At 44.1% G+C, this 81222-nt stretch carries 69 protein-coding genes and 3 pseudogenes (1 of these 72 cut by a window edge); 14 read left to right on the forward strand and 58 right to left on the reverse strand.

The genetic code is table 11. The annotated features are described in order from the left end of the window. From MK370_RS08675 to MK370_RS08750, 16 genes are all read right to left on the reverse strand, one after another. Positions 1 to 5279 carry the 5' portion of a ZmpA/ZmpB/ZmpC family metallo-endopeptidase gene (locus MK370_RS08675; RefSeq protein ID WP_268684945.1) on the reverse strand. The gene continues 424 nt to the left of window position 1, outside the view, so only the first 5279 of its 5703 coding nucleotides appear in the window; the start codon lies at positions 5277 to 5279; its stop codon lies off the left edge, out of view. A gap of 311 nt (positions 5280 to 5590) precedes the next feature. Continuing rightward, the gene (dnaJ, locus tag MK370_RS08680) at positions 5591 to 6727 is read right to left on the reverse strand and encodes a molecular chaperone DnaJ (RefSeq protein WP_268684946.1); all 1137 of its coding nucleotides are present in this window, start codon (positions 6725 to 6727) and stop codon (positions 5591 to 5593) included. A 137-nt stretch (positions 6728 to 6864) separates the two neighbouring features. Beyond that, positions 6865 to 7497, reverse strand: a complete 633-nt coding sequence (locus MK370_RS08685; protein ID WP_268684947.1) for a DJ-1/PfpI family protein — start codon at positions 7495 to 7497, stop codon at positions 6865 to 6867. A 227-nt stretch (positions 7498 to 7724) separates the two neighbouring features. Beyond that, entirely contained in the window at positions 7725 to 9554 is a 1830-nt protein-coding gene (gene dnaK, locus MK370_RS08690) for a molecular chaperone DnaK (RefSeq protein WP_268684948.1), read from the reverse strand. A 377-nt stretch (positions 9555 to 9931) separates the two neighbouring features. Next, positions 9932 to 10468: a nucleotide exchange factor GrpE gene (gene grpE, locus MK370_RS08695; protein ID WP_268684949.1), complete on the reverse strand. Its 537-nt coding sequence runs from the start codon at positions 10466 to 10468 to the stop codon at positions 9932 to 9934. A gap of 35 nt (positions 10469 to 10503) precedes the next feature. Beyond that, positions 10504 to 11538, reverse strand: a complete 1035-nt coding sequence (gene hrcA, locus MK370_RS08700; RefSeq protein ID WP_268684950.1) for a heat-inducible transcriptional repressor HrcA — start codon at positions 11536 to 11538, stop codon at positions 10504 to 10506. Positions 11539 to 11701: 163 nt separating this feature from the next. Continuing rightward, entirely contained in the window at positions 11702 to 12430 is a 729-nt protein-coding gene (locus tag MK370_RS08705; protein WP_268684951.1) for an ABC transporter permease, read from the reverse strand. Continuing rightward, positions 12423 to 13262, reverse strand: a complete 840-nt coding sequence (locus MK370_RS08710) for an ABC transporter ATP-binding protein (RefSeq protein WP_268684952.1) — start codon at positions 13260 to 13262, stop codon at positions 12423 to 12425. Before MK370_RS08710 ends, MK370_RS08705 begins: the two co-directional genes overlap by 8 nt. A 42-nt stretch (positions 13263 to 13304) precedes the next feature. Then, positions 13305 to 13877, reverse strand: coding sequence for a DUF2812 domain-containing protein (locus MK370_RS08715; protein WP_268684953.1), 573 nt, complete (start codon positions 13875 to 13877; stop codon positions 13305 to 13307). After that, positions 13877 to 14200, reverse strand: a complete 324-nt coding sequence (locus MK370_RS08720) for a PadR family transcriptional regulator (RefSeq protein WP_002914007.1) — start codon at positions 14198 to 14200, stop codon at positions 13877 to 13879. The genes MK370_RS08715 and MK370_RS08720 overlap by 1 nt, the downstream gene beginning before the upstream one ends. Positions 14201 to 14419: 219 nt before the next feature. Beyond that, entirely contained in the window at positions 14420 to 15208 is a 789-nt protein-coding gene (locus MK370_RS08725) for a M15 family metallopeptidase (protein ID WP_002902349.1), read from the reverse strand. Then, complete coding sequence (locus MK370_RS08730) at positions 15195 to 15893, reverse strand: histidine phosphatase family protein (protein WP_002914008.1); 699 nt, start codon at positions 15891 to 15893, stop codon at positions 15195 to 15197. The genes MK370_RS08725 and MK370_RS08730 overlap by 14 nt, the downstream gene beginning before the upstream one ends. Positions 15894 to 15992: 99 nt before the next feature. Next, positions 15993 to 16694, reverse strand: coding sequence for a histidine phosphatase family protein (locus tag MK370_RS08735; RefSeq protein ID WP_002902348.1), 702 nt, complete (start codon positions 16692 to 16694; stop codon positions 15993 to 15995). A 136-nt stretch (positions 16695 to 16830) separates the two neighbouring features. After that, entirely contained in the window at positions 16831 to 17727 is an 897-nt protein-coding gene (locus MK370_RS08740; RefSeq protein WP_268684954.1) for a hypothetical protein, read from the reverse strand. Positions 17728 to 17859: 132 nt separating this feature from the next. Then, positions 17860 to 19197 carry a PFL family protein gene (locus MK370_RS08745; RefSeq protein WP_268684955.1) on the reverse strand — a complete coding sequence of 446 codons (1338 nt, stop codon included), beginning with the start codon at positions 19195 to 19197 and terminating at the stop codon, positions 17860 to 17862. A gap of 10 nt (positions 19198 to 19207) precedes the next feature. After that, on the reverse strand, positions 19208 to 19474 hold the full coding sequence (locus tag MK370_RS08750; RefSeq protein ID WP_002893729.1) for an ACT domain-containing protein: 267 nt from the start codon (positions 19472 to 19474) through the stop codon (positions 19208 to 19210). A 255-nt stretch (positions 19475 to 19729) separates the two neighbouring features. On the opposite strand from MK370_RS08750, the gene MK370_RS08755 reads away from it, so the two are divergent. Continuing rightward, positions 19730 to 22840, forward strand: coding sequence for an LPXTG-anchored zinc carboxypeptidase (locus tag MK370_RS08755; RefSeq protein WP_268684956.1), 3111 nt, complete (start codon positions 19730 to 19732; stop codon positions 22838 to 22840). Between the two features lie 58 nt (positions 22841 to 22898). Here the strand turns inward: MK370_RS08755 and MK370_RS08760 are convergent, their stop codons facing one another. Beyond that, entirely contained in the window at positions 22899 to 23933 is a 1035-nt protein-coding gene (locus tag MK370_RS08760; RefSeq protein WP_268684957.1) for a dihydrodipicolinate reductase, read from the reverse strand. A gap of 86 nt (positions 23934 to 24019) precedes the next feature. On the opposite strand from MK370_RS08760, the gene MK370_RS08765 reads away from it, so the two are divergent. Further along, positions 24020 to 24856: a MerR family transcriptional regulator gene (locus tag MK370_RS08765; protein ID WP_268684958.1), complete on the forward strand. Its 837-nt coding sequence runs from the start codon at positions 24020 to 24022 to the stop codon at positions 24854 to 24856. A 148-nt stretch (positions 24857 to 25004) separates the two neighbouring features. On the opposite strand, the gene MK370_RS08770 is transcribed toward MK370_RS08765, so the two are convergent. From MK370_RS08770 to MK370_RS08785, 4 genes are all read right to left on the reverse strand, one after another. Next, positions 25005 to 29225: a GH32 C-terminal domain-containing protein gene (locus tag MK370_RS08770; protein ID WP_268684959.1), complete on the reverse strand. Its 4221-nt coding sequence runs from the start codon at positions 29223 to 29225 to the stop codon at positions 25005 to 25007. A gap of 272 nt (positions 29226 to 29497) precedes the next feature. After that, a complete protein-coding gene (locus MK370_RS08775; protein ID WP_268684960.1) occupies positions 29498 to 30442 on the reverse strand; it encodes an ATP-grasp domain-containing protein in 945 nt (314 codons plus the stop codon). Between the two features lie 14 nt (positions 30443 to 30456). Further along, a complete protein-coding gene (locus MK370_RS08780) occupies positions 30457 to 31707 on the reverse strand; it encodes a dicarboxylate/amino acid:cation symporter (protein ID WP_268684961.1) in 1251 nt (416 codons plus the stop codon). 217 nt (positions 31708 to 31924) lie between these two features. Beyond that, complete coding sequence (locus MK370_RS08785) at positions 31925 to 32368, reverse strand: hypothetical protein (RefSeq protein ID WP_268684962.1); 444 nt, start codon at positions 32366 to 32368, stop codon at positions 31925 to 31927. 369 nt (positions 32369 to 32737) lie between these two features. Here MK370_RS08785 and MK370_RS08790 point away from each other — a divergent pair, with 369 nt between their 5' ends. Next, positions 32738 to 32965, forward strand: a complete 228-nt coding sequence (locus MK370_RS08790; protein ID WP_268684963.1) for a hypothetical protein — start codon at positions 32738 to 32740, stop codon at positions 32963 to 32965. Next, entirely contained in the window at positions 32965 to 34101 is a 1137-nt protein-coding gene (locus MK370_RS08795) for a YcjF family protein (protein ID WP_268684964.1), read from the forward strand. The genes MK370_RS08790 and MK370_RS08795 overlap by 1 nt, the downstream gene beginning before the upstream one ends. Before the next feature lie 317 nt (positions 34102 to 34418). Here MK370_RS08795 and MK370_RS08800 read toward each other — a convergent pair whose 3' ends face one another. Continuing rightward, positions 34419 to 35366, reverse strand: a complete 948-nt coding sequence (locus tag MK370_RS08800; RefSeq protein WP_268684965.1) for an AEC family transporter — start codon at positions 35364 to 35366, stop codon at positions 34419 to 34421. Positions 35367 to 35442: 76 nt separating this feature from the next. After that, entirely contained in the window at positions 35443 to 37068 is a 1626-nt protein-coding gene (locus MK370_RS08805; RefSeq protein ID WP_268684966.1) for a malolactic enzyme, read from the reverse strand. A 370-nt stretch (positions 37069 to 37438) separates the two neighbouring features. Here MK370_RS08805 and MK370_RS08810 point away from each other — a divergent pair, with 370 nt between their 5' ends. Beyond that, positions 37439 to 37789 (forward strand): helix-turn-helix domain-containing protein, encoded by a 351-nt coding sequence (locus tag MK370_RS08810; protein ID WP_004185387.1) that lies wholly within the window; start codon positions 37439 to 37441, stop codon positions 37787 to 37789. 127 nt (positions 37790 to 37916) lie between these two features. Next, complete coding sequence (locus tag MK370_RS08815; protein WP_268684967.1) at positions 37917 to 38795, forward strand: LysR family transcriptional regulator; 879 nt, start codon at positions 37917 to 37919, stop codon at positions 38793 to 38795. Positions 38796 to 39002: 207 nt separating this feature from the next. Here the strand turns inward: MK370_RS08815 and rpsI are convergent, their stop codons facing one another. The 5 genes from rpsI to rlmB all read right to left on the reverse strand — a co-directional run bounded on the left by rpsI (position 39003) and on the right by rlmB (position 42141). After that, positions 39003 to 39395: a 30S ribosomal protein S9 gene (gene rpsI, locus MK370_RS08820; RefSeq protein WP_002902303.1), complete on the reverse strand. Its 393-nt coding sequence runs from the start codon at positions 39393 to 39395 to the stop codon at positions 39003 to 39005. Positions 39396 to 39414: 19 nt separating this feature from the next. Beyond that, a complete protein-coding gene (rplM, locus tag MK370_RS08825; RefSeq protein ID WP_002893769.1) occupies positions 39415 to 39861 on the reverse strand; it encodes a 50S ribosomal protein L13 in 447 nt (148 codons plus the stop codon). A 180-nt stretch (positions 39862 to 40041) separates the two neighbouring features. Continuing rightward, entirely contained in the window at positions 40042 to 40905 is an 864-nt protein-coding gene (locus tag MK370_RS08830) for a DegV family protein (protein ID WP_268684968.1), read from the reverse strand. Then, positions 40895 to 41416 (reverse strand): NYN domain-containing protein, encoded by a 522-nt coding sequence (locus MK370_RS08835; RefSeq protein ID WP_268684969.1) that lies wholly within the window; start codon positions 41414 to 41416, stop codon positions 40895 to 40897. The genes MK370_RS08830 and MK370_RS08835 overlap by 11 nt, the downstream gene beginning before the upstream one ends. Further along, positions 41413 to 42141, reverse strand: coding sequence for a 23S rRNA (guanosine(2251)-2'-O)-methyltransferase RlmB (rlmB, locus tag MK370_RS08840; RefSeq protein WP_268684970.1), 729 nt, complete (start codon positions 42139 to 42141; stop codon positions 41413 to 41415). Before rlmB ends, MK370_RS08835 begins: the two co-directional genes overlap by 4 nt. Before the next feature lie 151 nt (positions 42142 to 42292). Between rlmB and MK370_RS08845 the strand changes: the two genes are divergently transcribed. Continuing rightward, entirely contained in the window at positions 42293 to 43249 is a 957-nt protein-coding gene (locus tag MK370_RS08845; RefSeq protein WP_268684971.1) for an aromatic acid exporter family protein, read from the forward strand. Between the two features lie 196 nt (positions 43250 to 43445). On the opposite strand, the gene MK370_RS08850 is transcribed toward MK370_RS08845, so the two are convergent. The 9 genes and pseudogenes from MK370_RS08850 to pnp form a co-directional block, all read right to left on the reverse strand. Continuing rightward, entirely contained in the window at positions 43446 to 44576 is a 1131-nt protein-coding gene (locus MK370_RS08850) for an ABC transporter ATP-binding protein (protein WP_268684972.1), read from the reverse strand. Between the two features lie 106 nt (positions 44577 to 44682). Continuing rightward, the gene (locus tag MK370_RS08855; RefSeq protein WP_268684973.1) at positions 44683 to 45558 is read right to left on the reverse strand and encodes a helix-turn-helix domain-containing protein; all 876 of its coding nucleotides are present in this window, start codon (positions 45556 to 45558) and stop codon (positions 44683 to 44685) included. Then, positions 45545 to 45949 (reverse strand): Mini-ribonuclease 3, encoded by a 405-nt coding sequence (locus tag MK370_RS08860; RefSeq protein WP_268684974.1) that lies wholly within the window; start codon positions 45947 to 45949, stop codon positions 45545 to 45547. The genes MK370_RS08855 and MK370_RS08860 overlap by 14 nt, the downstream gene beginning before the upstream one ends. Beyond that, complete coding sequence (cysS, locus tag MK370_RS08865; protein ID WP_268684975.1) at positions 45942 to 47285, reverse strand: cysteine--tRNA ligase; 1344 nt, start codon at positions 47283 to 47285, stop codon at positions 45942 to 45944. The genes MK370_RS08860 and cysS overlap by 8 nt, the downstream gene beginning before the upstream one ends. A 17-nt stretch (positions 47286 to 47302) precedes the next feature. Next, a complete protein-coding gene (locus tag MK370_RS08870; protein WP_000301974.1) occupies positions 47303 to 47824 on the reverse strand; it encodes a dihydrofolate reductase family protein in 522 nt (173 codons plus the stop codon). Positions 47825 to 47832: 8 nt separating this feature from the next. Continuing rightward, positions 47833 to 48596: pseudogene (locus MK370_RS08875) on the reverse strand (nucleoside phosphorylase). A 13-nt stretch (positions 48597 to 48609) separates the two neighbouring features. Further along, the gene (locus MK370_RS08880; RefSeq protein ID WP_268684976.1) at positions 48610 to 48828 is read right to left on the reverse strand and encodes a YdeI/OmpD-associated family protein; all 219 of its coding nucleotides are present in this window, start codon (positions 48826 to 48828) and stop codon (positions 48610 to 48612) included. Positions 48829 to 48858: 30 nt separating this feature from the next. Beyond that, positions 48859 to 49476 (reverse strand): serine O-acetyltransferase, encoded by a 618-nt coding sequence (gene cysE / locus MK370_RS08885; RefSeq protein ID WP_002899011.1) that lies wholly within the window; start codon positions 49474 to 49476, stop codon positions 48859 to 48861. Between the two features lie 91 nt (positions 49477 to 49567). Beyond that, positions 49568 to 51769: a polyribonucleotide nucleotidyltransferase gene (gene pnp / locus MK370_RS08890; RefSeq protein WP_268684977.1), complete on the reverse strand. Its 2202-nt coding sequence runs from the start codon at positions 51767 to 51769 to the stop codon at positions 49568 to 49570. Between the two features lie 478 nt (positions 51770 to 52247). On the opposite strand from pnp, the gene MK370_RS08895 reads away from it, so the two are divergent. Both MK370_RS08895 and pepF read left to right on the forward strand, forming a co-directional pair. After that, the gene (locus MK370_RS08895; protein WP_268684978.1) at positions 52248 to 53609 is read left to right on the forward strand and encodes an MFS transporter; all 1362 of its coding nucleotides are present in this window, start codon (positions 52248 to 52250) and stop codon (positions 53607 to 53609) included. A 115-nt stretch (positions 53610 to 53724) separates the two neighbouring features. Continuing rightward, on the forward strand, positions 53725 to 55521 hold the full coding sequence (gene pepF, locus MK370_RS08900; protein ID WP_268684979.1) for an oligoendopeptidase F: 1797 nt from the start codon (positions 53725 to 53727) through the stop codon (positions 55519 to 55521). Positions 55522 to 55573: 52 nt separating this feature from the next. Here the strand turns inward: pepF and MK370_RS08905 are convergent, their stop codons facing one another. From MK370_RS08905 to MK370_RS08920, 4 genes are all read right to left on the reverse strand, one after another. Beyond that, the gene (locus tag MK370_RS08905; protein WP_268684980.1) at positions 55574 to 55984 is read right to left on the reverse strand and encodes a hypothetical protein; all 411 of its coding nucleotides are present in this window, start codon (positions 55982 to 55984) and stop codon (positions 55574 to 55576) included. A gap of 155 nt (positions 55985 to 56139) precedes the next feature. Then, positions 56140 to 56454, reverse strand: a complete 315-nt coding sequence (gene trxA, locus MK370_RS08910) for a thioredoxin (RefSeq protein WP_268684981.1) — start codon at positions 56452 to 56454, stop codon at positions 56140 to 56142. 18 nt (positions 56455 to 56472) lie between these two features. Next, positions 56473 to 56694, reverse strand: a complete 222-nt coding sequence (locus tag MK370_RS08915; protein ID WP_268684982.1) for a DUF4649 family protein — start codon at positions 56692 to 56694, stop codon at positions 56473 to 56475. 188 nt (positions 56695 to 56882) lie between these two features. Further along, positions 56883 to 57296 carry a YjdF family protein gene (locus MK370_RS08920; protein WP_268684983.1) on the reverse strand — a complete coding sequence of 138 codons (414 nt, stop codon included), beginning with the start codon at positions 57294 to 57296 and terminating at the stop codon, positions 56883 to 56885. A 288-nt stretch (positions 57297 to 57584) separates the two neighbouring features. On the opposite strand from MK370_RS08920, the gene MK370_RS08925 reads away from it, so the two are divergent. Then, entirely contained in the window at positions 57585 to 58511 is a 927-nt protein-coding gene (locus tag MK370_RS08925; RefSeq protein ID WP_268684984.1) for an alpha/beta hydrolase family protein, read from the forward strand. A gap of 378 nt (positions 58512 to 58889) precedes the next feature. Here MK370_RS08925 and rpsO read toward each other — a convergent pair whose 3' ends face one another. From rpsO to MK370_RS08940, 3 genes are all read right to left on the reverse strand, one after another. Beyond that, positions 58890 to 59159, reverse strand: coding sequence for a 30S ribosomal protein S15 (gene rpsO, locus MK370_RS08930; protein ID WP_004193424.1), 270 nt, complete (start codon positions 59157 to 59159; stop codon positions 58890 to 58892). A 166-nt stretch (positions 59160 to 59325) separates the two neighbouring features. Further along, entirely contained in the window at positions 59326 to 60054 is a 729-nt protein-coding gene (locus MK370_RS08935; protein WP_268684985.1) for a pseudouridine synthase, read from the reverse strand. Positions 60055 to 60065: 11 nt separating this feature from the next. Continuing rightward, positions 60066 to 61235, reverse strand: coding sequence for an MFS transporter (locus tag MK370_RS08940; protein WP_268684986.1), 1170 nt, complete (start codon positions 61233 to 61235; stop codon positions 60066 to 60068). A 195-nt stretch (positions 61236 to 61430) separates the two neighbouring features. On the opposite strand from MK370_RS08940, the gene def reads away from it, so the two are divergent. Further along, positions 61431 to 62063: a peptide deformylase gene (def, locus tag MK370_RS08945; protein WP_268684987.1), complete on the forward strand. Its 633-nt coding sequence runs from the start codon at positions 61431 to 61433 to the stop codon at positions 62061 to 62063. A 61-nt stretch (positions 62064 to 62124) separates the two neighbouring features. On the opposite strand, the gene MK370_RS08950 is transcribed toward def, so the two are convergent. The 4 genes from MK370_RS08950 to MK370_RS08965 form a co-directional block, all read right to left on the reverse strand. Beyond that, the gene (locus MK370_RS08950) at positions 62125 to 62355 is read right to left on the reverse strand and encodes a GlsB/YeaQ/YmgE family stress response membrane protein (protein ID WP_111675276.1); all 231 of its coding nucleotides are present in this window, start codon (positions 62353 to 62355) and stop codon (positions 62125 to 62127) included. A gap of 94 nt (positions 62356 to 62449) precedes the next feature. Beyond that, the gene (locus MK370_RS08955; RefSeq protein WP_268684988.1) at positions 62450 to 63691 is read right to left on the reverse strand and encodes an aminopeptidase; all 1242 of its coding nucleotides are present in this window, start codon (positions 63689 to 63691) and stop codon (positions 62450 to 62452) included. 21 nt (positions 63692 to 63712) lie between these two features. Next, entirely contained in the window at positions 63713 to 63865 is a 153-nt protein-coding gene (locus tag MK370_RS08960; RefSeq protein WP_268684989.1) for a hypothetical protein, read from the reverse strand. Between the two features lie 19 nt (positions 63866 to 63884). Further along, positions 63885 to 68273 (reverse strand): PolC-type DNA polymerase III, encoded by a 4389-nt coding sequence (locus tag MK370_RS08965; RefSeq protein WP_268684990.1) that lies wholly within the window; start codon positions 68271 to 68273, stop codon positions 63885 to 63887. A 167-nt stretch (positions 68274 to 68440) separates the two neighbouring features. On the opposite strand from MK370_RS08965, the pseudogene MK370_RS08970 reads away from it, so the two are divergent. Further along, positions 68441 to 68984: pseudogene (locus MK370_RS08970) on the forward strand (DUF1307 domain-containing protein). Positions 68985 to 69040: 56 nt separating this feature from the next. On the opposite strand, the gene MK370_RS08975 reads toward MK370_RS08970, so the two are convergent. The 10 genes from MK370_RS08975 to MK370_RS09020 form a co-directional block, all read right to left on the reverse strand. Further along, the gene (locus MK370_RS08975; protein WP_268684998.1) at positions 69041 to 69421 is read right to left on the reverse strand and encodes a PH domain-containing protein; all 381 of its coding nucleotides are present in this window, start codon (positions 69419 to 69421) and stop codon (positions 69041 to 69043) included. 90 nt (positions 69422 to 69511) lie between these two features. Beyond that, positions 69512 to 71362, reverse strand: coding sequence for a proline--tRNA ligase (locus MK370_RS08980; protein WP_268684991.1), 1851 nt, complete (start codon positions 71360 to 71362; stop codon positions 69512 to 69514). A gap of 65 nt (positions 71363 to 71427) precedes the next feature. Continuing rightward, entirely contained in the window at positions 71428 to 72684 is a 1257-nt protein-coding gene (gene rseP, locus MK370_RS08985; protein ID WP_268684992.1) for an RIP metalloprotease RseP, read from the reverse strand. 227 nt (positions 72685 to 72911) lie between these two features. Continuing rightward, positions 72912 to 73715: a phosphatidate cytidylyltransferase gene (locus MK370_RS08990; protein WP_268684993.1), complete on the reverse strand. Its 804-nt coding sequence runs from the start codon at positions 73713 to 73715 to the stop codon at positions 72912 to 72914. Between the two features lie 18 nt (positions 73716 to 73733). Beyond that, positions 73734 to 74483, reverse strand: a complete 750-nt coding sequence (locus MK370_RS08995) for an isoprenyl transferase (RefSeq protein WP_268684994.1) — start codon at positions 74481 to 74483, stop codon at positions 73734 to 73736. Positions 74484 to 74723: 240 nt separating this feature from the next. Then, a complete protein-coding gene (gene yajC, locus MK370_RS09000; protein ID WP_268684995.1) occupies positions 74724 to 75059 on the reverse strand; it encodes a preprotein translocase subunit YajC in 336 nt (111 codons plus the stop codon). Positions 75060 to 75236: 177 nt separating this feature from the next. Next, positions 75237 to 77213: a transketolase gene (tkt, locus tag MK370_RS09005; protein ID WP_268684996.1), complete on the reverse strand. Its 1977-nt coding sequence runs from the start codon at positions 77211 to 77213 to the stop codon at positions 75237 to 75239. A gap of 548 nt (positions 77214 to 77761) precedes the next feature. After that, positions 77762 to 78019, reverse strand: a complete 258-nt coding sequence (locus MK370_RS09010; RefSeq protein WP_002927965.1) for a hypothetical protein — start codon at positions 78017 to 78019, stop codon at positions 77762 to 77764. Between the two features lie 158 nt (positions 78020 to 78177). Then, on the reverse strand, positions 78178 to 78687 hold the full coding sequence (locus MK370_RS09015) for a CPBP family intramembrane glutamic endopeptidase (protein ID WP_326845087.1): 510 nt from the start codon (positions 78685 to 78687) through the stop codon (positions 78178 to 78180). A 442-nt stretch (positions 78688 to 79129) separates the two neighbouring features. Beyond that, positions 79130 to 80101, reverse strand: a complete 972-nt coding sequence (locus tag MK370_RS09020) for a serine hydrolase domain-containing protein (protein ID WP_326845088.1) — start codon at positions 80099 to 80101, stop codon at positions 79130 to 79132. A gap of 133 nt (positions 80102 to 80234) precedes the next feature. Here MK370_RS09020 and MK370_RS09025 point away from each other — a divergent pair. Together MK370_RS09025 and MK370_RS09030 are read left to right on the forward strand one after the other, a co-directional pair. Continuing rightward, a pseudogene (locus tag MK370_RS09025) lies at positions 80235 to 80378 on the forward strand (cell envelope); the annotation flags it as partial. Positions 80379 to 80773: 395 nt separating this feature from the next. After that, positions 80774 to 81222: restriction endonuclease subunit S (locus tag MK370_RS09030; RefSeq protein WP_268685000.1), on the forward strand; the 449-nt coding region annotated here is incomplete at its 3' end.

Genomic DNA, 81222 nt, shown 5'->3' on the forward strand with positions numbered 1-81222 from the left:
ATCAAGGCTCCTGGCGCCCCAGTATTGTTTTGACCACCACCATAGATACCCGTCATGAAGTCGATAGCAATGTAACTAGAGTCGTAATCAGCAGGATTATAAGTTCTATTGTCAACTGCACGGTTAGACAGCAAGCCTTGATCAACCAAGTCCTCTACAGATGAGACTGACATGGCCGCTTTCTCCTCTGCCGTCAAGTCTCTTACGACGTCGTATTGGGTTCGAGGATCCACAACTTTCGGTTCAACCTTCTTGAACCATTTAGCTGCTGCTTCATTTCCTTTATCCACAACCGCTTGGCCTTCAAGGTAATCCAGTAGCATGAGAGTATCATTATATCCTTTCATATAATGGTCGATGTCTGCTCGGTTCTTGAAGAGGCTTGGCGAGCTATTGAAAATGAGACTGCCATTATTTGGACGATCAAAGGCCATATTGAGACCCAGAGCACCCCAGCCCGGCTGATCAGGAACAGGTGACTGGAGCATACCTTGGGCATAGCCTTCTGGTCCAATACCTTGTCGTCTGCCATGTCCGCCCAGATAAATATAGCCGTCATTGACGTGGGTAAGCTCGTGCGTGAAGACGGACACACCGTATTCCGTCAAGAGGTCAAAGGCCTCGAAGTTCACACGGATTGAACCAGCAGCATGGGCACCATAGCCATTTGACTTGTACCAGCCACCAGCTCTGCCGCCAACTAGGTTAAAGAACTCGCGGGATGGTGCATAAGGATTGCCCTTATTATCATTTCCGTTGACATCAATCCAGCCACGCCCTTCTACATCGAAACCATCCCATACAGCCGTTACATTTTCCTTGACCATTCTGGACTTGATATCATCTGAGAGTAGTTTGTACCAAGTGTCTACGTGATTTCTATGCTGGGTCGCTACTTCCTTGATGCGCGCATTAAATCGTTCATCAGACCATGACCGGCGCTTGTCTCTGTTGACAAAGGCCATCGTGCTATAGTTTGACAGAATGGCTAAGCGCGTATTCTTCAAGGTTAGCAGCGGAAGGATATAGTTGCTGAAATATTCAGAATTGAGGTTATCAAAGACGCGATACTTAGCAGACTTGATCTCCTCGACTTCTGACTGGCGTTCTTCAAACTGAATAAAGCCTCGGGTCGCATCCTTGAACCAAGTATCCATGTCTGCAAAGTCAGTCAGCAGGCGACGGTTGTAATCCAAGTAAGCCACCAAATCACTAGACCTGGACTCGGCCTTCAACTGACGTGCAAACATGTTGACATTATCTGCCCCTTTCAGTTGATTTTCTGTCGAACGTCCAATCTTAATCAAGCGATCCAGCAATGGTACTTTTTCACCATAGAAGTCTGGTTTGAAGAGCACCAGCTCCTTGAGGTTGTAGTCGCCAAACTTGAGATCGTAATAACGGTTGAGGTAGGTCAGACCGAGCATGATAGCCGTCTTATTCTCTTCGATTTTAGCTTTCAGAGCTTCGTTGGCTGCTGGATTGTCAGCATGGAATCTTGTCCATTCATTAGCCAAGAGCTTACCAAGCATATCCTGCAAGTTGGCTTTCACTTCAGCTAGAGATTCATCCAAGAAGAGGCGCTTCACTTTGTTGACCCTATCATTATCATTAGGTAGGCCAACAGAACGATAGACTTCATCACTGTACAGGTCAAAGCTCTTCAAGCTCTCAGTCAGCTGAGTCAGCAAGTCTTCTTTGACAGCCGTTGAGTGATTTGGAGTATAGACTGTGCCAAGCTCTGCAATCTGATATTCCGGCAGAGTCGTCTGTTCAAATCGTGCTTGATTTTGAAGATTGTAGATGATCTTGCTTCCGTCTGCAAAATGGACTAAGATCTTATCTGCATCCGTTCCACCAGCAACAAACTGGTTGCCCTTCAGTGCTTGAACAGATAGAACTTTCTTAGTCAACAGGTCGCCCGCCTTACCAGCGTCCACCAGCTTGTTGGCCTCATGAATCAAGAATTCTTGATTGTAGAAAGGCATAAAGCGTTCTAGGTTCTGATAAAGTTGTTCATTTTCTGCCTTGTACTCTGGCTTATCTTGATAAGTACTTGTTCTCAGGATAGCAGCATTTAGCTTCTCAGTTGTTACTTCATTTGCGCTGGTTTGCTCAAGAGCCGTAATCTGATAGCTCTTGACTTTTTGCTCCGCTTCAGCTTCTGTCAAGCGACGGAACTTGGCATCTTTTCCTGTCTTGGTTCCAGAGCTTTGTCCCTGAACACCAAAGAGATTTTGGAGTTTTTGCCCCATCCAAGCATCGGTGATTTCATTATCTGAGCTAAAGAGCTCTTTTCCGTTCACTACGGTGGCATAGCTGACAGTGTCATTGATAGTTCCATACGGCCAAATGGAAGCAGCGATACCAGCTGAATTTCTTGAGCTCGCATCCTCTAACTTACCTTTGGCAACTGATTGCATCAATCTGCCCCAGTTACCCCAGCCTGAACCTGAATAGTCAGTGAAGTTTTGAGCGACCAGCATACCTGCATTTTGACCACTTTTGACCCAAATATCGGCTTCGACATAAGCGCGTTTCACCAAGGACATAGCATTAGTTCCCGCGATACCGGCTGTAACAGAGTTTCCACCCTTGGACTTAATCCGACCCTTAAAGGAAACATTTTCAACGCGAGATTGGCCTTCTATATTGTTAACCAGACCGGCAATATGGTCTCTTCCTTCCAAGTAGCCTTGGACATTGACATTTTCGATTACTCCTTTATTCTTCAAACGAGCAGCAATTGTCGCAATTGTATCGCCCGCTTGCGAATCTGGATAAACCATATTGACCCGCTTAAAGTCAATATCCTTGACCGTTCCGCCAGTAATCGTATCAAATAGAGGATGCGCTAAGTCTAAAATCGCATGGCGCTCACCATTTTGCCCACCAATCAGCTGACCTTTGAATTCACCTTGCAGGTATGACTTGCTGTTGGCTGGTTTGTCAATCAGTTTGGCACTGATACTGCGGCCCAGAATAAAGGTTCCAGAAGGATCTTCCTTGATGCCGTCCAAGAGGTCTTGGAAGTCATAGTAGACATTTCCTTCACGCTTCTTGGCCTTTTCCAGATAGAAATCAAAGCTGTTTTGAAGACCAGTTGCGCTTCTTTGCAGCAAGTCTGGTAACTGAGCTTGAATCTTGAAGACAGGCTGGTTATCAACGACCACTTCCTCAATAGAGGTAACCGGCAATACAGTGTCCTTGAACTGGTCTGATGTAAAGTGCAAGTAATATTGGTCCAGATTTGCTGGCTTTTCAGCCAAAGTAGGCATCAATTTTGTCTGGCCATTCTCAACTTTCATCAAGGAGACGTTAGTGATGGACTTGAGCTCCACCTTCTTCAGGTCAAGCTGGACTGTCTCTTGAGCTAATTCCTGACTTTCAGGACCATTTCCTAAGTCATAGGACAGAGTCGTCTCAATCTTATACGGTGTATAGTAGTGCAAACCACTGAAGCTAGCAGTCAACTGGCCTGCCGTCAAGTTCTGCTCTGCTATTAGCTGACTATCCTTCTTCAGACGAACATGAGCACTAGTAAAGGCTTGATCCCTGTCCATCAGCTGGTATTGGACCTGAACTGATTTCTGCAATTCATCCTTCTTAACCGCTGAAACAGTCAGAGTCGGCGCTGCTTTAAGGGCCAATAAGTCAGCTAAAGCCTGCTTGAGTTGGTTGACACCCGCATCTACTTCATCTTGACTTGACGAAGTTTGATACACCGTCGCAGCCATATTCTTAATTGCCTGCAGCTGCTGATAGGATTGATTGGTGTAAACTGCTGGATCCACAGCCGCTGCTAAAGCTAGCTGCTTGCTCAATTCTTCTTTATTGATACGAGCCTTGCTACCTCGAGTGACCACTGTATCAACTGCTTCATGCAAGATTCTTTCAGTAGTTTGTGGCTCCGATATGCGATTACCGTCCAAGACTTCATAGCTGGTTACAATTTCTTTTTGTCCTGGAGTTCCATCAACAGTGGTCTCTTCATCAAGATACTTGCTATCATTAGTTTTGTGAACAACCTTTGGTTCAATTGTTTCTAGCTTGACATCTGTATGCAGACTAGGTAGTTCTGTCTGAACTGTCGACTCGCCGTTAACACCGCCAGTGAATTCTGGGAGGGCGGGCTCGACCGGAGCTGTATCTCCTGCTGTGCCTACTGGATCTGTGTAGACTGGATAGTCCGCTTGAACTAGCGATTCGCCGTTAACACCGCCCGTGTACTCTGGCAAAGCTGGCTCAACTGGAGCTGTGTCGCCAGCTGTACCTACTTGAGCATCATAGACTGGATTGTCTGCTTGAACTGTCGACTCGCCGTTAACACCGCCTGTATATTCTGGCAAAGTTGGCTCAACCGGGGCTGTATCTCCTGCCGTGCCTTCCGAAATTGTATAGCTAGGATTGTCCGCTTGAACTAGCGATTCGCCATTAACGCCGCCCGTGTACTCTGGCAAAGCTGGCTCTTGTAAGCTTTCCCCTTTTGCCGTCTCTATAGTTGGATTGGATGGCTGAGGAGCTGGAAGCTTCCCTGACTGCCCTGAATCATTTCCAGCAGGGTTCAGCTGATACAGCAACCCTGCCCGAGCAGCTCGATCAATAGAGTCAGAGTCCTCTTTTGCAACTTCTGATAATTCTGCTTGTCCTTGAGCTTCTTGACCAGCTGGCAGGGAGGCCGGCTTGGTTCCTGTCAAAGCCAGCAAATCAGAAGCGGTAAAGTAACCGATATAGTTATAGCCAGCAATGGTCACATCCGCTTCAGAAACTGTTGACGAAACCGCAACTTGACGGTTATATGAAAGCAATGCCCGATTTTCTAGCGCAAACGCTTGAGGAGACTGTAATACAGTCTGTCCCAAGCTGCCTAGCAAAAGCACTCCTAGCAATTTGCCAGATTTCTTCCGTGAGAATACCAAGACAGCCAAAATAGCCGTTCCCGCAAATAAGCCGAGAAGCGGCTGACCGTTATTTCCTGTACTCGGCAAGACAGTTTGCCTATCTTGCTTCCGATAAATCAGGTAATAATTTTCCCCTGTTTGCAGATTTTCAGGCAGACCTTTCTTAATCAGACCTTTTTCCTGCTCTGTTAGCTCTTGCTCTTCAACATAAGTATAGTGAGCAGTCGCACCGCCTCCTACTTCATCTGCAGCAACTGGCGAACTGGACAAAGAGCTCCCAAAAATCAGAGCTGCAATGGCAACTGAGCCCACACCGACAGACAATTTGCGAATCGAATATTTCTGAATTCGCTCCTGCACTTTTTCAAAACGTTTCACTTTATAAATCCCCTTTTTCCTAAAATGTATAAAGCTAATCTCCCATTATCTCCCTAGCCAACTCCCCAGCAGGCCAAAAAGACGCGTTTTATACATATAGTATTATCATATATCTTTTAGGAAATTTTTACAATAGATTTTGCTTAAAAAATCATTTATTTTTGTAAAAAGGAGATTGAAAATTCGCTTCACCTTTTCTAGCGAATTTATTTTAAAGAAAAGGCATTTAGACGGACTGGCTTCTTCAGCTAAATTATGTTTTTTATCCGAGTAAACATAAAAAGAGCAGCATTAGACTGCTCCTTCTTATATTATTGCAAGTCTTCCAAAGCATCTTTCATTTTGTCGAAGAAGCCTTTTTTCTTAGGATTGACCGAGATATTGCCAGCTTCCGCAAATTCTTTGAGGGCTGCTTTTTGACGATCGTTGAGGCCAGTCGGCGTCACAACATTGACAGTAACATACTGGTCACCCATGCTTCCACCGCGCAGACTCGGTGCTCCCTTACCACGCAGACGGAAACGCTTGCCAGTCTGTGTTCCTTCTGGAATATTCAGCTCCACATCCCCGTGAACAGTTGGAATATCCACACTGTCACCAAGAGCTGCTTGGACAAAGTTGAGATTGAGCTTGTAGTAAATGGTAGAGCCATCTCGCTCAAACTTGTCACTCGGTTCAACTTGGACCACAACATAAAGGTCACCATAAGGGCCGCCATTAAAGCCTGCTTCACCTTGACCAGACAGACGAACTTGCTGACCAGTTTCCACACCAGCAGGGATTTTCACCTTGACGCTGTGAGCTTGTTTTTCATGACCCGTTCCGTGACAGGTTTCACAAGGATTTTTGATTTCTTTTCCTCGGCCGTGACAGACATCACAGGTCACTTGGCGACGCATCATGCCAAGCGGTGTCTGGGTATCAACATTGATGACACCTGAGCCATGACAGCGACCACAGGTAACAGGACTAGTCCCTGGCTTAGCACCGGACCCAGCACAGGTATGACAAGTCGCTTCACGGTTATACTTGATTTCCTTCTCAGCTCCGAAAATGGCTTCTTCAAAGCGGAGATTCACACGATACTGGAGATCATCCCCTTGGCGCGGAGCATTAGGATTACGCGAAGCACCGCCACCAAAGAAGCTAGAGAAGATGTCTTCGAAGCCGCCAAAGCCAGAGCCATCAAAGCCACCGAAGCCGCCTGCACCGCCGCCAAAGCCACCATTAGCTCCCGCTGCACCGTATTGATCATAGGCTGCCCGCTTTTGCTCGTCGCTCAGCGTTTCATAAGCCTCTTGGACTTCTTTATATTTGTCCTCCGCCCCAGCTTCCTTATTAATGTCGGGGTGGTACTTTTTAGATAATTTCCGATAGGCTCTCTTAATCTCATCCTGAGAAGCATTCTTAGAGACACCTAGACGGTCATAATATTCTGTATTGTTCATGTAAGATACCAAGACCGTAAAATTCGACTGAAAAATAGAAAATCAGGCGACGGAGCGATGCTCCTAGGCTGATTTCTCTTTTTTCCAAGAATTTAGGTCGGGTTCAGTTCCTTTCTTTAAATTTTAGAAAATATTGATCAGATTGTATTTTCAAATTCATGCTTCATTTCAGCAAACTCTTCATCGGATAAAGTGAATATCAAGTCCTCTTCCGAATACTGATTCCGTTCTTTAAAATAGTTGTCAGCATTATCTACCAAACCTAGACTAAGAAACACTTTTCTCGCAAACGCTTGATGTGCAAAGCCAACAGCTGTAATGATGTTCTTATCTTGCAGAACAGCTTGAGCTTTGAAATTTCTCCTAGGAAGAAATTCAAAATAGTCAAAGAAGTTTTGCCAAATCCCACCAGTAAATTTAGTATCCTTCAATAAACCTACTTTCGCCAATAAAATCGGCGCTGAGGAAATAGCTGCAATTAAAACTTCTTGCTGCTTCAAACTCCTTAGGAAAGAAATCAATTTTTCATCATGCAAAGCAGGGATAATATTTATCATTCCTGGCAAAATGACACAAGAATAGTCTTCGATGACTACTTCATCCAGTGTTCTAGTAGGTTGACAGGCTAATCCATCTTCCGATCTTATAACATTTCTATCTGAACCAGCATAATCAACCTCAATACCAAAAGATAGAGCTAAAGTACTGGTCAGGTCAACTACTTCATAAAGTGAAAAATTAGGATAAATTAAACAGAGCACTTTCTTCATAAGCGTCACCCTCTAGTTTACCGAAAAACAGAGGCTGGGTTGCAACCTCTGGATTTCTTCCTATCATTACGACGTGAAATTTTCAAAATAATATTTTTCGAAAAATTTTTGACGTGGTAGCTGATTGGATTTTAGGTTCGTCTTTCAGACTCCCAAAAATCCTAATCATCCTCGCGGGGGTTAGACTGCGAACTAAAAACTTTCAATTTTTAGTTCTGTCTCACCGCCTATTTCTCAGTAAACTCTCCGTCTACGACATCGTCGTCTGCTTTAGTTGAGCCTGCGTTTTCAGCGCCTTCTGCTCCCGCTTGGGCTTGCTGAGCTGCAGCAGCTTGTTCGTAGAGTTTCACTGCCAGTGCTTGAGCTTTTTCGTTAAGAGCTTCCAATTTCGCTTTCATGTCGTCCAAGTTATTATCTTCTTGCGCTTTCTTAAGCTCATCAAGAGCAGCTTGGGCAGCGTCACGCTCTGCATCAAAGCCTTTGCCTTCAGTTTCCTTGATAGTTTTTTCAGTCGCAAAGATAGCTTGGTCAACTTCGTTACGAAGGTCAACTTCTTCTTTACGTTTCTTATCTGCTTCAGCATTCGCTTCTGCATCCTTCATCATGCGGTCGATTTCTTCATCAGTCAGGCCGCTGTTAGATTGGATGACAATATGTTGTTCTTTTTGAGTTCCAAGGTCTTTAGCCTTAACAGATACGATACCGTTCTTGTCGATGTCAAATGTTACTTCGATTTGAGGGATTCCACGAGGAGCAGCTGGGATATCTGTCAATTGGAAGCGTCCCAGAGTCTTGTTATCCGCTGCCATTGGGCGTTCACCTTGAAGAACATGGATATCAACGGCTGGTTGGTTGTCCGCTGCTGTAGAGAAGACTTGTGATTTAGAAGTTGGAATCGTTGTGTTGCGGTCAATCAGCTTAGTGAAGACGCCACCCATTGTTTCGATACCAAGTGACAATGGTGTTACGTCAAGAAGGACAACATCTTTGACATCACCAGTGATAACACCACCTTGGATAGCAGCACCCATAGCAACGACTTCGTCAGGATTCACAGATTTGTTTGGTTCTTTACCAGTTTCAGCTTTAACAGCTTCCACAACTGCCGGAATACGAGTTGAACCACCAACCAAGATTACTTCGTCGATTTCTGACAAGCTCAAACCTGCGTCAGAAAGAGCACGACGAACTGGTTCTTTAGTGCTCTCTACCAAGTCACGAGTCAAATCGTCGAATTTAGCACGAGTCAGGGTCATTTCCAAGTGGAGAGGTCCAGCGTCGCCAGCTGTGATAAACGGCAAGCTGATTTGAGTAGAAGTCACACCTGAAAGGTCTTTCTTAGCCTTTTCAGCTGCATCTTTCAAACGTTGAAGCGCCATCTTGTCATTTGACAAGTCGATGCCGTTCTCTTTCTTGAACTCAGCCACCATGTGGTCGATAATCTTTTGGTCAAAGTCGTCACCACCAAGTTTGTTGTCACCTGCAGTTGCCAGTACATCAAAGACGCCATCACCCAACTCAAGGATTGAAACGTCGAAGGTACCGCCACCCAAGTCAAATACCAAGATCTTTTCTTCTTTATCTTGTTTGTCAAGGCCGTAAGCAAGGGCTGCTGCAGTTGGTTCGTTGACGATACGTTCTACTTCAAGACCAGCGATTTTACCAGCGTCTTTAGTCGCTTGACGTTGTGCATCGTTAAAGTAAGCTGGTACTGTGATAACTGCTTTGCTTACTTTTTCACCAAGGTATTCTTCTGCATAGCCTTTCAAGTATTGCAGAATCATAGCTGAGATTTCTTGCGGAGTGTATTCTTTGCCGTTAGCAGCTACTTTTTCAGATGTTCCCATTTTTGACTTGATGGAAATGATTGTATCTGGGTTTGTCACTGCTTGACGTTTTGCCGCATCACCAACGATGATTTCACCATTTTTGAATGACACTACAGATGGTGTTGTACGATTCCCTTCTGGATTTGCGATGATTTTGCTTTCAGTTCCTTCAAGAACTGCAACTGCTGAGTTTGTTGTACCTAAGTCAATACCAATAATTTTAGACATGTGTTTTTCTCCTTAAATTTTATATTCTATTTTCTTTTTGATACTCTTCTTAGGTGGCGGCGCCGTCAGAGCTTGACTTTATCAATCTCTTTGACTAAACTTTGAGCCTAAGGTCTCAAAGTTTGCGCGAATAGCGCCACGGCGAAGAGTATCGTCTTTGGTTCGCTTCGCTCACTATTGCAAAACTAAACCAATTTTAATCTTTCTTTCATAGTTTATTGTCGTTTCGGACAAGTTTTCTATTATGTAAGTTATGACACGAGAAGTCGAAATTATACTCAGTAGCTGATTGGCAGTTCACTTCGCAAACGCTCGTGACCAGCCTAATCACCCTTGCGGGGGTGCGTCAACGAAATCAAAGATTTCTGACTTACCTCCTAGTTATAAACTACCACCATAGCCGGTCTAAGGATACGGTCATGAAGTTTGTAGCCTTTTTGGAAGACTTGTGCGATGGTGTCAGCTGGGTGCTCATCGTCAGCTGGAACGGTTTGAATGGCCATGTGATAGTTATGGTCAAAAGCTCCGTCAGCTGAGATTTCTTCGATACCCTCTTCTTTGAGAGCATGAATCAAGCTTTCCTGCACCATTTCCAGTCCTTTTTTGACATCATCTGTCAGACCTTCAACGGCAAGCGCGCGCTCCAGATTATCTATCGAAGGCAAAATAGCTTTTGCCAGATCCTGACTGCGGTATCTTTGCAGCTGCTGGCGTTCTTCATTTGCTCGGCGCTGGATGTTTTGCATTTCTGCATGAGCACGGAGATATTTGTTTTCGAAATCTTCTGCTCGCTCATTGGCTAATTCTAATTCTGATTTTTCAGGGCTAGCTGATTCAGCTTGCTCAGCTGTTTCTACAACTTCCTCTTTTACTTCTACATCTTCTGGATGTTCTTCTTGTTTATGCTTTGCCACAAGGCACCTCCTCTTTAGGAATATTTATACTATATTTAATGGACTTCGTAGTGATTGCTGCTCAGATAGCGATAGAAGTCGGTCAGTTTCATGGTCAGCACGCGGTTGACAACATTCATCTGACTGATCAGCCGTTGATAGTCAAGATTGACCGGACCGACAACTGCCAGCACTCCAAATCCTCGATAAGGAATCAAGAATTTGCTGGAAATCAGCGTCAAATCAGCCAAACAGCTTTCTCTACTGTCTGCCACGCGCACGCTTTGCATCTGATCCTCGGTCAAACTATCGCGAATTTCAAAGGCTACTTTCTGCGGGTCATCAAAAAACTGATAAGCAGACAGATCTGAAAATTCCAAGAGCTGAACCTTGCCAGACAGAATCACATTTTCCTTGAAAATATCACCAAAGATATGCTCAAAGAGCTGGATGACATTGTCTGTCGTGGTGAAATAGCGCTGGATAATCTGCGGAATTTCCGTCCGAATCTTGTAATGGATGTCCAGCACTGTCTGTCCCAAGAACCGCTCCCTTACCAAGCCTTTAAGCCTGTCCAAGTCTTCTCTTAGGAAGTTGCGCGGAATCATAAACTGACTGGTGATGGTATTGGACTCATCCAGAGTGAAGACTGCCAGAGCCGTGTGCTGACTGAGCACAACGATATCAAAAGCTGTCAAGCGCTGCCGACTGGGTTCTACATCCAGTGCAACAACCGTGCATCCACTGAGCTTGGTCAAAAGATCCGCTGCCTGTTGAAGAATGTCCTCCAAGTTGAAAAACTCATGATCAAAGGCTTTGATAACCTCATAGAGTTCATTCTCAGCGAGACGATCAAAGGACAGAGAATGCTTGACAAAGTATTGAAAACCAGCCACACTAGGCTTACGGCCGCTGGACGTATGCGCCTTTTCCAGAAGCCCCTGCTTTTCCAAAGCCGCCATATCATTTCGGATAGTGGCACTGCTGGAATTGATGGAATCCTGCAGGGCTTTGGATCCGACCGGCTCGTGAGTCTTGGTAAAGATATCAATAATCAAATTCAAAATCTCATTTTGACGCTCCGTGACCACGGCATCACCTCCAATCAAGATTCTGCTGTCGATTAGCACTCAATCATCTCGAGTGCTAACTCATGATTCTATTATACACTCTTCCACACCAAAGTCAAGACAAAAACTCAAAAAATTAGCACTCTTTTTACAAGAGTGCTAAAAATCAGTCTAGCGACCTAGATTAATCCTCCAGGGTTTGCAAATAGCGCATCAAATAGAAAGAAATTCCTGCAAAAAGAAACAACCAAACTAGCAGAGCCAAAAATTCTCCGCTCCATAAATGGAAATGAGACCAATCTCTCATATAGCTAGTAAAGAGGCCCATAAAACTATAACGCAGCACCTTAAATAAATCCTCGCTCATATTTGAAAACATAGGAATAAATGCCGCCAAGAGCATGGCTGGAACACTAAGAGATTGTGCCATGACCTGATTTTTACAAAAAAGACCAACCATTAAAAAGAAGAAAATTAAGACCAGCATGGTCAACAAGAGAACCAAACCATAGCTAAATACATGATTAGAAAGCTTAGCTCCTACCAAAATTGGGGTAATAACGATATAAAAAATCCCAATAATCGCAGGCCAGATTAAAGCAGAGAGAATGTATTGACCAGCTGTCACACCAGCCAAGCGCAAACTTTGCAAATTATGTTTCTCTCTTTCCTCAGCTAAGATGATAATAATGGGTGTCCCAACTGACATGGCTAGAGAAAAAGGTAAAGAAATATTCAGTAACAAAATAGCTAGCTTTTCTCCTCCAATTTCCTGCTCCGCTCCATTCAGAGAAAAAATAAATTTATAGAGAAAAATGAGGAAAATCGGCATAAAAACCTGCAATAGAATACTTTTATTAGCTAGCGTCACTTGACCTCTCAGCCAAATCATACCTTTTAATTTATTAGACATTTAAGGTACCTCCTGTCAACGTGATGAAAACATCTTCTAAAGTTGGTTCGCAGGAATGAATACTGATAACATTGGACAAATCCAAGCCTCCTTGCAATTCCTCAAAGGCTACCGTCTTCGTTGTCAAATCTACATATTCTAAACGAACCTTCTTATCTGTATTGTACTTTTGGATTATCTCATGCGGACTGCCCACTTCGACTAATTTTCCTTTACTGAGCAAGGCCAGGCGATCACACAAAAGAGTAGCTTCCTGCATATCATGCGTCGTCAGAAAAATAGTTGTCCCCTGCGCTTTTAGTTCCAGCAGCAGTTCATGAATGGTGCGAGAGGTTGACGGATCCAAACCACTGGTTGGCTCATCCAAGAAGAGCAGTTTAGGTCGATTAATCAAGGCTCGTACCAGTAACATGCGCTGCTTCATACCGGTAGATAGTTTTTCCGCCACCTTGTTGCGGCTATCATAGAGTCCCACTTTTCGGAGAAGTTCATCGACTTCTGTCATCTTAACCCCAAAGAGCATGGCATAGGCTTTGAGATTTTTATAAAGTGACATCTTTTCATAAAAACCACTACCATCGCTGACAATCCCAATCTGCTCTAGGACTTCTGTCTTTAAATCCTCAACCGGTGCAGACAGCACCTGAGCTGTCCCAGCACCTGCAGACAACTGACCAGTCAAGATATTGATAGTCGTCGTTTTACCAGATCCAGATGGTCCTAGGAAGCCAAAAATTTCTCCCTCTCGGATGGAAAAATCGATTCCTGCCAAGGCTTCTTGTTCCTTGAATTTCTTTTTCAAGCCTTGCACTTCAATAATGGTCTTTTTCATTGTTTTTCCTCGCTTTCACAACAGTATTTAACAAAACTGCAATCAGTCTTTCAGTTCCTGCCTCATTTTCCAAAAACGCAAGGCAATATGAACCAGTTGGCAAAATAGAATGAGCAATATGACACAGTCTATTGCTAAGATTGATTTGAATAATAGACTTGCTTTCAAACTCTTCTTGAAAATATCTAGAAGGAGATAGGTAGTGACACACAAAACCATGATGGCTGGTAAAAACCGCCATACAAGTAAACGCTTGACCATTTCTAGCTTAGACCATGCGTCATTATAGATTTCAAGATCGCTGTCTGCATCAAGCTGAGAAAACGGCTTGCGGAAATAAGAAAATTGATTAAAGTTTGCAATATGCTCCCAGCCACAATCCTCAAACAGTTGATAATAGGATTCTTGCTCCGCCTTCTTTATGGGGCGAAAATCTAATTGATAGGCCACGTCCTGAGGCGGACAGGATTCAAATGTATAACGAACCGCAACAAGAAAGGGAGAATAACTTACTTTTTTCAATTTCCAGCCTTGGCTGTGCATTTGTTTAAAATAAGCTGCTTCTCTGTCATAGTCTGCAATGGTAAAGATTTTATAGACAATTTTCTTTTCCATCAAACTTCCTCCTTACTATTGCGGTAAAGGCGCTCAATCCGCTGGATTTCCAACTCTAAAATCTGCTTCCCAAGCTCCGTGATAGAATAGAGCTTTCTCTTTTCTTCCTCACGAACAAAGGCAATCAGACCATCTTTTCCCATCTTTGCCAAGGTTCCGTACATGGTTCCAGGGCTGATAGATAGCTGTCCTTCTGTCAGATCCTTGACTTTTTGAGTAATACTGTAGCCATGCCTTTCTTTCTGAAGACAGAAGAGGATATAAAAACCTGTCTCTGTCATTGGCACATAGACTCTCCTAAGCTTTTCTGTCAGTCCACTCATCTTTTTATCTCACTTTCACCTCGATATATCGAACCTTGATATAAAAATTATATCGCAGTTCGATATAGTTGTCAAGGATTTATAAATATTTTTTTACAAAAAGTAATTCATTTTTATCTATCAATACTTGCAGCTGATTTGATCAGAAGCTAAAAGGATTAGAGACCTGCATCCTGATAAATCAGCATAAAAAAAGCCAGGAACACCTGACTTACTTATTTATTTTCCTGCTTCCTTGAGCAGGGCGATGTATTCTTCCAGAACCAGATTGTGCTTCTGCATATACTGGGCATTCTCCACACCGACATAGCGGTAATGCCAATTCTCAAAGTCAACTCCGGTAATATCACTCTTGCCATCCGGATAGCGAAGGACAAAACCATACTGGGGAGCTAGCTCCGCAATCTTGGCAGCCAATTCATCCTCCTGACCTTCTGGTGCGCTCATATCAATAGCCAAGCCCGTTTGATGCTCGCTGGCTCCTGGAAGCTGCACCTGCTTCAGCACGATGCTGACTGCTTCTTCATTTGACAAGCCTTTGGCGACTTCCCCAGCAACTTTTTCGTTATAGAGCTCCTCCTGCTCCGCTCGGCTGCGATAGCCAGAGATTAGAGTTTCTTCAGGAGCTATCGCCTGGGCTGCTGCTAGGAATTGCCGAGTATTTTCAGCAATGCGGCTGTCCACCTGCACCTCTCCAATCTGAGTCAGTTCAGGTGTCTTTTCTTCTTGCTGGTTGTCTCGATTGACCAATATCAAATTCCAATCAGTAGAAGAAACCTTGGGCAAATCAGACTGCGAGCTCTCTGAGCCAGAAGAGCCTTTCGTAGCAGAACTGCTAGATGAACCCGAAAACTGAATCTTTGCAAGCAGATCTTGTAACAAGGACGGACGGAAATAAATCACCGTCCCTCCAGCTACTAGACACAAGACGATTAACAATAAAAACGTTAACCCAATCTTCTTAGACTTCGATTTTCTCTTTTCTTTGCGATGTTTAGCGCGCTTCAACTTCTTCCTCCATTACTTTGGCACCGGCCTCTCGATAAGACATGTCTCCGACGCAAGCTACTGTGAATTTACCGTCTTCATAGTCTACAACCGTCACACTGCCATTGTCCAAACCATGAGGCCGAGTTCGATTGATTAGATAGACAAAGGTTCCGATGGTCATGCCGTGGCTGACTACAAGAGCATTGCCACCACCAGTAGCTTCCAACTCCTCAGCTATGGCTGAAAAGCCTTCCCAAATTCGGCCGCTAAGCTTTTCCCAATTTTCTGCCCAGCCTGCTGTATCGACTTCTACAAGGCCTTCTGCCAACTCAGCATAGCTAAGCTGATGAACATGCTCAATATTGAAAACCCGGGGCATCACACCCATAAAGAGCTCTCCATCATAACCACCATCAAAACTGCCAAAGCACCATTCGCGAATCCGTTTGTCAAAGGTATAAGGAATCTGATCTGTCAGGCCCAGTTCCTCTAGAATAATGCCCATGGTCTGAATAGTCCGGCCGCTGTCGCTGGAGCGGGCCAATTTGAAATCAAGTCCAGCTTCTCTCAAGCCAATGCCCAACTCATGAATGCCACGTTCCCCAACTTCAGTCAAAGGGGTATCAGACCAGCCTTGAGCTCGACCGATAGTATTAAACATGGTTTTGCCATGACGAACCAAGTATAATCTTGTTTTTGCCATTTCATTTCCTCCGTTGTTCTTTTCACATTATACCATTTTATGAAGAAATTGGCGCCATCTGGCTTTCAAAGCAAAAAGCAGGAGTCTCAAAACTCCCGCTCATTCTTGATTTTCTCGGTCCAATATAGCTGCGCCGATCTGACGGTAAGACACATCGCCCAGAGCTTGAATGCTGAAGCGACCATTTTCATACTCCAACACTGTGACACTGCCATTGTCGACATTAGGATTTTTCGTGATATTCTCATCAACCAGATAAGCCAAAGTACCAATGGTCATGCTGTGGCTGACGACCAGAGCATTGCCACCGCCAGAGGACTCCACCTCTCTAGCAATGGCTTCAAATCCTTCTAAAATCCGACCGCTAAGCTTGTCCCAAGGCTCAGCCCAGCCAGCCGAATCCACTTCTACCAGACCATTCGCCAAATCCGGCCAACTGAGCTCTTTGTAATTATCTGTCTCAAGAACTCGTGGGATAACGCCATGAAAGAGCTCACCCCCATAGGCACCATCAAAACTTCCGAAACACCACTCCCGGATGCGCTTGTCATAGCGATAGGGAATCTGGCCAGTCAAACCCAGCTCCTCTAGGATAATCCCCATGGTCTGAATGGTCCTGCCGCTATCACTGGAAAAAGCCTTGATAAAAGGCAAGCCAGACTCTCGCAATCCGATACCCAGCTCACGAATACCGCGCTCGCCTTCGGCAGTCAGCGGCGTATCAGACCAGCCCTGTGCCCGGCCGATAGTATTAAACATGGTCTTGCCATGACGGATAACATAGAGTCTTGTTTTGGACATAGTTTACCTCTTTTATTTTTGTTTGTTGTAGTAAATTTTGAAAAAGGCCTTCGAATTCTTTAGGATAAAGAAGAGGGAGAAGTCAGTTCTCCGCTATGATGGACAGCGGCTCACCGTGAAGCCGGCATCTAATCAACTATAGAGACTTAATATGAACTTTGACGGCACTGACACACCCAAGAATAATGTACAGATAATGGAGCCAATAATTAAGACCAAACTGTCCGGATAAAGCGGCTTTATTAATAGCGATAACGGCTTGCAAAATATGGCCTTCCCCCTGATAAAAAGAATTAGCATAACCGATTTGAACAGCTAAAAAGCTCATCGTTAAAGTAAAAAAGAAACTTGCCACAATGCCTAAAACAGAAATTCCTTTGACAAACTTTTCATAGCAAGCAATGCTAAATAGCAGTGTAAAACCTGATATGAAGCCCATAGCCAAGGAGGCACCTGTCAGGAAGAAGACGAGGCATGCACCAACCAAGCTAGTCAAAAATGCTCCGAAAATCCCCAGAAAATAATGTATTTTCTGCGGACTTTGATGAGGAAGGGAGCGCTTTGTCACCTTATCCTGTGAGATGGAAATCATTCGCTCATAGCTAGATGGCGTGAGAAAGAGCCAGTCTCCTTTGAACTGATACAAGTCCACATCTCCGGTTTCACCAGTTTTCTCACAGGCGCTAACCAGCCCTTGCTCCTCAAAGTAGCGGGTGCAGTCCTCGATAGCCTCCTCCAAAATATCCGGCAGCAGATCCCGATCCTGATCAGCCAAAATCTGACAGGCCAGACTATAGCCAGCTCTCTCAAAATCAATCAAGACCTCGGAATCGTTGATCAGAGCTTCCAAGGTATCTCGACCGATATAACCCTGCTCACATCTGACTGAAAAGAAAATCGCAAATTCATCGCCATCCGTTATGGTCTCTAGATAAAAAGCATAATCCCTTCTACGACCATATATAATGCCGCTCTCTTTATCAAAATCCAAACCTAAATCAAGGGCCAGCTCAGCTAGCTCTCTTTTATTCATAACCTAAACAATCTCCTTATAATCCCCTACATTTCAAGCATCCAGCTAGATTCAATCCCACAAACTCCTACTCGGAAACTGAATAGCTGTCCTTTATAATGCTTTCTTAAAAGCTGTTTCAAATCTAGCTTTTTAATTTTTAAAGCTGTGAATGGGCGCTGGAATTTGACCACCCCGCGCGATAAAGGCGGCTGACGAAGCCTGATTGACCTTCATGACCGGAGCTGTTCCCAAGAGCCCGCCAAATTCAATCATATCACCTTCCTTGCCCTTTGGAATAATCCGCACAGCTGTCGTCTTTTGATTGATAACGCCAATCGCTGCTTCATCCGCAATCATGGCTGCGATGGTTTCAGCCGGTGTCGCCTCTGGAATGGCAATCATATCCAAACCTACCGAGCAGATAGCTGTCATAGCTTCTAACTTTTCTAGATTGAGCGAGCCATTTTGCACAGCCGCAATCATACCCTCATCTTCTGACACAGGAATGAAAGCACCAGACAGTCCGCCAACCTGATTGCAAGCCATGACACCGCCTTTTTTAACTTGGTCATTGAGCAGGGCAAGTGCCGCTGTCGTGCCATGAGTGCCAACTGTTTCCAATCCCATTTCTTCCAAGACACGGGCTACTGAGTCTCCGACTGCCGGTGTTGGAGCCAGACTCAAGTCAACAATCCCGAACTTGACTCCCAGACGCTCGCTGGCCATCTGACCGACCAACTGACCGATACGAGTGATTTTGAAGGCTGTTTTCTTGACCGTTTCAGCCACCACGTCAAAGCTCTCACCACGTACCTTTTCTAAGGCTCGCTTGACAACCCCAGGCCCAGAAACACCAACATTGATGACCACATCTGTTTCACCAACACCATGGAAGGCGCCTGCCATGAAAGGATTGTCCTCTACCGCATTGGCAAAGACGACCAGCTTGGCCGCACCCATGTCAGAAAGCTGGGCAGTTTCCTTAATAATACGCCCCATATCCGCAACCGCCGTCATATTGATACCGGTCTTGGTTGAGCCGATATTGACAGAGGAACAGACCTTGTCCGTCTCTGCCAAAGCGCGTGGAATGGAATTAATGAGGATTTCATCCCCTTTTTGATAGCCCTTTTGGACCAAGGCAGAGAAACCGCCGATAAAGTCAACACCGATTTCCTTAGCTGCCTTGTCTAAAGCCTTGGCCAGAGGCACGTAGTCACTGCTGTCTGTCGCTGCCCCAATCAGAGAAATAGGAGTCACGGAGACCCGCTTATTGACGATGGGAATTCCCAGCTCAGCAGAAATTTCATCCCCAACCGCCACCAGGTCTTTCGCTTTGGTCGTGATTTTTTGGTAAATCTTCTCCGCCGCCCGATCAATATCTGTGTCGATACAGTCCAAGAGTGAAATGCCCATGGTGATGGTCCGAATATCAAAATTCTGCTCCTCAATCATGGCAATGGTTTCTGTTACTTGTCTAATATCCATCCTTCACTCCTTAGATATTGTACATGGCATCAAAAATGGCTGCGCTTTGAATATTGATTTTAACGTTGAGCTCTTGGCCGAAAGCTTCAAACTCGTTGCGAAGGGCCGTAAAATCTTGCTTTTCATCGCTTGAGACCAAGGCCATCATGGTAAAATATTCCTCCAAAACGGTTTGGGAAATATCGTCAATATTCAGCCCCAGTTCCGCAATCTTGGTGGAAACTCCGGCTACAATCCCTGTTTTATCTTTTCCGACAACGGTAATAATTGCTTTCATGCTTGGCTCCAATCATTTTTAGTTTGTCTCATTGTAGCATAAATTCGAGGATTTTGTATACTATTTCAGAAAATAAAGGCAGAAGATTCGGATATTGCAAATAGCACTTGAAACAAGGAAGATCCCCCTATGCTCAGCGATTCATCTGATAGACTATTTGGGGCATCTTTGTATGTTTTTTCTATTTTTGTTTGAAAGCGCTTTCGATATTTGTTATACTAAATATAGAATATTTTACACAAAGGAGATTTCCTAATGAACGATTCATACAAGAAGCGTCTCTATACTCAGGCTTTGAGTTTATCAGCCGCTGTGTTGATGGCTGTTTTGGCTCAGGGCAAGGCTGCGGCTGACCAGCAGAACAATACTGAGTCACAGCCAACCGCCAATCAGGTAGAGGCTGTTACTCCTGCGACAGAAGCCGCGCAGGTCGCTGATCCTAATCCGACAGCTGAAAAAGAGCAGGCTCCTGCTGCTGTAGCGGACAATCCAGCTGTCTCTGCAGCAGCTCAAACAAGAGCAGCTGCTTCTGAAGAAGCCAAGACACAGCTGGCTGACAGCACTGTGTATATGTCCGAGCCTGCAGAGCTCAAGGAAACAGTCCAAGGACAGGGCTCTCAGGCGGGCAAGCTGACCTGGACTCTGGATAATAAACCGATTGCTGACTGGAAAACCTGGAACATGGACACTGGCACTTTTACTGGCCAACCCTTTCTCACTATCGAGGAAAAAGCCGACGGAAATGACCTTCATCTGAATCTGCAGTTTCAAAAACTTTTCGGAGACGATCTCAGTCTGCGCTCTCCCCACAATATCCGCCGGGCTTATCGAAACTTTATCGGGAGCCATGAATTGGTCGGTACGAGTCAGGACTTAGGACTGACCATTCGTAAAAATATCATCTTGCGCCCTTACGAAGACTTCCACAGCCATGAGGAAATGCTGGCGTCTATCGAAAAGAGCAGACAGGATGCTAAAACGGACCGCTTGGTACAGATTGAGAACATTGGAAAGAGCGCTCAGGGTCGTGATATCAAGCTGGGTATCATCAGTTCCGACCAAAAGAGCATTGACGACTACCTCAGTAAAACCAATCCTCAGGCCTTGACAAAACCAGCTGAAATGCTGGCGGCCCTCAAAAATGGCAACCTAGACTACAAACTTCCTGTCCTCATCAACAATACCCACGCTGATGAACAGCCTGGGATTGATATTATCACAGGGCTATTTAAGACCTTTGCGACCAAAGACCAAGTCAGCTTCAAAACAACCGCTGCCGATGGCTCCGAAAAGATGGTCACTCTCAACATCCAAGACTTGCTGAAGAAGTTTATCTTCCTCTTTGACTTTACGGAGAACCCTGACGGCGATGTCCTCAACACTCGGGCTCTTGCCAATGGCCTTGACCCTAACCGTGATACTGGCTACCAAGCCAATCCTGAAACCCGCACCGTTGCTGGATTGATTAATAAATGGAATCCGATTGCTCTCTACGATGTCCACGGCTTTGTCAAGGAATTCCTGATTGAGCCAGCGACACCGCCGCATGATCCTAACTTTGAATATGACCTTTTAGCTGATCTCATGCTGGACAATGCCCATCATATGGGGCGGGCCGGCGTTGCCAACTCTGGCTACTACAAATACATCATTCCTAAACTCGACTGGGGAGACGGATGGGACGATTCCTTCTCCGGCTACACAGCGGTTTATTCTATGTACCATGGCATTCTGGGACATACCATTGAAATTCCCGAGGGCAATCAAGAGTCCTACAAGGCTGGATACTATGCAGTCCTAGGCGGTCTGGACTATCTCGCTAAGAACCCAGATAAGCTCATGGAAATGCGCCTCAACTTCTACCTGCGTGGTATTAATAAGATCGAAGATCCTAAGGCAGAAAATGAGCTCGTCGGACCAGATGGCCAGGTTGTAGGCCGGATTAAAAAAGGCCAGGAAAAATTCTTCCCAGACTACTATGTCATCCCGATGGGGCTAGATAAAGATAACGATAGCCAAGAAGCCTTTAATATGATTGACTATTTCAAGCGCAACGGTGTGCTTGTCAAAGAACTCAAAGAAGACAGCGGCAACTATAAAAAAGGTGATTTGGTTGTCGATATGGCGCAAGCTAAGCGTGGCTATGCCAATCATGTCCTCTACAAGGGCTCAGATGAATCTAAGTGGGCAGCTATGTATGCAGAGTTAGTCGTCAATTTCCCTGATATGAAAGGCTTCAAAGCTCAACCAGTTTTTGGTGATAAGCTCTTTGAAGGCAAGCTAGGAGAGGTGACAGCCCTCCGTGCTGCCCGTACCAGCCAGGTTGACAATAAAGCGCCTTATTACGTCATTGCCAATACGTCTGAAAGTGCCGTTAAGGCCGTCAATCAAGCGCTTGCAGAAGGCAAAAAGGTCTATCTGACAGACGACGGCTATATCGTTGATACTCCGACCTTTACTAGCCTTCTGGATCGCTATGCCATTTACGGTGATGCCCTCTATAAGATTCCACAGGGACCAACTCTGAAGCCTCTCAAGGTCTACGCACCACCGCATCAATTTTCATGGGCAGGTGTGGACGCACCAGCTCATACTGCCTTAGCTCTGAAGAATATGGGCTTTGAAATCGTCGAACGCCCAGAAGATGCTGACGTCATCGTCCTTGAAAGCAACAACTATGACAAGTCTCTTGTCGGACTCAAGCCAACCATCGTCGTCGGAGGCTCTGCTATGCAGCGCTTGGAAAAACTAGGAATCTTAGATGGATTTGACGCTGAGAGCTTCAAGAACGGCAGTGACTACGAAGGCTTGATGAAGGCTGTCATCCAAGACCAAGACCCGCTGACCAGCGGCTACAAGAAGGATGGACTCTTTTACTCCAACTCTGGTAACTGGATTGCCAAGACTCCTGCCAACTTTAGGACTCTTGCCAGCATTGCTGGCAGCGACTTCTATATAGCTGGCTGGTGGCCTAGCAATGAACAGCTGGCCAACAAAGTCGTAGCCATTGCTGGTACCTATAACGAGAAGCCTCTCTTTGTCTACGCCGGCAATCCGACTAACCGCCTTCACCCTGTTCACTTCTACCGCTGGATCTCCAATGCTATCTTTGGCAGCCAGTTGGCTGAGCTGACAGACCTCCCAAGTCCTGCGGCACCTGACCCAACCTACCAAGCGCCAAGTCAGACTGTCCTTGACTGGACACCTGCCACTGTCAATCCGCCGGCTCAGACAGTAGCTCTGACCTACAAGAGTCAGACTCTTCCGCAGACCGGAAGCCAAGAAACAAGTGCTAGCTTCGCTCTAGCTGGACTTCTGGTTGCAGGAGCAGCTGGACTCTTCCTCTTAAAGAAAAAGGAAGACTAATACTTAAAAACACACCTCCCAATGAATGCGGGAGGTGTATTTTTAGTTATAAGCTCTGCTATTTTTCCACATAGGTATGAAGCGGATAGGTCGGATAGGCCAAGTCACGTGCCAACTCTGAAGTCACATAACCTGCCGGTGCGTCTAACACAGAAGGGATTCGATTGACGATAGTAGCACAGGTCAAGGCTACAGTATCAGGCTTGCTGACTGAGAAAACTAGATTTGGATCGCCGGTAATTTCCCAATCACACATATCCCCGTCATTTTCACGATAGACCTTACCGATACATTCTACTTCCAACTCAATTCCTTGATGGGTATGAATGGTCGTCACAGCTGACATACCCGTTACTTGCCCCGCCGGGACTGTGCGTCCCAGCGTTTCAGAATAAACATCTTCATCCAAAATGTAAGGCACGCTCTTTTGTGAAATATCCTGAATGGTCCAGTTCATCTTAGAGCAGATAGCTTCAGCAGCATTCCACATATAGGACGGCAGGCTCTCAGCACTGGCAATTTCCTTTTCAAATCGCTCTGAATCGTAACCAGCACCATGCGCTTCTGCTAAAGCCAGACCATAATCGTCCACATTATAGCTGACAATCCCTTTCACCTTTTGGATACGGTTGAGACCAGACATAGCCAAGCAAGGCATATTAATCCAGTAAATATCCTGCATGCCAGATCCCATGATAGTGACACCATATTCTTTAGCCAGCTTGTCCAAGCGATTTGTTTCGGATGGCGAGGTCGTCCAAGGATAGATTGCTTCCTCGCAGGTCGTGATGATATTCACCCCATGCTTGATAGCTGTTTCAAAAAAGTCATACATTTCCGGCATATAGGAAGCAATGGTGACAATGGCAATGTCTGCGTCACACTGGTCAAACACACTGTCAGCCTTATCAGAAATCAGGACACCAGTCTTATAGCCTAGCTCTGCAAAGTCACCGACATCTTGCCCTACAACAGCTGGATTGTTATCAATAGCTCCGACGATTTCTACACCGTGATCCAGTAGGTACTTGAAAATCACTTTAGACATCTTGCCGCAGCCATATTGGACAGCACGAATTTTTGTATTTCTCATGGCAAACCCTCCATTTATTGTTATTTCTTTCACAATTATAGTATAATATCTCTAGTAACTAGAGAGTCAATAGAGGGTTTGAAAAAATGAAAAAAATTTTGCGCATCGGAGAATTTTCCCAAATAAATCAGATTTCTATCCAGACTCTACGATTCTATGACCAAATCGGTCTTTTAAAACCCTATAAAGTCGATCCAGAAACCAACTATCGCTACTACCATATCAATCAGTCTTCTCTGGTTGACTCCATTCAGTACCTGCGTCAACTGAATTTTTCTCTAGAAGACATCAAAGAAATCCTATCTGACAAAGACCATTTTCAACTGCACCAGCTTATCGAGGAGCGCTATCAGCGTCTTCTAGAGGAAAAAGAGAATTTAGAAAAACAAATCCAAGAAATCGAAATCTTTCGGTCTGGTGCCCGTATCTATAGCGAAAAGCAGAGCGAGCAAGAACTGGAAATCCTAACTTTTCCTGAACGGCAACTGCTTACTTTTGAAATTGATCAAAATATTTATCAAATGAAAAGTGAAGAATACGAACTCGCTCTACGCTGCTTCAAGCAAGAAATTATGCGTTACAGTCCTTTTTTCACTCATTTCAGCCGTGTCGGCTCTATTATGAAACAAGAAGATTTCCAAAAAGAAAGATGGATTTCCAAGCAACTCTGTCTCTTCCATCATACTCCCAATGAACTCCCTCACTTAAATCGAATATTGCTGCCGGCAGGAAATTATGCTGTTGCTTACTGCCCTTCCTTCGCAGATGAACTTAAAGCTCTGCCGTATTTTCACCAAGCTCTGAACCAAGCTGGATATACTCCTGTGGGTGATTATATCTGCGAGGTCATCCATGAACAGCCACAACTCCAGGAGCAGCACCGCGATATGTTCATCCGGATGCAAGTTCAGATAGAGAATTAAAAAGCAAGCAGATGGATGTATCGAAATTCTTGCCAGATACTGGAGCAAGCTCAGCCAAAAACGAATCACTTCACAAGCCGTAATTATATCAAAAAAGGACGGGAAAACACCCATCCTTTTTATGTGCAAATAACCATTGCTTAGCATCTTAGTCTTCTTGTTTCTTCCTTCCAGCTAGAAGACCCATTCCCAGAAAAGCTAAACCAGCCAGAGGCAGAAACTTATCTTCTTGAGTGCCAGTCTTAGGCAGGGCCGAGTCGGGAGCTGGCTGCAATCTTGGCGACGGAATAACTTTTCCTTCCTCACCTTGTTTCAAAGCTTGAGCCTGGGTCCTTGTCAAAGGCTGTTTAGCACTTTCAGCCACCACCTTGCTGCCAACTTCTACTAGTTCGTCAACTGCTAGAGAGAGCACTTCCTGACCGAGGATGGTTCGCTGACCGTTCAAGACTTCTACAAAGACTCGTTTTTGACCTTTTTGGCCGGCTACAAGTATCCGCCGCTGCCCTCTTTCCAGTTCTGGATTTTCCTGTTCTTGAGTCTGATATGCAATCTCTTCCATTACGACTTCTAAGAACGGCTTTTCTTCCACTAGGTCCTTTATCCCTTCTTCCGGAGTGACCCGATGACTTGGTTTCAGAGCTAGGGCTGCAAGAGCTGTCTTCAGATCCTGCTCTGCTCTATCTAAATCCGCCTGCTCCGCTCTTTCATTTGCCAAGAGAGACTGGGCTCGAGCCAAGGCTGACTGGTAAGCCTGAACTGTCTCATCTGTGTAGAGGCTCGGATCTAGACTAGCTGTACTGTCTACCACTTTCTGCAGAGAAGCCTTATTAACTGCTGGGGCATGAAGATTGGTCACAAAGAAATTGCGCGCTTCCAAATCCCCATCCCAGAGTCCCAGACCGACGTAGGCATCATTATAATAAGGTTCAACCATATCAAATTGGTGGTTCAGGTATTCTACACCGTCCACAGATACACTGACACCATTTTTAGTTTTCACTAGCTTAACATGGTGGAACTGGCCGTCATTAAGATGCTTGCCATTCATGCTACTTTCTGCAATCGTCTCTCCCATAAAGCGGTAAAGTCGAATCTTATCATTATCGCCAAATTGAATAGAATAAGCATTGCGAGGATTAACATTTTCAGACGCATAGAAAATGTTAATCAAGCCTTTTTGATACTTGAGATCCACATCCAAGTTATACTCAGGGAAAGGAATCTTCTGACCTCCCATATAATAATCATTGGCGCTGGTATTCTGATTATAGAGACTTTCACCGTCGACATACCACTTACCGGAAACAGCTTTTAGATCTGGAACATTGGTCTTAAAGTCATTACGGCTGATATTGATGGTGAAGACCTTGGAAAGGCTTGGATTTTCCTTAGAGGTCGCCGTTACCTTGACCACACCCCTTTGCAGAGCAGTCACTCGCAGCTTCTTATTGCCATCTTCCGTGACAGAGACCAAGTCTGGCTGATCCACACTCCAGCTGACCGCTTGAGAGACACTTGCTGGCATGATATATGCTTTCAAATCTAAACTATCACCGACATAAATATTATTTGTTACAGGAGAAGCCTGCACTAGTTCCAGTGGTTTGGTCACTGCCTGTTTGTCTTTCCAGATGCCCTTCAGCGGATAAAGAGCAATGTCAGCCTTAGCTGCACCACCTTCTACAAACACACTAGCGGCAAGACTATTTGGCGCAGGGAAAATCTGATTGGCACCCGCCACAGTATATCCTTTTGCAAAGACTTCTAGGCTGGAGCGATCCACATAGAGATGCAGATCTATGCTGCCATCCGCATTGCGCTTGACAGACTGACTATCCACCTGAGCAAATTTATTACTGAGAAGAATGCCGGACTGGCTGCGGTCAATAGAGAGAGTTTCCTTTTCTAAATCATAGGTAACTCTAGTCACTTCTCCATCTCCAACCCGCAGGTTAAAACCGACTTTCTTGGTCGTTTCACTCGGACGGAAAGTAGAGACAATTTCATACTGATCATCGGAAAAATCTTTCAACAGCCCATTCTTCTCACTAACTTCCACGTCTTTATACAACACAGCCTTGTCTTCCTGACGCAGAGACTGATAAGCTGTAATTGGCGTCTGAGTCAGCCGATAGCTGCCGTCTTGCTTGATAAGGCCTAGTTTGAGGTTAAGATTGAAGGTGCCGTTGAACTTCTGACCGACGGTATCGGCTACCAGATTACAGTAATCTTCCCAGGTATTCATCCAGTTAGACTCGATAATGTCGGGTAGGGTTGGATTAGCCTTGCTGCCAAAGTCCTGAACATAGTATGTCATGGCCGCATAAGAGTCTTTACCAAAGTTCATAACCTGATCAGCCTGAGCAAACTCAGCATCTGGGACGAAGGTCCACTTGCCCTCCACCTGTCTAAAATCACCGACCTTATAGGAGCGCCCGCCACGAGACAGGACCCACTTAAGGCTGCCATCGTCTGCCAGTAAAGGATAGAGATCTGGGCACTCCGTATGGAGATCCGCATAAGTTGACTCGACCTTCCAATTACGCAGATTATCAGACGAATAAATTCTCAGCGGTCCGCCTGCAACGACCATAAACCATTTGCCCTCCCAACGGAAGACCTTGGGGTCACGAAAATCTTGAGACTGCAGTGGATCATCCGTCCAGTCAGCTGCAATTTGATCAAGCTTCGTCCAAGTCCGGCCCTCATCTTTACTATAGGCCAATTTGATGCGCTGACCGTTTCCATCGGCAGTAATCAGCGCGACTAAACCGCCCTGGTCATTGTCAAACAAACCAGAGGAATTGGTGGTATCTGCGACGATAGAGCCTGAGAACATAGCTCCATTAGCATCCGGATAAAAGGCAATCGGCTGTTCTTCCCAATGAATCAAATCCTTGCTGGTCGCATGACCCCAGTGCATAGGCCCCCACTTGGTATCGTCATAAAACTGATAGAAGAAATGATAGACTCCCTTGTAATAAACCAGCCCGTTGGGATCATTAGCCCAACCGTCCTTGACCGAATAATGATACTGACCGCGATAGAGCTCATTGTAGTATACCTCATCTGCCTGCCGACGATGGACATTGAGCCGATAAGTCAGACTGACCCCCTGCCCATCCTCATCCGTCACAGTGCTGGTCACCGTCAGATAGTTTGCCCCCACTACCAGCGGAATATTCTTCAAATCACTATAAAACCTACCTGCAGCATCAGTCACGCTTACTTTAGCAGCGGGATTTTTCGCTACGACAGTCAAGTCTACAGTCTCAGCATCATGTTTGACATACTGTATGGTAATAGGAGCACTAAACTGACCTTTCTGCTCCACTTTCCCAACCGAAGAAGTCACCCTTATATCCTCCAACTCGGGATTAGACTGAGGAGTGATTTCTTTATAAAAGGTATTTTGAAAAAGTAGCTCGCTATTCCAGTTTAGTAAGCCAAAATAGCCTTTTGACAGATAAGTATTCTGCCCCTTGTCATCTCTCTGAAGCGTGTAATCTCCTGAGCTGGCCACTAGAATATCATTGACATAGTAGGATACCCAAGAGCCAATTGAAACGACCTTGAGCCGATATTTATTATCATCCGTTGGCTCGATATGTTTTTCATTGATAAACTGATAGTCACGCCCGCCTTGCCAACGCCAGAACTTCACATTATTGCTGCCACCATCAATATTAACTGCATAGCTACTCTTGTCATCCGGATTATTATTACTGCGGAAAATGAGGGCAGCCGCTCCTTCCTTACTGAGGAAAGTTACATCCGTCGAGTAAACAAAATCCTTGCCCTGACTTTGAGAGTAAAGGAAACTATCACCTTTGCCTCTGGCATCACTATAAATTCCTTGCTCCCGAACTTCCCAAACTCCATTTTTATCTCCCTTGGCTTCTGCCAAATTAGTATTGAAGCCTGACTGCTTATCTACAGTCTCTGCGGCAGGGAGTTTTTCCGAAGCAACTTCCTTCGCTGCTGGCTGTTCGTCTTCTTTCTGTTTGGTCTCTTTAGCATTTGCTGTGACTTGATTTTCCTTATCAGTCTTTTGATTGGCTGACTCTACTGCTGCATCCTGACTACCTGCTTCCGTCGCAGCAGTCTCCCCAGCTACAGGGTTATCTGTCTTATCGGCATTCCTTGTAGGAGCAGCTGTTTGCCCGCTCTCAGGCTCCGAGACAGCTGATGAATCAGCCTGCAAGACCTGAGCAGGAGCTGGATTAGCCTTACCCTCATCTGCATAAACAACTCCACCGCCATCTAACAAGAAAGCTCCAAAAGTCAGCAAGGCACATCCAAAAACCCAACGCTTTCCGCTTTTTCTCATAAACCAATTTTTACACACTTTTTCCTGATGATTTTTCATGACACACCTCAATATTCTAAAAATAAAATCAGACTCCTCACAACCAAATTACTTCTACATAAAGCACTCCTTTCACCTTTTCTTGTTCAAAATGAACACCTTGTTTAGCACCTAACTCCTTTATAAAAAAGAAGCAATCTCAATAATCTAAATATAACAAATTTTTGTAAGCGCTTCACCTAACGTTTGTCACAAAAACAAAATGACAGATGTCATATTTTAGAAATGAAGAAAAAACAAAAAGCCTCCAAAACGGAAAGCTTTTGTTTGTTTTAAATTTGTTCTGGATAGGACGCTGCTAACTCGTTCTTTAGATATTCTGCCAGATACTGATGAGCAAAAATTCCTGCTTTTTCTTCTGCTGTCGGATTATAGTTGGTATTGGTGTTCACATCATAGACATAGATTTGACCTGTCTCCGACTCTACCCACTCAATAGCTGCCACATCAATTCCAGCCTGAGTTAGAAATGTCTCGTAAGCCTGTCTTTGACTAGCAGGCAGCGGCTCCGTAATTTGAAACTTATCTGATGTCTCTAACTGAGCAGGCTTTTGCCCAATCTGACACCCATCTGCCGGACAAAGCTGAAAACCGTCTGATGAATCAATCGACACTGTATAAAGAAACTTCTGATTGATGAATTCCGAACGACGAATCCGACCATCCGCAGGCTTTATATAGGCCTGAAGCAGAGTAATCCCATCCACAGAAGGTTCAAAAGCAGGACTGTCTACATAGGATTTCAACTCCGCCTCACTATTGAAGAGCTGCACTCCCAAACCTTTCCCAGCCCGATTATGCTTGGTAATCAGAGGATAAATATTAAGCTTTCTAGCTGCCTCCAGAATATTCTCCTGTCCCAAAACAGCTACCGTCTCTGGATAAGCAATTCCAACCTCAGAAAGCTTCAAATACTGTTTAATTTTGCTGATTTCCAAATTAATAGCTCCGCTGCCGTTGATGACCTTGCGACCGTGAGCTTCCAGCCAAGCTAGAACCTGCTCTGTAAATTCTGGTGCATAGCGGTGTCCACGCGTATGAGAAGATGCAGACATCCGATTATAGAAAATTCCTGTTAGAGGTGGACTCTGCAGATCTAGGATCCCACTTGACAAATCCCAAAGTTCATAGGGCACATCTTTTTTCTCCAGCCACTTGACCAAGTGCTGCGTCCACTCCAAATTTTCATGAATAACGTATACTTTTGCTTGACTCATAAGTCTCCTCTCCATTATGAATACCGAACAGCCAGCTTGCTACTTTTCGATTCTTCTACTACATTGCCCTCCGTCTTTTCAATAACACTGACGGCCAAGACCTGACCTAGAACATTGAGGGCAGTTCGACCAGCATTGACAAAGAAATCAACCGCAAAAATCAGGGCAACGCCTTCCACCGGTAGGCCTAGCTGAGGCGCAGCTGCCAGCAAGACAACAATCGCTCCTGAAGGCACCGTTGCAGCTGTTTTACCAATCAAAGTCAAAAGCAAAACAGTAAAGAAAAGCCCTGATACAGAAAAAGCAATCCCATAAGCATGAGCAATAAAAATAGTTGCTACAGAGAAATACACAGCGGCCCCCTCAAGATTAAAAGTGTAACCCAAAGGCACAACCAGATCTATGACATGCTCATCATAGCCCTGCTGCTTTAAATCTTTTAATAGAGGTGGCAGGACAACACTGGAACTACCAGAGACAAAAGCCAAAGTCAGAAGACTCCAAATCCGTTGCAAGCTTGTCAGATAAGGAATTCTGAAAGCAAAAGCAATCAAAGGAAAAATCACTAAAGCCAGAACCGCATAAGCCAGATAAGTTCCTGCTACAAATTGCCCCAAACCGATCAACTTGTCAACTCCTGTCGTAGCCACATCCTTAGCAATAAAGCCAAAAATACCTATCGGGGACAACTTCACAATCACACCGACAATTTTATAAATAGCCTCAATCCAAATCTGCAGCATTTCAACAGCTTTCTGAGTCTTTTCTTCCTTGAGACTTCCAAGCCCAAATCCTAAAAATATAGCAAAAACAATAATAGGAAGCAGAGCTCCTTCCGAAAGCGACTTGATGATATTGGAGGGAATGAAGCTAAGAAAAAACTCATCCAGTTGAATACTTTTAGCAATCCCATCAATGCTGGCTCCCGCCTGACCGATATTGACTCCCTGACCAAAGCCCAGATAATAAGATACAAAGACAAAAATAAAGGTAATCGCCGTCGTGACCGCAAAGAAATAGAGCAGACTCTTTGTCAAGAGCTTTCCAAAAGATTTCTTACCGATCACACCAGCTACTGCTACGACCACAACAGGAAAGACCAGCGGAATAATCACCATATTAATCAAACTGATAAAAGCTTGACCCAAAAACTGGTAAAAAGCCGAAAACTGCGGCCAGATAAGAGCAACAAGAACACACAAAATTAAAGCAATCAAGAGTTGTAAGCCCAGAGAAACCTTTGACCATAAAGAAACGATTTTCATTCCAAACTCCTTTAGTCTATTTTGATAGTTATTTTACTATGATTGCCCCTATCTGGCTAATATATATTTTCTATGAAAGCAATAGAAGAATTTTATAGGTGAGTTGAATAGCGTAAAAAAGCCATCCAAGAAATAACTCCTGAATGTCTATTAGTTTTATCCCTATAGAATGATTCCTCTAACGAAGCATATATTATTAAAACTTTTCAAATTCCAATTAGTCCATCGGTTCACCTCCGACACTTATGTAATTACCTATAATCATTTCTTCAAGATTTACACTTTCATCATTATTAATCGGTATATCCACTCCCCACCCCGATTCTTCAATATTATTGATACGCCCAAAAACATTAATATAATACTCGGGATTTGTAAGACCGCCATCACTCCATTGCGTCTCTTCCCAATCAATCTGAACTGATTCGACTTTTGGACTTTGAGCTTTTACCAAATCTATAATTTCTTGCTCATGATTTTTTAGATAAGCGAGCTGTTTTTGCTTGATAGCTTCTTTATCATCTTTGATAGCCTTTTTTGAAGAAGCAACTTTCTTATCTTGTTTATTACTTTCTTTTTGAGTTACAGCGCATCCTCCTAGGCTTGCTAGTGCTACGATTGATGCAAAAGCTACATTTATGATTTTCTTTCGTTTACCCATAGCTTCTCCTTGATTTTTTTGATCCCCTACTTGCTTTCTAATGCCACTGAGAGATTCACATTATTTTATAAGCAGCAATAGTTCAATAATACACATCTAGTTTACTATAACAATTTTTAAAAATACATAAATTACTAAATCTTATCAAGCTATTATTTAGCCTTGTTTTTCAAAGATATTGTGTGTATAAAATCACTAAAATTAATCTGCCCCCCACTTCTAGTATTCCTTCAATGCCTCTCGAAGGACTTGAGCTCAATTCATTATTCTAATATCCTAAACAATATCCGTAAAATGATTTTTAGAATTATTCTTTTTTAATTTCATATGATATAATTATCTAAAAATATCATGTTTGTGAGAAATATTATGTCAAAGACAAAAGGTAATAAAAAAAGAAATTCTTCTAAAGTAAAATATATCCTAGGAAGCGGAGCTTTAATTTTAGCCTCTACAGTTCTTCTGCCTAGAGTATTGAAAAAAACTAGAAATTATGTATATAAAAAACAAGTAACACTAACCAATCATCTAAAAACTAGTTTTGATGGGAAGGACACGTTAGTTAAAAGATCTGACTATAACAAAGGTAGAAGATAATGCAAATCAATACAGATAATATTGCGCAGCAATGTCTCAACGCGATTAATGATAAAATTAATAATTTAAAAAGATTAAACATCATCGTCATTGGCAAATCAGGTGTTGGCAAAAGCACACTAATTAATAGTTTGTTTAGAGGGAATTTTGCTGATACTGGACTAGGCCGACCAGTAACTCAGGAAATTCGCAAAATTGAAAAAACCGGATATCCTTTGGCTATTTACGATACACCTGGCTTTGAATTGTCATATACCCAACAGGAGAGTGTCAAAGATGAAGTCATTAAACTAATCAACAACGGTTACGCTTCTAATGATATCAATGAGGTCATTCACTGCATTTGGTATTGTATTAATGTCGGTTCAAACCGTACTTTCGATAGTTCGGAAGTGGAATGGCTCAGAGAGTTTTCCGAGAAGAATAAACAGTCTAAGGTCCCAATTATCGTTGTCCTTACTCAATCTGTACCTAAGAAGAAAGCACTAGAAATGAAAGCTCATGTTGAGCAGGAAAACTTAGATGTTTGTAAAGTTGTGCCAATTTTAGCTCAGGATATGGATTTTGATGAGGAATATGTCGCTAAATCTTTTGGATTAGATACTTTGATTGATGTAATGTCTGAAGTCTTGCCAACTGAACTACAGGATACTCTCCAAAATATCCAAAAAGTATCTCTAGAATCTAAAAAAAAACATGCTAGGGCAGTCATTGCAACTGCAGTAGCAGCAAGTTTTGGTGAAGGTTTCGCACCAGTTCCATTCGCCGATGCATTCATGCTTGTTCCAACCCAAATAAGCATGATTACTGGCATTACTGTAATTTTTGGGCTTGATATAAATAAAACTTTTCTAACCGCCTTTGTATCCTCAACTTTAGGATCTGGGGGAGCAACATTCCTTGGAAAAACAATTGTCTCTAATATACTCAAATTTATCCCAGGAGTAGGCACAGCAGTTGGCGGAACGATTTCTGGAACTACTGCTGGATTAATTACAACTGCTTTAGGTGAAGCTTACCTGTTTTTAATGGAACAAATATTTAAAGGAGAAATAAGCAAAGAAGCATTATCTACTCCTGCTGGACAAAAACAAATGACAAAACTTTTTAAAGAACAATTATCTAAAAAAAGATAATACCCCAAGATTTTGAAATCTTGGGGTATTTTTAGCTTAAATTCCTTTTTACATCAAAAAAGATATCCAAGAGAAAACTCTTGAATGTCTGTAGAGGTTGAAAGTATCGTATTGATTAACGTTTTAAGAATTGTGATGCTTTACGAGCTTTCTTAAGACCTGGTTTGGAAAGTATGGGTTTCAGTTGGACTAAAAACAGCGTAATATCAAGGATTTTCAAAACGATATCTACTGATTAATTTCATAAAATTGGAATCAATATTTTTTAAATAGGGGAATTTCTTAACTCAAAACTTTCAATCCTATCCTCTTCCTTCTTATCCTAATAAAGTTTGTAATATTGGAATAACAACGATAAATAGAACCGTACTTAGAGTCACTACATTCGTAGAGAATTCCACATCTCCTTTTCCCTGATTAGCAAGGATCGGGAGAACGGCTAGAGCTGGTGTCGCGGACTGAATCATAAAGGTCTTAAATTCTACTGTCGCCATATTTGGTGCAAGGAACTTCAATACAAGAAGCATGATCAGAGGAGCTAGGATAAAGCGTCCAACCAAGGTGACAATTGTATCTTTATCAAAAGCAATAGTATTCAAGCCTGCCTTAGCAAGAACAATACCAATATAAATCAGAGATAAGGGAGTGACGATATTCCCAACATAGGTTAAGGTGTTCGTTGCGAAATCTGGAATAGGAATTCGGAGAATCAAAAATAGTAGGGCGACAAGAAAACCTACAAGTGGAGCTGGTAGCAATTTCTTCCAGTCAAATTTAGTTGTCTCCTTGCTTTGACCCGATTTACTGTCGCTCGTCATCAAATACACGCCCAATGTCCAGGTGGAAATCGTATTGGTGATATAGTAAATTAAGAAATAAGGAAGAGCCTGATCCCCAAAAAGAGCAACGTTTAAAGGTAAACCGATAAAAATAGTATTGGCATTAACAAAGGTATTAATCATGGTTCCTCGTCGTCCTGGACGGCTCTTGAAAAGCATAACTGCAATATAAGCTACCATATATCCTAAGATAAATGCCACAAAAGTATAAAGGAGGCCTCCAGAAAGACTGATTAGTTTATCTAGTGTTAGGTATTTCATCACCGACACAAAGATTGACGCTGGCAAGGCTACATTCATGATCAAACGAGACAGGTTGGGACCAAAGCTATCTCCAAACCATCCCCTAACCTGAAGAATATACCCCAAAACAATAATAGCGATAATTGGAATGATACTCGTAATCGAGGTTAAAAAGAGTGACATAGGTATCCTTTCTAAATTTCTTAAGTCCACAGCCTATATAAATCTGTCGGTATAGAAGGATAGCAGCAGAAATGAATTATTTATACTCGGGATACCACTTCAAATCACGAACTGCTTTGGCCATATCTGTTTCCTTAGCGCGTGCAAGACCTTGCTCTTGCGCTTTTTTAGCGACTGCTTCCGCTACTTTAATAGAAACATCTGCTACATACTTGAATGGCGGCAAAACTGGAGCTCCTGGTTGGCCTGGATTGACAATACCACTCAATGAATGAGCCGCTGCTCCAATCATTTCATCAGTTAAAAGACTTGCTTCAGAAGCCAGCATACCTAGACCAAGACCTGGGTAAATCAAGGCATTATTGGCTTGACCAATCACATAGTCTACACCTTTATAAGAAACCGTATCAGCAGGAATTCCCGTTGCAACAAAAGCTTTACCATCTGACCATTCGATCAAATCTTTGGCACTTGCTTCTGCCAATTTGGTTGGATTTGACAAGGGGAAGATCATTGGACGTTCTGTATTTTCACACATAGCTTCTACTACTTCTTTAGTGAAGGTATTAGGTTGAGTTGACGTTCCTACAAGAATGGTTGGCTTCACAGTCTTCACTACTTCAAGCAGGTCAGTCAACTTGTCTGCGTCAGTAAAGTCAGCACGTTTCTTAGCAAACGGTTTTTGCTCAGGAGTTAGGTCATCCATGTCATCAAAGAGAAGACCTTGCTTATCAACCATAAAGAATCGCTTATAGGCTTCTTCTTCAGAAAGACCTTCACTAACCATTTCACGAAGAACACGAGAAGCAATCCCTGCACCAGCTGTTCCCCCACCATAGCAGAGATAAACTTGATCTGTTAATTTTTCGCCACTAATATCTAGTGAACCAAAGATGCCACCTAAGGTAACGATTCCTGTACCTTGAATATCATCATTAAAAGTTGGAATTTGTTTTCGGTATTTCTCAAGAATATTGGCAGCATTCAAGCGACCGAAGTCTTCCCAGTGAAGGTAGAGTTTAGGAAAGAGACGTTCTGCTGTTTGAACAAATTGGTCAACGAAGTCGTAGTAACGATCTCCGCGAACCCGTTCGTGACGATTCCCTAAGTAATTAGGACTATTCCGAAGTTCTTCACGGTTAGTCCCTGCATCAATAACTAAAGGAAGGACCATAGAAGGATCGATTCCAGCAGCACCCGTGTAGACCATCAATTTCCCGACAGAAATATCGACACCATTTGTTCCCCAGTCTCCAATTCCAAGGATTCCTTCTGCATCTGTTACAACAATGAGACGAATCTCGCGATTCCCAGCAGCATTTTTCAAAGTGGCTTCAATATTTTCAGGATGATTAATATCAAGATACCCCGCATATTGCGGATCTACAAAGAGGTCACTGTAGCCTTCAATGGTATCTGCAATGGTTGGGTCATATACAATTGGATTGAATTCTTCCAAATGTTGAGAAAATAGATAATAGAAAAGAGTACGGTTGGTATTAAAAATTTCCATTAGGAAAAGACGTTTTTCCAAATCATTTACTTTTGTTTGCATTTGCTCATAAGTTTGTGTCGCTTGTTCTTCAATGGTTTGAACATAAGGTGGCAATAAACCAATAAGACCTAGTTCCTTCCGTTCCTCTAAGGTAAAGGCAGTCCCTTTATTAAGGAAAGGGTTGTTTAAAATATCATGTGCAGTCATAGTGCAACCTCCTTTTTGATAATATTATACCATTTAATATGTATTTTTAGGCGAACTTTGTTATTTAAAAAATACAATCGTTAGTGTATATGTTATAATAAGTCTAGAAGTAAAGCGTTATTGAAAACTCTTTATTCTGTAGATTATTACTCAAAGCACCATTTTGTGATTCTTTAACCTCTTTATGTTATAAATTTCTATACTCATAAGATTTTCGGTAATCGCTCTTTACCATCGGACAAATAAAGCCATACTAAAATATAAATTTATAAGGCAAATTACAATAGATAAATATCATTTAAGTTTTTTATACAATACTTCGTATCTTTTAAGGTGTTTTTTTGTCATACAAAACTTGTATTCTATTTATATGACAACTAAAAACTATTTACAACAATATATTTCCAAAAAAGTGAAATATTTTCGAACACAAAACAAAATGAGCCAGGAAGAACTTTCGGAACAAGCGGGGCTTGGGCTTAAGTATATCAACCAACTCGAAAACCAAAATGTGAATCTGACCATTCACAGTCTTGAAAAAGTGATTGACGCCCTAGAGATGACCCCAGAGGAATTTTTCAATTTTGATAGCCTTGAATCAACCTCTGATAAGACTGACAATCTTTCACTCAAAAGAATCAACATGAAGATTAAACAGCTCCCTATTGATAAACGAGAAAAGATCTTGGTCATTTTTGAAAGTATCTTAGATAATCTTTGATATCCCTGACTCACTTACATTTTAACTGGTGAATACTCGTATAGTCAAATTGTAGGATACGGATAAAAATTATTTATCTGGTGATTTCCACTTATTTTCCTTCTCCAACTATTGAAAGTGAGCTCATATGAATTTAAAAGATCTGCAATATTTTTATGACCTCTGCCAGCTTCAATCCTATACGGAAGTGGCAAAACAACACAATGTCAGCCAACCATCTATTTCTTATGCAATCAAGCGCTTAGAGGACTCCTTTAATTGCAAATTGATTCACCATGATCCCTCACATCGCTCCTTTAAATTAACTAATCAAGGACAAATCCTTCTGAAGCATACAGAACTGATTTTACCTGAGGTCATTTCTACTCGCAAAGAAATTAATCGCTCTTTGGCGCATTGCTCTACTGTAGGATTCCCTCCTATTATCATTCAGTATCTTTTCTCTGTCTTACATAAAGAAACTGAATTTGATTTTTTAAAAAAGGTACGTCCTATTCGTGGTGGATCCGTAGAATTATTAAACCTTCTCCTTAAGGGAGAACTAGACGCGAGCTTACTCGGATTGATTGAACCACTCAATCATCCTTCAATAGAGACGCATGAACTCTTTCATAAAGAACTTTCTGTCGTTTTATCTAAGAACCATCCTCTTGCTACTGCCCCTTCCCTAACTTTTGAAGAATTAGTAGATCAATCCTTTATACTCTTAGACGAACACTTTGTTCACCTGAAAGCTTTTGAACTACTTAATCAGAAGTATCAAAACAAGGCAGAAATATTCTTTAAGAGTGACGACATTATCATTATTAAAGAACTTTTAACGAAAGGGATTGGCGTAAGTTTACTGGCTGATATCGCACTTTCTGATGAAGATGATGATTTAATAAAAATCCCTCTAATACCGGAGGACCAGATAACATTTACAGTTTATTACGCTTATCTCAAATCAGCTACACCGTCATCAGAAGTAGAGGACTTATTTAATCTCATTAAATCATATGAATAGAAAAAACTCTAACTATCAACTACCTGATAGCTAGAGTTTTTTACATTATAGGTATTAGACTAAAGTACGAAGAAATAGGATATTATCAACGAATCTTTTCATTTACCTGATACCATTCAACGAGATTCCCAATTATAAATCTACAAGGTGTCGATAAAAAAGAACACCCCGAAAGGTGCTCTTTGTATGTATTGTAATTCTCTCGAATTAACGTTTACTAAATTGTGACGCTTTACGGGCCTTTTTCAAGCCTGGTTTCTTACGTTCTACCATGCGGGCATCACGAGTAAGAAGTCCTGCGCGTTTCAATGAATCGCGGAAGTCTGGATCTACTTGAAGAAGGGCACGAGCGATACCGTGACGGATAGCTCCTGATTGACCAGCATAGCCACCACCATCAACGTTTACGAAAACGTCGTATTGACCAACAGTTGAAGTAACTGCGAATGGTTGGTTGATAACCAAGCGAAGGTCAGCGTGTGGGATGTACTCTTCAACATCTTTTTTGTTTACAGTGATTTTACCAGTTCCTGGAACAAGGCGAACGCGTGCAACAGCGTTTTTACGACGTCCAGTACCTGCATATTGTGCTTGTGACATAGCTTATTTGTTCCTTTCCTTAGATAAGTCCTGAAATATCAAGAACTTCTGGTTGTTGTGCAGCGTGAGTGTGCTCAGCGCCTACAAATACTTTCAGCTTCATACCTTGAGCGCGACCAAGAGTATTGTGCGGAAGCATACCTTTAACTGATTTTTCGATCAAACGAACAGCGTTCTTAGAGCGAAGCTCACCTGCTGAGATTTGTTTCAATCCACCTGGGTACATAGAGTGAGTGTAGTAGATCTTATCAGTCGCTTTTTTACCAGTCAATTTTACTTTTTCAGCGTTGATAACGATTACGAAGTCACCTGTATCAGTGTGCGGTGTAAAGGTTGGTTTGTTTTTTCCGCGAAGTACGCTTGCTACAACAGCAGAAAGGCGTCCAAGAGGGACATCAGTAGCGTCCACTACATACCATTTGCGTTCAACTTCACCTGGCTTAGCCATGTATGTTGTTTTGTTCATGATTTCTCCTATGAATATCGTTTTTGTTTACAGGGCGGATGTTCCGGTCCGCGAGTTATTTGAAAGGTTCCGGGGCCTTACAAATGGGGTAAACAATACCGCCTACTATCATATCAAAAATAGTAGGCAAAAGCAATAGATTTGAAGCAATTATTTATGAAATAGCGATTTCATGTTTTCTTAGTCTTGAATGTCTTGGGCAATACTAAAGAGTCCCAAAGTTCCAGGACCAGTATGAGTAGAAATGACAGGTCCCAGAGGCATGAGGAGAACTTCCTCTACTTGGTCACTTTCCAGCAGCTGGGCTTTTAAACTCTCAGCAACCTCTTTGGCACCTGCATAGGCGATGACCACCCGCGGATCAGCCACTCCCTCCAGAGTCATGCGGACCACTTCGGCCTGTGCCTTCTTCTTGCCGCGAACCTTGGCGACCGAGTCCAGAGTTCCATCTCCCTTGACAGCGATAATCGGCTTGATATTGACCAAGCTCCCCATAAGCGCAGCAGTTTTGGAAATCCGACCGCCCCGCATGAGGTGATTGAGGTCATCAACCAGAAAATATGTCTTGACCTTAGGCACCAAGCTCTCAATCAAGTCTGCTGTCTGCTCCAAGGTTTGGCCTGCCGCTCTAGCTTCTGCTGCTTTCATGACTAAAAGTCCCTCTCCCATAGAAGCAGCCTTGGTATCAATGATGCGAATCAGTGCATCTGGAAAATCTTCCATGACTATCTCCCGTGCCATGACTGCGCTCTGATAAGTACCTGATAGAGCCGAAGCAAAGGCTACATAGAGAACTGGTACCCCTTCCTTAGCATAGCCGCGAAAGACATCTTCAAACTGGCCGACATTGATTTGACTAGTAGTTGGCTTACTGCCGGACTCCATCTTATCCAGAAGTTCTTGGCTGGTCAGCTTGTCCGCACCAACTGTCTCATAGGTTTGACCATCCAGCTGAATGGTCAGGCCTAGGACCTGCACATCATTTTCCTGGGTCCAGTTTTCTGGCAGGTCTGCTGTTGAATCGGTTAAAATTTTAAAGGTCATCTTTTTTCTCCATCATTTTTTGTAAATCGCGCAAAGATTGGCTGTCCATCGGTCGCAAGGGTGGTCTTTGCAGGTTGATTTGTCCGCTCAGCTTATTGAGGTCTGATTTGGTAACAGCCACTCTCTTCTCTAGCTCTCTAGCGGGAACTCTTAAAGCCCCTTGGGCAAAGACAGTCCACTGCTCATTGAGATCGCTGGTCGCAACCGACACCTGATTTTTTGGTGTATTAAGTTCAGCTGCCAAGCGCTCAATATAGTCATCCGCCGTTTCCTCCTCCTCGGTGAAAACGACCGTTACATTAAACTCCTCATAAGTTTGCCGAACTCCCGGCATATACTGGGCATCAAAGACGCAGATAACTTCCAGTCCTTCAAAGCTGGCATAATTGCTAAGTTTCTGGAGCAGAATCGTTCGCGCTGCATCTAGCTCTCCACGGTGAAAGAAAGGACGGGTCTCCCGCCAAAAGGCCGTCATATTGTAGCCGTCTACCAATAAGATTTTTCTTTTCATAGGCGATTGCGAAAGACCTCATACATGAGAATAGCCGCTGCGACACTGGCATTGAGGCTCTGGACATGCCCATTCATGGGAATGGAAATCATCTCGTCCACCTGTTTTTTAATATTGCTGGAGATTCCCTTACCTTCGTTACCAATGATGAGGGCTAGCTTGCCTGCTGTATTCCACTTATGAGAAGGCGTACCCTGCATATCTGTCCCGAAAATCCAGAAACCAGCTTCCTTGAGCTTGTCCAGAGTCTGGCTGAGATTGGTCACACGGGCAATGGGAATATGCTCAATGGCACCCGTTGAGGTCTTGGCTACGACTGGTGTTACACCGACGGCCCGGTGCTTGAGAATGATAACTCCAGCTACATTGGTCGCGTCAGCCGTCCGCAAGATAGAGCCCAGATTGTGCGGATCAGTCAGCCCGTCCAAAATTAGCAAGAGAGGATTGTCTTCCTGCTCTGCTTTTTTCAACAGCACTTCGAAGTCAGTATAGGCGAACTCCGCCACTCGCAGAACAAAGCCCTGGTGAACAGCTCCGTCAGTCATCTCCTGCAAGGTCTTCTTAGGCGTCCATGAGATGGAGACCTTCTTTTCCGCTGCTAAATCTTTGATTTTATCGACCTTTTTACCACGCAGGTCGTCTTGAATGTAGAGTTTATTTCCAGTGTTAGCCGCGAGAGCCTCTGTCACCGCATGCACACCGTAGACAATATCGTTTTTTTCCATAGGACTAGTATAACACAAAGGCGAAAAAATGGCGGCAGGATTTACTCGGGCGAGACAGAGTTCTGCTCTGATAAAAAGCAATCAGCAGCCCTAAGATTCCCCGCTAGTCATGCTATAATAGAAAGAAATCTAAAAAAGGAAACTCTTACTCATGTCTCTCCTCCAACGCACCATCAAGCTAGTTTTAGCTACCTGTCTCGCAGCTTGGCTGGCTGACTTTTTAGGTCTGACCTATTCAACTTCAGCTGGAATTATTGCCATTCTCAGTGTGACTGATACCCGCCGCAGCACTGCAAAGCTAGCTGGCAATCGCTTTTTATCTACCCTGCTGGCTCTGGCTATCGGAAGTCTGGCCTTTCACTTTCTAGGTTTTCATCTCGGAGCATTGGCCATCTATATCGCGATCTATGTGCCTCTGGCCTTTCGCCTTGGCTGGGAAATCGGCATTACCCCCAGCACCGTCCTCGTCACCCATCTGCTCTTAGAAAAATCCACTTCCTGGTCTCTGCTTGGAAATGAGCTAGCTCTATTTCTTATTGGAACTGGCTCTGCTCTGCTAGCCAATCTCTACATGCCCTCGCGCCAGCAAGAGATTGACAGCTACCACGAGCAAGTGGAGGAACAGCTGAAAAAGATTCTCCTGCGCTTTGAATATTTCTTAAAAGCTGGAGACGGTCGAAATGATGCAGCACTGATCAAGGAGCTGGACAAGATTTTGCAGCAGGCCTTGCAGCTGGTCTATCTGGATCACTCCAACCACCTCTTTCACCAGACCAACTACCATATCCACTATTTCGAAATGCGGCAGACCCAAAACCGTATCCTGCAAGACATGGCCAGCAATATCAATAACTGCCATCTAGCAGCCAGTGAAAGCTTGATTTTAGCTCGTCTCTTCTCCCAGACCGCTAAGCAACTGAGCCAAGAAAATCCCGCCCGAGACCTCTTGGACGAGATTGACAACTATTTGACCGTATTTCGCGAGCGACCGCTCCCTAAGACGCGTCAGGAATTTGAAACCCGCGCCATGCTCCTGCAGCTCCTGCGAGACTTGGAAACCTTTATTAGAATTAAGGTAGAATTTTACGAGAATTATAAAGAGGACTAAAAACTTCATTCAGCGTATAAAACATTAGCACTAAAAAAAGAGATAAAGATTTTTAGTCCCTTTATCTCTAAATTGAAACAACTCGTTTACATTTAAGACATCAACTATAAAGTTGATGCTTTTTATTTAGGTTCTATGAAATTTCACACCAATTATCAAGAAGAAAACTAGCCCTCAAAGGGGCTAGTTTTGAATTTTAATAAACTGTTTTTTCAATTTCTACGTCAAAGAAGTGCGCTTTGTTCAAGTCAAATCCAAGTTCAACTGTTGCCCCAGTGTGCAAGTAGTCACGAGCGTCAACTTTAGCAACGAATTCATCTTTACCAACTTGGCAGTATAGGTGAGATTCTGAACCGAGCAATTCAGAAACCGAGATTGTAGCTTTTACAACTGACTCAGGGAAAGCTTCAAGGAAAGCTGGTTCTGCATTCACATCTTCTGGACGGATACCGAAGATCAATTCTTTCCCTTCGTAACCTTTTTCACGAAGAACTTTCAAAGCACCTCCTGGAACTTTCAAGCGGAGTCCATCTGATACGATTTCTTCACCTTGCAATTTAACATTGATAAAGTTCATAGCTGGACTTCCGATAAATCCTGCAACGAATTTGTTGACTGGGTTTTTGTAAACTTCTTGAGGTGTACCGATTTGCTCTACACGTCCGATAGTACCTGTACCAGCAGGGTTTTTAGTCGCAGACATGATAACGATACGGTCAGCAAGGGTCATCGCCTCTGTTTGGTCGTGGGTTACATAGATTGTTGTAGCTCCGATACGACGGTGAATTTTCGCGATTTCAGCACGCATGGACACACGAAGTTTTGCATCCAAGTTTGACAAAGGTTCGTCCATTAGGAATACTTTTGCATCACGGACAATAGCACGTCCCATGGCAACACGTTGACGTTGACCACCTGAAAGGTCAGCTGGTTTACGATTCAAAAATTCTTTCAAACCAAGGATTTCAGCCGCTTCTTGTACACGTTTATCGATATCATCCTTGCTGTATTTACGCAATTTCAAACCGAAGGCCATGTTGTCATATACCGTCATGTGTGGGTAAAGAGCGTAGTTTTGGAAGACCATAGCAATGTCACGGTCTTTTGGAGCTACGTCATTGACAACCACACCATCGATAGATGCAGTACCTTCTGTGATGTCTTCAAGACCAGCAATCATACGAAGAGTTGTTGATTTACCACATCCTGAAGGTCCTACGAAAACAATAAATTCTTTGTCTTTGATGTCCAAGTTGAAATCTTCAACTGAGTAGTGCTCGCTATTTGGATATTTTTTGTAAATATTTTTAAGATTTAATTCTACCATGATAGGCTCCTTTTTTTTCTAGTCCTATTTTATTTGAAAACGTTTTAAAACACTATGGCAAGCTGCCTAAAATTTAAAAAATGTTTTGTGCAGTCTGCACAAAACATCAAAATAGGTCTTTTAAAATAATATGATAGCAAAGTGATAAATCCGTCAATTCTTTCAACTGCAAGCCAGTCAGCTCTTCCCACTTATCCAAGCGGTATTGGAGGGTATTGCGGTGAATATAAAGCTGCTGAGCGGCTTTGGTCACCACTGCTCCATTTTCCCACAAGGCTAGTATAATCTCAGCTAACTGTTCCTGACCATCTATAAGCTGGTGCAATTTTCTCTTCAAGGGAAGGAGCGACTCTTTTGACTCGCCCAAGCCCCATAAAAAAAGCTGGGAGAAAGGCAAGACAAGAGATTGATGGTATTGGTTCAGCCACTGAGCAAAGAGGCTACTTTCCGCTTGGTATAGCTCTGGCAATTGTTCTTTTGTCCCCTTGGGCCATACTTGACCAATCAAAACAGCCAAGCGCAAGTTGAAGTCATATTCGACAGCTGACAAGACATCTCTCAGCAAATCTTTAACAGCCAATTCTTGCCCCTGATTAAGAATAAAGACATAGTCTTGCGGGCTGGTCTGAAAATAAGCGACTTTATTGGTCAAAAGAGTTCGCATCATGTCCAGCCAGGCCGAAATAGACTCCGTCTCATAATGAAAAAGATGACAATGTATAAACTGTATAGCTTTGGAGTCGTGCGACAACTCTTCTTCGGAGTGGGCCACTAAATATCTATACCAAGGATTTTGTGAAAAAACCGACTCTTTTTCCGTCAAAAGAGCAAGCAGATGCTGTTCTCGATCAGTCAGGTCTTCAGCTGCTAAAACTAACCAATGTTGCTGGTCAATTGGCAGTGAGATTTTCTGACTCTCTTGACTTGGTTTCTTTTCGAGGCTAGCTTTTGGAAACAAAGCTAGCAGTTCATTTGTTTTCATGAGTAGCTTCCTCCACCTGCCGAATGCACCAGTCAATCAGCTCTTCCAGTCGCTCAATAGCTTCGGTCATATGCAGGTAGCCCATGACTGCCTCAAAGCCAGTCGACATCCGGTAGGTGACGATGTCTGTATTCTTAGCCTTGGTGTGACTATTAGCATTGCGGCCGCGCTTGTAGATATCCTCTTCCTTTTCCGTCAGAATCCCTTCTTCTAGCATGAGAGAGATGAGATTAGCCTGAGCCTTGGCAGAAACGTACTTGGTCGCTTCCCTGTGCAGCTGATTGGGCTTGGTCAGACCTTGAAAAATCAGGTGCCTCCGGATATACATGGAGTAGACAGCATCTCCCTCAAAGGCGAGGGCAATGCCGTTAATCAGGTTGACATCAGTCACGGGTCCACCTCACTCCGTCCTTTGTATCCAAAAGCTTGATGCCCTGAGCAGCCAATTCATCCCGAATACGGTCGGCAGTTGCAAAGTCTCGATTAGCACGCGCTTCTTGGCGTTCCTCAATCAAGCGCTCAATGTCCGCTTCCAAGACTTCTTCTACAAAGACGATGCCAAAAACTTCTAAGAGCTTGGCAAAGGCTTCCTTGACTTGAGCTGTGTAGTTGCCAGAGTTGATCCACTTGGCTAGCTCGAAGACAACCGTGATGCCGTTGGCTGCATTGAAATCTTCGTCCATAGCGGCGGTGAACTTATCCAGAAAGGCCTGAAGCTGAGCAGAGTCTGCCTGACCGGTGAAAGGCTGCTCATAGGTATTCTTCAAATACTTGAGATTAGTCGCTGCATCATGAACAGCTTTTTCCGTGAAATTAATAGGCTTACGATAATGCTGGGTAGCAAAGAAGAAACGCAGCACCTGACCATCAATGGTCTTGAGGGCATCGTGAACAGTGATAAAATTGCCTAGAGATTTAGACATCTTGACGTCATCAATGTTGACAAAGCCATTGTGCATCCAATAGTTGGCAAAAATCTGACCAGTCTTGGCCTCTGACTGAGCGATTTCATTGGTGTGGTGAGGAAATTCTAAGTCTGCTCCTCCGCCGTGGATATCAATAGTATCACCCAAGATCTCCGTCGACATGACCGAACACTCGATGTGCCAGCCTGGGCGACCTGCTCCCCAAGGACTGTCCCAAGAAATCTCACCCAGCTTAGCCGCCTTCCAGAGAGCAAAGTCCACTGGATTTTCCTTACGAGCAGTCTCCTCATCTGTCCGACCAGAAGCACCCAACTCCAAGTCTGCCAAAGTTTTGTTGGCTAGTTTGGCATAATTGTGAGACTTTTCGACGCGGAAGTAGACATCGCCCTCTGACTCATAGGCGTAGCCTTTGTCAACCAAGTCCTCAACAAAACGGATGATATCAGCCATAAAGTCAATCACGCGTGGATGGCGGGTCGCAGGCTTGACACCCAAAGCCGTCACATCCTCACGAAAGGCAGCGATATACTTGTCAGCCACTTCTTGAGGCGTGATGCCTTCTTCCTTGGCCCGATTGATAATTTTATCATCTACATCTGTAAAATTGGAAATATAGTTGACCTCAAAGCCCCGATACTCAAAATAGCGACGAACCGTGTCAAAAGCTACTGTTGAGCGGGCATTGCCGACATGGATATAGTTATAAACCGTCGGACCGCAGACATACATGCGAACCTTGCCCTCTTCAATGGGCACAAATTCACGTAGGCTGCGGGTCATGGTATTGTAAATTTTAATCATGCGGTCCACTCCCTTCTCTATTTCTGACTTTTTCGGCTGAAAACCAGCTCTGCAAAAGGCCCAAATTGTCTGAGGCTATCCAGTTGGTAAAAGCGCTGCCCTTCCTCTTGGGTAAAGAGGGGAACCCCCTTTCCTAGGATAAGGGGCGCTATCTGAATAATGAGGTGGTCGAAAAGATCCGCATCCAAGAGCGGTCCTACCAAGGAATTACCACCAATCACAAAGACATTTTTGCCTTTGTCAATCTGGTGAACAAAGTCCACCACATCCCCAGCTACTGGCTGGTAATTGCTAACAGGCAGGTGCCTATCATGCGTAAAGACATAATTTTCCGTAGCTTGATAAAAACTTTCTACATCTTGCAAATCTTGGATTTCCTCAAAGGTCCGCTTGCCCATGATGGTGATATCCATTTGCCTGTAAAAGTCATCATAGCCTGTATCCTCTACAGAACCAAGCTGATGCAGCCAGTCTATCCTGTGCTGGCTGTCTGCCAAGTAGCCATCCATGGTGATACAGCCGTAAAAATATACTGCCATTCTTGTAGTTACCTTTCTAGTTCCTTTGCTATTGTCAAAGCGATAGTGAAAAAAGTCATGGCACAGCTGTCCGCTCTTCATGGCGGGCATCCCAGATTCGGTTATGATGATCCACATAGTCAGCTGTGTAGAAGAACTGATAGACTTTACTCTTGCGAAATTGACTCCAAGCCATGATAGCTGAAGCTTCCATGTCCACCACTTTGGCTCCAGCAGACAAGCGACGCTTGACCTTATCAGGCGTTTCCCGATAAAAGGCATCAGTCGTCCAAGACTTAGTACGGATATGCTCGATATCGTGCTTGTCAAAGATAGCTTCCAGCTCGACCAGCAGAGACTCGTTATAGGCGACTTCATCACCCGGTGGGGCATAGTGATAGCTAGTCCCTTCATCTCGCAATGCGGCCGCAGGCAGGATGATTTTATCCGCCTCAATTGAGTGATCCAAAACGCCACAGGAACCTAAAATGATGAAATTCTTGAAGCCTCTGGCTGCCAACTCCTCCAGCTGGCCGACTATCATGGGAGCTCCAATCGGAGCCAACATAACTGCTAGATTGCTAGGACCTTGGCGGTAAATATACCATGGATGCTGCCCATTTATGCTTTTCAAATAGCCTCCTGGATAGACTTCTTCTGACTCAATCAAACGTTTCAGAATTTCGCCGTTAAAGGATAGGATGATGGTTTCACACACTTCACCCTTATCAATAATCTGCCTATCTGTTGGCTCAATAACTCCAGCTACATCTTCAAATTCCTCTAATAGCATAAGTTCTCTTTCTTTAAGGCTTCAGCAAATCCACCTTCATCTTTTCTATGCGGCGCAGCTTGGTCTCATCTTTTTTGGCTTCACTGATATAGCGAGCCCATTCGCGCTGGTGGCTAGGCGGTAGTTTGGTAAAGCGCTCCTTGGCGGGACCGTCTAAGCCTTCTTTCAGCTCGAGGATTACCTGGTTCAAAATAGCATCTGATAAATCTGACATGTCGGTTCCTCCTGTCATATTTTACTTAGATAACCTTGCCAACCTTTTCTAAAGACTTGATGAATGGTGGCTGGCTTCACGAGCATGCTCTAGCTTGTCTAGATAGTATTCCCGTTTCTCCTCTACCTCGTGAATGGTTGGCTCGTCTTTCTCACCGTGAACACGGACAATCTTAGCTGGTACACCAACAACTGTCACATCACTTGGAACATCCGCCACTACAACTGCACCAGCTCCAACCTTGGCTTTCTCGCCAATCTCAATTGGTCCAATGACTTGAGCATGGGCAGAGACCAAGGCACCTCGACGCACGGTCGGATGGCGTTTACCTGTATCCTTGCCCGTCCCGCCTAGGGTCACACCGTGGTAAAGCATGGCTCCCTTCTCCACAATGGCTGTTTCACCAATCACCAGGCCACTGCCATGGTCAATGAAGACACCCGACTCAATCTGAGCGCCAGGATGAATCTCAATCTGGGTCCAAAAACGCCAGAATTGACTGTGCATGCGCGCTAACAGCTTGAAGCCGTGCCGCCATAAAAAATGCGAGAGGCGGTGGGCCGCCAAAGCTTTAATGCCCGGATAGGTTAGCAAGACTTCCAGCGACGTTCGTGCCGCCGGGTCATTTTCTTTTACAATATCAATGGATTCCTTCCACCAACCCATACTAGCCTCCTTCCTTCTCTAAACAAGGAGAGACGAAAACTAGGCTCGCCTCTGCCGATTTTTGATGAGGTCTACAGGGATAAGCGACCTCTTATTCTTCTGTTTTAGGACTTTCTTGATGGTCTTTGTGACCTTTGTGCTCCTTGCGCGGATGGTGCCCCTTGTCATGATGATGTTTTGGCTTATCAGACTTTGGTGGACGCGGCAGCAATACTTTCATGGAAGCATCTACCCGGCCTTTGGCATCAATCTTGATCACCTTGACATCCACTTCATCACCGATTTGTACGACATCTTCGACATTGTTGGTCCGAGTCCAAGCTAACTCTGAGATGTGAACCAGTGCATCTGTCTTGTCAAAGAGATTGACAAAAGCACCGAATTTCTCAATCCGAACAACCTTGGCATGGTAAACTTCATCCACTTTTGCTTCGCGGACCAAGCCAGCAATGATTTCCTTAGCACGATTGATTGCATCTTGGTCGCTGGAGTAGATGGATACATTTCCTTCTTCATCAATATCAATCTTAACACCGGTCTCAGCGATAATCTTGTCGATGGTTTCCCCACCTTTACCGATGACAATCTTAATCTTGTCCACATCAATCTTGATAGTGTCGATTTTCGGAGCAGTTGGAGCCAACTCAGGACGTGGAGCCGGAATCGTCGATTCAATCAAGTCCAAAATTTCAAAGCGGGCTTTCTTAGCCTGAGCAAGAGCTTCTGTCAGGATTTCCGCTGTAATTCCTTCAATCTTGATATCCATCTGCAGGGCGGTAATCCCTTCGCGAGTACCAGCCACCTTAAAGTCCATGTCACCAAAATGGTCTTCCAAACCTTGAATGTCCGTCAGAACCGTATAGTTGCTGCCATCTGAAATCAAGCCCATCGCAATTCCGGCAACCGGTGCCTTAATCGGCACACCACCAGCCATCAGAGCCAGAGTGCCCGCACAGATAGAGGCTTGAGAGGAAGAACCGTTTGACTCCAATACTTCTGCTACCAGACGGATAGCGTAAGGAAACTCTTCCAAGCTAGGCAAGACTTGCTCCAAAGCACGCTCCCCAAGAGCACCGTGACCAATTTCACGACGGCCAGGAGCCCCATAACGACCTGTCTCACCGACGGAGTATTGCGGGAAATTATAGTGGTGCATGAAGCGTTTCTTGTATTCTGGATCCAAACCGTCCACAATTTGCGTTTCGCCCATTGGTGCCAAGGTCAGGACAGACAAGGCTTGGGTTTGCCCGCGAGTAAAGAGACCAGAACCATGCACGCGTGGCAGGTAATCCACTTCCGCATCCAGCGGACGGATTTCATCAACCTTACGACCGTCAGGACGGACCTTATCTTCTGTAATCAAACGACGCACTTCCGCGTGCTCCATTTGCTCCAAGATTTCAGCCACATCACGCATGATACGGTCGAATTCTTCGTGGTCCGCGTATTTCTCTTCATAAACTGCTGTGACTTGGTCTTTGACGGCCTGAGTTGCGGCTTCACGCGCCAGCTTTTCTTCTACCTGAACAGCCTTTTGCAAGTCGCTGTTGTAGGCTGCGACAATCTCTGCCTGCAACTCTTCATCAACATGCAGCAATTCTACTTCTGCTTTTTCCTTGCCGACTGCTGCGACAATTTCTTCTTGGAAGGCAATTAATTCTTTGACCGCTTCGTGCCCTTTGAGAAGAGCTTCCAGCATGATATCTTCAGACAGTTCCTTAGCTCCGGATTCTACCATGTTGATGGCATCTTTAGTGCCAGCCACTGTCAGTTCCAAAAGTGAAACTTCTTTTTGTTCCTTGCTAGGGTTGATGATAAATTCACCATCTACATAGCCGACCTGAACTCCTGCGATAGGGCCGTTAAAAGGAATATCTGAGATAGAAAGAGCCAGAGAGCTACCGAACATAGCAGCCATTTGAGGCGAAGCATCTTCGTCATAAGAAAGAACTGTATTGATAACCTGAACTTCATTGCGGAAGCCTTCCGCAAACATAGGACGAATTGGGCGGTCAATCAAGCGGGCAGTCAAAGTCGCATCTGTTGACGGACGGCCTTCGCGCTTGTTAAAGCCACCAGGATATTTCCCAGCCGCATACATTTTTTCCTCATAGTTGACCTGCAATGGGAAAAAGTCTCCCGTAGCCATCTTTTTGGACATGGTTGCCGCAGTTAAAACTGTACTTTCTCCATATCGAACAACGGCGCTGCCATTTGCCTGCTTTGCAACCTGACCTGTTTCAACTACCAGCTCACGACCTGCAAAAACGGTTTTAAAAACTTGTTTTGTCATAAAGACTCCTTGCCGAGCATATGCTCAAATTTTTTAATACGCCTTGGCTACAAAGATCAAGATACTAAGACCGTTAAGCAACTCTAAGAAAAATAGGAAAGCAAACGACGGAGCGACTGCTCCTAGATAGATTTATCTTTTTTTACAAAAAGCCTAGGACGTGTTTAGTTAGCACTGTGACTTTAAAATCATGGCCTTAGTAGCTTATTATATCCTCATCTTTGTATCAAGCACGTACAGACCTTATTTTACCACAATTTCAGGCAAAAGAAAAAGACTGGAAATGGCTTTTTTCTATAAAAGTACTGAAAATCTATTTTTCTTTTCTATAGCTGATTATAGTTGGCTGTCAGAGTTCGTTTTTCCCTTTCGATTCGTCAAATAGGATGGAGGTATAGCCACTATTCACTTTTCAAAGAGAACTTCTTGCTTTATAATAAATACAATGACTCATTTCAAACATGTAAAGGAGACAATCGTGCCAGAACATCAAACAGTTGAAAAGAAAGATTTTTTCTCGCTCCTTGCGACAGCCTTAGTCAGCTTTGCAGGCATCTTATCTGAAACCAGTATGAATGTAACCTTCCCGCATCTAAGTAAGGTCTTTGGGTTAGGATTGGGAACGCTGCAATGGATTACGACAGGGTATTTACTAGCAGTGGCTATTACAATTACTTTAGGAGCAACCTTAGCCCACAATTGGAAAGAGAGAACCATCCTCTTTACTGCTTTGGCCAACTTTTGCTTGGGCACACTGATTGCCATGTTGGCTTCAAGCTTTCCCATCTTGATGATAGGGAGAATCCTGCAAGGAGGCGCTACTGGATTAGCCATTCCTTTGCTCTTTAACTTAATTGTTGAGCGTGTTCCTAAGCAAAAAATCGGAACCTACATGGGCTTATCTGGGATGGTGGTCAGCCTAGCACCAGCAATTGGGCCGACTTACGGTGGTTTTATGATTAGTCGTTTTGACTGGCATATGATTTATACCTTTATTCTTCCTATCCCAATCATTTCCTTTATTCTTGGCTTTTTCTTTTTAAGAAATTCCGAGAAGTCTAGGAAACGAGCCTTTGATCTTCTCTCATTTCTCCTCTTAGCAAGCTCACTCGTCTTTGCCATTGTAGCCATCTCTAGCTTAGAAGAAGGACATATTAATTGGCTCTATCTTGTTCTCTACCTACTTCCACTAGCTTGCTTTATCTATCGGAGCTTGAAAATCGATCATCCATTCTTAGATATTCGGATTTTAAAGCAACCAACGGTCTTATTGGCTATTTTACCCTTCTTTATTTTTCAATTTATAAACCTATCGGCTAATTTTCTGATTCCCAACTTCCTGGTCATAGAAAAAGACATTTCAACAGCTCAGGCAGGCTTTTCACTGCTTCCAGGAACCATGATCGGAGCCTTTCTTTCTCCTCTCTTTGGCAAACTCTATGATAGAAAAGGCCCTAAACCAACCCTTTTTACAGGAAATTCTCTTCTTTTCCTTGCTGTATTCTTGCTCCTTATCTTCACAAAAGAACTCACCTTAACAGCTGTTATTGCGATTTATATTTGCTTTACCTTGGGGCGAAACATGGCCTTCAATAACACACTTGCTCTAGCCACGACTCAAGTTGATAAAGGAAAAACTGCAGATACGACCGCGCTGTTTCAACTGGCCCAGACCTTTGCGGGCGCTATAGGTACTGCAGTCACAACTGTCATCGCCAATCAAGCTCCCAATATGACAAAAGGAACTCAAAACGTCTTCACTCTTTTATTAGGCTTGGTTATCTTCGTATTCTTATCTTATCTACTGCTTTTTAAAAAGATTGCCACAAAGGAACTTTGACTTTTATCCTTGACCTGATAAACATCTAAAAAATACTGACTTATCTTTCTCTCCCAAAGACATTTTGCGGGATTTTTTGCTATACTATTTCTATATACGACAAAAGGAGTAGACTATGGAACAAAAACATCGTTCTGATTTTCCGGAAAATGAACTCTGGGACCTAACGGCCCTTTACCAAGACCAAGAGGACTTCCTGCGAGCCATCGAAAAGGCCAGAGAGGATATCCAGAAATTCGTCCGTGATTACCAAGGCAAGCTTAGCACTTTCGAAGATTTTGAGCAGGCTTTTGCTGAGTTAGAGCAGATTTATATCCAAATCAGCCACATTGGCAACTACGGCTTTATGCCACAGACCACTGACTTTGGTGATGAGAGCTTTGCGCAGATTGCCCAAGCAGCCATGGAGTTTGAGACCGAGGCCAATGTCGCACTCAGCTTCTTTGATGATGCCCTGGTCGGTGCAGACGAGGCTGTCTTGGAAAAACTAGGCCAAGAGCCCCATTTGACCTCAGCCATTCGCCAAGCTAAAATCAAAAAAGCCCACTATCTGGGAGCGGATGTCGAAAAAGCCTTGACCAATCTAGGCGAAGTCTTTTACAGTCCACAGGATATTTACACCAAGATGCGGGCCGGTGACTTTGCCATGGCTGACTTTGAAGTAGACGGCAAAGTTTACAAAAATAGCTTTGTCACCTATGAGAATTTCTATCAAAACCATGAAAATGCAGAAATCCGCGAAAAAGCTTTCCGCTCTTTCTCTGAAGGCCTTCGTCAGCACCAAAACACTGCTGCAGCTGCCTATCTGGCCCAAGTCAAGTCTGAAAAATTGCTGGCTGACATGAAGGGCTATGACTCTGTCTTTGACTACTTACTGGCAGAGCAAGAAGTAGATCGCTCTATGTTTGACCGGCAGATTGACTTAATTATGAACGAATTTGCCCCAGTAGCTCAGAAATACCTCAAGCATGTCGCTAAGGTAAATGGACTTGAAAAAATGACCTTTGCCGACTGGAAGCTGGACTTGGACAGCGAGCTCAATCCCGAAGTCAGCATTGATGATGCCTATGACCTCGTCATGAAGTCAGTCGAGCCACTCGGACAAGAGTATTGTCAAGAAGTTGCCCGCTACAAGGAAGAACGCTGGGTCGACTTTGCGGCCAATGCCGGAAAGGACTCTGGAGGCTATGCTGCTGATCCTTATCGGGTCCACCCTTACGTTCTCATGAGCTGGACTGGTCGCATGAGCGATGTATATACTCTGATTCACGAGATCGGCCACTCTGGTCAGTTTATCTTCTCTGACAATCACCAGAGCTACTTTAACGCCCACATGTCCACCTACTATGTGGAAGCACCGTCTACCTTTAATGAGCTCCTGCTCAGTGATTATCTGGAAGGCCAGTTTAATAATCCTCGCCAGAAACGCTTTGCCCTGGCTCACCGTCTGACGGATACCTACTTCCACAACTTCATCACTCACTTGCTGGAAGCTGCCTTCCAACGCAAGGTCTATACTTTGATTGAAGAAGGCGGAACCTTCGGTGCAAGCAAACTCAACGCTATCATGAAAGAAGTCTTGACGGACTTCTGGGGCGATGCCGTTGAAATCGACGACAATGCTGCCCTGACTTGGATGCGCCAAGCCCACTACTACATGGGACTTTACAGCTATACTTACTCCGCAGGCTTGGTCATCTCTACCGCCGGCTACCTACATTTGAAAAATGACGAAAATGGTGCCCGTGACTGGCTTGAACTGCTCAAATCTGGCGGCAGCAAAACTCCGCTTGAGTCAGCCATGATTATCGGAGCAGATATTTCGACAGATAAACCACTCCGCGACACCATTCAGTTCTTGTCAGACACAGTTGATCAGATTATTGCTTACAGCGAGGAGTTAGGGCAATAAAGAATAAACAAAATCAGCTTGAAGATTTGCTTCAAGCTGATTTTTAAACAGTTTAATAAAAATAAAGAGACCCAAAAAAGTGGAAATAAAGTAAAATATAGGCACTAAAACAAGCGATAAATATAAGCCATCTTGTCCAGTACTGTGATTTAGTATAATTCTTCATTCGCAGCAGCCCGATGAAAAACCAAATCAGACTCCAAAAAACCAGTCCTAAAATCTGAGGAGCACAATAGGAAATCAAGAGCAAAATTGGAATCAACAAGGCTAATACTAGTATGATTCTTTTTTGCGTGATCTGCTCTCTAGGAATCATCCACCCTACAAAGAAACACAAAACTGCTGGAGCGATGAATGGTGTAAAAATCATAAAGACAAATAAAAGATGTTTTAGAAACTCAATCATTAACATTACTTCATTCCCATCATGTTTTAAATAACCCGGCTCCCTAACGAGACCCATTGAAAAAAATACTTCTACTTATTATACCTTAAAAAGTGAATTTTCGAACAAATTTTTTAAATTGACTCCTTATTGTTACAATCGCAATAAAAAAGACTGCTCCAAAACAAGAGCAATCTCATTTTAAAACAGGCCTATATAACCGTAATCTTACTTTATCCCAAGTCTGCCACAATGGCTTTAATCTGCTGGGCTGTATGGACACCCGCTAACTGCTTGACGACCTGACCGTCTTTTTTAAAGATCAAGGTCGGGATAGACATGATGCCAAAGGCGCGTGCTGTAGCTGGATTTTCATCCACATCCATCTTGACAATCTTGAGCTCATCTTCTGATAACTCTTCAGACAGTTTGTCAAGGATTGGCCCTTGCATCCGACAAGGTCCGCACCAAGTCGCCCAAAAATCAATCAGCACCAAGCCGTCTTTCGTTTCTTGCTCAAATGTTGCATCTGTGATTGCTTTTACCATTATTTTTCTCCTTTATTCTTAGTCAAACTTTGTCAAATCCTGCTTCATCAGGAAAAAGAAGACATCACCGTAAGTACCCTGGTAGTTCAAATCATGGCCTTTATAGGTCAACTTTTTAACTGAGTAATAATCTGCCACTCCAATCAAGCAGGCCTGCTGAGACTGCTCAAACTCCTGATAAGACTCAAAAGTCATCTTCCGCTCCTGCTTGACAGCATCCAAATATGTGATTTCAATCATAACTTCTCCTTTTCAAAACTACTCTTGTAATTTTTATTTTATGATTATATTGTAATCCCTTTTGTTACATCTGTCAAATAAAACGACTTGGAGAAATCAATTCACTTTTCAACCAACTCACCAATTTCCTAACAAACAAAAAAGCCTCCCATCGGAAGACTTTCCCATATAAATAAGAAAAACCAGGCTCAATGCCCCTTGTGCTTATCCAACCGTTTTTGCTGTTTGAGTTCGAATTTCCTTTTCTTAGCCAGTTCTTTCTGCTGCTTGCGCTTGACTCGAGCAATTTTCTTTTGCTCTTCAAACTGCAACTTCAGCGCTTCCTGAGACTTTGAAGACCGTGAAGCCATCTGCTCCTTTTTAGCCTGTCTCTGCAGGCGTTTAGGACTGACTGACTTAGTCTTCTCCTTCACCCTGATGCTAGGACTAAACTTCAACCGATGATAATAACGGTTTAGAAAATCCAACAATTCCTGCGTACTAGGCTCTGCACCAAAGGTGACTCGGCAAACTCTATACGATTGAGCATATTCCTGCTCGAAAAGACCGTGCCAAAATCCCTCTTCAAAATAAACTGTCAGCGTCATTGAAATCTTATCCATGACAGCACCTCCTTTAAAAATCCCTAAGAATGGACAACCAAGGAGGAAGGTTACTGACAAAAAATGGATTTTTTGCGTCTGGACTACCAACCAGAACTGTGTTTTTATCTTAGTAGCTACAGTTTAGCAAGATTTTCTAAAAAACTCAAGGTTATCGGAATCTCGCTTAGATGACTGAATTGGATTTTCTTGTATGAAAGGTAGAAAAATCAAAAAACAAGAAAGCTCTCTTCTTGTAAAATACATTCATTTCCGCTATAATACTACAAATACTGAAAGGAGAGAACTATGAAGTATATTTGGGCTTTCTTAGCAGCCTTGTGCTTGGCTGGACTAGGTCTTTTCTTCTGGCACTCCCAGATCGAACCGAATCCTACCCCTTCTACGCCAGAAATCACACAGACAGCTTCTAGCGAGAAGAGCGACAAGCAGCCAACTCCAACAGAAGATATCGTGTCTGAAGAGTACAGTGTTTCATACGATGACAAGCAACTCTACGGAAAGATTACTGCTCCTCGTGACTACAAGAGTAAAAAATTGCCGACTATTGTTATCGCACATGGATTCAACAACACCCTTGAGCAATATGAAATGTACAGCCAGCTGCTGGCAAAGCAAGGTTATCTGGTTTACAGCTTTGATTTCTACGGTGGCAGCCGCCAATCGAAAAGCGGTGGACAAGATATGCTGAATATGTCAGTCAAGACCGAACTCACAGACTTGACTCAAGTCATGGAAAAGCTTCGTTCTGAGGCCTTTGTAGATAAGAGCAAAATGAGTTTATTCGGTGCCAGCCAAGGCGGTGTCGTTGCCAGTCTCTATGCTGCTGCTTATCCGGACCGCGTGCATAAACTCATGCTTATCTTTCCAGCTTTCGTTCTTTTTGACGTTGCCAAGGAGACTTATCATGAGCTAGGGAGCCCTGACTTCGATCAACTTCCAAACAGCCTGACACACCACAATACTACTCTGGGCAAGATTTATCTGATCGATGCCTTAAACATTGACATCCAAGCAGAGCAGGCCAAAATCACGGCTCAGACCCTCATTATCCACGGCACTGATGATTCAGTCGTGCCCTACCAGTATGCGGTCGAAGCGAGTCAGATTATTCCAAATGCAAAGCTGGTCACTGTGGAAGGTGGGGAGCATCGCATCGACGAAAGATTTGCTATCACTGCCGCTCCTGCCATCCAAAAATTCCTGAAAGAGTAAATTTGCTGATAGAAAAAGTTCTTCTAAAATAATAGAAGGGCTTTTTTGGACAACAAAAAGAGTCTGACTGAGTTAGAATCATGACTAAGGAAAAGCCCTCTGAATCCAGAGGGGGTGATTTGTGCTCGGACTAAGATCCCAGTGAAAAAGAAAAAGCACTCTACAAATAAGAGTGCTCCATTCTTGCAGGATAAAATGTTTCTAGACAAGGCGACGAGCCGAAGATTGTACTAAAATTCTCTTGAAAAATCAAAAATCTCCCCTAAGGGAGAAGATCTGGTTTATTTTACCTTGCAGTGCTAGGAACCGTAACCGAAGATAATACTTGAGTATATCGAGGTAAGGTGACGAGGCAATGTAAGTGGAAAATAAAGCAGATTAGCGACGAAGTCCAAGAGAGTTAATCAACTCACGGTAACGGTTAACGTCGTTCTTACGAAGGTAAGCCAAGAGGTTACGACGGCGACCGATTTTCTTCATCAAGCCACGGTAAGTAGCGTGGTCTTTTTTATGTTGTTTGATGTGGTCGTTGAGGTGGTTAATTTCCCAAGTAAGGACAGCAACTTGTACCTCTACTGAACCAGTGTCACCTTCGTGACGTGCGTATTGTGCAATGATTTCATTTTTTTTCTCTTTTGAGATTGCCATGATATACTCCTTTTCTTTACGCTTCATCCGAGTGACAGGTTTGGCATGGCCTGCAACCAAGAAGAAGTTATTTGTCTTTACGACATACTTATTCTACCAAGAAGGTCTACCTTTGTCAAATGATTCTGTTTTATCTCTCTTGTATAAGAAATTCAGAATCTTTCAATCACAATTCAACTCCGAAGATTTCTAAAGAAAGCATTTCTATCTCGGTCAGTCTCCGCCATTCTCCAAGAGCCAATGCTGGATCCAAATGTAGGGGCCCCATCGTGTGGCGCTGAAGATCTGTAACTTCTTTTCCACAGGCGGCCACCATGCGCTTGACCTGGTGGAACTTGCCCTCAGCTAGGGTAATTTCTACGAGAGAGGTCTCTTTTTCCTCATCCAGCTCTAGAATCTTGAGCTGAGCTGGCTGACAGGTGAAGTCTTTCAGTTCTATTCCTGCAGCAAAGCGCTCCTCATCTGCTTGGTTCATCAGGCCTGCCACTTGAGCTTGGTAGATTTTTTCTACGTGCTTTTGGGGTGACAGCATGGCATGGGCTAGCTTGCCATTATTGGTCAGAAGGAGCAGGCCGTGGGTATCAATATCCAAACGGCCGACAGGAAAGACTTCTTTCTGACGGGCAGTCTCGTCCAGCAAGTCCAGAACCGTCTTATGACGGTCATCCTCTGTCGCCGAAATGACTCCCTGCGGCTTGTTGAGAAGGTAGTAAACGAATTTTTCATAGGTCAACCTTTGGCCAGAAACAATAATCTCATCTGCTGTCTCATCAATCTGAGTCTTAGGTAATTTCTCTGCTCTGCCATTGACCAAAACTAACCCTTTCTTTAGGAGCTGCTTAACCTGGGCGCGTGAGCCCAGACCATTTTCTGCTAAAAATTTATCCAGACGCATCGTATAACCTCCTAGATTCTTGGAGCTATTCCGCTCTTTTCTTTGCTAAATCTTAGAACAAAGAGCGAGGTCAGAATCATAGCCAGCCCCAAAACGCTGAAAATAAAGGCTGGAGCGTTGGAGAATCTCCCAATGAAGCTGAGGACAAAAGTAGTGGCCGTTGCTCCGATACTGCAGCCTAAAATCACGATAGAAGTGGCTTGATTGAGGAGGTGGGCGGAAATACGCTCTGACAGGGTGTAAAAAATGGTCGTCAGACCGACACTATAGACAAAGCCAGCGCTGATAGTAGCCAAGCTGAGTGACAATAGATTAGGTGAGAAGCCAATGATAATCTGAGTCAGGCCAAAAACCAGACCAGAAAGCATCAGAAGTTTATCTCTAAAAAGACGGGTCAAACTAGCAAAGCTGATGCCCGCTGCAATCCCAATCAACTGCATCAAGGAAAGAATCACGCCTGCAGTTTGGGCCGTCCCCATACCAGACTTCTCTACAATTCCCGGCACGCGCACATTGATGGCAATATAAGTCAGCACAATGACCCCCGCCACAAAGGCAAAAGCTAGACTCAGCTGCCAATCCTGCCGGCTTAGCTTGGGAGTCAATTCAGACTGCTCGTGCTGCTTTTCAGAGACCTTGTCATAAGGGACAAAAAGCAGATAAAGCGCTAAAACCACTAGTCCGAAGGTATAGACGAGAAAGGCAGCCTGCCAGCCGAGAGGAAGAAGCCGACTGACGCCAAAAGTCAAGAGGGCTGTCCCGACTACTTCTGCTGATCCCCTCAGTCCTAAAAGCCGGACGCGTTCCTGTCCCTTGTAGCGCTCGCTAACAATCGAGATAGCCTTGGCATTGAGCAGACCGATTCCCATCCCAAAGACAAGCCGAGAGGCAAACATAAGCCAGTAAGACTGATTAAGAAGAGGAAGAAGCCCGCAGAGCGAAAAGATCAGAAGTCCGCTCACAATCATCTGACGCTCTGTCAGGTATTTTTCAATGACCCTATTAAACAGCAACATCAGCATAATCCCAGCCGAAGGCAAAGAAACCAGAAGTTCTACCCAGCTTTCTGGAATCCCTTTATAAAAAGCAAACATGGCCGACTGGGCACTGGAAATCGAAAAAGCCGTAGTCAGAATCAAAGAAAGCGAGAGGATACTCACCTTTTCCATCAATTTTTTCATTCTATTTTCCTTTAAAATTCACACTACCTCTATCATACAGTTTTTTGGGTCAAGACGCAATTTCTTTGTCAGGAATATTATGGGGCGCTGTCGCTCCATTCAAAAAGCAGGCACCAACAGCTATCCAAAAACCGCTCCCTCCTTTATTTCTGGCTTGTTTTATGTTATGATGAAGGATAGAAAAAGGAGAGAATCATGTCTATGAGTGAAAAAACATCTGTTATTGAACGATTAACCAAACCAGCCCATTTAATTGATATGAAGGACATTATCCGCGAGGGCAATCCGACCCTGCGCGCTATCGCTGAGGAAGTCAGCTTCCCTCTTTCTGACCAGGACATCATTCTGGGAGAGAAGATGATGCAATTTCTCAAGCATTCCCAGGATCCAGTCATGGCGGAAAAAATGGGGCTTCGCGGCGGTGTTGGTCTAGCTGCTCCCCAGCTGGATATTTCCAAACGGCTCATCGCTGTTTTAGTTCCCAACCTTGACGACGAAGAGGGTAATCCGCCTAAGGAAGCTTATAGTTTGCAAACACTGATGTACAATCCTAAGATTGTGGCCCATTCCGTTCAGGATGCGGCTTTAGCTGATGGTGAAGGCTGCCTGTCAGTCGATCGAGAAGTACCTGGCTACGTGGTTCGTCATGCGCGAGTGACAGTGGATTACTTTGATAAGGACGGTCAAAAGCATCGTATCAAGCTCAAGGGCTATAATGCCATCGTTGTTCAACATGAAATCGACCATATCAACGGCATCATGTTCTACGACCGCATCAATGAAAAAGACCCGTTTGCAGTCAAAGACGGCATGTTAGTGATTGAGTAAATAACTTGTATAACATTATCAAAAATACCTAGATAGAAACTATCTAGGTATTTTTTCTATTCTAACTATCCCGTCTCCAGAAAATAGCCAAGAGGATAACCGCTCCTAGCACTGATGGAACAATAGCTGTATCAGCAAGCATTGGTCCCCAGTTGCCAAAAAGAAACTGACCGACCAAGGAACCAAACCAACCCAAGAGGATCTTTCCGATACAGCCCATGCGCTCCCCGCGGCTGGTAATAGCCCCGGCGATAAGGCCGATGATAAAACCGACAAACATACTACCAATCATATATTCCCCTTCTTTCTATATTTCTAGCAAGGCTTCTCAAGAAGCAAGTGGAAGCTGTCATTATGGAATGCGCCATTTAAGGCAGCTCAAAATCTTAGATTGCCCAGTCTCCATTTCTAAAGATTGCTACGCGGCTGCCATCTTCACGGATACCCTCAATATCCATCTGGTTAGAGCCAATCATAAAGTCCACATGGACATCCGAGCGGTTGAGACCCGCTGCTTCCAGCTCTTCTTCGGAGAAATTCTCTCCGCCGACTACACTGGTCGCATAGGCTGCACCGATAGCTAAGTGGTTAGAAGCATTTTCATCAAAAAGAGTATTGAAGAAAGTAATGCCTGACTGAGAAATCGGACTAGGATCTGGTACCAAGGCACATTCACCTAAAGCACGCGCACCAGCATTTTCAAAGACAAGATCCTTCATAACCTGGTCGCCTTTTTCAGCAGTAATATCCACAATCTGACCATCCTTGAAGGTCACCTTGATGCCTTCGATGATGTTGCCATTGTAGCTGAGTGGCTTGGTGCTGGTCACATAACCTTCAGCTCGTCGGAAGTCCGGTGCTGTAAAGACCTCTTCTGTTGGCATGTTAGCAATGAAATACTCGCCTTGAGCGTTGAGACTGCCTGCCGACTCCCAGTGGTGGTTCTTGGGCAAGCCCAATGTTAAGTCAGTTCCCGGCGCTGTGTAGTGCAGAGCAGTGAATTGCTCTTCATTCAAAACTTTAGCCTTTGAACTGAGTTTTTCTTCATGGGCTTGCCAAGCGGCTACTGGATCATCCTCATAGACACGGCAGGTTTTGAAAATCTGATCCCAAAGCAAGTCTACCGCTTCCTCATCGCTGGCAACATTTGGAAAGACCTTCTTAGCCCACTCTATACCGGCTGCTGCAGCGACTGTCCAGCTGACTTTATTGGATTGGGTTGCAATCCGCATCGGCTTCATAGCTATCCCCATAGCCTTAGCAGAAGCTGATAATTTCTCAGCATCCACGCCGTTCAAAACCCCTGGGTCAGATGAACGAACTCCCAAGCGACTAGCTTTCTTTTCAAGAAGGTAGTTCATCTCAGCCACCTTATAGTCTGGAACATTGTCCAAGCGCTCCATTGGCGCATGGAGAAATTTCTCCCGCGTACTCAAATAATCCGCCCACTGGACGATAACTTCATGAGCTCCCAGAGCATAGGCTTCCTTGACAATCAAGTGAGCCAGCTCACGCTGCTCCACATCAATATTGAGCGCCACTGTGTGATCCGGCTGCACATTGATACCATTGGCAACCAATAGTTTAGCATATTTTTCTAAGTTTTCTTTAAAATTTGGCAGAACCATGCTTCTTCTCCTTTTCTTTTGTTATTTCTCTTTAAACAGGGACAGTAGGCTAACCGCTGCCACAGTGCCGCAAATCAAAGCGGTCATTTTCAAAATCGTATCTGGATTAAGATCCAGCTGGTAATCAAATACCTTTTGCGCAGGCTTATCCTGAGCGGAAATGGTAAGTTTCATAAAAACCTCTTTCTATGTTTTAGAAAAACTCATCAAACAGACTCAACTGGTTATCTTCAGGCATATTGCCTAGAATTCCCATGTCGTCCATTTTTTCGACTAGGGTGCTAGAGAGGCCACCGCGTTTGCGGAGTTCTGTCTTGGAAAGAAATTCGCCTTCTTCCCGCGCTCTGACCACTTGGCGGGCAACATTGTCACCCAGACCGTCCATGGCAGAGAATGGTGGGATAAGGGTGTCCCCTTCGATGAGAAACTCAGTCGCGTGGCTCTTGTAAAGATCTAGCTTTCCGAATTTGAAGCCCCGCTCCAGCATTTCATTGACGATTTCCAAAGTCGTATAAAGATCAATTTCTACATTGGAGGCTTCGTTGTTCTTACGTTTCTCAGCGATTTCGTTCATCCGGCGCTTGACAGCATCAAGTCCGCCACTCATGGTCTTGATATCAAAGGCCTTGGCCCGGATGGAGAAATAAGCACAGTAGTAGTAAATCGGATGATGCACCTTGAAGTAGGCCACTCGCAGGGCCATCATAACGTAGGCCGCCGCATGGGCCTTGGGGAACATATACTTGATTTTTCCGCAGGACTCGATGTACCATTCTGGCACATTGTTTTCCTTCATGGCTGCGATGTAGCCATTACGCTCTTCTTCAGAAATCTTCAGCCAAAGGCCCTTCCGCACACGCTCCATGATCGTAAAGGCCATCTTCGGATCCAAGCCCTTGTGCATGAGGTAAACCATGATATCGTCCCGACAGCCGATAACCGTGGACAGGTCAGCAATCCCTTGCTTGATCAAGTCCTGAGCATTGCCTAGCCAAACGTCTGTACCGTGAGAGAGACCAGATAGCTGTAAGAGCTCGGCAAATGTCGTCGGATGGGTCTCATCAACCATACCCCGTACAAAGTTGGTCCCAAACTCCGGAATCCCCAGCATACCAGTCGGCGTGCCGATTTGCTCCTGAGTTACACCCAGAATGTCTGTCCCAGAAAAGAGGGCCATGACGCCAGCATCATCCATAGGAATGTCATTAGGATCAATGCCAGACAAGTCCTGAAGCTTCCGAATCATGGTCGGATCATCGTGTCCCAGAACGTCTAGCTTGAGGACATTTTCATCGATATCATGGAAGTTAAAGTGGGTGGTCTGCCACTCGGCTGTCACATCGTCAGCTGGATATTGGACCGGTGTAAAGTCATAAACATCCATATAGTTAGGGATAACAACGATTCCACCTGGGTGTTGTCCAGTCGTCCGCTTGACTCCAGCAGCTCCCTGCGCCAGACGCTCAACTTCTGCGTCTCGGTAGAACTTCCCGTAGTCGCGCTCATAGCCCTTGACAAATCCATAGGCCGTCTTAGCCGCAACGGTACCAACAGTACCAGCCCGAAAGGCATACTCCGCACCAAAGATATCCCGCACGTCCAAATGGGCGCTCGGCTGATCCTCTCCGGAGAAGTTCAAGTCAATATCGGGTACCTTATCCCCGTCAAATCCAAGGAAGGTCTCAAAAGGAATATCCTGACCGTTCTTGCTCAGCTTGTGGCCGCACTCTGGACAGTCCTTATCCGGCATATCAAAGCCAGAACCATAGGAGCCGTCCGTGATGAACTCGCTGTATTGGCATTTGCCACAGACATAGTGGGGCGACAGGGGATTAACCTCGGTAATTCCAATCATGGTCGCGACAAAGCTGGAACCGACTGACCCCCGCGAACCTACCAGATAGCCCCGCTCATTGGAGCGTTGCACCAGCATCTGCGAAGCCAGATAAATCACGGCAAAACCATTCCCCAAGATGGAGGTCAACTCTTTTTCAATCCGCAAGTCCACGATATCTGGCAGTGGATTACCATAAATCTCAAAAGCTTTTTGATAGGTCAGCTCAGCAACCGTCTCCTCGGCCTTGTCAATGAAAGGCGTATAGAGATCGCCCTTGACCACCTCTACCGGCTCAAAAGTCTCCGCTAGCTGATTCGGATTGATGATGACCAGCTTCTTAGCCAAATCCTCGCCTAGAAAGGCAAATTCGTCCAGCATCTCATTAGTGGTCCGGAAGTGAGCCTTAGGAAGTGGCGCCGGCTGGGCATTTTCACCGTGACCAATGGTCCGGTTAATCATGGCTCCCTGACCGAGACTCCGTACGATAATCTCCCGATAGATTTCTTCTTCCGGCTCGATATAGTGGACGTTCCCTGTCGCAAGGACAGGCTTGCCCAAGCGATCTCCGACCTCAATCAGATTGCGAATTATGGTCTGCATTTCTTCCTGGTCCTTGATTTGCTCTTTGGCAATCAGAGGCTCATAGATAGCCGGCGGCATAACCTCGATAAAGTCATAATACTTGGCTACTTCGACAGCCGCATCCACCCCCTGAGAGACAACAGCATCATAGACTTCGCCATCTGAACAGGCTGAGCCCAGAATCAAGCCTTCACGATGGGCATCCAGCACAGTCCGTGGAATCCGCGGGACACCTTCAAAATACTTGGTATTGGACAAACTGACTAACTTGAAAATATTCTTGAGCCCCGTCTGATTTTTCACATAAATGGTCGCATGCTTGACCCGAGCTTTCTTGTAAGAATTCTCATCGACCAGATCCGTATTGAGATCCTTGAGATTGGTCACACCATGCTTTTCAGCCACATCCTTGATAAAGATAAAGAGGAGACGGCCCGTCGCTTCCGCATCATAGTTGGCCATGTGGTGGTGCTCCAGAGCAATCTGGAAACGCTTGGTCAAAGGCCCCAAACCATGACGCTTGTACTCTGGATAGAGGTTGCGGGCAAATTCCAGCGTGTCAATGACTGGCTGAGTGATTTTCGGCAGGCCATGACGCTCATAGTTGACATTCATAAAGCCTACATCAAAGGTGGCATTATGGGCAACGAGGACGCTGTCCTGGCAAAATTCCTGAAATTCTTTCAGCACTTGCTCCAGGGGTTTGGCATTGCGGACATGCTCATCTGTAATCCCAGTCAGATCCGTCGTAAAGGCCGACAGAGGATGGCCGGGATTGATAAATTCATCAAACTCTGCAATGATATTGCCCTTGTGCATCTTGCTAGCAGCGACCTGAATCAAGTCATTGTAGACCGCCGAAAGTCCTGTTGTTTCCACGTCAAAGACTACATAGGTCGCATCACTCAACGCCATGTCCACTTCATTGTAGACGATGGGCACCCGGTCTTCTACAATATTGGCCTCCATACCGTAAATCAGCTGGATACCAGCTTTCTTGGCAGCCTTGTAGCCATGGGGAAAGCTCTGCACATTGCCATGGTCGGTAATGGCGACAGCCTTATGACCCCACTTGGCCGCTGTTGCAACGATTTCCTCGACCTCAGGCAGGGCATCCATAGTAGACATATTGGTATGAGCATGGAATTCAACCCGCTTCTGGCCCTCAGGCATCAAATCCTTGCGCTCATAGTGGGTAACAGCCTGCACATCCTGAACATTCATGGTCAGGTCACGGGTGAAGTTGTTCATCTCCACATTTCCCCGCACGCGCAGCCAGGCACCTTTCTTAATCATGTCAAACTTCTTGGCTTCTTCTTCGTTTTTCATCCATTTCTGCATGGAGAAGCTGGAAGTATAGTCTGTCATCTTGAAATTGAGCAAGACTCGGCCAGTTCGAGTGACCTTCTGCTCCAGGTCAAAGACCATTCCCTCAAAGACCAGACGGTTTTCCTCAGTCTGAACTTCAATCATAGGGGTAATCTCTGCCTTGTCCAGCTTTGGTTTAACCGCAGCCTTGCGAGCTTGGAAGTCATAGGCTGGCTTTTCCTCTGGCGGCGGTGCCATCTGCTGCAGGGATTCCATGGCTTTGAGCGCTTCTTCATTGGCCGCCTGAACAATCTTGTCATTCTCTACCTGGAAATTCTCCGCTTGTTGCTGGGTCAGCTCATCGCTGTGCTGAACCTTACAGGTCAGCTGAGGAAAGCCGTACTTGACCAGCTGCTGGCTGAGGTTGGGCAGATGATTCTTGCGAAAATGCTCCGTGTCAATGGTCGAAGCCCCCTCAATCAGCAGCTTGTCTCCATTCAAATGAACCTGTAAATCCTGATACAGACTTTTAAAGCCATGACTGGCACATGGACCTTCCTCAAAGGCCAGCTGGTAATAAGCCTGCAAGAGCTCATCCGATACCTGAGGAGCCTGACAGTGAATTTCAAAAATGGCCTGATTTCCCGTCTTAGAAAACTCTTGAGCTAAGCGCTTCTGCAATTCTCGAAAAATCTCAATGGGCAGAATATTCGCAAAAGAAAAATGAAACTCCCAGACTCGACTGACCTTGTGGACCAGAACCTTCTCAATTTCTGCATTCAAAAAGGCCTCTGAACTTCTCATTTCCAGTGGCATATCCAGCTGATTCATTAAAATTTCAAACTTGTTTGACATGATATTTCCTCGTACAGTAGTGACCCTATTTTACCATAAATCAGCACTTTTTTCGACAGAAAAAGAATAGGCCAAAGCGCGAGTTCCTACACAATTATCAAGTCGTTTTTCATGATGCTAAGTTATGATATAATAGAACAGAACATTTATCAAAAGGACTCTTAATTGTGAAGAAAATTCTCTTAGCCTGTACTTGTCTGCTGACCCTGACTGCCTGCAGTATGCCTAATCATAATAAGCAAGAAAACAAGCCCAAGCAAAATCAGAGTCAAAGTAAAACCAAAGAAGAAAAGACACAGACGAAAACTTTTTCTAAAAAAATCGATGAGTATTATACTAATTCAGTCAAACTTTTCTATACTAAAGACAAGATCCTAATCTTTCCAGCTCATTTCCAGCCAGGCTATCCCTGAAGAAAATCAAAAAATGAGTGTTGAAGAATTAAAGAAATCCTATAGTGAAGATCTTAAGAAAAGTCCCATGATTGAAAATCAAGAAAAGCTAAAAGGACTTGAAATTCATCTTAAAATTTCTGAAGACAAGAAAAAAGCTTTAGCCATTTTTGACTTTGACCTCAGCAAAATAGATCAAGAACAGTTGATTCAGTCAGCTGGTGACTCTGAAAGTAGTCAAACTTTCTTCAGGAAACTTCAAGATAAACCTGAAGAGGTCTTTAACTTTATGAGAGAACAAGGTTTGACAGAAGAATAAAAAAAGCTTTCTGAGTGATTTAACTTAACAGTTAATGCTCAGAAGGCTTTTTCTGTCTATCTTAGCACTGCTTCCGTCAAGGCTTTTTGGATAGCGATGACGCTGCGATCGCTGGTAAATTGCAGGACTTCTGCTGGCTCTTGAGCGCTGGAAACCCAGATTTTCAGCTCAGCATCTAAGTCGAAATGGCCGGCTGTTTCCACTGAGAAGCGACTGATAGAGCGATAAGGAAAGGACTTATAGGAAGTCTTTTTGCCAGTCATTCCCTGCTTGTCGACCAAGATTAAACGCTTATCTGTAAAGACAATCAAGTCGCGAATAAGGCTAAAAGCTAGTTCCACATTCTCTGTTGTTGTCAGAATATCCTCTAATTGTCTTTCTATTTTTTCAATATCTTTCTGAGAAGCATTGCCTAATAAACCGCCGAATAATCCCATCATTCGGTCCTCCAATCTATTTTTTCCTACTATAGCATTTTCACCTCCAATAAGCAAAAGAAAACTGCCAGACAAAACTGGCAGTTTGTTTTATTTTGTCAAAATAGACAAGGTTTCTAGCAAATTATCAGCGTGGACTTCAATGGTATCGCCAGTAGCCTTAATCTTGACTTCGACAATGCCTTCTGCAGCTTTCTTACCAACTGTCACACGGATTGGGAGGCCAATCAAATCGCTGTCGCTGAACTTAACACCAGCGCGCTCATTGCGATCATCCACCAAGACCTCATAACCAGCACTTAGCAAGTTAGCCTCGATTTGGTCAGTTAGCGCCACGGCTTCCTCGTCCTTGACATTGACCGGAATCAAATGCACATCAAATGGTGCCAGCTCTTTCGGGAAGTTGATGCCCCAAGCATAGCGGAATTCACCCTTAGGAGTTTTATTGACAAAGAGACGGGCATGCTGCTCCATAACAGCAGACAGGAGACGGCTGACACCGATACCGTAGCAACCCATAATCATCGGTACTGATCGTCCATTTTCGTCCAGGACATTAGCGTTCATGCTGTCAGAGTAGCGAGTTCCCAACTTAAAGATATGTCCAATCTCAATCCCACGAGCAAACTTGAGGACACCTTGGCCGTCCGGAGAAATTTCACCTTCACGAACTTCACGGATATCCACATACTCAGCGGTAAAGTCACGGCATGGATTGACACCGGTCAAGTGGTAACCATCTTCGTTAGCACCAACCACAGCGTTAGCTAGATCTTGCACCTTACGGTCAGCGATGATTCTCACGCCTTCTGGCAGATTGACTGGCCCTAGTGAGCCAAATCCTGCTCCCAAGAGTTGACGGACTTGATCTTCACTCGCCACATCAAAGAAATCCGCTGCCAAATGATTTTTCAGCTTGACTTCATTAAGCTGGTCATTGCCGACCAGAAGTGCTACGACAGGAGACTCGTCAGCCATGTAAACCAAGGTCTTGATTGTCTGGCTTTCATCTAGCCCAAGGAAGGCAGCAACTTCGTCAATTGTCTTGCAGTCAGGCGTTGAAACGCGGGCAACTTCTTCCTCGGTCACGACACGTCCTGCTGGCTTGTATTCATCTGTCGCCATTTCAAGGTTGGCAGCATAGCTGGACTCACTGGAGTAAGCAATGGTATCCTCACCAGATACCATCCAGCTGGTCAATTCTGTCCGAATAGCTTCCTGAACATCCTCAGGAATTTCATCAAAGCTGGCTACAGACTTGTCCAAGACCACCCAGCGGTTCAAATCCGTCCGGTCCGGTGTAATGGCCATGAATTCTTGGCTGTCCTTGCCCCCCATAGCACCACCATCACCAATAATGGCTTTGAAATCCAGCTCGCTGCGGGTAAAGATTTTCTCATAGGCAGACTTGTATTCATCATAAGCTACATCCAAGCTGTCATAGTTAGCGTGGAAACTGTAGGCATCTTTCATGATAAACTCACGCGTCCGCAAGAGTCCGTTACGGGGACGTTTTTCATCGCGGTATTTAGGCTGAATCTGATAGAGATTGAGCGGCAGCTGTTTGTAGGATTTAACCGAATCACGGACAATAGCCGTAAAGGTTTCCTCATGGGTTGGCCCTAGGATAAAGTCGGATTTCTCACGATTTTTAAGCTTGTAGAGGTCTTCACCATAGGTCTCATAACGGCCAGACTCGCGCCAGAGGTCTGCACTGAGCAGGGCTGGCGCCAGCATCTCCACTGCACCAATCTTGTCAAACTCTTCCCGCATGATTTTTTTTGCTTTTTCAATCACGCGATTAGCCAGCGGCAGATAAGAATAGACCCCAGCTGAAACCTGACGGACATAGCCAGCCCGGAGCATCAGAGCGTGACTGATAACTTGAGCATCGCTAGGCATCTCACGCAGGGTTGGAATTAACATTTTACTTTGTTTCATAAAAACAAAACTCCTTGACTTTCATTGAATAATTTCTTTTTCATGGCTCTATGAGCTTCGGGCTCTTAGAAGAATAATTTCATAATATCGTTCCAGGTAACGGCAATCATCAGGATGACCATAATAGCCACTCCGGACAGAGTGATATAGGTCTCCGTTTCTCTTTTCAGCGGTTTTCTGCGGATAGCCTCCAGAATATTGAGGACGATTTTTCCGCCATCCAAGGCTGGAATGGGAATCAGGTTGAAAATACCGATATTGAGCGACAGCATGGCCAAAAGGTTAAGGACTGCTGGCAAACCTTGCTCTGCAGCTTGACTGCTGAAATTGTAAATAGCGACCGGACCGCCCAGCTTATTGATATTGAAGTTGAAGACGATATCTTTCAGAGCTGACAAAATGCGAACCGTGGTAGACCAAGCCGCAGTAAAGCCACCAACCACCTTGTCCCAAAAGCCTGTCTTGACCGTTGGAGATACCCCTAGCAGATAGCGATTGCCGTCTTTTTTAGGCTGTACGGTAATCTCTTTCGTTTCGCTGCCGTGCTTGTAGGTAACTGACAAGGTCGGCGCTTCCTTACTCTTGGCTGTGATTTTCGCCAGAGCACTCGTTAGATCCGCCCAGTTGCTAATCTCATAGTCATTAATCTTAAGGATTTGGTCATTATTTTGAACCCCAGCAGCTGCTATAGAACTACCATCCATGACTTGGAAATGATTGCTGTTTTCATCGCGAACGCCGCCCTGAACAAAGGCCAGCAGCATAAATACCAGGACACTCAGGATGAAGTTATTCATAGGCCCAGCAAAGTTGGTGATAAGACGTCCCCAGATACTAGCATTCTGATACTGAACATCCAGCGGTGCAATCCGCACCTCAGTGCCGTCTTCTTCAACAATCGTTGCATCATGATCTACTGCATAAGTCTTGAGCTCGTCAAGGACTAGACCAGTGATTTCCAGCTTTTCCTCAAAGTCAAAGCCAGTCACATTCATGGGCAGAGCTGTCTGATCCACCTTCTTGCCAGAGAGATTGATGCGAACCACCTTGCCCTCTGCATCCAAGGTCAGACTAGCCGGTGTCCCCACCTTAATGTCAGTGGAGTCTTCCCCCCAGCCGGCCATGCGTACATAGCCCCCCAAGGGTAAAATTCGAATCGTATAGGCCGTCCCGTCCTTACCAATATGGGAGAAAATCTTGGGTCCCATACCGATAGCGAACTCTCTGACCAAAATGCCGGACTTCTTCGCAAAGTAGAAGTGTCCGAACTCATGGACCACCACAATGATCCCAAAAATAATAATAAAGGTTATAAACTGCATGGACTTCTATATTTTACCTTTCCTAGAAATCTTGTTTTTGCTTTTAAATCAAAGAAGGAGCAGAAAACGGCCAAATACCGACCTTTCCGCCCCTGCATAGCTGACACTTTTGAAAATAGAATAGAATCTGAAATCAAAATTTTGAGCTCCAAATTCCAGTTCCTTCTCAGATTGTGCGGTCTTTTAACAAGCTTGCCATCCCTTGCTTTCAGCCATGCACGACTGTCTTAGAACAAGCCGAAGAAATGCATGAGCGGAAAGACGAAGAGAAGGCTGTCAAAGCGATCCAAGACACCACCGTGACCAGGAATGAATTTCCCAGAATCCTTGACCCCGAAATGACGCTTGACTGAGCTTTCGACCAAATCACCCAACTGGCCGGCAATACTAAAGAGCACTGCCAGAATCAAAAAGACAAGGGCATTATAAGGAGCGTACACTTGCGGTCGAACCAACATAAAGATTCCAGTCACTAGAACGGCTGATAGAATGCCGCCTAGGCTTCCTTCAATAGTCTTATTCGGAGAAACTCTCGGCGACAGCTTTCTTTTACCGAAACGCACCCCAACCAGATAAGCTCCACTGTCAGTAGCCCAGACGATAAAGAGAGCTAGCAGGACCTTGTCAATATTCATCAAGCGGGCATCAATCAAGGCATTAAAGCCAAGACCGACATAAAAACTAGCTGCAATCGGATAAGCCGCATCTTCAAAAGTGTAGCTGGATCCTAGGACAGTCGAAATCAACAGAAGGAAGACGATCAAGCCATAGGCCACGACATTGCCATCCACTGGCAGAAACTTCAGATAGTTCTCTAGAGGCAGGGTTAGGACAAAGGCTGCCAGCATGGCCAAGACACCCTCGATTGTCGCTGTCGGCAGACCTTTCATTTGGAGAAATTCATGCACCGCCAGCATAGCCAGCAGTCCCACAAAAATCTGAAAGATGACGCCTCCTGTCAATACCAGAGGAATAAAAATAGCAAGAGCGATTCCTCCAAAGATTAGACGTTTTTGTAAATTTTTACTCATACTTTTTTACTTTCTCCCTTAAACACCGCCAAAACGTCGATTCCGACGGCTGTATTCTGCAATTGCAGCCTTCAAAGCCTTCTCATCAAAGTCAGGCCAGAGAATATCCGTAAAATACAGCTCACTGTAGGCTGACTGCCAAGGCAGAAAATTGCTGAGACGCAGCTCTCCACTGGTCCGAATCACCAGATCCGGATCGCGCAGCATCTTAGGCAAGTTGCTGGTATAGAGGTAGTTGCCAATGACTTCCTCAGTAATGTCACCGGGACTGAGTTTGGCATCCAGAACATCCTGAGCAATCTCTTTAACAGCCTGATTGATCTCGTACCGACCACCGTAGTTGAGGGCAAAGTTGAGAATCAAACCTGTATTGAGCTTGGTCAGGCTTTCAGCCTTTTCCAGAGCTTCCAATGTCGCCTTAGGAAGCTTAGCCGTATCACCAATCATCTGGATTTTTACATTGTTTTTGTGCAGCTCCGGCACATAGCGGTCGTAAAATTCAACCGGCAGATTCATGATAAAGGAAACTTCCTTTTCCGGACGAGACCAATTTTCCGTTGAAAAGGCATAGACAGTCAAGACCTGAACACCCATTTCCTTGGCAGCAATCGTCACCTTTTGCAGGGTTTCCATGCCAGCCTTATGACCGAACACGCGCGGCTGCATCCTCTTTTTAGCCCAGCGGCCGTTACCGTCCATAATGACAGCAATGTGCTTTGGAACATTCAGCGGTGCGTTCAGCTTTTCTTTTTTTTTAAAACTAAACATATTTTTTATCCTATTTAAAGTTTTGTCAGTTCATTATATCATAAATCCTTGGAATGTGGGCAATTCATCCGCTTTTTCAAGCCTGAGAGCATAAAATAGGGACAGAATGTCAACCAGAGAATCCAAACTCAGTTAAAACTCACCAGCTTGTCCAAACTGTTAGGCAGATAAGGTTGCAATCAAGCATATCCCAACCGTATAAATCACAGCAAAAAAACAGCCCGCAAGCTGTTTATTTCTTTACTCTTCAATTGCTGATTCTTCCTCGGGAAGGTCAACGCTTCCCTCACCGCCAACAACAGCAGGAATCCCCTCAGTCAATGGCAGCACAGTCTTAATAGCTGTCAGTTCAAAGGTCAGATAAACACCGTCCACATCCAGAACAACTGTTTTCTTGTCTGTGTCTACTTCATCCACTGTTCCGTACAAGCCGCCGATGGTAATCACTTCATAACCCTTTTGCAGCTTGTTAAGACTCTCCATACGCTGCTGAGCCTGTTTCTTTTGGGCACGCATTTGGAAATAGGTCATCCCTATCAGTACAACCGCAAAGACAATAAGCATAGTTGGATTCATATATTTTCTCCTTCGAATGTCATATATGAACTACTATAGCAGATTTCCCTTATTTTTACAAGACGATTCTGACTTTTCAAGTAAAGTCCGTCTCAAGTCGGATGAAGCATGACTGGCCTAACCACATTTTTTAAAAAGCAAAAATCAGGATGACCAGCACCCTGATTTTATGTCTTTTTATTTAAGATTTTTAACAACTTCTGCTATGTGCTCAACTGTAAAGCCGTATTCTTCCAGCACCTTGCCTGCTGGAGCAGATGCACCGAACTGGTCGATTCCGATAACTGCACCGTCTAGACCGACATACTTGTACCAAGGCTGGCTAGCTGCCATCTCAATCGCTAGGCGGCGACGAACCGCATTTGGCAGAATTTCTTCTTTGTAGGCCGCATCTTGAGCATCAAAAAGCTCTGTTGATGGAACGCTGACCACGCGGATTTTAGCGCCTTCTGCTGCAAGTGCTTTAGCAGCTGCAACTGCCAAATTAACCTCAGAACCAGAAGCCAGCAAGATTGTGTCGAAATCTGCTCCTGTTTCATAGACCACATAAGCTCCTTTAGCTACCTTGTCAAAGTTTGTGCCTTCTTCAACTGTCAGATTTTGACGGGTCAAGACCAGAGCAGTCGGAGTAGATTGACTCTTAAGGGCCAGATACCAAGCTGCCTGAGTTTCACGCGCATCTGCTGGGCGGAAAACAGTCAGGTTTGGAATAGCACGCAGACCAGCCAAATGCTCAATCGGTTCGTGAGTCGGTCCATCTTCACCAACTGCAATAGAGTCGTGAGTAAATACATAAGTCACTGGCAAGCCTTGAAGGGCAGACAAACGGACAGCTGCCTTGACATAGTCTGAGAAGACGAAGAAGGTACCACCGTAAACGCGAAGACCACCATGAAGCGCCATACCGTTGAGAATTGTTCCCATAGCAAACTCGCGCACACCAAATTGGATGTTGCGGTTAAGACGGTGGGCATCATCCTGCAAGCCGTCTTCCTTGATGTAGGTCATATTAGAATGAGCCAAGTCAGCAGAACCGCCAAGGAAAGTTGGAAGCACCTTAGCTGCTGCATTGAGGGCATCCTGACTGGAATTACGAGTCGCTTGAGAGAAGCCATTTTCAAGTGCTGGGAAATCTTCTGGTTTGATTTCTACTGGATCCTGACCAGCAATGATAGCTGTTACTTCTGCTGCCAATTCTGGATGGGCTTGCTTGTAGTCCTCTACTAGCTGTTTCCAATCATCGTATGCTGCTGCACCACGCTCTGCTACATTTGTACGGTAGTCAGCATAGACTTCCTCAGGAATCTCAAATGGCGCATAGTCCCAGCCTAATGCTTTACGAGTAGCTTCTGCTTCTTCTGCTCCCAGAGGCGCACCGTGAACTGCATTCGTTCCTTGCTTGTTTGGAGAACCGTAACCGATAACCGTCTTAACTTCAATCAAAGATGGTTTGCCGGAAGCTTTAGCTTCATTGATAGCTGTATCAATCGCTGCAAGGTCTGTTCCGTCTTCCACCAAGGCAGTATGCCAACCGTAGGCTTCATAGCGGGCACGAACATCTTCTGTAAAGGAATCCTTGGTCTCTCCATCTAGATTGATATCATTTGAATCATAGAGAACAACCAGCTTGTCCAGCTTTTGCAGGCCAGCGTAAGAAGCAGCTTCTGCAGAAACTCCCTCCATCAAATCTCCGTCACCACAGATGACATATGTATAGTGGTCAAAGATTGGGTAGCCATCACGGTTATACTTGGCAGCCAAGAAACGCTCTGCCTGAGCAAATCCAGTAGCTGTAGAAATACCCTGTCCCAGTGGGCCAGTAGTGGCATCCACACCAGCTGTGTGGCCAAACTCTGGGTGACCTGGTGTCTTAGAACCCCATTGGCGGAAGTTTTTGATTTCCTCCATGCTGACATCTTTAAAGCCAGACAGATGAAGCAAGGTATAAAGCAACATGGAGCCATGTCCTGCAGATAGGACGAAGCGGTCGCGGTTAATCCAGTTTGGCTTGTCTGGATTAATACGCAGTTGTTTAGTAAATAAGTCGTAAGCCATCGGGGCAGCGCCCATGACTACACCAGGGTGACCTGACTTAGATTTTTCAATCGCGTCGATCCCTAAAAAGCGAATGGCATTAACTGATAATTGTGACATTGGATTCTCCTTATTTTTACTAAAATCTGTCCTGACATCAGAACAGGATAAACAATGATCGCAGAAACGATAAAAATTGTCTCATATCTATTATAAGAAAATTATCCCTATATCGCAAGATAGGGATAATCTCATCTTTTTATAGATTTATTATAAATCTTGAAAGCGTAACAAAAAGACCAAGAATTACACAGGTGACTGTTCACTCTTGGACTGTCAAAAAAACTGCCCATAAGGACAGAAAAAAAGTGAGAAAGTGAGTATCATTGCCTCTAAATTCGACGGCGCCTCTGGCTTGTCTCATTAAGTTTTTACAGAACGTAGTTTTCGCTAACGCTCAAACTGCATCTATGCATCTAAGCTCTGCTCGACTCTGCGAGCCGGCAATCGCTAAAAAATTAGCGGAACGTAGACTTCGCTTGCGCTCAGTCTGCATCAATGCCTCTAAATTCGACTGCGCCCACGGCTTGTCTCATTAAGAGGCATAGAAAAACCCAGCTATCCAAATGGTTAGCTGGGTTAGGGTTGAGCTACATCATAGTTTTAGACTATCCTGCGGCCTTGTGATGAATGGTGATGCCGTATTTTTCATGGTTTTCTTCATACCAATTAATTAAGGCCATCGCAGTTTGATAAGTAATGTTCTTAATCTTACTGGTCCCTTTAGTTAGGGTCAGGATACTCATCTTGCTGATGTTTGCATCCGTCGCAATTCGATAACTAGTTAAGGTTCCGTTAACTAACAACTGAACAACAGCCTCGACTTTCCTATAGTCAGGCATGGTTGTAATATCCAACTTTTTCATAATTAAATCCTCTCCTAAAATTTAATTTACTAATCCATTATACACTTTTTTCTGACAATTACATATATAAAAACTTGAAAATGTACAAAAAAATTAGAACACAATCTATTGAAATGTCAACTTTTCCAATTTTACAGACTTTTGAGAGTATTTTGCCTCTATAAATAGAAAAATAAATCAACCTTATGGTCTTTTATTACTCTGTTAGCTCGCCTTTCCGTATTCCTGTTTTTTCTCCATTTTCGTATAGCTAGACCAACGGTTAAATAAAGAATAGTCGGAATCATCCCCACTGAAAGCGAGAAGAAGAAAGCCTGATTTTTTTCTACCGAGACAAATCCTAGTAATAGTAAAGGATTTATAACTGCATCTTCCATAGTATGCATAATAACTAGAGGCCAAACTGACTTAGTAATTCTAAAAATCTCTGTATACATGACCGTCCAGCATGCAATAGTTATCATACCGATAAGGAAGAATGTAAACCTTCCAACCGGCAAGGTATTTTGGATTTCTCTCTCAGACAGAAACTTCATAATGTAAGGCAGATGCCAAATCCACCAGATAAAGCCAACAAGTAGGTATAGTTTTAAGTCAGATAATTTTAATTTGATTAATTGATTGGTAAGATATGCCCTCCAAACAGATTCTTCAAAAATATTTTTTATGAATTATGTCCTTATCTTTGTGAGCAAGATTCCAAGATAGACCGTAAACTCAACCTTCACATCTGTCACTCTGATGCCTTGTGTCATCAGTCCCAATAATATCACTATTATCGTAACAAAAAGGTAGACTAAAGAGCCATCAGGTATAATTTTTTATTATTTTTAAAATTAATGGAAAACCCTGACTCTTTACAGCCGTCTCCGCCAAAACTTCGGAGAAAGATGATACAGATTAACGGAGTTACCAGCCAGATCAGCATCCCTAAAAAGCCGTTTCCTATCTCTGTTCCGATATTTTCGTAATGAGCCTGGCGCCGGTTACTTTATCAACAACATAACCGTTCCAGCCACATAGAGTGCTGAGAATGACAAAGATAATGACATTGCGTTTAAGTGTAGTTATGGACTGTTTCATAGCAGTCTCCTTTCGTCAAAAAATTATTCATCTCTCTTGTTTTAAATCCTTCTGTCTCTTGACACCGGCCGCAATAGCTCGAAAAATGGTTGGGTAGGGACGTTTTTTTGTCTGGTTGAACGTACCTGTGACAAAGACATCCTTTTCTGGACAATAAAAGGCAAAACTTCCTGTTATCCCACTATGGCCACGAATTTCCTGCGCGCCACCGAAAAAGAGAGACATGAAGGAGCTGATTGTCAGCTGCATCATACCGCTGCCATACTTGAGAGGACGGAATTGAATAGGCCGAAAAATTGGCTCCTGAATATGGGACTTTGCAAACAATCTGCCAGTAAAGAAAGCACGGATAAAGGTCATTAACTCCCTGTTAGTTGCCACAATACCGCCTTGGTAGACTTGACTGGAAAGATAGGCTTGAAAAGCTATAGTTTGCTGGCCATTGTATAGGGGAGCAAGTTTCTCATAGCCTGTCGCCCAATGGGTCTGACTAAGCTGAAGCGGCTGGCAAATGATGTGCTCTAACAATTGCTCAGCGGTCTGCCCAGTCACTGTTTCAGCCATTTTTCCTAAGAGCATAGCATTGATATCAGCGTAGTAGGCTTTATCTCCATCCAGGCTTGATTTGACTGGGAATTCTGCTATCATTTCCAGAGCTTCTTCAAAAGCTACCCGCCGATCGGCTTTGTACAAGTCTTCTATCAAAATCTTTCCATTCATTTGACGGTCCATTTCATAATTCGGAAAGCCGGATATTTGATCCAGCAAATGTCGTACGGTGACCTGATCCGCTTGAGGCAGACGCTTGGTCACTTCTGGCGATAAAATATCCGTCAAGCCTGCATCATAGGCCAGCTTTCCTTGGTCAATCAGTTGGAAAACAATGGCATCGGTGTATAATTTGGAAATACTGGCAATGGCAAAAGGCGTGTCACTCGTCATCTGTCCCTTGTTTTCTTCCAAATAGAGTTGTTCCCCCCGTCCCCAGTCAAGTAGCAGTCAAAATGAAACATACCTATAACCCCTAAATAGCGATTTCGGTCGCTATTTATTTTTTTTCGAAAGTTCCCCTTGACTCTTTTACGACTTAGAGTTATCATCAGACCTGAAAAATAGAATTAAAGGAGTTAATATGGAAAAATTCAATTTCGAAAACAATATCGAGCAAGAAAACAAGCTGCCTCAAATTGAAATCTACAAGCTCACTAACTTTGGTGAACTCCAAAATTACACATCTGTAAATATTTTTTCGAAAGATACGTTTGAGGCAATTATCCCGATAAATGAAGACGGCGACCATTTTGTTTACGCTTGTCGATTTTTAAATCCTGAACAAGCGTAAGAATATTTCTGTCGAGGTTGCCAAACGGAAAGTCCTGAAGATATTGAATTTTGGAATGAGCAACTACAGGCGGAAAAAGTGGAGGTTTTGGATACTCGGTTGGAGGTTAAAAATTAAAAAATAAACCATCTGCAATCCTACCAATGGTAAATCTATTTCATTCCCGTTCTCTATAAGGCGTATTTTGTACGCCTTTTTACATATTCGAAGCGCATAAGAAACCTTATGAGAAGTTCGCTGATGGAAGTATAAAAGAGTTTAAACATAATATACCTAAAGGATGGACTATAGTTTATTTACCAGATATCTGTGCATTAGAGGATGGCTCAATAAAAAGAGGTCCTTTTGGTAGCTCTATAACAAAGTCAATGTTTGTTCCGAAAGGAGAAAATACATATAAGGTTTATGAACAAGGCAATGCTATAAGAAAAACTATAGATTATGGAGATTATTGGTTAAAAGAGAGTGACTATCTACGTTTAAAAAATTTTTCAATAAAAGCAGGAGATATTTTGATATCTTGTGCAGGTACTATCGGAGAAATCTTTCAAATACCTTCAAATTACTATGATGGAGTTATAAATCAAGCATTATTAAAACTTACGTTAAATCCAGATATAATAGATTCACAATATTTTAAATGGATGTTTATGAGTTTGATTAATACAGTAAAAAAGCATTCTATAGGCTCAGCGATAAAAAATTTAGCTTCAATAAAATTTTTAAAATATGAAGTTCCTATGTTATTACCCCCACTTACCGAACAACAACGCATAGT

It is taken from the genome of Streptococcus sanguinis (assembly GCF_026781265.1).
Classification (GTDB): Bacteria; Bacillota; Bacilli; order Lactobacillales; family Streptococcaceae; genus Streptococcus; species Streptococcus sanguinis_T.

Coding starts and splice junctions, on each gene's coding strand:
- MK370_RS08745 (WP_268684955.1), bottom strand. CDS start 19,197: ATGGATATTAGACAAGTAACAGAAACCATTGCCATGATTGAGGAGCAG.
- MK370_RS08880 (WP_268684976.1), bottom strand. CDS start 48,828: ATGACAGGAGGAACCGACATGTCAGATTTATCAGATGCTATTTTGAAC.
- rpsO (WP_004193424.1), bottom strand. CDS start 59,159: ATGGCAATCTCAAAAGAGAAAAAAAATGAAATCATTGCACAATACGCA.
- dnaJ (WP_268684946.1), bottom strand. CDS start 6,727: ATGAACAATACAGAATATTATGACCGTCTAGGTGTCTCTAAGAATGCT.
- MK370_RS08830 (WP_268684968.1), bottom strand. CDS start 40,905: ATGACCTTTAAAATTTTAACCGATTCAACAGCAGACCTGCCAGAAAAC.
- rpsI (WP_002902303.1), bottom strand. CDS start 39,395: ATGTCACAAGCACAATATGCAGGTACTGGACGTCGTAAAAACGCTGTT.
- MK370_RS08810 (WP_004185387.1), top strand. CDS start 37,439: ATGACAACTAAAAACTATTTACAACAATATATTTCCAAAAAAGTGAAA.
- MK370_RS08715 (WP_268684953.1), bottom strand. CDS start 13,877: ATGGAAAAGAAAATTGTCTATAAAATCTTTACCATTGCAGACTATGAC.
- MK370_RS08955 (WP_268684988.1), bottom strand. CDS start 63,691: ATGGTTCTGCCAAATTTTAAAGAAAACTTAGAAAAATATGCTAAACTA.
- MK370_RS08805 (WP_268684966.1), bottom strand. CDS start 37,068: ATGACTGCACATGATATTTTAAACAACCCTTTCCTTAATAAAGGGACT.
- MK370_RS08685 (WP_268684947.1), bottom strand. CDS start 7,497: ATGAAGAAAGTGCTCTGTTTAATTTATCCTAATTTTTCACTTTATGAA.
- MK370_RS08915 (WP_268684982.1), bottom strand. CDS start 56,694: ATGATTGAAATCACATATTTGGATGCTGTCAAGCAGGAGCGGAAGATG.
- MK370_RS08905 (WP_268684980.1), bottom strand. CDS start 55,984: ATGGGTCTCGTTAGGGAGCCGGGTTATTTAAAACATGATGGGAATGAA.
- cysE (WP_002899011.1), bottom strand. CDS start 49,476: ATGGGTTGGTGGAAGGAATCCATTGATATTGTAAAAGAAAATGACCCG.
- MK370_RS08735 (WP_002902348.1), bottom strand. CDS start 16,694: ATGTCCAAAACAAGACTCTATGTTATCCGTCATGGCAAGACCATGTTT.
- MK370_RS08755 (WP_268684956.1), top strand. CDS start 19,730: ATGAACGATTCATACAAGAAGCGTCTCTATACTCAGGCTTTGAGTTTA.
- MK370_RS08750 (WP_002893729.1), bottom strand. CDS start 19,474: ATGAAAGCAATTATTACCGTTGTCGGAAAAGATAAAACAGGGATTGTA.
- MK370_RS08940 (WP_268684986.1), bottom strand. CDS start 61,235: ATGAAAAAATTGATGGAAAAGGTGAGTATCCTCTCGCTTTCTTTGATT.
- MK370_RS08965 (WP_268684990.1), bottom strand. CDS start 68,273: ATGTCAAACAAGTTTGAAATTTTAATGAATCAGCTGGATATGCCACTG.
- MK370_RS08795 (WP_268684964.1), top strand. CDS start 32,965: ATGCAAATCAATACAGATAATATTGCGCAGCAATGTCTCAACGCGATT.
- MK370_RS08775 (WP_268684960.1), bottom strand. CDS start 30,442: ATGAGTCAAGCAAAAGTATACGTTATTCATGAAAATTTGGAGTGGACG.
- MK370_RS09010 (WP_002927965.1), bottom strand. CDS start 78,019: ATGAAAAAGTTGGATATTACAACCATGCCTGACTATAGGAAAGTCGAG.
- def (WP_268684987.1), top strand. CDS start 61,431: ATGTCTATGAGTGAAAAAACATCTGTTATTGAACGATTAACCAAACCA.
- MK370_RS08925 (WP_268684984.1), top strand. CDS start 57,585: ATGAAGTATATTTGGGCTTTCTTAGCAGCCTTGTGCTTGGCTGGACTA.
- MK370_RS08765 (WP_268684958.1), top strand. CDS start 24,020: ATGAAAAAAATTTTGCGCATCGGAGAATTTTCCCAAATAAATCAGATT.
- MK370_RS08705 (WP_268684951.1), bottom strand. CDS start 12,430: ATGTCTAATAAATTAAAAGGTATGATTTGGCTGAGAGGTCAAGTGACG.
- MK370_RS08850 (WP_268684972.1), bottom strand. CDS start 44,576: ATGGTAGAATTAAATCTTAAAAATATTTACAAAAAATATCCAAATAGC.
- rlmB (WP_268684970.1), bottom strand. CDS start 42,141: ATGGAAAAAAACGATATTGTCTACGGTGTGCATGCGGTGACAGAGGCT.
- MK370_RS08790 (WP_268684963.1), top strand. CDS start 32,738: ATGTCAAAGACAAAAGGTAATAAAAAAAGAAATTCTTCTAAAGTAAAA.
- MK370_RS08845 (WP_268684971.1), top strand. CDS start 42,293: ATGTCTCTCCTCCAACGCACCATCAAGCTAGTTTTAGCTACCTGTCTC.
- MK370_RS08870 (WP_000301974.1), bottom strand. CDS start 47,824: ATGGCAGTATATTTTTACGGCTGTATCACCATGGATGGCTACTTGGCA.
- MK370_RS08760 (WP_268684957.1), bottom strand. CDS start 23,933: ATGAGAAATACAAAAATTCGTGCTGTCCAATATGGCTGCGGCAAGATG.
- MK370_RS08835 (WP_268684969.1), bottom strand. CDS start 41,416: ATGAAAAGAAAAATCTTATTGGTAGACGGCTACAATATGACGGCCTTT.
- dnaK (WP_268684948.1), bottom strand. CDS start 9,554: ATGTCTAAAATTATTGGTATTGACTTAGGTACAACAAACTCAGCAGTT.
- MK370_RS08800 (WP_268684965.1), bottom strand. CDS start 35,366: ATGTCACTCTTTTTAACCTCGATTACGAGTATCATTCCAATTATCGCT.
- MK370_RS08990 (WP_268684993.1), bottom strand. CDS start 73,715: ATGAGTAAAAATTTACAAAAACGTCTAATCTTTGGAGGAATCGCTCTT.
- rseP (WP_268684992.1), bottom strand. CDS start 72,684: ATGCAGTTTATAACCTTTATTATTATTTTTGGGATCATTGTGGTGGTC.
- cysS (WP_268684975.1), bottom strand. CDS start 47,285: ATGATTAAAATTTACAATACCATGACCCGCAGCCTACGTGAATTTGTG.
- MK370_RS08780 (WP_268684961.1), bottom strand. CDS start 31,707: ATGAAAATCGTTTCTTTATGGTCAAAGGTTTCTCTGGGCTTACAACTC.
- tkt (WP_268684996.1), bottom strand. CDS start 77,213: ATGTCACAATTATCAGTTAATGCCATTCGCTTTTTAGGGATCGACGCG.
- MK370_RS08975 (WP_268684998.1), bottom strand. CDS start 69,421: ATGGGATTATTCGGCGGTTTATTAGGCAATGCTTCTCAGAAAGATATT.
- MK370_RS08720 (WP_002914007.1), bottom strand. CDS start 14,200: ATGAGTGGACTGACAGAAAAGCTTAGGAGAGTCTATGTGCCAATGACA.
- MK370_RS08920 (WP_268684983.1), bottom strand. CDS start 57,296: ATGGATAAGATTTCAATGACGCTGACAGTTTATTTTGAAGAGGGATTT.
- MK370_RS08935 (WP_268684985.1), bottom strand. CDS start 60,054: ATGCGTCTGGATAAATTTTTAGCAGAAAATGGTCTGGGCTCACGCGCC.
- MK370_RS08950 (WP_111675276.1), bottom strand. CDS start 62,355: ATGATTGGTAGTATGTTTGTCGGTTTTATCATCGGCCTTATCGCCGGG.
- trxA (WP_268684981.1), bottom strand. CDS start 56,454: ATGGTAAAAGCAATCACAGATGCAACATTTGAGCAAGAAACGAAAGAC.
- MK370_RS08995 (WP_268684994.1), bottom strand. CDS start 74,483: ATGTTTAGTTTTAAAAAAAAAGAAAAGCTGAACGCACCGCTGAATGTT.
- MK370_RS08770 (WP_268684959.1), bottom strand. CDS start 29,225: ATGAAAAATCATCAGGAAAAAGTGTGTAAAAATTGGTTTATGAGAAAA.
- MK370_RS08980 (WP_268684991.1), bottom strand. CDS start 71,362: ATGAAACAAAGTAAAATGTTAATTCCAACCCTGCGTGAGATGCCTAGC.
- pnp (WP_268684977.1), bottom strand. CDS start 51,769: ATGACAAAACAAGTTTTTAAAACCGTTTTTGCAGGTCGTGAGCTGGTA.
- MK370_RS08855 (WP_268684973.1), bottom strand. CDS start 45,558: ATGAAAACAAATGAACTGCTAGCTTTGTTTCCAAAAGCTAGCCTCGAA.
- MK370_RS08710 (WP_268684952.1), bottom strand. CDS start 13,262: ATGAAAAAGACCATTATTGAAGTGCAAGGCTTGAAAAAGAAATTCAAG.
- MK370_RS08960 (WP_268684989.1), bottom strand. CDS start 63,865: ATGAAACTTACCATTTCCGCTCAGGATAAGCCTGCGCAAAAGGTATTT.
- MK370_RS08740 (WP_268684954.1), bottom strand. CDS start 17,727: ATGAATAAAAGAGAGCTAGCTGAGCTGGCCCTTGATTTAGGTTTGGAT.
- MK370_RS08730 (WP_002914008.1), bottom strand. CDS start 15,893: ATGGCAAAAACAAGATTATACTTGGTTCGTCATGGCAAAACCATGTTT.
- pepF (WP_268684979.1), top strand. CDS start 53,725: ATGGAACAAAAACATCGTTCTGATTTTCCGGAAAATGAACTCTGGGAC.
- MK370_RS08785 (WP_268684962.1), bottom strand. CDS start 32,368: ATGGGTAAACGAAAGAAAATCATAAATGTAGCTTTTGCATCAATCGTA.
- yajC (WP_268684995.1), bottom strand. CDS start 75,059: ATGAATCCAACTATGCTTATTGTCTTTGCGGTTGTACTGATAGGGATG.
- MK370_RS08815 (WP_268684967.1), top strand. CDS start 37,917: ATGAATTTAAAAGATCTGCAATATTTTTATGACCTCTGCCAGCTTCAA.
- rplM (WP_002893769.1), bottom strand. CDS start 39,861: ATGAACAAAACAACATACATGGCTAAGCCAGGTGAAGTTGAACGCAAA.